This window comes from Pseudomonas sp. B14(2022), from assembly GCF_012030485.1.
Lineage (GTDB): Bacteria > Pseudomonadota > Gammaproteobacteria > Pseudomonadales > Pseudomonadaceae > Aquipseudomonas.
The window spans coordinates 1-115,343 of the sequence record NZ_JAAUVM010000018.1; the positions used below are offsets into that span (position 1 = coordinate 1).

The 115,343-nt window shown below is 57.8% G+C and carries 90 protein-coding genes, 2 tRNA genes, 1 other RNA gene and 2 pseudogenes (1 of these 95 running past the window's edge); 51 read left to right on the plus strand and 44 right to left on the minus strand.

Features of this window, described 5'->3' with window-relative positions:
• The first annotated feature begins 230 nt into the window (after positions 1-230).
• Positions 231-1,190 (plus strand): GTPase, encoded by a 960-nt coding sequence (yjiA, locus tag HCF10_RS22590; RefSeq protein WP_131699342.1) that lies wholly within the window; start codon positions 231-233, stop codon positions 1,188-1,190.
• 184 nt (positions 1,191-1,374) lie between these two features.
• Here the strand turns inward: yjiA and glyA are convergent, their stop codons facing one another.
• Together glyA and HCF10_RS22600 are read right to left on the minus strand one after the other, a co-directional pair.
• On the minus strand, positions 1,375-2,628 hold the full coding sequence (gene glyA / locus HCF10_RS22595) for a serine hydroxymethyltransferase (protein WP_053137906.1): 1,254 nt from the start codon (positions 2,626-2,628) through the stop codon (positions 1,375-1,377).
• 162 nt (positions 2,629-2,790) lie between these two features.
• The gene (locus HCF10_RS22600) at positions 2,791-6,642 is read right to left on the minus strand and encodes a bifunctional diguanylate cyclase/phosphodiesterase (RefSeq protein ID WP_272954120.1); all 3,852 of its coding nucleotides are present in this window, start codon (positions 6,640-6,642) and stop codon (positions 2,791-2,793) included.
• 284 nt (positions 6,643-6,926) lie between these two features.
• On the opposite strand from HCF10_RS22600, the gene ettA reads away from it, so the two are divergent.
• Positions 6,927-8,591, plus strand: coding sequence for an energy-dependent translational throttle protein EttA (gene ettA, locus HCF10_RS22605; protein WP_090399649.1), 1,665 nt, complete (start codon positions 6,927-6,929; stop codon positions 8,589-8,591).
• A gap of 299 nt (positions 8,592-8,890) precedes the next feature.
• A complete protein-coding gene (gdhA, locus tag HCF10_RS22610; protein WP_167656448.1) occupies positions 8,891-10,228 on the plus strand; it encodes an NADP-specific glutamate dehydrogenase in 1,338 nt (445 codons plus the stop codon).
• Here the strand turns inward: gdhA and HCF10_RS22615 are convergent.
• From HCF10_RS22615 to HCF10_RS22635, 5 genes are all read right to left on the minus strand, one after another.
• Positions 10,225-10,722: a GreA/GreB family elongation factor gene (locus HCF10_RS22615; RefSeq protein ID WP_131699346.1), complete on the minus strand. Its 498-nt coding sequence runs from the start codon at positions 10,720-10,722 to the stop codon at positions 10,225-10,227. The genes gdhA and HCF10_RS22615 overlap by 4 nt on opposite strands.
• Positions 10,723-10,792: 70 nt before the next feature.
• The gene (locus tag HCF10_RS22620; RefSeq protein ID WP_131699347.1) at positions 10,793-11,149 is read right to left on the minus strand and encodes a hypothetical protein; all 357 of its coding nucleotides are present in this window, start codon (positions 11,147-11,149) and stop codon (positions 10,793-10,795) included.
• Between the two features lie 147 nt (positions 11,150-11,296).
• Positions 11,297-11,602, minus strand: coding sequence for a chorismate mutase (locus tag HCF10_RS22625; RefSeq protein ID WP_131699348.1), 306 nt, complete (start codon positions 11,600-11,602; stop codon positions 11,297-11,299).
• 48 nt (positions 11,603-11,650) lie between these two features.
• Positions 11,651-13,504: an Lnb N-terminal periplasmic domain-containing protein gene (locus tag HCF10_RS22630; protein WP_131699349.1), complete on the minus strand. Its 1,854-nt coding sequence runs from the start codon at positions 13,502-13,504 to the stop codon at positions 11,651-11,653.
• 91 nt (positions 13,505-13,595) lie between these two features.
• A complete protein-coding gene (locus tag HCF10_RS22635; RefSeq protein ID WP_027605327.1) occupies positions 13,596-14,084 on the minus strand; it encodes a DUF3015 domain-containing protein in 489 nt (162 codons plus the stop codon).
• A gap of 267 nt (positions 14,085-14,351) precedes the next feature.
• Between HCF10_RS22635 and HCF10_RS22640 the strand changes: the two genes are divergently transcribed.
• Together HCF10_RS22640 and HCF10_RS22645 are read left to right on the plus strand one after the other, a co-directional pair.
• Positions 14,352-16,790: a Lon protease family protein gene (locus HCF10_RS22640; RefSeq protein ID WP_167656449.1), complete on the plus strand. Its 2,439-nt coding sequence runs from the start codon at positions 14,352-14,354 to the stop codon at positions 16,788-16,790.
• Between the two features lie 298 nt (positions 16,791-17,088).
• Entirely contained in the window at positions 17,089-17,406 is a 318-nt protein-coding gene (locus tag HCF10_RS22645; RefSeq protein WP_167656450.1) for a PA4575 family protein, read from the plus strand.
• Positions 17,407-17,412: 6 nt separating this feature from the next.
• Here the strand turns inward: HCF10_RS22645 and HCF10_RS22650 are convergent, their stop codons facing one another.
• Entirely contained in the window at positions 17,413-19,236 is a 1,824-nt protein-coding gene (locus tag HCF10_RS22650; RefSeq protein ID WP_205885855.1) for a hypothetical protein, read from the minus strand.
• Positions 19,237-19,400: 164 nt separating this feature from the next.
• On the opposite strand from HCF10_RS22650, the gene HCF10_RS22655 reads away from it, so the two are divergent.
• Positions 19,401-19,889: a TIGR00645 family protein gene (locus HCF10_RS22655; protein ID WP_017253710.1), complete on the plus strand. Its 489-nt coding sequence runs from the start codon at positions 19,401-19,403 to the stop codon at positions 19,887-19,889.
• 14 nt (positions 19,890-19,903) lie between these two features.
• On the opposite strand, the gene HCF10_RS22660 is transcribed toward HCF10_RS22655, so the two are convergent.
• The 6 genes and pseudogenes from HCF10_RS22660 to HCF10_RS22680 all read right to left on the minus strand — a co-directional run bounded on the left by HCF10_RS22660 (position 19,904) and on the right by HCF10_RS22680 (position 26,499).
• Positions 19,904-21,343, minus strand: a complete 1,440-nt coding sequence (locus tag HCF10_RS22660; protein ID WP_131699352.1) for an ArnT family glycosyltransferase — start codon at positions 21,341-21,343, stop codon at positions 19,904-19,906.
• A 146-nt stretch (positions 21,344-21,489) separates the two neighbouring features.
• Positions 21,490-22,395, minus strand: a complete 906-nt coding sequence (locus tag HCF10_RS32130; protein ID WP_443200917.1) for a methyl-accepting chemotaxis protein — start codon at positions 22,393-22,395, stop codon at positions 21,490-21,492.
• Positions 22,390-23,811, minus strand: a pseudogene (locus HCF10_RS32135) (PDC sensor domain-containing protein); the annotation flags it as partial. The gene HCF10_RS32130 and the pseudogene HCF10_RS32135, both read right to left, overlap by 6 nt.
• A complete protein-coding gene (locus tag HCF10_RS22670; protein ID WP_167656452.1) occupies positions 23,786-24,901 on the minus strand; it encodes an HD-GYP domain-containing protein in 1,116 nt (371 codons plus the stop codon). The pseudogene HCF10_RS32135 and the gene HCF10_RS22670, both read right to left, overlap by 26 nt.
• 76 nt (positions 24,902-24,977) lie before the next feature.
• The gene (locus HCF10_RS22675; RefSeq protein WP_131699355.1) at positions 24,978-25,910 is read right to left on the minus strand and encodes a chemotaxis protein CheV; all 933 of its coding nucleotides are present in this window, start codon (positions 25,908-25,910) and stop codon (positions 24,978-24,980) included.
• Positions 25,911-26,247: 337 nt separating this feature from the next.
• Positions 26,248-26,499 carry a DUF6124 family protein gene (locus HCF10_RS22680; RefSeq protein ID WP_167656453.1) on the minus strand — a complete coding sequence of 84 codons (252 nt, stop codon included), beginning with the start codon at positions 26,497-26,499 and terminating at the stop codon, positions 26,248-26,250.
• An 811-nt stretch (positions 26,500-27,310) separates the two neighbouring features.
• On the opposite strand from HCF10_RS22680, the gene HCF10_RS22685 reads away from it, so the two are divergent.
• Positions 27,311-28,444, plus strand: coding sequence for an MFS transporter (locus tag HCF10_RS22685; protein ID WP_237683169.1), 1,134 nt, complete (start codon positions 27,311-27,313; stop codon positions 28,442-28,444).
• A gap of 585 nt (positions 28,445-29,029) precedes the next feature.
• On the opposite strand, the gene HCF10_RS22690 is transcribed toward HCF10_RS22685, so the two are convergent.
• From HCF10_RS22690 to HCF10_RS31520, 4 genes and pseudogenes are all read right to left on the minus strand, one after another.
• Positions 29,030-29,809, minus strand: a complete 780-nt coding sequence (locus tag HCF10_RS22690; protein WP_167656455.1) for an E2 domain-associated cysteine-rich protein — start codon at positions 29,807-29,809, stop codon at positions 29,030-29,032.
• Entirely contained in the window at positions 29,806-31,356 is a 1,551-nt protein-coding gene (gene pycC, locus HCF10_RS22695; RefSeq protein WP_167656456.1) for a Pycsar phage resistance system uridylate cyclase PycC, read from the minus strand. Before pycC ends, HCF10_RS22690 begins: the two co-directional genes overlap by 4 nt.
• Before the next feature lie 77 nt (positions 31,357-31,433).
• Positions 31,434-32,354 (minus strand): TIR domain-containing protein, encoded by a 921-nt coding sequence (locus HCF10_RS22700; RefSeq protein ID WP_167656457.1) that lies wholly within the window; start codon positions 32,352-32,354, stop codon positions 31,434-31,436.
• A gap of 262 nt (positions 32,355-32,616) precedes the next feature.
• Positions 32,617-32,834: pseudogene (locus HCF10_RS31520) on the minus strand (integrase domain-containing protein); the annotation flags it as partial.
• A 448-nt stretch (positions 32,835-33,282) separates the two neighbouring features.
• Here HCF10_RS31520 and HCF10_RS22710 point away from each other — a divergent pair.
• The 7 genes from HCF10_RS22710 (at position 33,283) to HCF10_RS22740 (ending at position 45,815) form a co-directional block, all read left to right on the plus strand.
• On the plus strand, positions 33,283-34,149 hold the full coding sequence (locus HCF10_RS22710) for a hypothetical protein (RefSeq protein ID WP_167656458.1): 867 nt from the start codon (positions 33,283-33,285) through the stop codon (positions 34,147-34,149).
• On the plus strand, positions 34,127-34,549 hold the full coding sequence (locus HCF10_RS22715) for a hypothetical protein (protein ID WP_167656459.1): 423 nt from the start codon (positions 34,127-34,129) through the stop codon (positions 34,547-34,549). The genes HCF10_RS22710 and HCF10_RS22715 overlap by 23 nt, the downstream gene beginning before the upstream one ends.
• An 884-nt stretch (positions 34,550-35,433) precedes the next feature.
• Positions 35,434-38,271, plus strand: coding sequence for a DUF499 domain-containing protein (locus HCF10_RS22720; protein ID WP_167656460.1), 2,838 nt, complete (start codon positions 35,434-35,436; stop codon positions 38,269-38,271).
• Positions 38,271-39,299, plus strand: a complete 1,029-nt coding sequence (locus HCF10_RS22725; RefSeq protein ID WP_167656461.1) for a hypothetical protein — start codon at positions 38,271-38,273, stop codon at positions 39,297-39,299. Before HCF10_RS22720 ends, HCF10_RS22725 begins: the two co-directional genes overlap by 1 nt.
• 12 nt (positions 39,300-39,311) lie before the next feature.
• Complete coding sequence (locus tag HCF10_RS22730; protein WP_167656462.1) at positions 39,312-42,527, plus strand: DUF1156 domain-containing protein; 3,216 nt, start codon at positions 39,312-39,314, stop codon at positions 42,525-42,527.
• Complete coding sequence (locus HCF10_RS22735) at positions 42,524-43,024, plus strand: hypothetical protein (RefSeq protein WP_167656463.1); 501 nt, start codon at positions 42,524-42,526, stop codon at positions 43,022-43,024. The genes HCF10_RS22730 and HCF10_RS22735 overlap by 4 nt, the downstream gene beginning before the upstream one ends.
• 7 nt (positions 43,025-43,031) lie before the next feature.
• Positions 43,032-45,815: a DEAD/DEAH box helicase gene (locus tag HCF10_RS22740; protein ID WP_167656464.1), complete on the plus strand. Its 2,784-nt coding sequence runs from the start codon at positions 43,032-43,034 to the stop codon at positions 45,813-45,815.
• Positions 45,816-45,964: 149 nt separating this feature from the next.
• Here the strand turns inward: HCF10_RS22740 and HCF10_RS22745 are convergent, their stop codons facing one another.
• Together HCF10_RS22745 and HCF10_RS22750 are read right to left on the minus strand one after the other, a co-directional pair.
• On the minus strand, positions 45,965-46,267 hold the full coding sequence (locus HCF10_RS22745) for a hypothetical protein (protein WP_167656465.1): 303 nt from the start codon (positions 46,265-46,267) through the stop codon (positions 45,965-45,967).
• A gap of 172 nt (positions 46,268-46,439) precedes the next feature.
• Entirely contained in the window at positions 46,440-46,772 is a 333-nt protein-coding gene (locus HCF10_RS22750) for a hypothetical protein (RefSeq protein WP_167656466.1), read from the minus strand.
• Between the two features lie 530 nt (positions 46,773-47,302).
• Between HCF10_RS22750 and HCF10_RS22755 the strand changes: the two genes are divergently transcribed.
• The 5 genes from HCF10_RS22755 to HCF10_RS31525 all read left to right on the plus strand — a co-directional run bounded on the left by HCF10_RS22755 (position 47,303) and on the right by HCF10_RS31525 (position 51,873).
• A complete protein-coding gene (locus tag HCF10_RS22755; protein WP_099169403.1) occupies positions 47,303-47,839 on the plus strand; it encodes a LasR-specific antiactivator QslA in 537 nt (178 codons plus the stop codon).
• Positions 47,840-48,896: 1,057 nt separating this feature from the next.
• A complete protein-coding gene (locus tag HCF10_RS22760; RefSeq protein WP_099169404.1) occupies positions 48,897-50,303 on the plus strand; it encodes a YfjI family protein in 1,407 nt (468 codons plus the stop codon).
• A complete protein-coding gene (locus HCF10_RS22765; protein WP_099169405.1) occupies positions 50,290-50,643 on the plus strand; it encodes a hypothetical protein in 354 nt (117 codons plus the stop codon). The genes HCF10_RS22760 and HCF10_RS22765 overlap by 14 nt, the downstream gene beginning before the upstream one ends.
• Entirely contained in the window at positions 50,627-51,637 is a 1,011-nt protein-coding gene (locus HCF10_RS22770; RefSeq protein WP_167656482.1) for an integrase domain-containing protein, read from the plus strand. The genes HCF10_RS22765 and HCF10_RS22770 overlap by 17 nt, the downstream gene beginning before the upstream one ends.
• A complete protein-coding gene (locus tag HCF10_RS31525) occupies positions 51,604-51,873 on the plus strand; it encodes a hypothetical protein (protein ID WP_054896120.1) in 270 nt (89 codons plus the stop codon). Before HCF10_RS22770 ends, HCF10_RS31525 begins: the two co-directional genes overlap by 34 nt.
• Before the next feature lie 174 nt (positions 51,874-52,047).
• On the opposite strand, the gene HCF10_RS22775 is transcribed toward HCF10_RS31525, so the two are convergent.
• The 5 genes from HCF10_RS22775 to HCF10_RS22795 all read right to left on the minus strand — a co-directional run bounded on the left by HCF10_RS22775 (position 52,048) and on the right by HCF10_RS22795 (position 59,009).
• A complete protein-coding gene (locus HCF10_RS22775; protein ID WP_099169407.1) occupies positions 52,048-53,304 on the minus strand; it encodes an integrase domain-containing protein in 1,257 nt (418 codons plus the stop codon).
• A 187-nt stretch (positions 53,305-53,491) separates the two neighbouring features.
• Positions 53,492-53,888, minus strand: a transfer-messenger RNA (tmRNA) gene (ssrA, locus tag HCF10_RS22780).
• 94 nt (positions 53,889-53,982) lie between these two features.
• Positions 53,983-54,261: a hypothetical protein gene (locus HCF10_RS22785; RefSeq protein WP_131699389.1), complete on the minus strand. Its 279-nt coding sequence runs from the start codon at positions 54,259-54,261 to the stop codon at positions 53,983-53,985.
• 136 nt (positions 54,262-54,397) lie between these two features.
• Positions 54,398-57,208, minus strand: coding sequence for an FAD-binding and (Fe-S)-binding domain-containing protein (locus HCF10_RS22790; protein ID WP_167656467.1), 2,811 nt, complete (start codon positions 57,206-57,208; stop codon positions 54,398-54,400).
• 106 nt (positions 57,209-57,314) lie between these two features.
• Positions 57,315-59,009 carry a lactate permease LctP family transporter gene (locus tag HCF10_RS22795; protein WP_131699391.1) on the minus strand — a complete coding sequence of 565 codons (1,695 nt, stop codon included), beginning with the start codon at positions 59,007-59,009 and terminating at the stop codon, positions 57,315-57,317.
• Positions 59,010-59,270: 261 nt separating this feature from the next.
• Between HCF10_RS22795 and HCF10_RS22800 the strand changes: the two genes are divergently transcribed.
• On the plus strand, positions 59,271-60,038 hold the full coding sequence (locus tag HCF10_RS22800; protein ID WP_131699392.1) for an FCD domain-containing protein: 768 nt from the start codon (positions 59,271-59,273) through the stop codon (positions 60,036-60,038).
• Between the two features lie 36 nt (positions 60,039-60,074).
• On the opposite strand, the gene smpB is transcribed toward HCF10_RS22800, so the two are convergent.
• On the minus strand, positions 60,075-60,557 hold the full coding sequence (smpB, locus tag HCF10_RS22805; RefSeq protein WP_003176160.1) for an SsrA-binding protein SmpB: 483 nt from the start codon (positions 60,555-60,557) through the stop codon (positions 60,075-60,077).
• Positions 60,558-60,725: 168 nt separating this feature from the next.
• Between smpB and HCF10_RS22810 the strand changes: the two genes are divergently transcribed.
• Together HCF10_RS22810 and HCF10_RS22815 are read left to right on the plus strand one after the other, a co-directional pair.
• On the plus strand, positions 60,726-61,160 hold the full coding sequence (locus HCF10_RS22810) for a type II toxin-antitoxin system RatA family toxin (RefSeq protein WP_005791512.1): 435 nt from the start codon (positions 60,726-60,728) through the stop codon (positions 61,158-61,160).
• Entirely contained in the window at positions 61,153-61,455 is a 303-nt protein-coding gene (locus HCF10_RS22815; RefSeq protein ID WP_145336567.1) for an RnfH family protein, read from the plus strand. Before HCF10_RS22810 ends, HCF10_RS22815 begins: the two co-directional genes overlap by 8 nt.
• Before the next feature lie 67 nt (positions 61,456-61,522).
• Here the strand turns inward: HCF10_RS22815 and HCF10_RS22820 are convergent, their stop codons facing one another.
• Positions 61,523-62,050 (minus strand): outer membrane protein assembly factor BamE, encoded by a 528-nt coding sequence (locus tag HCF10_RS22820; protein ID WP_131699394.1) that lies wholly within the window; start codon positions 62,048-62,050, stop codon positions 61,523-61,525.
• 98 nt (positions 62,051-62,148) lie between these two features.
• Here HCF10_RS22820 and fur point away from each other — a divergent pair, with 98 nt between their 5' ends.
• Entirely contained in the window at positions 62,149-62,553 is a 405-nt protein-coding gene (fur, locus tag HCF10_RS22825) for a ferric iron uptake transcriptional regulator (RefSeq protein WP_010562662.1), read from the plus strand.
• Between the two features lie 84 nt (positions 62,554-62,637).
• Here the strand turns inward: fur and recN are convergent, their stop codons facing one another.
• Complete coding sequence (gene recN / locus HCF10_RS22830) at positions 62,638-64,311, minus strand: DNA repair protein RecN (protein ID WP_167656468.1); 1,674 nt, start codon at positions 64,309-64,311, stop codon at positions 62,638-62,640.
• A gap of 254 nt (positions 64,312-64,565) precedes the next feature.
• Here recN and grpE point away from each other — a divergent pair, with 254 nt between their 5' ends.
• The 8 genes from grpE to HCF10_RS22870 all read left to right on the plus strand — a co-directional run bounded on the left by grpE (position 64,566) and on the right by HCF10_RS22870 (position 75,030).
• The gene (grpE, locus tag HCF10_RS22835; protein WP_053137824.1) at positions 64,566-65,126 is read left to right on the plus strand and encodes a nucleotide exchange factor GrpE; all 561 of its coding nucleotides are present in this window, start codon (positions 64,566-64,568) and stop codon (positions 65,124-65,126) included.
• A 102-nt stretch (positions 65,127-65,228) separates the two neighbouring features.
• Positions 65,229-67,142 carry a molecular chaperone DnaK gene (dnaK, locus tag HCF10_RS22840; protein ID WP_131699396.1) on the plus strand — a complete coding sequence of 638 codons (1,914 nt, stop codon included), beginning with the start codon at positions 65,229-65,231 and terminating at the stop codon, positions 67,140-67,142.
• Between the two features lie 318 nt (positions 67,143-67,460).
• Complete coding sequence (gene dnaJ, locus HCF10_RS22845) at positions 67,461-68,585, plus strand: molecular chaperone DnaJ (RefSeq protein WP_145336563.1); 1,125 nt, start codon at positions 67,461-67,463, stop codon at positions 68,583-68,585.
• A gap of 10 nt (positions 68,586-68,595) precedes the next feature.
• Complete coding sequence (gene dapB / locus HCF10_RS22850; protein ID WP_167656469.1) at positions 68,596-69,402, plus strand: 4-hydroxy-tetrahydrodipicolinate reductase; 807 nt, start codon at positions 68,596-68,598, stop codon at positions 69,400-69,402.
• 259 nt (positions 69,403-69,661) lie between these two features.
• Positions 69,662-70,798: a glutamine-hydrolyzing carbamoyl-phosphate synthase small subunit gene (carA, locus tag HCF10_RS22855; protein ID WP_131699399.1), complete on the plus strand. Its 1,137-nt coding sequence runs from the start codon at positions 69,662-69,664 to the stop codon at positions 70,796-70,798.
• 104 nt (positions 70,799-70,902) lie between these two features.
• On the plus strand, positions 70,903-74,124 hold the full coding sequence (carB, locus tag HCF10_RS22860) for a carbamoyl-phosphate synthase large subunit (RefSeq protein WP_131699400.1): 3,222 nt from the start codon (positions 70,903-70,905) through the stop codon (positions 74,122-74,124).
• Positions 74,121-74,597 (plus strand): transcription elongation factor GreA, encoded by a 477-nt coding sequence (gene greA, locus HCF10_RS22865; protein ID WP_090399746.1) that lies wholly within the window; start codon positions 74,121-74,123, stop codon positions 74,595-74,597. The genes carB and greA overlap by 4 nt, the downstream gene beginning before the upstream one ends.
• Before the next feature lie 28 nt (positions 74,598-74,625).
• A complete protein-coding gene (locus HCF10_RS22870) occupies positions 74,626-75,030 on the plus strand; it encodes an MFS transporter (protein ID WP_131699401.1) in 405 nt (134 codons plus the stop codon).
• 9 nt (positions 75,031-75,039) lie between these two features.
• Here the strand turns inward: HCF10_RS22870 and HCF10_RS22875 are convergent, their stop codons facing one another.
• Entirely contained in the window at positions 75,040-75,348 is a 309-nt protein-coding gene (locus HCF10_RS22875) for a YhbY family RNA-binding protein (RefSeq protein WP_017139256.1), read from the minus strand.
• A 105-nt stretch (positions 75,349-75,453) separates the two neighbouring features.
• On the opposite strand from HCF10_RS22875, the gene rlmE reads away from it, so the two are divergent.
• The 16 genes from rlmE (at position 75,454) to HCF10_RS22955 (ending at position 91,680) form a co-directional block, all read left to right on the plus strand.
• Positions 75,454-76,104, plus strand: a complete 651-nt coding sequence (rlmE, locus tag HCF10_RS22880) for a 23S rRNA (uridine(2552)-2'-O)-methyltransferase RlmE (protein WP_105523285.1) — start codon at positions 75,454-75,456, stop codon at positions 76,102-76,104.
• Between the two features lie 200 nt (positions 76,105-76,304).
• Complete coding sequence (gene ftsH / locus HCF10_RS22885) at positions 76,305-78,215, plus strand: ATP-dependent zinc metalloprotease FtsH (RefSeq protein WP_010562674.1); 1,911 nt, start codon at positions 76,305-76,307, stop codon at positions 78,213-78,215.
• Positions 78,216-78,223: 8 nt separating this feature from the next.
• Positions 78,224-79,075 carry a dihydropteroate synthase gene (gene folP, locus HCF10_RS22890; protein WP_131699403.1) on the plus strand — a complete coding sequence of 284 codons (852 nt, stop codon included), beginning with the start codon at positions 78,224-78,226 and terminating at the stop codon, positions 79,073-79,075.
• A 16-nt stretch (positions 79,076-79,091) separates the two neighbouring features.
• Complete coding sequence (glmM, locus tag HCF10_RS22895) at positions 79,092-80,429, plus strand: phosphoglucosamine mutase (RefSeq protein WP_053137798.1); 1,338 nt, start codon at positions 79,092-79,094, stop codon at positions 80,427-80,429.
• A 66-nt stretch (positions 80,430-80,495) separates the two neighbouring features.
• Positions 80,496-81,251, plus strand: coding sequence for a triose-phosphate isomerase (gene tpiA, locus HCF10_RS22900; protein WP_145336557.1), 756 nt, complete (start codon positions 80,496-80,498; stop codon positions 81,249-81,251).
• Positions 81,252-81,255: 4 nt separating this feature from the next.
• On the plus strand, positions 81,256-81,639 hold the full coding sequence (gene secG, locus HCF10_RS22905) for a preprotein translocase subunit SecG (RefSeq protein WP_145336813.1): 384 nt from the start codon (positions 81,256-81,258) through the stop codon (positions 81,637-81,639).
• A gap of 22 nt (positions 81,640-81,661) precedes the next feature.
• Positions 81,662-81,747 (plus strand) — tRNA-Leu (locus HCF10_RS22910).
• 96 nt (positions 81,748-81,843) lie between these two features.
• A tRNA-Met gene (locus HCF10_RS22915) sits at positions 81,844-81,920 on the plus strand.
• Positions 81,921-82,060: 140 nt separating this feature from the next.
• Positions 82,061-82,519, plus strand: a complete 459-nt coding sequence (gene rimP / locus HCF10_RS22920) for a ribosome maturation factor RimP (RefSeq protein ID WP_003235029.1) — start codon at positions 82,061-82,063, stop codon at positions 82,517-82,519.
• Positions 82,520-82,566: 47 nt separating this feature from the next.
• Positions 82,567-84,048, plus strand: coding sequence for a transcription termination factor NusA (nusA, locus tag HCF10_RS22925; protein WP_003212187.1), 1,482 nt, complete (start codon positions 82,567-82,569; stop codon positions 84,046-84,048).
• Between the two features lie 27 nt (positions 84,049-84,075).
• Positions 84,076-86,601 (plus strand): translation initiation factor IF-2, encoded by a 2,526-nt coding sequence (gene infB, locus HCF10_RS22930; RefSeq protein WP_145336555.1) that lies wholly within the window; start codon positions 84,076-84,078, stop codon positions 86,599-86,601.
• A 160-nt stretch (positions 86,602-86,761) separates the two neighbouring features.
• Entirely contained in the window at positions 86,762-87,157 is a 396-nt protein-coding gene (gene rbfA / locus HCF10_RS22935) for a 30S ribosome-binding factor RbfA (protein WP_003176137.1), read from the plus strand.
• A gap of 3 nt (positions 87,158-87,160) precedes the next feature.
• Positions 87,161-88,078 carry a tRNA pseudouridine(55) synthase TruB gene (truB, locus tag HCF10_RS22940; RefSeq protein ID WP_131699406.1) on the plus strand — a complete coding sequence of 306 codons (918 nt, stop codon included), beginning with the start codon at positions 87,161-87,163 and terminating at the stop codon, positions 88,076-88,078.
• 115 nt (positions 88,079-88,193) lie between these two features.
• Positions 88,194-88,463 (plus strand): 30S ribosomal protein S15, encoded by a 270-nt coding sequence (rpsO, locus tag HCF10_RS22945; RefSeq protein ID WP_003176135.1) that lies wholly within the window; start codon positions 88,194-88,196, stop codon positions 88,461-88,463.
• 195 nt (positions 88,464-88,658) lie between these two features.
• A complete protein-coding gene (pnp, locus tag HCF10_RS22950; protein ID WP_027605371.1) occupies positions 88,659-90,764 on the plus strand; it encodes a polyribonucleotide nucleotidyltransferase in 2,106 nt (701 codons plus the stop codon).
• Positions 90,765-91,059: 295 nt separating this feature from the next.
• On the plus strand, positions 91,060-91,680 hold the full coding sequence (locus HCF10_RS22955) for a BON domain-containing protein (RefSeq protein ID WP_131699407.1): 621 nt from the start codon (positions 91,060-91,062) through the stop codon (positions 91,678-91,680).
• 181 nt (positions 91,681-91,861) lie between these two features.
• On the opposite strand, the gene HCF10_RS22960 is transcribed toward HCF10_RS22955, so the two are convergent.
• The 14 genes from HCF10_RS22960 to dksA form a co-directional block, all read right to left on the minus strand.
• Complete coding sequence (locus tag HCF10_RS22960; RefSeq protein ID WP_167656470.1) at positions 91,862-94,795, minus strand: DUF748 domain-containing protein; 2,934 nt, start codon at positions 94,793-94,795, stop codon at positions 91,862-91,864.
• Positions 94,796-94,882: 87 nt separating this feature from the next.
• The gene (locus tag HCF10_RS22965) at positions 94,883-95,899 is read right to left on the minus strand and encodes a class I SAM-dependent rRNA methyltransferase (RefSeq protein WP_131699409.1); all 1,017 of its coding nucleotides are present in this window, start codon (positions 95,897-95,899) and stop codon (positions 94,883-94,885) included.
• A gap of 67 nt (positions 95,900-95,966) precedes the next feature.
• Positions 95,967-96,836, minus strand: coding sequence for an oxygenase MpaB family protein (locus HCF10_RS22970; RefSeq protein ID WP_167656471.1), 870 nt, complete (start codon positions 96,834-96,836; stop codon positions 95,967-95,969).
• Positions 96,837-96,852: 16 nt separating this feature from the next.
• Positions 96,853-98,790: an acetate--CoA ligase gene (acs, locus tag HCF10_RS22975; RefSeq protein WP_167656472.1), complete on the minus strand. Its 1,938-nt coding sequence runs from the start codon at positions 98,788-98,790 to the stop codon at positions 96,853-96,855.
• 105 nt (positions 98,791-98,895) lie between these two features.
• Positions 98,896-100,560, minus strand: a complete 1,665-nt coding sequence (gene pgi, locus HCF10_RS22980; protein WP_090399768.1) for a glucose-6-phosphate isomerase — start codon at positions 100,558-100,560, stop codon at positions 98,896-98,898.
• Positions 100,561-100,783: 223 nt separating this feature from the next.
• Positions 100,784-101,635 (minus strand): pantoate--beta-alanine ligase, encoded by an 852-nt coding sequence (gene panC, locus HCF10_RS22985; protein ID WP_131699412.1) that lies wholly within the window; start codon positions 101,633-101,635, stop codon positions 100,784-100,786.
• Positions 101,632-102,432 (minus strand): 3-methyl-2-oxobutanoate hydroxymethyltransferase, encoded by an 801-nt coding sequence (panB, locus tag HCF10_RS22990; RefSeq protein ID WP_145336547.1) that lies wholly within the window; start codon positions 102,430-102,432, stop codon positions 101,632-101,634. The genes panC and panB overlap by 4 nt, the downstream gene beginning before the upstream one ends.
• Before the next feature lie 214 nt (positions 102,433-102,646).
• Positions 102,647-103,144, minus strand: a complete 498-nt coding sequence (gene folK / locus HCF10_RS22995) for a 2-amino-4-hydroxy-6-hydroxymethyldihydropteridine diphosphokinase (RefSeq protein ID WP_131699414.1) — start codon at positions 103,142-103,144, stop codon at positions 102,647-102,649.
• A 2-nt stretch (positions 103,145-103,146) separates the two neighbouring features.
• The gene (locus HCF10_RS23000) at positions 103,147-104,550 is read right to left on the minus strand and encodes a polynucleotide adenylyltransferase PcnB (RefSeq protein WP_131699415.1); all 1,404 of its coding nucleotides are present in this window, start codon (positions 104,548-104,550) and stop codon (positions 103,147-103,149) included.
• Positions 104,551-105,246: 696 nt separating this feature from the next.
• Complete coding sequence (locus tag HCF10_RS23005) at positions 105,247-106,686, minus strand: sigma-54-dependent transcriptional regulator (protein ID WP_131699416.1); 1,440 nt, start codon at positions 106,684-106,686, stop codon at positions 105,247-105,249.
• A gap of 22 nt (positions 106,687-106,708) precedes the next feature.
• Positions 106,709-109,663 carry a sensor histidine kinase gene (locus tag HCF10_RS23010; RefSeq protein WP_167656473.1) on the minus strand — a complete coding sequence of 985 codons (2,955 nt, stop codon included), beginning with the start codon at positions 109,661-109,663 and terminating at the stop codon, positions 106,709-106,711.
• Positions 109,647-109,823 (minus strand): hypothetical protein, encoded by a 177-nt coding sequence (locus tag HCF10_RS23015; RefSeq protein ID WP_003176118.1) that lies wholly within the window; start codon positions 109,821-109,823, stop codon positions 109,647-109,649. The genes HCF10_RS23010 and HCF10_RS23015 overlap by 17 nt, the downstream gene beginning before the upstream one ends.
• 62 nt (positions 109,824-109,885) lie before the next feature.
• Positions 109,886-110,773, minus strand: a complete 888-nt coding sequence (gene gluQRS / locus HCF10_RS23020; RefSeq protein ID WP_167656474.1) for a tRNA glutamyl-Q(34) synthetase GluQRS — start codon at positions 110,771-110,773, stop codon at positions 109,886-109,888.
• Between the two features lie 83 nt (positions 110,774-110,856).
• Positions 110,857-111,291, minus strand: coding sequence for an RNA polymerase-binding protein DksA (gene dksA, locus HCF10_RS23025; RefSeq protein WP_005791430.1), 435 nt, complete (start codon positions 111,289-111,291; stop codon positions 110,857-110,859).
• 320 nt (positions 111,292-111,611) lie between these two features.
• Here dksA and HCF10_RS23030 point away from each other — a divergent pair, with 320 nt between their 5' ends.
• Both HCF10_RS23030 and sfsA read left to right on the plus strand, forming a co-directional pair.
• Positions 111,612-112,784, plus strand: coding sequence for a pyridoxal phosphate-dependent aminotransferase (locus HCF10_RS23030; RefSeq protein WP_167656475.1), 1,173 nt, complete (start codon positions 111,612-111,614; stop codon positions 112,782-112,784).
• Positions 112,784-113,494, plus strand: coding sequence for a DNA/RNA nuclease SfsA (gene sfsA / locus HCF10_RS23035; protein WP_167656476.1), 711 nt, complete (start codon positions 112,784-112,786; stop codon positions 113,492-113,494). Before HCF10_RS23030 ends, sfsA begins: the two co-directional genes overlap by 1 nt.
• On the opposite strand, the gene HCF10_RS23040 is transcribed toward sfsA, so the two are convergent.
• Positions 113,491-113,808 carry a Rieske (2Fe-2S) protein gene (locus HCF10_RS23040; RefSeq protein ID WP_131699421.1) on the minus strand — a complete coding sequence of 106 codons (318 nt, stop codon included), beginning with the start codon at positions 113,806-113,808 and terminating at the stop codon, positions 113,491-113,493. The genes sfsA and HCF10_RS23040 overlap by 4 nt on opposite strands.
• A 156-nt stretch (positions 113,809-113,964) precedes the next feature.
• Here HCF10_RS23040 and HCF10_RS23045 point away from each other — a divergent pair, with 156 nt between their 5' ends.
• Complete coding sequence (locus tag HCF10_RS23045) at positions 113,965-114,843, plus strand: heme/hemin ABC transporter substrate-binding protein (protein WP_167656477.1); 879 nt, start codon at positions 113,965-113,967, stop codon at positions 114,841-114,843.
• 50 nt (positions 114,844-114,893) lie between these two features.
• Positions 114,894-115,343, plus strand: partial view of a FecCD family ABC transporter permease gene (locus HCF10_RS23050; protein ID WP_167656483.1) — the 5' portion only. The gene runs 534 nt beyond the window's last position; only the first 450 of its 984 coding nucleotides appear in the window; the start codon lies at positions 114,894-114,896; its stop codon lies off the right edge, out of view.

Sequence of the window (115,343 nt, forward strand, 5' to 3'; positions counted from 1 at the left end):
GATTTGTACCTGTGTGATTATCCCTTGGGGAGGCTTGGACGAGGTATGACCCGCGTCCAGGCCTCAAATGTGTAAACGATGTCCCCGGTTTCAGATGTAAACGATGTCTACGGTTCTACACCCCGATAGCGGTGTCTCAGTGACACATAAGTGCCTGACACACTGCTATCGGGGGCAAGCCCCCTCCCACATTTGTTTTGTGTTTCTTCAGTTAATAAGGAGAACTGTTTTTGTCCTCTCCCATTCCCGTCACCGTCCTCAGTGGCTTTCTCGGCGCCGGCAAGACCACCTTGCTGCGCCACCTGCTCAAAGCCGAGCACGGCCTTAAAATCGCCGTGATCGAAAACGAATTCAGCGATGCCGGTATCGACACCCAGTTGTTGGGCGAAGAACCGGTGCAAGTCATGACCCTGTCCAACGGCTGCGTGTGCTGCACCATCCACACCGACCTGACCAAGGCCCTCTATCTGCTGCTCGAACGCCTGGACAGCGGCGAGATCGCCTTCGACCGCCTGGTGATCGAGTGCACCGGCCTGGCCGATCCGGCACCGGTGGCCCAAACCTTTTTCATCGATGAGGAACTGCGCGAGCGCTACATCCTCGACGGCATCATCACCCTGGTGGACGCGGCCCACGCCGAGCACCACCTGACCCAGACCATCGCCCAGGCGCAGATCGGTTTTGCCGACCGGCTGCTGGTGAGCAAGCGTGACCTGGTGGACGACGCGACCTTCGAGGCACTCAGTGAACGCCTCACACGCATCAACCGTCGCGCGCCGATTCGCGTGGTCGAGCACGGCAAGATTGATTTGGCCGAACTGCTCGATGTGCGTGGTTTCAACCTTAATGCCGGCATGAGCTTGCGCCCGGTGAGCAAGGCGCCGTCCATCGACCGTATATCCAGCCTGGTGTTGCGCACCGACCAGCCGCTGGATATCGACCGCCTCAGTGAGTTCATGAACGAACTGCTGGAGGATCATGGCAAGCAGCTGCTGCGCTACAAAGGCGTGCTCAACATCGCCGGCGAAGACCGCCGCATGGTGTTTCAGGGCGTGCTCAAGCTCTATGGTTTCGACTGGGATACTGAGTGGGCCGAGGGTGAAGCGCGGGAGAGTGTGATCGTGTTTATTGCCGATGAGTTGCCGGAGGACAAAATCCGCGAAGGCTTTGCCAAAGTCTACCAACCCTGACGTGTGATGCAGTCAACTGTGGGAGGCGGCTTGCTCCCGATGGCGGTGGGTCAGTAAACCTATATGTGACTGACACAGTGCTATCGGGGGCAAGCTCCTCCCACACTTGGGCGCATTTCAAACTGGACAATTGGCATAAAAAAGCCCGGCTCAAGAGCCGGGCTTCTTAGTCAAGCAACTGCAATCAAGCGCCGTATACCGGCAGTTTTTTGCAGATGGCCTTGACCTTCTCACGTACCGCGTCGATCACGGCTTCGTTGTTCAGGTCTGCCAGGATGTCGCAGATCCAGCCGGCCAGTTCCTTGCACTCTGCTTCCTTGAAGCCACGAGTGGTCACAGCCGGGGTGCCGAAGCGCAGGCCCGAGGTGACGAACGGCGAACGTGGGTCGTTCGGCACGGAGTTTTTGTTCACGGTGATGAACGCTTTGCCCAGGGCAGCGTCAGCATCTTTACCGGAAATGTCCTGCTTGATCAGCGACAGCAGGAACAGGTGGTTTTCAGTACCGCCGGACACCACGTCGAAGCCGCGTTCGATGAACACGCTGGCCATGGTCTGGGCGTTTTTCACCACTTGTTGCTGGTAGGTCTTGAACTCAGGTTGCAGGGCTTCCTTGAAGCAGATCGCTTTAGCGGCGATCACGTGCTCCAGTGGGCCACCCTGGGCGCCCGGGAATACGGCGGAGTTCAGCTTTTTCTCGATCTCGGCGTTGGCGCGCGCCAGGATCAGGCCGCCACGTGGACCGCGCAGGGTCTTGTGGGTAGTGGTGGTGACCACGTCGGCGAAAGGTACCGGGTTCGGGTAGACGCCAGCGGCGACCAGACCGGCTACGTGAGCCATGTCGACGAACAGGTAGGCGCCAACCTTGTCGGCGATGGCGCGAAAGCGTGGGAAGTCCAGGATCTGCGAGTAGGCAGAGAAACCGGCCACGATCATTTTTGGCTTGTGCTCGACCGCCAGGCGCTCGACTTCGTCGTAGTCGATCAGGCCGTTGGCATCGATGCCGTATTGAACGGCGTTGTACAGCTTGCCGGAGGAGGAAACGCTGGCGCCGTGGGTCAGGTGACCGCCATGGGCCAGGCTCATGCCCAGGATGGTGTCGCCGCCTTGCAGCAGGGCCAGGTACACGGCGCTGTTGGCTTGGGAGCCGGCGTGTGGCTGGACGTTGGCGTAATCGGCGCCGAACAGTTCTTTTGCACGGTCGATGGCCAGTTGCTCAACCACGTCGACGTACTCGCAGCCACCGTAGTAGCGCTTGCCTGGGTAGCCTTCGGCGTACTTATTGGTCAGAACCGAACCTTGAGCCTCCATCACCGCAGGGCTGGTGTAGTTTTCCGAAGCGATCAGCTCAATGTGCTCTTCCTGGCGCACGGCTTCTTGCTCCATGGCGGCGAAGAGATCGGCGTCGTACTTGGCAATAGTCAAATCACGGCTGAACATGGCGGTCCTCAAGGATCGGGGGCAGAAAAGGAGGGCATTCTAACCCAATGGGTTTTAGATGGCATATGAAAGGACATCATGTCGCGGACAAGTGGGGCTCATCTCGGGATGGGTGGTGACTGTGCCGGCCTCATCGGGGGCAAGTGGCTTCACCACAAAATCTCAGTCGAACATGAAGAGGGCATCATTGCTGAACTGTGCCTCGAACCGATGTGCCGGCATCGGCCGCCCGAACAGATAACCCTGCACTTCATCGCAACCATGCTCGCGCAGGAAGTCCAATTGCTCATGGGTTTCCACACCTTCGGCGATCACCGCCAGGTTGAGGCTGTGGGCCATGGCGATAATGGCGCGGGCGATTTGCGCATCCTGCTCGCCGGATGGCAGGCCATCGACGAAGGTGCGGTCGATTTTCAGCACGTCGATGGGGAATTGCTTGAGGTAGTTGAGTGACGAATAACCCGTGCCGAAGTCGTCCACCGCAATGCTCAGGCCCAGGTTTTTCAGGCTGTCGAGGATATGCATGGCTTCGTTGACTTCGCGCATCAGGATACTTTCGGTCAGCTCCAGCTCCAGGCACGCCGGTGGCAGGCCAGTGTCCTTGAGGATGGTGGCGATGCGCGTGCCCAGCTGGCCGTCGGAGAACTGCCGCGCGGAGATGTTCACCGAGACTTTCGGCACCCGCACCTTGTTCTGGTGCCAGGTCTTGAGCTGGCGACAGGCTTCGCTGATCACCCAGTCGCCCACGTCCACCACCAGGCCCAACTCTTCGAGCACCGGAATGAAGTCCCCCGGCGGCACCAGTCCACGGCGTGGATGGCGCCAGCGCAGCAGCGCTTCGGCGCCGGTCAGGCGTTTGCCGTCGCCGCTGAACTGCGGCTGGTAATAAAGCACGAATTCGTCCTGCTCCAGCGCGTGGCGCAGGTCGCTTTCCAGCTCCAGGCGTTCCAGGGCGCTGGCGTTCATGTCGGCCTGGTAGAACTGGAAGTTGTTCTTGCCACGTTCCTTGGCGTGATACATCGCCGTGTCGGCGTTCTTCATCAGCTGGCTCAGCTCGTTGCCGTCCTGCGGGCTGAGAGCAATGCCGATACTGGCGGTCACAAAGAACTCGCGGCCCTCCAGCACAAACGGCTTCACCAGGCTGGCCAAAATCTGTTCGGCCACATGGATCGCGCGGTTCAGCGCCATTTCGCGGCTGACCCGCGGTTGCAGCAGCAAGGTGAACTCGTCGCCGCCCATGCGCGCCACGGTATCGTCTTCGGCGACGCAACCGAGCAGGCGGGTGGCCATTTCCTTGAGCATGCGGTCGCCGGCGGCGTGGCCCAGGGAGTCGTTGATCGGCTTGAAACGGTCGAGGTCGAGGAACATCAGCACCACCCACGACTTCTGCCGTTCGGCCGACTGCAACGCGGTGTGCAGGCGGTCCTGGAACAAGGTGCGGTTGGGCAGGTGGGTCAGGGCGTCGTAATAGGCCAGGCGGTGGATGCGCTGTTCGCTGGCCTTGCGTTCGCTGATATCGCTGAAGAAGCACACATAACTGGCCAGGTCGCCTTCATCGTCGAACACCGCCGTAATGCCGACCCAGGCCGGGTAATGCTCGCCGTTACGGCGCTTGAGCCACACTTCGCCTTCCCAGGTGCTGTGCTGGTGCAGTTGCTTGAGCACGTAGCGCAGGTGGGCTTCCTGTTGTTCGTCGACGGTGAGCATGTTCGGCAACTGGTCGAGTACATCACTCACCGCATAACCGCTGACCCGGCTGAACGCCTCGTTGGCCTGCACGATATAGCCGGCGGGGTCGGTGATCAGGATCGCCGACGTGGAGTGCTCGAATACGGTGGCGGCCATGCGCAGGTCTTTTTCGGCACGGCGTTGCTGGCTGATGTCGCGGCCCACGCCAAGGATGCCCTCGAAGGCGCCGTGCTCATCCCACACCAGCACCAGGCGCAGCTCGATCGGCACCTTGCGGCCATCGGCGCGCAGGCAGTCGAACAGGAACAATTGGGTCTGCACTTGATCGCGCAGTCTATTCAGCGCCTCGGGATCGCCCAGTGCGCGGCTGACCTGTTCCACCAGGCTATAGATGCCGGTCAGTTGCTGCGGGTTGGCGATGATCGACTGCCAGCCGTTCTTGAATACCCAGTCCACGTCGTAACCCAGCACGGCGTTGACCGACGGGCTGACGTAGTTCAGGGCCAGTTGGCTGTCGGTGGAGCAGATCACGTCGCTGATGCTTTCGGCCAGCATGCGGTAGCGCTGTTCGCTGTCGCGCAGGGACTCGCTGGCTTCGATCTGGTCGGTGATGTCCTTGGCCACACCGATGATTCGCGTGACTTGCGCCGTCTTGTCCCGCGCCAGGGCCTGCTCGCGAATATCAAAGCGCCGCCATTGGTTATTGCGATGGCGAAAGCGCAACTGGCAGTGCAGCTGCGTCGTGTAGCCGACCTGGCGTTGCTGTTGGCGCAGATCGTGGTAATGCTCGGCGTCTTCGGGGTGCAGCAGGATTTCCCAGAAATACTCGCCCATTTGATGCAGTTCGGCCTTGGTATAGCCGAGGGTGTGGCCCAGATGGTGGTTGCTGAAGATCATGCGCTGGCTGATCACATCCTGCACATACAGGTGGTCGGGCACGGTACGGACCACGTCCGACCAGAAGCTTTCACGTTCCACCAGCGACAGTTCGATCAGCTTGCGGCTGGTGATGTCGCTGATGCTGAGGATCACCGCCTTGAAGTCGTCCTGCTGTTCCGGCAGGCGCATCACCATCCAAAGGTACTGTTCGTTGCCGGCCACATCCTTGAGCTGGATTTCCAACTCAAGCTGACTCTGTTGGGTCAGGACCGCTTCGAGTATCTGATGACCGATGGACGTGGTGTTGCGCGGGCAATCATCGATCAGCCGCTCCCACGCTTCCTCGCAGGAGCTCACTCTGAGCAGGCTCACCGCCACCTGGTTGATCTCGGTGATGCGCAGTTCGGTGAGCAACTGCCGGCATTCCTCGGGGGAAGTTTGCAGCCAGGCGTGCAGTTGCTCGCGGGTCTGCAAGTGCACCTTGCCAAAGAATGCGTTCAGGCCCGACAAGTCAAGTACGCACAGCGCGACGCCGGTGCCTTCGAAAATATCCTGATACCGCCGCCGGCCTTCATGCACCTGGCGCTGGCGGCGACGCATATTCAGCAGCACGATCACGGGGATCAACGAGAAGGCCAGGCCCAGCAGGCATTTACCGATAAACGCCGGCAGCAATTGTTCCAGCACGGCTGCACGGTCGAACATCCCGCGCAACTGCCAGTCGCTTTTGCTCAAGGGCGTGACCAGCACGCTTTTATTCAGGTCATCCGGGGTCAGGGCGTCGCCCCATTGCGCCGGCATGCCACTGTCACGGCTGACCACACGGTGGTTCAGGCGGTTCTCGATGGCCCACATGGGGCGCTGGCCCTGGCTGTCCTGGCGGGTCAGGTTGACCAGGTAGTTGGGTGCCAGGCGCAGCGCCCAGTACATCTTTGAGCCACCGCTGGGCTGGTGCAGCAGCAGATAGATGAGGGTGCCGTCGTCGTTATTGCTCAGGTAGTAGGGTTGGCCGTGGCTGCGCTGCACCAGCTCTTCCAGCCAGGCGCTGTCCTGGCTGTCATTGGCGCTGTCGCTGATCATCGCGCCGCTGGGCGCGAGCAGGGCGATACTGCGCAGTTCCGGCAGCGAGCGCTGCAACGTGCGCGTCAGGGCCTGTTGCTGTTCGATGTCGCGCGGCGGTTCGACCATCGGTAGCAGGTTCAGGGCAATTTTTGCGCTCAGGGCCATGTTCAGGCTGATCTGTTCAGCCAGGTCGGCGCTGTAGTCGATGGTGTATTGCTGCTGGTTTTTCTGGTTTTGCTGCAGTTGGTCCAGCAGTTGCCAGAACAATAACGCGAGCAGCAGGAGGACAAGCGTCGCCAATGCGCCTTTGAGGGTGCCGTGCAGGGGCATTCCCGGCGCTACATGAGCGGCGCGCAAGGGAGTTGGCGGCGTGACTTTGGACAAGCTGTGATCCTGCGGTTTGGCTGGACTGGCGCGCGACGTGCACTATAAGCCGGACGCCCGAAGGGCGGCTAGCATGCCTTGACTTGTGGCAAAGTGCCAGCCCTGCTTGGCTGGACTGACCAAGCGCATTGAGGTAGCTTTGCCGGTTACGCGGTGGCGTTCCAGCCCCAGATCTTCAGGCTTTTCCGCTCGCTGGCATTGATGATAGTCAACTGCCCGCGCGGCGCATGGCCTGGCACGGGCTTCGCCCGCTTAATTCATCAGTCACAGACGCTAGGTTCACCATGGCTCAATACGTCTTCACCATGCATCGGCTGGGAAAAGTTGTTCCGCCGAAGCGGGAAATCCTGAAAAATATTTCGCTGTCCTTTTTCCCCGGCGCCAAGATCGGCGTGCTCGGCCTCAACGGCTCGGGTAAGTCCACACTGCTGAAAATCATGGCTGGCGTCGATACCGAGTTCGAAGGCGAAGCCCGCCCGATGCCGGAACTGAACATCGGCTACCTGCCACAGGAGCCGATCCTGGACCCGACCAAGACCGTGCGTGAAGTGGTTGAGGAAGCCGTCAGCGTGATCAAGGACGCCCAGGCCCGCCTGGACGAGGTCTACGCCGCCTACGCCGAGCCGGATGCCGACTTCGACAAGCTGGCCGCCGAACAGGCCAAGCTTGAAGCGATCCTGCAGGCCGGCGACGGTCACAACCTGGAGCGCCAGCTGGAAGTCGCCGCCGATGCGCTGCGCCTGCCGGCCTGGGACGCCAAGGTCGAATTCCTCTCTGGTGGTGAGAAACGTCGCGTGGCCCTGTGCCGCCTGCTGCTGTCGGCTCCCGACATGCTGCTGCTCGACGAACCGACCAACCACTTGGACGCCGACTCCGTCGCCTGGCTGGAGCACTTCCTGCACGATTTCCCGGGCACCGTGGTTGCGATCACGCACGACCGCTACTTCCTGGACAACGTTGCCGGCTGGATCCTCGAGCTCGACCGCGGCGCCGGTATCCCTTACGAGGGCAACTACTCCGGTTGGCTGGAAGCCAAGTCCGACCGTCTGGCCGCCGAATCCAAGCAGCAATCGGCCCACGAAAAAGCCATGAAGGAAGAACTGGAGTGGGTGCGCAAAGGCGCCAAGGCCCGCCAGTCCAAATCCAAGGCACGTCTGCAACGCTTCGAAGAAATGCAGTCGCAGGAATTCCAGAAGCGCAGCGAAACCAACGAGATCTACATCCCGGCCGGTCCGCGCCTGGGTGACAAGGTCATCGAGTTCAAGAACGTTTCCAAGGGCTATGGCGACCGTGTGCTGATCGACAACCTGTCGTTCTCCATGCCAAAAGGCGCGATCGTCGGCGTTATCGGCGGTAACGGTGCGGGTAAATCCACCCTGTTCCGCATGCTGATGGGCAAGGAAACCCCGGACTCGGGCACCATCGAAGTCGGCGAAACCGTGCAGTTGGCCTGTGTGGACCAGAGCCGCGAAGACCTGGATGGCAGCAAGACGGTATTCCAGCAGATCTCCGACGGTTCCGACCAGATCCGTATCGGCAACTATGAAATCCCGTCGCGCACCTACGTCGGTCGTTTCAATTTCAAGGGCGGCGACCAGCAGAAGTTCGTCAAGGACCTGTCCGGTGGTGAGCGCGGTCGCTTGCACCTGGCCCTGACCCTGAAAGAGGGCGGCAACGTCCTGCTGCTCGACGAACCGTCCAACGACCTCGACGTTGAAACCCTGCGTTCCCTGGAAGAAGCCCTGCTGGACTTCCCGGGCGCCGCCATTGTGATCTCTCACGATCGGTGGTTCCTTGACCGCGTCGCGACCCACATCCTGGCGTACGAAGACGACTCCCAAGCCGTGTTCTTCGAAGGCAACTACACCGAGTACGAAGCCGACCGTAAAAAGCGTTTGGGCGAAGCTGCTGCTCAGCCGCACCGTGTACGGCACAAAAAACTGGCCTGATCCGGCCGGTTTGAAAAAAGCGGGGCCCTCGGGCTCCGCTTTTTTTTGCGCATTTTTCCCAACCCACACCGATCAAATGTGGGAGGGGGCTTGCTCCCGATGGCTATTTCATTGCTGGTGCATGGCCTGCCTTGGCAATCCCCTTTTAAGTGCGATAAATCCCTGTTTCCTGGGTTTATTTATATCTAATGCACCATTTAAATTCACAAAAGCGACATTTTGCCCTGTCACGGTGCGACATGAATTGATAAAGTCCGGCTCAATCTCATTTAAAAACAATCAATTTGCCGAGACTTTTCATGATCGAATCCGTCGAATCCTTCCTCGCCCGCCTGAAAAAACGCGACCCCGACCAGCCGGAATTCCATCAGGCCGTAGAAGAAGTCCTGCGCAGCCTGTGGCCGTTTCTTGAAGCCAATCCCCACTACCTGACATCGGGCATCCTGGAGCGCATCTGCGAGCCGGAACGCGCGATTACCTTTCGGGTGTCGTGGGTGGATGATCATGGCAAGGTCCAGGTCAACCGTGGCTTCCGTATCCAGATGAACAGCGCCATCGGCCCTTACAAGGGCGGCCTGCGTTTTCACCCGTCGGTAAACCTGGGGGTGCTGAAGTTTCTTGCCTTCGAGCAGACCTTCAAGAATTCCCTGACCTCGCTGCCCATGGGCGGCGGTAAAGGCGGCTCGGACTTTGATCCAAAAGGTAAGAGTGACGCCGAAGTCATGCGCTTCTGCCAGGCGTTCATGAGCGAACTGTACCGCCATATCGGCGCAGACGTGGACGTACCGGCCGGCGACATCGGCGTGGGCGCCCGTGAGATTGGCTTCCTGTTCGGCCAGTACAAGCGCCTGAGTAACCAATTCACCTCGGTGTTGACCGGCAAGGGCATGACCTACGGCGGCAGCCTGATCCGCCCGGAAGCCACCGGATTCGGGTGTGTGTACTTCGCCGAAGAGATGCTAAAGCGCGACGGTCAACGGGTAGAAGGCAAGCGCGTGGCGGTCTCTGGATCCGGCAACGTGGCCCAATACGCGGCGCGTAAGGTCATGGACCTGGGCGGCAAGGTGATCTCCTTGTCCGATTCCGAAGGCACGCTGTACGCCGAAAGCGGCTTGACCGAGGAGCAATGGTCGGCGCTGCTGGAGTTGAAAAATGTGCAACGTGGGCGCATCAGCGAACTGGCCGCGCGTTACGGCCTGGAGTTCCGCGCCGGTAAAACCCCTTGGGAACTGGCCTGCGATATTGCCCTGCCATGCGCTACCCAGAACGAACTCGACGCCGAAGCCGCCCGCACGCTGCTGCGCAACGGCTGCATCTGTGTGGCCGAAGGCGCCAACATGCCGACGACGCTTGAGGCTGTGGATATTTTTATCGAGGCGGGCATTCTGTTCGCGCCGGGCAAGGCATCGAATGCCGGCGGCGTCGCCGTGAGCGGCCTGGAGATGTCGCAGAACGCCATGCGCCTGCTGTGGACCGCCGGTGAAGTGGACAGCAAGCTGCACAACATCATGCAGTCGATCCACCATGCCTGCGTGCACTACGGCGAAGAGAACGGTCGGATCAACTACGTGAAGGGCGCGAACATTGCGGGCTTCGTGAAAGTTGCCGACGCGATGCTGGCGCAAGGCATCGTCTAAGCCTCGGCTTCGATGCGCAGCACTTCGATCAACTGATCGCCGACGGGGCGCTTCCACAGCACCTCGTCACCCACCTGGGCTCCCAGCAAGGCACGGCCCAGGGGCGAACCCCAGTTGATCAGGCCGGCGCCGGCATCGGCCTGGTCTTCGCCGACCAATTGGATGCGCTGCTGCTCGTCATGCTCATTGGCGAAGGTCACCCAACTGCCGATCTGCACCTTGTCGGTGGACGTAGCGGGCGCCACCACCTGGGCGCTCTGCACGCGCTGGTTGAAGTAGCGCAAATCCCGCTCGAGGTCGGCCTGGCGCTGTTTGTCGGCCTGTTCGCCCTTGGCGGATTCGGCGCTGTGCTCGGCCTGTAGTTGCGTAACCTTGGCCTGCAATTGCGCCAACCCCTGCGCGGTCAGGCGATTGGGCTGCTCACTGACCTGACGCTCCACCGGTTGATCGGCCTGGGCGGCGGCGTTGTCCTCATTTACAAAAGCTCGGCTCATGACGTTCTCCCTCTATGGAGCTTGGGCCATGTTCGCCGCGCTTTAGTTTCGATGGATGTCTGAAAGCGACCTATTGCGAGCGATAGGCCCGCGCAGCATCTCGGTTCTTCTCCTGCTGCCAGGCGCGCTCGCGGTCGTCCCAGTGGTCGTTCTTGTAGTCGCGCAACTCCTCGTTCTCGCGCATGGCCTTGCACTGGCGAAAACCATCCTCCCAGCCTGCGGCGTATTCCCGGTCTTTCAGGTAGCGGGGAACGTTCTTGCGAAACTCCCCAGTGATCACGCCAGCGGCCTGGCGACCGCTGCTGCAGCCATCATCAAAGCCATCGGCAAAGGCCGGTGGATAACCCTTGGCGAGCAACTCCTGATGAGTCGATTGGCAACCCGCCAGCCACACCACCGCACACAGCATTACTGCATACCGCCACATCGCTTGCTCCCTCGCCGCTTCACGGCTGATGGGGGAAGTCTAGATAGGGATTTGTCGGGGAGGCGTGAAAGGCGTGTGAGAAAGGTGTGGAGCGCGAGGAGATCGAGCGGTGGGCGCCGAAACCGTTGGCGCCCTCACCACAAGGGCCTATGTTGCCTGGTTGGTCGTCAGAGCCGCGTGTTCCGCCAATTCCTGCTGGATAAACGCCGCAATCATCGCGCGATAGACCTGCTCGGTCACCTCGGGGTTGGCGCCTACGGCTTCCGATAAACCCCGCACCTTGGCAATCACCTGCTCAACCCGCTGTGGGGCCTTGACGCCATCGGTGTCTTTTTTGAAGCGTGCCGCCTGGGAGACGTAGCGGCCGCGTTCGGCCAGCAGGGTGACGATTTGCTGATCGAGGCGGTCGATGTTGTTTCGAACTTCTTCAAGGGTGGTGCAGGTAACGGCCATGTCGAGTGAACTCCTGATTGTGCGGGCAATGCTGACAAAAGGTGTTAGTCAGTAGTGATACCACTTCACCTCAAGCATCACTTCATTCACCGGCGTCGACAAGTGGCTGTACTCGCGCTGTGCACTCAGGCGCAGGCCCAGGTTGCGGGACAGTTCCCACTGCTGGTTCAGGCTGAGGCTGCGCCGCACTTCACCATTGGTGAAGAAATCCCCTTTTGCTTCCAGGCTCAAATTGCCCAGTGGGTTTTTCCACAACACGCCGGTATTGAACCCGGCAGCGGGGGAGATGGCTTCGTTGAAGTCATTGTTGTGTTCCACGCGCACTGTGCCGAGGGCGAAGCCGAGCATGTCGTCGCTCAGTTGCCAGGTGCCGCCGGCGCCGCCGTTGACATGGGCGACCAGGGTTTCGTCGTCGTGTTTACCGGGTACGCGCTCCAGGCCGCCGGTGACTTGCCAGGACCACGGCTGCAGCAAGGCGTTGCGCGGGGTCAGGGAGCGGATGGTGGCCAGGTCCAGTTGCTGCAGTTGCCAGTGGTTACCTTCGTACTGGCGCAGTTTCATCTGCAGGATTTCGATCTGCGCGCCGAGGGGGAAGCCTTCGGCGTTGTCGTTGAGGTCGTGGTAGGCCATGCGCAGGCCATATTCGCCGAATGCCTTGTCGCCGCGTGTGCCGATGCCGGCTTGCCAGGTACGTGACTCATGGCCGTTTTCGGGCAGGCCGGGGGGCGTGATCTTCAGGTCGGGCGCGGGGTTCTGGTTGATCGCGCGCAGCAGCTCGAAGCTGCGTTGGGAGCGTGCGGTGTCGCGTTCCAGGCCGTTGGCGCGGTAGCGACCCAGGCGGTAGGCGGCGTCGATGATCAGGGCCTGGCGGTCGCGAGGCAACGCCTTGAAGGCAGGCGCCTGCAATTGCTGCTGGTCGTCGCTGACCTTCAGCACCCACTGTTGCTCATCGCTGTCCAGCGGCTTGGCGCGCTCCAGCAGCTCGCGCTCACGGGAAGGCCGGTAGTCGATCTTCTCGACCAGACCGGCCTCTTTCACTGCCTTGACCGTGTCGGTGGGGATGGCGGTAAGCGGGAATTGTTCGGTCAGGCGCAGGCCGGGGCGGGCCACTTGCAACAGTTCCAACAGGCGATAGGAGCAGTTTTCATCGAAGAAGAAGTAGTCGAACTGGATCTGCTTGAGCTCCCACACGTGCTCGACCATGCGCTCGGTCTCGACCTGGGTGAGGTTGAGGCGGTATTCCCACAGGTCACGGTTTTCGAGGCTGCGGTATTCCGAGAGTTTTTCCTGGTAGGGCACCAGGGCGAACAGGCCGGGGTAGCCGCCCATCAGGCCTTTCCAGGCATACAGGATGCTGTTGTCCGAGCCTTCGATATAGGCGCCGAAGTTGATCGCGTAGCTGAGCAGCGCGGTCTTGTTGCTCTGCACGTCGGCCTGGTCGATACGCAGCAGGGTATGGCCGAACATCGAGGACGGGCTGTTGAGGTAGGCCGCCGGGAAGATCATGACCGCGCTATGGGGCGCGACGTCCTTGAACCACTGCTTGAATTCCTTGCAGTCCACAGCGGGCAAGTCAGTGAGGTGCAACTGATCCTTGAGCCAGCGGGTACGTGCGGGATAAACGCATTGGGCGTGTTTTTCACCCAGGCTGGCCGGAGCGTAAAGCGCGTCGACGGTGGCCTTGAGTTCTGCATCCGGGTGGTGGGCGCCATCGGCTGCGAGGAAGAATTTCTTTTCACTGACATAACTGCGCCAGCCACTGATTTTGCCGGCTTCGTAATGGCCTAAAGAGAGCCAGAACGGATCATTGGCCAATTGCTGCAAACGTTGATCATCAAGGTGCGGTGCCGCGTGCAGCGGGGCGCAGGCGAGGAGTGCCATCCAGGCAAAGCGTTTGAGCATAAGGGCAACTTAAGTCGGAAATTAGAGAGACCCAAAGGGAGGCGGGTCCAAAAATAAAACCCGCGCCTGGGGAGGCGCGGGCAGGTCGAGCTTAAGCCTGGGTAGCGTATTTCGCCAGACGGGCATCGCCTTTCAGTACAGCCAGGGTGTTGTTGTGCACGTCTTCAGCGGTCACATCGGCCTTGCTGAAGATTTGCTGGAAGTGCTCGTGAGCCACAGCCGCGAAGTGCTCGCGATCTTCCGGAGCAACGCCCAGTACCACGGCGTAGGTGGTCAGTGCTTCACCATTGCCCTTGGCCATGTCTTCGGACAGCTCGTTCATCATGCCATTCATGGCAATCCAGGACTTGCCGCCGTAGGTCAGCGCGCTGTTGGTGCTGCAGCCGTTGGTGCCCGAGGTCATGCCGAAGGTGGCGTTACCCGAAGTACCGTTGGTGGTGGAAGCCAGGAAGTGCGCCGGAGTACCGCGCTGGCCTTCGAACAACATGTTGCCCCAACCGCAGTTCGGGCCGCCTGGTGCTTCAGCCATTGCATTGAGGGAGACGACGGTGAAGAGAGTACCGAGAAGGATCCGTTTCATAGCTTTGTTCTCTTTGTGTGCAAACCAATGGACAAGGGTTCAGGCACTTCATAGCGCCCCTGGGATCGGTTATTAGTCCAACCCGCGCAGTTTGGAGTTTAGGCACGTTCCAAGGGTTCCGTGTGTTTTTATAAAACAATCAGCAATGTCGCGTTTTTTTTGTAGGGTATGTTCCGTGTCTATGCTTTCCCTACGGCTCGCCTTGCCAGAGCGCGCAACGGAGAGCCAGAATGCCGTCATCTGCCCCGCCTGATGTAAGGAAGCCCGATGCCTGATCCTGTTGCTGCCAGCTTGCGTCTAGCGCCCGAAGCGCTGACTCGCCCTTTCTCCGCTGAACAGTTCAGCTTCTCGACCACCAATGATCTGGAGCCCTTTCGCGGTGTGCTTGGCCAGGAACGCGCGGTTGAAGCGTTGCAGTTCGGTGTGGCCATGCCACGCCCCGGTTACAACGTATTTGTCATGGGCGAGCCGGGCACCGGCCGCTTTTCGTTCGTCAAACGCTACCTGAAGGCCGAAGGCAAGCGCCTGCAGACCCCGGCGGACTGGGTCTATGTGAATAATTTTGACGAGCCTCGCGAACCCCGCGCCCTGGAATTGCCAGGCGGTGCGGCAGCGGCGTTCATTGCCGACATCAATGGGCTGGTCGACAACCTCGTCGCGACCTTCCCTGCGGTGTTTGAGCACCCTACTTATCAACAGCGCAAAAGTGCCATCGACCGCGCCTTCAATCAGCGTTACGACAAGGCCCTGGACGTAATCGAACGCCTGGCGTTGGAAAAGGATGTGGCGCTGTACCGCGACAGTTCAAACATCGCCTTCACCCCGATGCTCGACGGCAAGGCCCTGGATGAGGCCGAGTTCTCGCAGCTGCCGGAAGTGGATCGCGAGCGTTTCCACACGGATATTTCCGAGCTGGAAGAACGCCTCAACGAGGAGTTGGCCAGCCTGCCCCAGTGGAAGCGCGAGTCCAATAACCAACTGCGTCAGTTCAACGAAGAAACCATCACCCTGGCCCTGCAACCTTTGCTCGCACCGCTGTCGGAAAAGTACGCGGAAAACGCCGGTGTCTGCGGTTACCTGCAGGCCATGCAGGTGTATCTGCTGAAAACCGTGGTGGAACAATTGGTGGACGACGCCAAGACCGACGCCCAGGCCCGCAAGCTGCTCGAAGAGCAATACTGCCCGAGCCTGGTGGTGGGCCATGCGGTCAACGGTGGCGCGCCGGTGGTGTTTGAACCGCACCCAACCTACGACAACCTGTTCGGCCGTATCGAATACAGCACCGACCAGGGCGCGCTGTACACCACCTATCGCCAGTTACGCCCGGGGGCGTTGCACCGTGCCAACGGCGGCTTTTTGATTCTTGAAGCCGAGAAGATGCTCAGTGAGCCGTTTGTATGGGACGCCCTCAAGCGTTCCCTGCAGTCGCGCAAGCTGAAGATGGAATCGCCCCTGGGCGAACTGGGCCGCCTGGCTACCGTTACCCTCAACCCGCAGATGATCCCATTGCAGGTCAAGGTAATCATCATCGGTTCGCGCCAGTTGTATTACGCGCTGCAGGACGCCGATCCGGACTTCCAGGAGATGTTCCGGGTGCTGGTGGATTTCGACGAAGACATCCCGATGGTGGACGAGAGCCTGGAGCAGTTCGCCCAGTTGCTCAAAACCCGCACTTCGGAAGAAGGCATGGCGCCGCTGACCTCTGACGCGGTGGCGCGCCTGGCCACCTACAGCGCACGGCTGGCAGAGCACCAGGGCCGTCTGTCGGCGCGTATCGGGGATTTGTTCCAGCTGGTGAGTGAGGCGGATTTTATCCGTCACCTGGCAGGCGATGAAATGACCGATGCTGGCCATATCGAGCGTGCACTGAAGGCCAAGGCCACGCGTACCGGGCGTGTGTCGGCGCGGATTCTCGACGACATGCTCGCCGGGGTAATCCTGATCGACACCGCCGGCGCGGCGGTCGGCAAGTGCAACGGGCTGACGGTGCTGGAGGTCGGTGACTCGGCGTTCGGTGTGCCGGCGCGGATTTCCGCCACGGTGTACCCGGGCGGCAGCGGCATTGTCGACATCGAGCGTGAAGTTAACCTCGGGCAGCCGATTCACTCCAAGGGCGTGATGATCCTCACCGGTTACCTGGGCAGCCGCTATGCCCAGGAGTTCCCGCTGGCGATCTCGGCGAGTATCGCGCTGGAACAGTCCTACGGTTACGTGGACGGTGACAGCGCGTCTCTGGGCGAGGCGTGCACCTTGATCTCGGCCTTATCGAAGACGCCACTCAAGCAGTGTTTTGCCATCACCGGTTCGATCAACCAGTTTGGTGAAGTGCAGGCCGTGGGCGGGGTCAACGAGAAGATCGAAGGTTTCTTCCGCCTGTGCGAAGCCCGCGGTTTGACCGGTGAGCAAGGGGCGATCATTCCCCAGGCCAACGTTGCCACATTGATGCTGGATGAGAAGGTGTTGCAGGCCGTGCGCGCCGGGCAATTCCATATCTATGCGGTGCGTCAGGCGGATGAGGCGTTGAGCCTGCTGGTGGGCGAGGATGCCGGTGAGCCGGACGCCGAGGGCCAGTTCCCGGAGGGCACCGTCAATGCCCGCGTGGTCGAGCGCTTGCGCGCGATTGCCGAGATGATCAGCGAGGAAGACCTGAAGGAAGCGGAGAAGGAGCTGGCGCAGCAGGCGCTGGCCGAAGCCAAGCCCACCTGAGTTCTGAGGCCAGGCCGGATCAAAAATATGGGAGGGGGCTTGCTCCCGATTGCGATAGGTCAGTCATGTAGATGTCGACTGACACACTGCATCGGGAGCAAGCCCCCTCCCACATTTGGATCTGGTTGCGTCACTAAATTGACTTCCTTCTGGGGGACTAATGTCCGTTGGTCCCTACAGCCTTGGTTTGTCGTGTTTTTCTTCTATTCTGAGCGTAGGGATATCCACAGGAGTCGCTGGATAGAAACAGCCTCGCCATAGGTTGAGGTTGAACACCGATCTACCGAGGGTCGCCGCCATGCCGCGCAACCTTTGCCTTACCCGCCAGTGCTTCGGCCTGGTTACCCGCATCGAATGTTCCATTCGCCCTCTCGCGGGGGATAACGGGATGTGGACATTGTTGTTTGCCGCTGGAATGACCGGCGAACAACCTTCCACGATCAAATCCCAGGGTCCGTTTCATGGGCCCTTCGTGGCAGAAACCATGCTGCAATCGATCGTCGAAAGCCTGACCCTGCACGGCTATGAGCTGGCGGGTGACCCGCAGATCTGGTGTCTGCACATGCAGGCCCATCTCCGCCAGCTCAATGGCAGCCATGAGCAACTGGCGCTGTAGGCGCGTTTATTTGCCCTCGGGCTTGTCCAATTTGACCTCAAAGCCGTATTGCACGGTACTGAGGTCGGTGCGCTGGTAGCTTTCCAGTGCCGTCGGCTGGCCGTAGAAATAATGCACGTCAAACAAGGCTGTGCCGTATTCCTCGGCGCGGTGGCTGACGCCGAGGATTTCCTTGAGGTAGTTGCCGCTGGCGTCCTTGGCGTAGAAGCGCCAGCTGTCGGCAGGGAATTCCTTTTGGTCGACGATCAGTGCGTTGTCCTTGAGCGACAACCCCTTAGGCAGCTTGGCCGCATCGATGTCGCCTTTCTCGATAGTCGCCAGGAACAACGGGATCGAACCCACGACAAACGCCGGGTTTTCCGGGAACAGGTTGAGGTCGTAGGTGAGAGTGCCGCGGGCCGGGTTCAATTCATACGCCTCGGTCGGCAGTTCAATAGGCTCGCCGCGTTCACCTTTCTCGTCGGCAGTGAAGAACGTCACCGGTGATTCGCTGCTGTTGCGCTCGCTGCCCACCAGGTCGTCATTGAAGGTGAATGGGTGGTCGAACACGATATGGGCGGCGCTGGCATCTTCGACGGACTGGCTGATGGTGACGCTCTTCTTCAGTTGTTCCTCGGTCAACGATGCGTCCTTGAGCCAGCTGGCGGCGCCGTCGTCATACACGGTGACCGGCATGGGCAGGGCTTGTACGGTCTTTTCCAGGCTGTTCTTGTCGAAGCGCAGGACCGGCAGGTCGAGGTCCTTGCGGGTGACCGTGGCCGTGGAGAAATCCAGCACGTTGATCTGCAGGGTGTCGATCAGGCCATTGAAATAGACCTTGGCGTAATGGCTGCTCTGCTTGTGTTCGAAGGCTTTCTGCTCATCGACCAGTTGCTTTTCAAATGCGTCGGACCAGGCCTTCTGTTTTTGCATCTCGGCCAATTGCTTCTGGTAGAACTCGACTTGCGCGCTGCTTTCGTTGATCGAACCCGAGCGTGTGAGGAATTGCCCGGTGCTGTCCCGCGCCTGTACCAGCAAGGGGTTAGGCGATTCGTCACCCACTTCCGGTGCCAGCGGTTGGCTGTTGGTCAGTTCGATTTCGGCGTAGTTCTTTTCCAGGAGCAGCAGGTTGACGGTGATATTGCCTTCGGTGCGTTTGTGGCCCACGTCCTTTTTCGACAAATCGAAAGTCAGCGCTTTGCCCGGTGCGATCACTTCTACCGTGCCCTTGAGGCGGACGGGTTGCGGCTGGCTTTTGTTTTCCGTCTCGATGCCATCGATGAACGGATAGGTGACCGTCAGGTCATCCGGGTTGGTCAGGTTGGAGCTGCTGGGGCTCAACTGGATGCCGGGATCAGTTTCCGACCATTCCGGCTGGAACGGCACGATCTTGTTGTTGCTCAAGGTGACGGATTGCCATTCCAGGCCGTGGGGGAAGGGGAACTGGTCTGGCACATTGAAGTTGAACGGGAAGACCGGCTGCAGGTCGGTCAGGTAGTCCGAATGTGAGGCTTTGCGCAGTACGAACAAGCCATTGATGTAGGTGTCCACCAGCCCTTGCGGCGTGGGGTAGTGCTTGAGCAGGGCGAGGGTGTCTTCGCCGTATTCGGCTTCTATGGGCTTGGTGGCCAGCTTGACCCGCGCCCGTTCCAGCAGCAGCAGCGAGCCGCCGAGGTCGGCAATGGCGTCGCGCAGTTTCGGATCCTGGATGCTGTCGAGGGAATGTTCGAACTTTGCGGTTTTCTCTTCGAGGGTGGCCTGTTTCTGTTCATCGCTTGGGGAACAGCCGCCGGCCAGTAACAATGCGGCGCATAGGCCAACGCTGGCCAAAGGGGATCGCACATCCATCATCTGAGTTTTTTCCTGTCCGACGTCATCGAGCCGAGTTATTGGGCTCGACACTAGCAGAAAAATTCTCTTACAGATGCCGCCCAGGTCAGTTTTCTCGTGGTTACAGGTGTCTTATAGCGGCTGGTATACTCGCCGCCATTTCTAGCCATGCTGTGTGAGATCCAATGGAACGCTTTATCGAAAATGCTATGTACGCCTCGCGCTGGCTGCTGGCGCCGATCTATTTCGGCCTGTCCCTCGGGTTGCTGGCGCTGGCGCTGAAATTCTTCCAGGAAGTGATTCACCTGCTGCCGAGCGTGTTCTCGATGGCCGAGTCCGAGTTGATCCTGGTGCTGCTGTCGTTGATCGACATGGCCCTGGTCGGCGGCTTGCTGGTGATGGTGATGATTTCCGGCTACGAGAACTTCGTCTCGCAGCTGGATATCGATGAAAACAAGGAAAAGCTCAACTGGCTGGGCACCATGGACTCTTCGTCGCTGAAGATGAAAGTGGCGGCCTCCATCGTGGCGATTTCCTCCATCCACTTGCTGCGCATCTTCATGGACGCCAAGAACGTCGATCCGCAACACCTGATGTGGTACGTGATCATTCACATGACCTTCGTGATCTCTGCGTTCGCCATGGGTTACCTGGACAAGGTCACCAAACACTGATGCCCGCGCCGGCCTTACTGCTCGATGAAGTAGTAGGGCTGGCGGTTGATTGCCATCTCCTTGATCACCGTGACCTTGGCGGTCAAGTCGTTGGTATGGTCCAGCAGCGCAACGTTGCCGGGCTTGGCCGCGAGGTAGCGGTGCAGGTCGGGTTCCGTCTGCAGGATCTTCAGGTACCCCTTCATATAGAACACGCCGGCCCCCGCGATCCGCTCGTTGGGCTGGAACAGCGCGACTTCCTTGCCTTGCGCCTGCAGCGCCTGGACCTGACTGATCACCGGTACGAATGACTGGCGCGCATCAGCTTTTGGCGCGAACCAGAATGCGGTCACCAGATAGCAGGCGATCAGCAGGCTGAAGACACCGCCGATCACGTGCCGGTGGTAGCGGTACAACGCCGGCTTGTGATCCTTGAGCCATTCCAGCAACACCCGGGCATATTCTGCGGCCAGTACAGCGGCGGCGGGTGTCAGGGTCATCAGATAAACCGTGCGCTTGCTTGAGGCCAGCGTCAGCAGGGTGAACTGCGCCACCAGCCATACGCTGAAAAACAGGCGATAGCGGTTGCGCACCAGGCTTCTACGGAAATGCCACAGGCCCAGGTACACCAGGATGTTCCACGGCAGGAAGGCCTCGGGCAGCTTGGCGATGTAGTAGTAGAACGGTTCGTAGTGCCCGGCCTCCACAAACGAGCCGCTGAAGCGCCCGACGCTGTTGGTCCACAGCACTTCGCCCACGGCCTGCATTCCGCCGCGTTGGAACAGGAAGCCCAGCCAGATCATCAGCGGCACCAATGCCAGCAGGGTGAACAGCGCTGGCTTGAGCCAGTCGGCGATGCGCAGGCGCTTGTCCATCAGGCTGGTGCTGGCCAGGTACACAAAGATCACGATGCCCGGCATCGCCAGGCCCAGTACGCCTTTGCTCAAGGTGGCGATCGCCATCCCGGCGGTAAACAGCGCCCAGGCCCAGGTCGTGGAGCCTTGGCGCTCGGACTCAGGCCGCATCGCCTGGTAGAACGCCAGCAGCGCGGTGGTCACGCCGAGGCTGAGCAGTGAGTCTTCCCCCACGCCGCGCACATTGCTCCAGTAGCTGGCCATGGTCGCCAGGATCAGCGCCGCGCTGAAGGCCAATGTTTTCGGGCGCCCGAACCGGCGCAGCATTCCATAGAACAGCATCACGCTGAACAGACCGGCAAATGCCGAGGCCAGGCGTACCGCCCCAGGCGTGCCACCGAACAGGCGAATCGCTCCGGCGTCCAGCCACAGGCTCAGGGGCGGTTTTTCCAGGAAGGGTTCACGAAACAGTTGCGGCACGACCCAATCATTGTCCAGGTGCATGGCCATGGCGATCCCCGCGACGCGGGCTTCGGTGGAGCCTTGCAGTTCGTGGTTTCCCAGGGCAAAGAAGAACAGCAGACCAGCAAGCAGGAGCAGCAGGGGAGCGGGGCGCGTCATGGGTTGTGGCTACCGGGGCAGGGGACCGCTCGGGGGAACGGCCCGCAATCGGCGAGTATAGGGAGGCGATTCTTAATATTTGATGAACGAAGAGTGGATTTAAGGGGCTGGGCCAGGGGTAACGTCCCCTGGCTTCGCGTGAGGCATTACGAGGCTTTGACTTTGAACCGGCTCAGGCCCTGTTGCATGGAGTTGGCCCGTTCCGACAGGTTCTTGGCCGCCTCCGCGCATTGCTGGGAGTTGACCTGATTCTGCTGGGTGACTTCGTCGATCTGCTCCAGGCCGATACTCGCCTGTTGCAGGCCGGAAGCCTGCTCACTGGAGGCTTGGTAGATCAACGACACCAGGCTGGACACCGTGCTGGTGCCGGTGACGATATTTCGCAACGAGTCGGCTGTGCGGCCGGCGATGATCATGCCGCGCTGGGTCTTGGTCGAAGAGTCGGCAATCAGCGCGGCAGTTTGCTGGGCGGCTTCGGCGCTACGGGCGGCGAGGCTCCTGACTTCATCGGCGACCACCGCAAAACCGCGACCCAGTTCGCCGGCGCGTGCCGCCTCGATGGCCGCGTTCAACGCCAGCAGGTTGGTTTGAGCGGCGATGTTGTCGATGGTGGTAATAATGGCAGTGATGTCTTTGCCCGAGTTGTCGATCTCCGCCATGGCCGCGATCAATTCGCTCATCAGCTTGTCGCTTTCTCCCGCGTCGGCGCGCGAAGCCTGGGATTGCTCGTCGGCCTTCTTCGCATTAGCGGCGTTGTCGGTGGTCTGCGCCGCCATCTGGGTCATCACCGCACTGATTTCGGTGATGGACGAAGCGGAATTGGACGCGCCGTCGGACAGCGACTGGCTTAACTCGGTGACCTGTGCGGAACTGCCGGTGATTTGCGTGGCGCTGGCCTGTACCTGGGAAATTAAGTTGTTCAGGTTGCCGACCATTTTTTCCAACGACTTGCCCAGGGTGTCATTGGGCGAGGACAGGCGTACTTCCAGATCCAAGTCCCCCTCGGAAATACGCTCGGCCACGCGCACCTGGCGTTGCAGGCTTTCCGACATATCGTTCAAGGCAAAGGACAATTGGCCCACTTCATCTTCAGATTTTTGCACCAGCCGGCGCGAGAAATCACCCAGGCTGATGTTGGCGGCCAGGGCGGCGGCTTCACGAATCGGACCGACGATTTTCGCGGTGGCGAACCACAGTACAAGCAATGCCAGCAAGGAGATGCCGACGCCAACCGAGACCTGCCAAATGCTGCTCTTGACGCCGCGTGACTGCAGTTCCTGCTCCAGGGCCATGGCCTGGCTCATGACCACCGCTTTGGGCAGATGGATCACGATCGCCCAGGGCTTGCCGGTGCGCCCCAGGTTGATCGGCATCTGCACTTCGATTTCCTGGGAGTCCGGGTTGAACCGGCTGTCTCCCTTACCCTTCTGTACATTGCTCAACACGTTCTCCCAAGAGCCGGGCAACAACGCTTTCAGTGACTGGCCAATGAGTTCCGGGCGTTTACTGTCGGCCACCACCAACCCCTGATGGCTCAGGATCGCCACGGAGCCTTTGCCGCCATACAGGTCGGCGGACATTTGCTCGCTGAGCTTCTGGATAAACGAGATGTCGAAGTCAGCACCGACCACGCCGTAGAACTTGCCATTGGCGGTGATAGGTACCGATAGCGTGGTCAGCCACACATTTTTGCCTTGCACCACATAGGGAAGCGGGTCGAGGACGCTTTCTTTCTGGGTGTCCCGAGGGCCGGAGTACCAGCCGCCCTTCAACACGCCATTGGGGTGGCGGGCATCGGAGTCGTACTCAACCAGCGGTTGCACGGCGATATTGCCATCCGAGCTGCGTGTCCAGTAGGGGGTGAAGCGGCCCGTCAACGGGTTGTTACCGCCCTCATTGATACGAAAGGCTTGATCCTGGCCGTCCAGCGCATCCGGCTCCCAGCATGAATATGTGCCGTTGAAGTCGGGGTTGTCCTTGAGCACGCTGAGCAGCATCGTATTGATCTGCTCACGGCCCAGGGTCAGCGGGCTCTGGGCACTTTTACTCGCTCCCAGCGTGTTGGCCATTGTGCGTGCCGAATCCAAGGCGTTCTGAAGTTTTGCCTGGATGGCATTGGCACGCGACTCGGCCAGGTTTTGCACTTCGCGGATGGTGGCACTTTCAATCAGGGTTGAAACTTCCGTGCCGACATAGGCTTGATTGGCGGTTGAGGAATAAAGGCCATATAAGACCAGGCTCGCACACGAGATAAACAGGCAGAGCCCGGCGGTGAAGCAAATTCGAGTCTGCAATGAGTTGAATTTCATGATGTTTCCTGCCCATGCTAAATAGTCGCCAACATCATCGAATGTCGACATTTCGGTACTTTCTTTGCGCAAGGCATAGTGTTTTATCATTGGCTGCTTAGGCATAGACATGCGGTACAGCGCTGGGGATTGCTTAATGCTCTTTGGGCATCTCTTCATCGAGCCATAAACGTTCGGTGTTTTTAAAGCCGTAACGCTGGGTCGGTACTCGCGCGACAATCCGGTCGGGTTGTGCGGGATCACTCAGGTCTATTATTTTCTGTGTGACATAGAGATTTAGAACGGGCAGGAAGAACACTTTTATTTTTGGCGTCAATAAAGAGTCGGGATGTTGTTCTATCACGACGCCGATACTGCCACTTTTCAATTGAACGATAGAGCCGACCGGGTAAATACCCACGGACTTTAAAAACGCGCTGAATACCTCGTCATCAAAATGCCCCTCCCATGTGGACATTTTCTGGATGGCGACGGCGGGGTCCCAGCCCTGGTTGTAGGAGCGGTCCGAGGTGATTGCGTCGTAGACATCGCACACCGCCGCCATCCGGGCCACCAGGCTGATCTGGTCCCCCGCCAACTGATGGGGGTAGCCGGTGCCGTCGACTTTTTCGTGGTGATGCAGGCACACATCCACGACCATTTCGCACATCTGCGAGGCCGCCAGCAGGGTTTTTTCACCTTCCAATGGATGGGTGCGCACCAGCTGCAATTCGTCACTGCTCAGCCGGCCGGGCTTGTTGAGGATGGCGCCCGGTATGGCCATTTTGCCGATGTCGTGCAGCAGCCCGGCCATCCCGACGCGCCGAATCACTGCGGTGGACAGCCCCAATTGATTACCCAAGGCAATCATCAACGCACACACGGCGACCGAATGCATGTAGGTGTAGTCGTCGATGCTTTTCAGGCGTGCCAGGCTGATAAAGGCATCGGGATGGCGGGCGATCGAGCTCGAAATGTCGTCCGCCAGTGCACTGATGTGTTCAAGCTCCAGGGCCCGGCCCATGCGGACATGGCCGAACATTTCGACAACGGCGGTCTTGGCGCGGCTACAGATTTCCTGTGCGGCGACCAACTCGTCTTGCATGGATGTTTGGATGACTGGGTTAGCTGGCGCAGCCGCCGTGGCAGGCGCGGCCGGCTGAGCACCGCAGCCCAAGGCGCACGGCGCCTCAGACTTTGCGCCGCCCCGCCAAAATGGCTTTTCCTCGCCGTCAGGCGCCTCAAGGTTGAGCTCATTGCACTTCAACATGGTATGCCCTCTGTTGATGTTTTTGTTATGTGTTTCCCATCAGCCTCCTTGGCTTGAGTCTTGTTGTTTTGCGGCTTCAGAGAGGGCTCGCAGCCTTGATACGCGCGACTACGCGGCCTGCCAGGTCATCCGGGCGAAACTTCGCCAAGAAATCATCGGCCCCGACTTTCTTGACCATGGCCTGGTTGAAACCGCCCGACAGGGAGGTGTGCAGCACGATATGCAACTTGGCCATGCGCGGGTCGCTGCGGATTTCGGCGGTCAGGGTATAACCGTCCATTTCCGGCATTTCGATGTCTGAAATCATCATCAGGAACTCCTCGTCCGGGTTGCGCCCCTCGTCGAGCATGGCCCGAAGGTAATCCAGCGCCTGGCGGCCATCGTTCAAGGCGACCACCTCGACGCCTACCGTCTCCAGGCAGCGGGTCACCTGTTTACGCGCCACCATCGAGTCGTCCACGGTCAGCACACGCAGGTGCCTGGCCTGCTGGGTGACCGCGTCATCCACCACGCCAATGGATATTTCTTCGGACGAGGGCGAGATTTCCGTCAGCACCTTTTCCACGTCGATGATTTCGACCAGACGATCATCGGCACGTGTAACGGCCGTCAGGTAATTGTTGTCACCGCTGCCCTTGGGGGGCGGATGAATGTCTTCCCAGTTCAAATTGACGATGTGCTCAACCGCATAGACCAAGAAACCCTGAACGCGGTTGTTGTACTCCGTAAGTATAATAAAGGCGCTTTCTTTATCCGTGATGCCGGGCAGTCCTGTTGCCATCGCGAGGTCTAGAATAGGGATGCAAGCGCCGCGGATATTGGCAACGCCACAAATGTTGTTATTAGACTTTGGTAGTAGAGATAACTTAGGGCAGCGGATAACTTCCCTGACTTTAAAGACGTTGATGCCATACAGCTGGTGGTCATTGAACCGGAATAGCAATAACTCGAGCCTGTTCTGGCCTACCAGTTGTGTACGGCTGTTAACGGATGCCATTACACCTGCCATACACACCCCTTGATTTTGGTTGGAATAGCGTTGATGTCGTAATGACATTAGCATATGTAGGGGAATGTAAAATATATGTGAAATAAAAATAATCGAGAGGTTTATCGTTAAAGCAATAGCGACGCGGATGATTAGCTATTCAGGCGGATGTTTGAAATTAGTTAGTTGGCTAACTTGCTGGTTTGAGTGTTGATAATGATTAAGATTGGAAACCCGTTTGCGGGGGCTTGAAGCACTCGACACGGTCGGCCTCGCTGAACGTCAACGACCTGCTCGACAAGAAATACTTCGATGCCATCAAAAGGCCGAGACGCGGAATGCGCCTCGGCCTTTTTGGTTACTGGAATGTTTGCGCGTCTTGGGTGAGTACCAGCACTCGCTCGACCAACAGTTCACCCAGCACGATCAATTGTTGGGCGCCCAGTAACTTGTGACGGTTGGCGCCTTCGAGTTCGAAGGCCAGGTCGGTGGTCATGGCGTTGAGTGAGGCGAGGGTTTCGCTGGCCTGGATCAGCAGGGTTTCGGGGGAGATGTCCTGAGCAAGGGTGAAGAGGGTAGCAGAAGGGGGGTTGGGGGTGATTTTTGTCATGGCTGAAACTCCTTGATTGATGGAGTCGCCAGACATCGCTGCTAAACGAAAAGGGTGGCGACTGAGCGCGGGTTAGCAGACCAGGAATCAAGGAACCCGGCGCACCCGAAAGTGCCCCACGCACAGCCGCCATAACGCGAACCAGCCGACGCGAGAAGCATCGTTGGAACGGAGGGTGGCTTTGCCGGCCTTGATATTAACCGAGCTGCTAAACCCGGTCGCTGATTTTGCAGCGACTGGGGGAGGCTATCCGCGTCAGTCACTGCGCGCCAGTTCATCAAGCGCGCGACATCTTGCGGGAAAATTCCGAAGGCCCGTCCTGCGGTGCCGCTAGCCCCGAGTTGAAAGTGACGACTTCCGAGTTCGCCTAACTTGAGTGCTGTCTTTCTACTGCAACGCCGGTTGTCATGCAGCGCACGTCGTAACTGATAAGGCGGGCGTGCATTGAAGTTCACATGCCCTGGGGTTTTGTGACCCGGCATAATGATTGGAAGACGAACCTGATTGGAGTGCGTCCCTCACTGGAGATAAACCCGGCTTTGGCTTGAGAAGCACAGGCAAGCAGGCGGTTTGGCGACGCTCGCGAACGCTGTCGCCAGTCGGTTAACCTTCAACGTATCTGGACGATGTTTCGGCCTTCGGCTCGCCGAGTATGATGTGTCCGTGGATATCTAACGTAGAAGGTGTCGAACCCACCCGCGCAGCGCCGGCAACGCGAGTGGCTTCACCATGACTCAGCAGTGAACAGGGATGGACATTATCGATGGTCAGCTCAGCCTTGCGGATAGGGTGTGCAGTCAGTGTGCTGTGTATGGCCTCGTTCACGATGGTGACGTCCGAGTTCGCCCCCATTGGTTTGTTGTCGCAGATATCATCCGACCTGGGTCAACCCCCGTCTACCGTCGGGCTGACGGTGACGTTGTACGCATGGATCGGCGCTGCCAGCGGCTTGCTATCCAACTGGCTGAACCGCTGGATTCCGCGCAAGACGCTGCTGATCGCGTTGATGCTGATACTGGTCGTATCCAACGGCCTGGCGGCGTTATCCCCCGAATTTTCGACGTTGCTCGGCGCCCGCGCCGTCGGCGCATTAGCCCATGGTGTGTTCTGGGCAATCGTGGCTGCCACTGCCGCGCATATTGTGCCGCTGCATCGCATGGGGCTAGCCACCTCGATCGTGTTGGGCGGCATAACGATCGCCACGGTCATGGGCGTTCCGTTGATCAATCTGGTGGGCCAATACGATGGCTGGCGCACGGCCTTTGTGTGCCTGGCCTTGATGTGTGTTGCCAGCGCCGGTGCGATAGCACTGGTGCTTCCCAGCATGCAGATTCATTCGCTTGCCAGGGGTGTCGGGTTCGCAGCGGTGCTGCGGCGTAAGGATCTGTTGATCACTTACGTCATTACCGGCCTGACAGCGGCTGCGCATTTTGGTGCCTACACTTTCGTCGAACCGTTTATTGGCCAAGTACCTGGGATTACGGCGTACTTGATTGCTGTCTTGCTGTTCGCCTTCGGGGCCGCAGGTTTCCTCGGCAATCTGCTTAGTGCGCTCTTTATTGATCGCTACTTGAGCGCTTTCATTCTGATAGCGTTGATTGCGATGGCATTGGCCTTGGTGACCCTGGGCATTTACGGTCCTCTTCTGGGCATCGCGCCGGTGGTTATCTTGCTGGTGATCTGGGGGGTGGCCATTTCCGCTTTGTTTACTGGCCTGCAGACCTGGGTGTTGAGGATTGCCGGTGATCACACGGTACCGGCCACGGCAATCCATACCGCTGTACTGAATAGCGCGATCGGGCTGGGTGTGATTATCGGTGGAGGTGCGTTGAATGTGGCCGGATTCAAGGGGGCGATGCTATCGGCCAGCGTGGTTATTGTGCCCGCCATCGTCCTGATGGTTGCCGCAGGCGTTCGCGCTCGGACAGAACCAGTCTTCTCGTGAAGCAGGAGGGGGGGATTTCGTTGGCTAATATCTGCGTTGATAAGGCTTAGGCGGGCAGATTGCATCATCAAAACGGCCACCAGCCTGCAAGTGGCCACCGGCGTGTGGTTAGGGATCATCCGGGCTATTAAGACCCTGACTGGAATATCACTGGGAGTACCAAATCGCCTGGAACACTAAAAGCCTCGAAAGCCCTCAATGGCCCCGAAACCCTTGTATTTACTGAATTTCAGGCACAAAAAAAGACGTCCGTGGACGTCTTTAGATGTAAAGTTGGTGGAGCCGGGGTAATTTGAATTAGATCTGTAAATTATTGATTTATAGAATTAATGTTGGATTTTATTTTATGTTGGAATACCAATTGGAATACTGCGCTTCACTTGTCCACCAGTTTGCATTCGAGACCACCGATTGCATCGGAGTTGACCAGCACGCTTCGTAACCATGATCGGTAGTGAACTGCCCGAAGCTGCTTCTTGCTATCGTTGAACAATGATCATCATTGGCCGAATCCGAGGAAATGACGGCTGCCTCAAACACTACAAAAGCGGACGACTACCTTAAGGGGCTGCGCACGGTATGTGGTCAAGACTTACGTGGAAGCGGGCAGCTATCGCACGATCCACAACACGTTACGCCATGTATGCTATCCCAATAGCGTTTCTCTTCATCTTCCCAGTCACGCATAGCGAGAGCGAGCTCGGACGCATGTTTTGCATGGTCGATACACCGACGTAGTCTTTTCGGGCGACGCAACCCGGATGTCTTGCAAAAGCATCGCTTCCTTTGGTTGATTACCCGCTTGTGGTTTTCCCAAACGCTATAGACGTGAACGCCATGGATCCAGATTTCTAATATCGAACGATTGTTCGACCTTCTACGAGTTAGCTGAACCTGATTCCCTGCAACGGCAGCAGCGATATTGTTATTCAGAGCAGATGCAGCCTTGAGCGCTCGTAGCTGATGGTGTGCTGCCCCTCCGTGCGCCCAAGCATCTGCATTGGGCCATTTTCGCTGAACCCTGGCACGTTCTTGCAGCTTCAAGTACTTGTAAAGCGTCTCAAACCAAACGACCGCAGAGGTGCTGTCGGTGACGGTCAGCTGACTGGCGGCCGGAAAGTAGAGGCAAAAAGTACCGTCGTAATTGATGTGCCGCTCTGGACAGAAGGCAGGCAACTGAACGGGAGCTTCCTCTCGTGCAGAGAGGCGTTCGCCGTTCTGCTGCAGCAATAATCGGTAGTGAAGAACTCTGCCATCAACCAACTGAATTGGCAGATCCAAGAGGCTTGAGGAATCAGTAATCCTGGCGCAAGAGCCCCCAAAATCGGGGGCTAGTTGTTCAATCAGATCGATCGCAGTGATCAAAATTGATTCGACTTGCCGGCCACTGTGATCGCATAGGGTCGGATTTCTCGATCATTTGCAAGAATCACAGCGGGGGCTCCGGCATAAGCTTCTGAACGCGCTTGCTTTGCCGACTCATCACCCTTATCGGCCAAGGCTTCTGTCGCCTCAACATAATCAAGGTTTGCGGTTTTTCGGGGTGTGCCGAACAGCGTTTTAACGGCATCGGTTGCAGCGTCATAGGCCGCTTGGCCAATCGCAGTTTCCGTACCTTTGCATGCGCACTGGCGGTTCTCGGACTCAATTACCTTGCGTCCAATGGCACAGCGAATACGGTCGCCGTGTTTGCCCAAACGCGTTATAGAAATCGGCCCTAGATCGAAACCGATGGCAAGGCCGAGTTCACCCGTTTCATATCCTTTCGTCCCCAAACGTTCAATCGCCAAATTGAAACTGCTGCGCAACGCACCTGCCAGGCGAGTAGCTTCCGAAACCGATTTCTGCTCGTCAGTGTTATGTGCTGTGCCTTCACATGTTAGGGCCTGGATACAGTCACCGATGAAGCGTACTCGCCGTCCCTTGAAGTCAGACGTGACCACGCGTTCAAGCTCTGCACGTAAGACATGTAGGGTGCGTACCACGTCCTCAGCGTTATCGTCGATATTCTCGGCTACATAAGCTGTGAAACCATCGATATCGGCGTACGTACTCACCATCTCCTGCCGCTTGGAATTCGCCGGCGTTAGTTTAGAGATATCCATGTCGCATAGAGGAGGGGTCTGACGTGTGAACTGATAACCCCCGATAGGGTTGTTTTTCAGGTCTTCGCGCCACTCTTCGACGATCTCGTCGGTCGTCATACCTAGCTTGGCGGCTTCCTGGCAGGTTTTGATTTCTTCGACAGTTAAAGGTGTTTTTTCGGGCGAGTCCTGCTCCGCCAAGCCGATGGCATTACGCGAAGCATTTGTGAGGTAGATGCCTCTTGCACTGTTGTTGCTCGCAAGCTTGGCTGCATGGTTGGCGGGATCGCCCAGAAACAGTGGTTCGCGGTAACCATTTCGGCCGTTGTTCACGGCGAGTGACAAGCCAGTGTCGATACCAATACGAACTTTGGCTGCTGGGATTTTTTCAACATCGTCACCTGTTTCCGCAAGCACATCGATGATGAGTTGTGCAGTGGCAACCGCTCGTTGGACACGCTTCTTCTCAGCGTCGGTTTCGCTATTGTAGGGTTTAGTGAACAGCGAATGCAGTCGTTGGCTATGGAAGTCGACTCGTCGAGCGTCGACCTGATTAAGGATGCGTTTCACCGCGCGATAGTGTTGGTCAAGGAACCGTAGCGTTCGCTTATGACAATCGGTACCTTCGACCTGCGTAGTTTCGAGCATGTCCTGGAGATTCTGAATGTCCACATACATGTGAACACCGTTGACCCTATAGGCCACATTCGTAGGGATCGACTCCAGCGACATGTCGCGGGTGTAGTCCTTGATGGTGACGTCTTCCACATCAGCCATTTTTTTGTCGATGTGTTCGACCGCGCGGTTATGGTTCCAGCTCTTGCTCACTGCAACACTCCTTACCGTAAGGGTACGCAACCATGCATGGAGCAGATTGCATACCGAAGTGACTGATGTTTGTTAGCTCACCTAGGGCCAAGCTCGTTGAAAATTTTCTGCAACTCAGTACATGCGGGGCCGAGTCTTGCAGGGTCTTTGCCAACGGCCGGCCCATAGGTGACGTTAGTGAAGCCTGCGAGGTCGGAAGGTAATCGAACCCCTTCACCTCTAGGAATTAAGATGATGGAACGCCTCCTGCCGAGCCGGCCGATAAATAGCCCGATCTCGAAAATTACGTTATCGCGTGGTGCGTTCTGTGATTCGCCGCGACTAAATATCTCATCGTCCGGCTGGAAAACAGCTATGGCAAAATCGCACTCATCAAGCTGTTCCTCCAGACTCTCAAGCGGATACTTCGAACCACTGAACGTGCCCTCGGTCCAGACTTTTGCAAAAACTTTGTCGTGCTCAAGCTGGCGTTCGACTTCCTTCGCAATTGGCAGGGCTTCCGCCGAGGAAATGATGAAAACTCGAGGCGCTTGACTGGCTGGACGAACCATGTCATTGCGTTGATTCAGCCGCTCGACAAGCTGACGAGTGACGTACTGCCAAATGCGAGGGTAGGTATCCGCAGCTGCCTTGAAATCGTGTGCCGAAACCTTTAGTACAATCGAAGGCTCCCTGGCGATCACTGTAGCTGAGCGTTTAGCTGTGACGACGAGCGCAGCCATCTCTCCTACGTGCTCGCCATGACCACGAGTAGCCACTTCCCGATCATGGACCTTGATTTGAACCTGGCCCGTAATGATGAAGTAGACGTCGGTATCCTCCGCATCCTGTTCAATAAAAGTTTGGCCCTCGTCCAGCTCTATCAACGAGCCAACGTCCGCTAGACGCTTGGCCAGTTCGGTATTGCCCACCACCATCTTCTGGTCCAAAAGCACTTCTTCGAGGGCTGGCCGGCCAGCAGTGCCTTCGAAGCGTTCAATCATTTTTCCGCTAGCCATGACTTGATAGCCCCTCCGAATGGGATTATTTGGGTGATACCAAACATATGGGGTGCTGGCCAATTGACTTCAATGGGATCCAAAAAAGAAATCTCATGACTGGAGTAGGCTCTCGGCGCGATTGAGCCCGCCAACAAATGATGGTCCTCGATCTACAGTCGCCCCTTGGACTGACGGGCAATCGGCTGACTCTGTTGCCGACGTCGGTTTTCACGGCAGAAAAGTACACGTCGGTGATTGAAATCCGTGTTTGGCGCACAGAACGATCAGGGCCAACCGGTGCACGGATGCGGACGGTAGAGCGCTGCTGTCCCAACGTCTAACTCGACTGGCGATCCTCACATCCTGATCACCTCGTAGCGCCGCGAGGGTGCGGTTGACGCTGCTTACGCGGTTCTGCGCGATAGCAATGCAGAGTTCACCTTGCTGGATCTGGTGGCGCAGATACGCGGCGTAGCCGTGCAGCGTCTGTCTATCGATCTAGCGCGCACCGAAACGTTACTTCAAATTATTGAAAAAATTTGGGGAAAATATTTTTTGTAGTTCTGGGATGCCAATTGGAATACCGCTTATCCGAAAAGGTGCATCTCTGTCCAATCCACATTCCTATTCATGAGGGACTCATCTGCCTCGAGCCTGAACATTAATTCCACTAGTAGTTTTCGTATGTCGCATTCGAAGCTCGCTTACTGACACATTGCAGATGAGGTCGACATAATGGATAGTGTTTTTATGTACAGGGTCTCATTTTTTACGACTCTTAGTGCTGACGTTTGGGGTGGTCGGCAATGGTGATGCGAGGTTTGAGCTCCCTGGCGCTGGTGTGGACATTTTGCCACTGTCGGCGGGAGCGGTTATCCTGCCTGGTCAGCATGATCGCACTGCCTATTAGGTAGACGTTTACCCATCTTCATGGAAGTAGTTAGGAATGCACGAGACGCTGAAAATAAAAATTGACTTTTTGAAGGAGCGTCAACGGCCAGCTGAAATTTTCCAGGCTATGAGTAGTTATATTGAGGCCTACGAAGCGATAGGCCAAGTCATGGTCGGGAGTCTCGGCGCACATGGAGAATTCGCTCTCCGGCTTGAAGGTGTCGAGACAGGTTCAGTTGCTAGTGTGCTCAAGGCCGTTCCTGGCCGCCTCAAGGGATGGTTCGAGACTGCTGTTTTCGAGTCAAGTATGAAGTTAGCGGAGGAATTATCGGGACTCGAAAGTACTACTACTGAAGAAGAGGTTGACCAGCTAGCGTCAGGAGTTGAAGCTGAGCTGGCTAAGTTTAATGATGAACAGATGTTTGCCCCAACAATTGATCGGAAAGCTTTTGCACATGCATTGAATAAATTGTCAGAAGCAAATAAGAGACTTCTTCCTGAAGAGAGCGCTTCGGCCAGCATTGTTGAGTCGGAAAATGTCACGGCTATTAATACTCACTGGCGTTTCAACGCGAATCCAAAAGAGATGTTTCAAGGGACGACTGAATCTAAAGGCTGCGTGGATAAACTTTACGTCAGAGCGCCAGTCAACATCGGTAAAGGAGCTTGGGCTATGCTCAGCGTCAGTACGAACAGTCGCTACAATGCCAAGATCACTGACTTGCCGTGGCTTGAGCGTTACCAGGATGGCTCTATAGCACCTATTGGTCCCAGAGACGTTATGGAAGCTGAGGTTTCAATTGAAATTTACTCTCCGCCTCCGGGGAAAGGTAAACCGTTCATTTCGGGTGCGAAAGTCGTAAGAGTTTTGCAAATTCACCGCGATGTCGGATTACAGCATGAAACAAAACCTCTCTTCTAAAAAACGAAGTACGATGTGGGCGGAGCTTTTTTCCGAGTACATCTTCATAGTCACGCCTTTTGTCTTTCTTGTGGCAATCAAACTGTATACATCGTCGTGGGAAGAAATCTTACTAGCACCTGATTGGTCGTTAGTGTCCAGTATCATCTTTGGCCAGATTGCAGTGAGAATGTCTCGGTCTGCAATTAAACATCGCGCCGCAGATGACACGCAGTTTGGGTTATACTCGGCAAAGAGATTTTTCTTGGTTGCAATGTCTTTGCTGTTTTATTTTGGGATGGTGGCGCAGCCCACAATATATCTTGGGTGGGGGCAACTAGTTTTATTTTTAATGGCTAGCTATTTTCATTTTAAAGACGGTCTTGCTGCTCGAATTCTTGAGGGGCGCGTCAAAATTTAGTTTTTATCTTGGGTCGCGTACAGGGGCGGACTGATGATGACTAGGATGAATAGGGCCACAAGCGGATCGTTGGTACTGAATTAACTTCTTTCGGCGTTTATTTCCAATTTGGCGAATCATGTTCGGATCGCTCCCGATCCAAGTCGGCAGCTGGAAACAGCGCCGGATCCTACGGTATGGCGTCTCGCACGTCGATTTCGTGTTCGACATAAACACGTTTGTCGAGCTGTGTCAGCGCCAGACCTTAATTCCAAGGACATGTTCGGATATGAATCGGTATCTGTCATGGGTGAGTAAATCGCGTAGGTCGTGGTTCGAAGCGAAGCATTGGTGAGCAAAGAAACTGATGTCTCAGCGCAGACGGAGGCATGTGTTCTAAGACGCTTTTGCAGCCTTGGAGACGTACTAGACCGGCAGGTACTACATGGTCAATTGCCTGTGGAGTAGAGGCCAGCGTCTTTGGGTTACCTATAAAGCCTGTCAAGGGTTGGTCGAGATTCCCCCCAACCCGTTTTACTTGCTGAATGTTGGTGAGGTGGAAGGGCAGAGTACGTTTTTCTAAGAGAAGAGTTATCTCTGCAAGGCTGTAACCAAGGCCTTCGGGGATGCTAGTCATGCGTTTTTGGGCTAGCAGGCTCTGAAGGTTGGCCAAAGAATTCTGCCCCAAATGATGGCATCCACCTTATCATTCGGCTCTTTGCCAGCTGGATGACGAGAGGCTTCATGATTAACGATGCCAAAACCATAGCGGAGCTGCGAGTGCTAGTCGGTTATCTCGGTGAGCAACTGCGGGGCTGGTGGCAGAATCAGTTTTTCAGCCCCCTAGCCGCTGCATTTTTGAGCTGGTGTTCACCTGTTCAGTCGATCAAAAGGGAGCGAAAGTAATGCTTGGACTGACTCTGAGAGAGGAGTTTCGAGGTAAGCGCCTCAGAGGGACAGCCATTGAGCTCTCCAACGACACAAATACTGGCGCAACTCAGGTTGCAGCCACGCAGTTCCTAGAAATCACCTACCCGACGCACGACCTTCTGAAAGGCATCGAGGCCGTCGGCCCAAACCAGGGTCGACCGGTGGTTGTTATCGGCGAACGAGGCCTCGGTAAGTCGCACTTGATGGCCGCGCTTTACCACGCGGTCAATGACCCAGCTTCCACAGGCGCATGGCTCAATTCCTGGGCAACAACCTTGGATGATCCACAGATCGGCAAGATCGCTCTTCGCAGCGAAATGCTCGTGCTCGGCGAAAGCCTGCATCGCCAGCGCTACAAGTTTTTATGGGATTTGCTTTTCGAGCGTCACCCCCACGGCACCTACATCAAGGGTAAGTGGGAAGGCATGGGCGCCGCGAAGACCGATATCCCATCCGACAAGCTGATCCTTGAGCTGTTGCAGCACACTCCGACGATGTTGCTTCTGGACGAATTCCAGACATGGTTCGACGGCCTGACTAACACTAAGCAGTATCCTTGGAAGAACTGGGCGTTCAACTTCATCCAGATATTGTCGGAGATCGCCAAGGAGCACCCCGAACTGCTAGTGCTGGTCATCTCAGTACGCAATGGCGGCAGCGACGCCTACCAACAGGTACACCGCGTTAATCCGGTCGCCATTGATTTCAAAGCTGGCGGCAACGCCGAGCGGATCCAGCAGGATCGTCGGCGGATGCTGCTGCACCGGCTGTTCGATAACCGCTTGCAGATTCCAACGACCAATATCGAATCCTTGGTGGCCAAGCACATCGCCGAGTACTTCCGCTTGCTGGACGTGCCGCCATCTGAGCAGGATCGCAAACGCAAAGAGTTCAACGAATCCTGGCCCTACGCCCCCCACCTACTGCGATTGCTCGAAGAGCAAGTGTTGATTGCAACGGACGCACAGGAAACGCGCGACATGATTCGCATCCTGGCCAACCTTTACAAGAGTCGTGGCGAGCTTACGCCTATTCTTACTGCTGCTGATTTTCGGCTGGATGACGATTCGTCTGGCATTGGTGCGCTGTTGGACTCAGTATCAAACGAACACCACCGAACGCTGCGCTCCAAGGCGCAGCAGAACATCATCTCGGTCACGGAAGCCGTACCTACGCACGCTAGTATCGTCCCTCATCTGCAGGAAATTGTGGGGGCGCTGTGGTTGCGCTCGATTGCTGTAGGCAATCTAGCCGGTGCCGAGCCTGTGACGCTGCAAGCAGACATTACGCGCGATACGCCCATCGACGACAACGCCTTCCACGTAGAATTGGCCACCGTCGTAGAGAACAGCTTCAATATCCATCAGGATGGCCTTCGCCTGGTCTTCCGTGAAGAAGAGAACCCGCAGGCCAAGTTGATGGCTTGTGCGCGCAACGACAAACTGTTCTCTGATGGATCCGATCTTGTGCAGCTTGCCAAGGAAGTTCGTTACGTCATCGGCGGTACCGAAGAAGTAGCCAAAACTTTCCGTGTGATCGCACTGCCGAAATCCTGGCAGTCGGACCCTTGGTCGTCGCTCGACGAGTCGGAACAGCCGGAGCGCTGGGATAACCGCCTGCCAATCCTCGTTCTCCCTGAAGAGCCGGACAACACTGATCTGCGCCTTGGTCTCTGGATCAAAGATCATCTGCAAAAGCGCCGCAACACCATTCGCTTCCTGCTGCCACGCTCAGGCTCATCGAATGCATTTCAAGATCGCGATCTGCTGATCCTCGCTCGCGCTGAAATGAAGGCATTGGAATGGAGTGGTCAGAGCTCCGAGTACAAGAAGCTGCACACAAAGTATCAGGGCGAGCTTCGCGACATTCTGAAAAAACGCTTTGATCGCTTTGCCGTACTCCATCGCTGGAATTTCACCGACTCGAGTCAGTGCATGTTTTCCGTCGAGAGTTTGAGAAAAGAGGGTGCACAGATTCCCGAGGGCATTGAGGAGGCTCTGGTCAATGATCTATTTGTGCCTGAAGACTTCGACGACCTGGTGCAAGAAGCAGCTAGTGATAACTCAGCGGTTGGCAAGCTACTGCGAGAATTGCAAGAGCCGCGTCCAGCAGGCCAAGACTGCATTCCTTGGCTGGGTGAAACCTTAATGAAGGACCGTCTGCTGCGTCTTTGCGCGCGGGGCAGGATCGCCATCAATGTGCGTGGCATGGAGTTCCTCCAAGCGCAGCCGGGGGAAGATGAGGAAACAGCGTGGCGGCGGCTGCGCTCCAAGCTTTCCTATACCGGTCGACAGCTCGACGAAGTATTTGTGATGGAGCCTTCAGCCGTGCTCACAACGGGTGGCGCAACCCCTTCTCTGGTGTCGTCTGAGGGAGACTCCTCTGGCGGTGGTCTCTTTCACGGCGCTGGCATCACAACATCGACTACGCCTCCCGGCGGTAGCAATGCCCCCTCCGGCGGTTTCACCTCCAATCCGCCCAGCGGAGGGGGAATTTTTGGTGGCGAACCAAACATCAACGCCAGCGGCAAGCCGCGCATCGCATTGAACAACCCGGCCACCTCGGCTCTAAATCTTATTGGTAAGCTTGAAGGCTGGGGTATTGGCCCAGCAGCATCAGTACACGCGGTACATCTCAGCTCCGTGAGCAACGCAAACGGTCGCCTTATCGAGGCATTGAAAATCGTCGGAGATGCTACTAGCGAAGTCTCGATCAAGGTGTCCGCCGCGACCGGTGCCCAGCTTAAGGAATTACTCAAAAAGCTGCCCGACGGCATGACCTTTGATCTCAGTCTTGAGAAGGAAGATAACTGATGGCCCTCGACGCAGAGGTACTGCACAGCTTGACCAAGGGCCCCGCTGACGATGCTTGGCGCGTCATCATCAAAAAGACGATTGAAATCGCATCCAATCCGCTGAGCGCTGGCAATGCGCCAAGTGAGGTCGCCAAACGTGACCGTGAAATCGGTGCGCTGGATCACTTCCTATCTTCTGGCGGATGGGATCTTTGGCGAGCGTTCGGCAGTACGGTGGAGCGCACCTCGGACAGGCTTGCACGCTGGTGGGGCGAACCTGGGTATGGCGGCGGCAGCGCCAAAGCGGTACTGATCCTCGATGGCTTGTCACTGCGCGAGCTTCCTTGGTTGTTGCAGGGCGCGAAGGAGCGCGGTTTTACCTTGCACGAGGTCACGGCCAATGCATCCGAATTGCCCGGCGAAACCAATGAATTTGCTCGCGCCTTGGGCTTTGGCAGCCGCAGTCAGTTGCAGAATAACGGTGGAGGTATGGCTCATCGCCTTCAACCAGCCTATACCGAGAGTGTCGATATGCCTTGGAAAGATTGCTCCGGGTTGGTCGATACTTCGCCGAATTGGGTGTTCTGGCATCACTGGCCAGACAGCAAGCTGCACGATGGTGCAGGCGCAGGTCAGGGGCTCGATACACTGACGCGCGATGCTGCCGAGCAATTGAGCAGCGACGATTTTTGGGCCTTTGTGGAGCGCTTGGCTACCGGGCGGCGGTTGGTTATTACCTCAGATCACGGTTACGCCGCTACGGGTTACTTCCCAGATGCGGATGGCGAAGTTGGTCAGTTTCTCAAAAAAACTTTTTCCAGCGGGCGCAGCAAACCGGGCGCCGGTCTTTCGCAAGAAGACTGCGGCCCCTTCGTACCACCCGTGGCAATGCAAATTAACAGCCCCCATGGCGCTTACCTTCTCGCCCTTGGCCGCTGGAAGTGGAAGAGCCAAGGTGGTTACCCGACGTTGACGCACGGCGGCCTTTCGCTGCTTGAAGTGCTGTCACCGTTTGTTGAACTCTCTCGAAATAATCCAGTTAGTTAAAGGCGGCGCGGCATGGCAAGCAAAAAAGAACTCCTGGCGCTAGAAGTCGCTAAAGCTGTCGGTGCAGGCAAAGCCGTTGCGATGGAGACGGTCGATTTCAACGACCCAAATCGCCCCCTGACTTGTTTGGAAGTCGACTTCCCAATCCTGCCAGTCAATCAGGTCGCAATCATCGAGGGTAACGCGGGCAAGCCGATCTACCAGATGTCGAAGTGGTGGGCGCGGCGACGCTCCAGCGTATTTCGCTCGATGCTGATTGCTGCAGCGACCAAAGCGCCAGAAGACAAGTCTCATGCCGCGAAATTGGTGTGGGACAACTACTACGCTAACCACCAGAAAAAAGGCGCATTCAAACACTTGAAGGTGGCGGACATCTTCATGGGCGGCGGGACTACGTTAGTAGAGGGCTCGCGCCTCGGGATGCAGATGGTCGGTAATGATCTGAACCCGGTGGCATGGTTCGTTGTGAAGCAAGAGCTCGCCAATGTCGATCTGGAGGAGGTGAAGCGCCTGCTCTCCGACGTTGAGGCAGAGGTCAAGCCGCAGATCATGCCGTACTACTACTGCGACGGCCCCAATAATGAAAAAGGGCAATGGACGCACCTGCCAAGTAAGCGGGTTATGGCGGAAGACTTTGATCCGTTAAGCCTGACAATTGAGCAACGGCCTGATTATGCCTACGAAGGCCCGGAGATTATCTACACCTTCTGGGCTAAGCATGGCCCCTGTCAGGTAACAGGCTGCGGCCATCGCACTCCCATCATGAGTAGCCCTGTGATGGCGGTGAAGACAATCAGCGTCAAATATTGGGAGCATTCTTGCAGCAAGTGCAATGTTGATTTCGACGTTGAAGAAAATGCTGCACGCATGGCCCCCGATGTACCGCTATATGTCGCGCCGGGCGAATATCCGTATTCAACGCTCGACCCAAAGCGCGGTGTGCTTTGTCCGCACTGTGACCATGTTGAGATGGTCAAACTCGGCAAGGGAAAGAAAAAGAAGGTTGAACTCAGCTTGATTGTGCATCCGCAATGGCTTGCAGGGAGCGCACAGCAAAATGCCAATGGTCAATCCTTCGGCGGTTCTGCACAGGACGACGTGGCATCTTCTACTCTTTGGAATCAAGAGCGTGCAGCCAAGATTCGCCTATTGGAAGTACGCGGTAAGTTGCCTGAAGAGGTGACATGCCCTGAAACCAAAATCACGTTTAAGACTAATGTCGGGACAGTACCCAAGAAATCAAACTACGCATGCAGTGCCTGCGGCACCGTGCAGAGTGTGCTGACCACGATTAAGGCAAGTGGAAAAGTGGGGCCAATGGCTGCTTATGCCGTCCAAGGCTATGCCCCTAAACGGCATTCTGCTGGCATGCCGTACAACGGCCGTTTCTTTGCACCGTTCGATACGGTGCATGCTCAGCAGCACGACGCAGCAGCTAAAGAGTGGGACGCTCGTAAAAATTCTGACTTGGCTGAATATTGGCCTCGTAGTGAAGTTCCGTTCGGGTTCATGACGCACATGAACAATGGTGGAATACCGAACCACGGCTTTACTCACTGGTGGACTATGTTCAATCCACGCCAGATGCTGGTGCATACGCAGTTACTCAAGTCAATTATGACCACAGGGCCTTATGATTGGCCTGTTCGCGAATATGTCCTCGGTGCATTTCAGCAATATCTGAGAAATCAAAACTCATTTTGTTTTTGGGACATTGGGTACGACAAGCTTGTCCCTCACATGAGTAACAATAACTACCATCCGAAGAACAATGTTGTAGAGAACTGCGTATTTGCTTCGCTAGGCCGTGGGAATTGGGCATCCTGCATTGAGGGGATTTTGGAAGGAGGGGAGTGGGCGAAGCGCCCATGGGAAGTCGTTAGCAATGAGAGCCTTCAAAGGCGCGCTTCTCACTTGTCTGGTCAGGTTACCGGAAAGAGTGAAAAAGTTTTTCTAGGTGACCCAGTAGGTGATGTTGCTGTGCATCAAGGCTCGTCGACGGACCTTAACCAGCTCGCCTCTGCAAGCTTGGATTTGGTCATTACCGATCCTCCATTCGGTGGTCTGCTGCATTATTCCGAATTGGCTGACTTCTTTTACGTTTGGCTGCGGCTCGCGCTTAAAGACAAATATCCAGAGTATTTCAATGCCGAGTACACGCCCAAATCACTTGAGGCAGTCGCCAACCGGGCACGTGAGCCGGAAGACCCGGATGGCTTCTACCAGAGGCTACTAACGCAGTGTTGGCGAGAGGCTCACCGCATTCTGAAACCAAGCGGTCTTCTTGCCTTTACGTTCCACCACAGTGAGGACAAGCCTTGGGTGGCCGTGCTGGAGTCGCTCTTTGATGCTGGTTTTTACCTTGAAGCCACGTACCCTATTCGATCAGACGAGACAAAAGGAGACGGAGCGAAGCCAGGAACGTTTGGTTCCCAGACCATCGAATACGACATCATCCACGTCTGTCGCAAACGCACGGAAGAGCCCAAACCAGTAAGCTGGGGTCGGATGCGTCGCGAAGTGATGGCGGATGTGCGGCAATTGCAGGCGATGCTGGAAAACCACGTCAAGGAAGGGTTGCCTGCGGCCGACATCCAGGTGATTCGGCGCGGCAAGGCGCTGGAGTATTTTTCGCGCCACTACGGCAAGGTCTACGTCGACGAGGGCCGTGCGATTTCCGTCAAGGAAGCGCTCGTCGGTATCAATGAGCTCATCGACGATGATGCGGATAAAGGCAAGGAGCCACCGCCGGTGAATGCGGAGCCCATGTCTAGGCAGTTTCTACGCACCTTCGATGGCAAGACCGAACTCGCCCGTGATCAGTTACAGAAGTTCCTCAAGGGTTCAATCACCACGCCAGATGAATTTGAGCAGCGCGGCTGGTGTAGCGAGAAAAGGAAGGTTTTCACGCTAACCGATCCTCTTGACTTTGCGCGCGATTGGCAGGGAAAGCATAAACGGAAACTCACCTCCGATCTTGATCAGGCTCTGGTGTTGATCGGTGCTTGCTATGACGGTAGCGGCATCAATGCTTCGGATACCCTCAAGAACGAAAACTTCAAACCCCACGTGGCCTTGAAGCCGCTGCTTGAATGGCTGTCTCGTCGCGCGGTCAATCCATCTGCTCGCAATGCAGCATCGCGAGCTGTATCGATCTTCAATAATTGGGCTGCAACACAAGCTCCCAAGCCGCAACAGGGATCGCTGTTTGAGGAGTATGGAGAATGAAGCAAATACGCGACACAGTGTGGCAAAGACGTGGCACGAGCTGGATGTGGGATGCCAAAGCGTTAGCGCAAGTCGGTACCGCCTGCGAGGTGTGGAGCTTGCGCCAATTTGTGCAGGCGACCGGGCATTGGCCGGAAGACTTGCCTAGCAATGATAACAATACCATGGTGGTGGCGGGGCTGGATGGTTGCCTAGATTTGCTCACCCCTACGGATGCCGAAAGCTGGCTGGCTTCTGAAATGAAGGACGCGATTCTGTCCTTTCAGGCGTTTTACGACGGACAAGCAGCATTGATTTTTTGGTTGCCGTCTGGCGCTGGCCGCATTACATCCAACTCTGCCACTGATGCGGTGAGTTGGCGCTGTGCTCATCCCAATGCCAACGAGCGCATCGACTTTGGTCGGGTGTTATGGGGAGAAGCGCACGAATACCCCCAAGAAATTTTGCTGTGTGAAGGCGCAAAGCCTTCTGGGCTCTTTCACCTGCGGATTACTTGAGGCTTCGATGACAGATCAGTCTCAATTCCATCCCGGAGAACGGATCACCCATCACGAATACGGTCAAGGCGTTATTCTTGACGCGGAGCGTGAAGGCTATCTGCGAGCATTTTTTGGCGTCGGTGAGCGCCGAGTCCCGCTTAGCTCAATTCGCCGCGAGCTCTCCCGAACCGAGCGCATCTTGAGCTCGGTGGACGGTAGCACTGACCGTGCACGCAAGGCGTGGCTGTCCTATGAGGCGCACGCACTACCAGTGATGGAGAGTGCGTCGGCGCTGACCTCTGCCAAGATCGATCTCCTCCCACATCAGGTGGTGCTGACCCACCGAATTGCCACTGCATCGCCACGCCGTTACCTGATTGCAGATGAGGTGGGCCTGGGCAAGACCATTGAGACTGCGCTGATCTTGCGGGAGCTGGCAAGCCGCGGAGAGCTGAGTCGTGCAATGATGGTGGTGCCGGCCGGGCTGGTGAATAACTGGCACCGCGAACTCAACGAAGTCTTTAACCTCGACTTCGAAGTATTCGGCTCCGAGGGTGATATCACCGACCGCAAAACCAACGCCTTTGCCAAGCACGACCGTCTGATCGTGAGTATAGACACTTTGAAGCGCCCAGCGCGTATCAAGCGCCTATTGGATGCACCACGCTGGGATCTGGTGGTGTTCGACGAGGCACATCATCTCACTGCCTACCGCACCGGCGGTAAGGTGAGAAAGACCGAGAACTACAAGTTGGCAGAAGCGCTGAAAGACCATTCACGCGACTTGATGCTGTTGTCAGCCACACCGCACCAGGGAAATCATTTCCAGTTCTGGATGCTCGTGCAACTTTTGAACCCAACGTTGTTCAATAGCCCGGAGGAAATGCTGGAACATCGGCACCGTCTCAATACAGTGATGTTCCGCCGCACCAAGGCCGATGCCTGCCAGCCGGATGGTTCGCCGCTGTTTGCACGTCGCTGGGTGCATACCGAGTCTTTCTTGATGGGCGATGAGGAGCGGAGATTCTACGAGAAGCTACGCGAGTATTTGGAGGATGGATTCGACCTTGCGCGCCGTCAGGGTGGTCAGGGGCGAGCCCTCGGTTTCTTGATGGCAATCTTCCAGAAGATTGCCGCGTCGAGCTTCGCCGCCGTGAGGCGAACGCTGAAGCGCCGTCTCTTGATGCTGACGTTGCACGAGGCATTGCTGCGGGACAAAGATCTGGACATAGAGGGGCGTGACCGTCTAACCGATGCAGCGCGCGAACTGATTCATGAAGCGTTCAACCTTGCGTATGACAGTATAGGGCGCAGCGAGGTCGACCGTGTGCTGGCCGATCTTAAGCATCGGTTGGTCAAAAAACTGGATGAAGAAGCACTGGAGCTTGCCTCGGACCCCTACGGCAGCGAGTATTCGGCCGCACACGCTGAGGAAGCTGCATCGGCTGTCGTGGAGCTGCACCTTCCTGAAGAACGACTGCGAATTGGCGATCTGCTCAAGGTATTCCCGCAACAGCGCGAGACGAAGATGCAGAAGCTACTCGACGGCCTCGGCATTTTGTGGCGACAGAACCCGAATGAAAAAATCGTGGTATTCGCCACCTATCTAGGTACGGTGGATTTGATCGCCCGGGAAATCAATCAGACTTTCCCCGGACAGGGTGTGGCGGTGCTGCGAGGTGGCGATCATGGAGCCAAGATTGCGGCAGAGCGCCGCTTTCGTCAGAAAGACGGCTCTCGCGTGCTAGTGTGTACTGCTGCTGGTCGTGAAGGAATCAACTTGCAATTTGCGCGTGTCCTGTTCAATTTCGACCTACCATGGAACCCAATGGACGTCGAACAGCGTATCGGTCGCATCCACCGCTACGGGCAGAACCATACGGCGCAGGTTTACAACCTAGTCCTTTCGGACACTATTGAGGGGCGGATTTTTCTGCTACTGGATGAAAAGTTGACAGAGATCGCCAGGGCCGTTGGCAAGGTCGACGATCAAGGCAATGTAGCCGAAGATCTGCGTGCGCAGATTCTTGGCCAACTTTCAGAGCGGCTCAACTATGACCGTCTGTACCAAGAGGCGCTATCAGACCCTGAATTGAAGCGGACACAGGTGGAGCTTGAAGCTGCCCTGTCCAATTCGCGCGAAGCACGACAGGTAGTGTTCGATCTATTCCAAGACCTAGAAGGCTTCAGCCTTGACGACTACAAACCTTTTTCCGATGTGTCGTCGAGCCTGGATCGGTTGGTACGCTTCATGTCTGCGGCTGTCGCGGATCGACAGCAGCGGTTCGTTAAGGTTGACGACGAGAGCTACGAGCTCGTAACCATTGATGGAGTTCGCCGCGCCCAGTTCACCTTGAATCGTGAAACTGCCACAAGCCGCGACAATGTTGAACTGATGGGACTGGATCATCCGTTGGTACAAGAAGAGCTGAATCGCTGGCGAAGTGTTCTCCCGGAAGAAATTGGTATTGCAGTTACAGGGGATGTTGAAGCGCCGGTGCTGTTGTCACTCTGGATAATCGAAACGTCAGCCGGAAACGGTGAGCGCCGTGTGGTTGTTCAGCCTATTGCCGTCACGCAGGATGGCGCGCGGGTGCCTGCATTAGAGCGACAGTGTGAACGCTATTTGCATGCACCAACCATTAAGCCAAAGTTTTCATCGGAACAACGGCTTAGCCTTTTTTCAAGGATTGTAGAGCCAACGTTGCAACGAGAACTCAAGCACAAAGGTGCTGTGAATAGTAACGGCAGTTATGCTGCCGAGCTCATTGCTTATGTAGAGATCTTAGCTCCAGAGACGCTATGCTGAAAGTAATGTTGATCTGGATCGACAGAAGTGGGTGTATTTAAATAAGAGTTGGTCTGGATTTCATCTTAACGTCACGATGCTGTCTGGAGGCTAAGTGCGAAATCTTTAATACGAAGGCATGAGGCTAAGTGGGCTGTATGAATGGAGCCCTATAGCCAGTGTCCAGGCAACTCAATCCCGTAGTTTTTAGCCACGCTCTTCAAAGTCGTAATGATCTCGGTATGTCGCGCCTGGTCGGTGGAATGCCAGCTGGCCCGGTTATTTAGCAGAATTCGCAGCTCTCCCAGATTGTACATGCCGAGGCGATGGAAGTTGCCCCAGCTGGGGATGCCAAACAGGTTGTATATGATTACGGTAGCGTCACGTTCACTAGCTAGCCGCTTATTGCCAATCAGCTTTTCGGCGGATTCTTCTGCTTCGTCACGGTCTTCGTAGGTGTTCAGTAGTTTCATGGCTCTTGGGTGTGATAGTAGCAGGGGCGAGTATTGTGTCCCAGCAGAAGCTGCTATGAATAGGCAAAGGGGTCAAAGGATATGAAAAAAATCGACTCCGATACGCTGGCTTTAGTGCTTTTCGGTAATGCGTAGGTAGGGCTCGATGAACGGCCGGTGGGCGTAGCGGCCCTTACATAGAGCTGACCGAAATAACTTCCACAAACCTGAATTTTTTCTTAGCTATCTTTGTAGCTTCTTGCTCTGCAACTAGCGAGCTGAGCGTGTCTGCTTCATATACGATCTCGTGCATCTTGCCTTCAAATTCATTTCCCACCTTCAGTGTGACTTTCAATCTGGGAGTAAAGGATTTTGATAGTTTCTTTTTCTTCACTACCATTGTCTGCTCCGCGATCACGATTTCTGGTGCAGCGTCTTGCTCATGGGTGTCGATTACTGATGCAGGGGCCTCTGGTTCACCGAATAGCGCCCGACGCATTTCTTCTTCCGTCAGCTCTGTAGTCATATCATTTCTCTAGAGGGGGTCTTATATAGCATTTCCGATTCTACCACTGCGGTCGGCGTCGGAAATGAAAAACGCTGCGCGGTAGCTGGCTTTCCATAGTTTCTAGATTCCGGCGAACGTTAGTTTCTGTCATGAGTTCTCGTCCGAATGCGGCGCTTATTTACACTCATGCTTGTGTTGTCGCCGCTTCACATTTACGCTTTGTTCCGTCGCGGTCAATCCCGCGACCGGGCGTCAGAACCTGAATCAAAACCAAGGCGCGGTTTCTTCCATTCCGCACAGTCAGTGCTTCGTGCGCTAGCTGCTGCTTTTCTATGGCGGACCGTGCGGGGCAGGCTTCGGCCTGGCCGGTTCCTTGGTTTCCGGTTTCTGACCCCCGTACGGTTTGCCACCCTATGCCGCGTCAGAACGGTGGATGGCAATCCTTAATCAAACCAAGGAGATAAGGAAAATGGCATGCCCACCTTTTAAGCTCGTGCGCCACCCCGGCCCAATGGTTCAAGCTGCAAACTATCTCGGAGGATTCCGTGATGTTTGATCTTTCGCTTCTCATCGGTCTCCCCAAGCCCAACAGCATCGATACTTCAGTGCTTACCCCTGAAGATGCAGCGATTAAACTGCGGCAGGCTGCCACCCTCCGGCTTAACGGAGCCCAGAGTATTCTGCTTCATTTTCCGCAAGACGTTGAGCTGGCAGTAGAGCTGCTGGATGACGCCGCGGTGTTGTACGACAGGGCGTTCCGGAATCTGACTGGCATCCCAGCTCAAAGCGTCCATCAACAGATCCATGAATATGTCTCTGTCCCGTCAGTTGAAGGGGCTCCCGCGATCCAAACTCCTTGGGGCGATGAGTTCGCTCCGGTAATCAAGGAGGGCGTTCGTTGCGCAGAGACTTGGCTTGAGGGCTCATCATTACCGTTATGGTGGGCGCTGTCTCAGAACCGAAAGCGTCATCGTCCAGGTGACTATCAGGAAGCATTTGAGGCTGGCTTTCTTCTGCGGTTGCAGCAGACGCTGATCATACGACGTGAGGCAGTCACTTCCCAATCAACCAGCTTCGATGCCTGAGTTTGTAATTGACGTTTGAGACTTTGCTTTTCCCGCCAAACCCTCCGATCAAGCGATCTTTGATCGCGTCGATCGGAGGGTTCACTCGCTTTTTCTCGGAGCCGCCGCGTTCCACCCGTCATGCTCAAATTTAATTCATACCACGCCTACTTTCACGATCAGTAATTCCCCACGATTTCCATCGAGCGCAACTTTATTCAGTGCGTGTGTCCGAATCTTTTCGTTGGGCATGGATGTAGGTGTGGCGACAGCGGCGACGGCGGCGACAACCCACGTAGAACGTGGTCTGGAGCATGGCGACAGAAGTGGCGACAGTCGCCACTTTCTCAGCACATTGGCTGTGACGCTTGACCTCCTTTTCGAGTGGGTATAAAAATTGGTGCACGGATCGCTGTCGTTGACAGCACCTGCCCAGGTAGCCAGAACCTTTAAGGCTACGCCCCTCGCGTGGTGGTTCTTCCCCAAGTGCGATTAGCGTCCGGCGGCTCGCACGGTCACTCCCCAAGAGTGATGGATGCCTGCTCGACTGATCTGTCCACTACGGCAGACGATGGACCTACCTCGCTGCGCTGCAGCAACCTCACGTCGCTGCGCCAGATTGCGCCCGTCTCTTTCTCCTGGAAAGAGACGGGCGGTCGTACCGCTGCTGCAAGCCACGTCTTACAAGGCATTGCCGCAACTCTCCTCGTGACAATCGGCCTGACAAATCCGATTCGTCGCCATCCGCAACGACACAGGCACCGGTGCCGCAGCCCATGGAAGCGCTGTACCTGACTGACAGTCAGGCATGCCCCAGGTGTCCAGGTCGTTGCCTTCTCCCCCCCAGGATCTCCAGGTGCCGAACTCGTCAGTCGGCACAGCCTCCACCCGCCCGCATCTTCGGATGCGTCTAAGGAGGTCAGATTCATGGGTTCATGCCCTCGCTCCCGGTCGTAAGGAGCCGTGCGTTCCGCGTCAGTGAACACCTCACAGGCCGCAGGGGCCTTGATCCCTGATAACACTCAACAGCCGTGGCGGTACTACGTGAGGACAACCAGCAATGACGAGGAGAGGGCCCATGCAGCAGTTAGATCCGAAGCTTGAACTACCACAACCACCTCGACCGCTGATTGAGTCGAATCCTGTGGCCCAGACTTATCCGGTGCAGGCACTGGGTGGGATTCTTGGGCCCGCGGTGCAGCGCATGGCCGAGGTCATCGGCGTACCCCAGGCGTTGGCCGCGCAATCGGTGTTGGCTGCTTCGGCGCTCGCTACCCAAGGTCATGCGGGCTTACAGCTGGACGGGCGCAGTTATCCGCTGTCGCTGTACCTGATCACGGTGGCAGCGTCCGGTGATCGCAAGACAGCGGCAGACCGATCCGTACTGCTGCCAGCGCGCCAATGGGAGCGTGAACAGTGGCAACACTATCGTGAGCAGCTCTTTCGGTACCGTGCCGCACAGCGACAAGCGCAGCGTATCAATCCTGCCGATCCCGCCCCCACAAACGGCGTACCGCTTGAAGCGGAGCCTTCGGCCCCTCGGCTGATCACCACAGACCCGACGATCGAGGCCTTGATCAAGGGACTCTGCCATGACTTGCCGAGCATGGGCCTGTTCTGTGACGAGGGGGGGCAATTCCTCGGTAGCAGCACCATGAGTCGAGATAACCGTTTGAAAGCGGTTACGACCTTGTCGTCACTCTGGGACGGCAGTCCGATAGATCGCGCGCGGTCTATGGCGGGTGAAAGCTTGCGAGCTTACGATCGACGCTTAAGCCTGCACCTGATGCTGCAACCGTATCTAGCCATGCAGTTACTCAGTGACCCATTGCTGCAGGGGCAAGGCATACTAGGGCGCTGCTTGATGACCTGGCCCACCAGTCTAGCCGGGCAACGTAGCTACCAGGCTATCGACTTGTCCAAAGATCCCGCCCTGAAGCGCTATTACCACCGTCTTTCGGCTCTTTTTCATCAGCCTTGGTCACTTGCCGCTGACGGTGCTTTGCGCCTCTCACCGCTGAACCTCAGTCCTTTGGCGCGCCGCCGTTGGATTGATCTGCATGACGCCATCGAGGCCCAGTTGGGTGAGTTTGGCGAGCTAGCCAATGTACGGCCCAGTGGATCAAAAGCTGCCGACAACCTGTTGCGCATCGCCGGTATTTTAGCCGTGGTGGAGGAGAGCAGTGTCGTTGAGGTCGACCATATTCAACGGGCCTCGACCTTGGTGGGCTACTACCTCACTGAAATTCAGCGCCTGACCGAGCAGGAGCCGGTGTGTCGGGTAAAGGAAGAGGCGGATCGGTTGCTGCGCTGGCTACAGTTCAAGGGTTGGAAGCGTTTCAGTGTTCGAGAGCTAAATCGCAACGGCCCCCGCTTTGCCCGTAAGAGCAGCCGTCATGCCACCAAGCTGTTGGTCGAGTTGATTGATCATCAATGGCTGATCACTGACGGCCAGAACTTCGAGGTGCGCCATGTTCAATCTTGATGAAGCACTGCGCAATCACCTGGCTCAACGCCAAAAAGAGCCCAAAGCGCGGTTTGTCGCCGCCAGTGTCGCCACTTTGTCGCCAGGCTCAAAGCCTGGCAGAACAAAGGTTGTCGCCGCTGTCGCCGAAGTCGCCACCCTCCGTAAAACCATCACCGCGACAACGGCCATTATCCAATGGTTGAAAGAGGAGGGCGCGTATCTCTACGTCACCGACAACACGCTGTGCTTTCGCCCAACTGATTGGGGCCAGCTAGACGTCGTGAGTGCGAACTGGAGAGCCCTTTTGTATGAGCTTGCTGCAGCCGATCAGGAGCAGAAAAATGGCTCGGGTCGGTAAGCGAGCGGGGCGTAATTTCGGCTTCGGTCGCCAGCTCAGCTATGCCGGACCACAAGCCCTGAAAGATCTATTTGGTGACGGCCATTTTGCGACCGTCAAAGCCCATAGCGATCGCTGGCAGGCATTCGTGCGTTGGTGTCGATCGGAGGAAGGTCCGATGCTCAATGATGCGCGACAGATTGATCGCGAGATCCTCATGCGGTACGCCGCCCACGTGCGTGAGCAGGTTGATCAGGGCAACGTCGGCATTGCCACCGCGCAGAACCGCCTGTCCAGCGTCAACCGAACGATTGCCGCGCTGCGCGGTGATCACTACGTCAAAATCCCAAGCCCGAGTAAGGCGCTGGGCCTGCAGCGGTCAAGCGCGCGTAATGAGGCACCGCAAGGCCAAGACCGTGTACAGGTCGAGCAGATCGCACAGAAGCTGTCAGAGCACGGCCAGCAGCGAGTAAGCGCAATTGTGCATCTGGCCCGGGAGACCGGTATGCGCCTGCGTGAAGCGATCCTGGCGGACCTGCCCCGACTGCAACGCGAGGCCCGTAAACTGGGCAAAATCAACATCCAGGACGGCACCAAGGGCGGCCGAGCAGGCGCATCCGCGCCGCGTTGGATTGCGGTCACGGATCAAGTTCGCGATGCTCTCTATAGAGCGAACGAGGCCTCACCCAAGGGCAGCCGCAATCTATTAGCGCTCGACGAAAGCTACAAGGTTTTCTTACAGACAGTAGTGCGTCCTGCGCGGGACATTCTGCATGAGCATGGATTGAAAGGCTTTCATGAACTGCGGGCTGCGTACGCCTGTGAGCGTTATGAGCAACTGACCGGTTTCCCTGCCCCCGTCAATGGCGGTCGTGGCCATCGAGAAGATCGAGAGCTTGATCGACGAGCCCGCCAGCAAATCAGCCATGAGTTGGGACATAGTCGCATCGATGTGGTGAATGCCTACATCGGTGGTCGGCGATTAGGTCCGAGTTCGATATGGCGTTGTTTCTGACTCCGGTGCTCAAAGGCGCGCATTCCACTCGGCAGCGGCACATCAGGCAGGCGGAAAAGATGCAAGAGGCGATTCGTGAGCGCTGGGGTTGCGCGACTCCTTGGTCCTGGAAGGAAAAGCACGTGAGATGGTTTTTGGAACACTCTCTGCGTTGTTCAGCGCCTGCGACCGTCTACTACTACGAGTTAACGGCAGAATTGATCCGTCGCAGAAAGGCGCAAATCGTGGCTGGCTGATAGATCATTTAAGCGTGAGTCCCTGAGTATGGGAATGCAGAGCCTTCCCATACTCAGGGACTTTGACTTAGGAGCGCAGGCTTGCGAGAAATCTGGTGATAGTCGTGAAGTCTGTCGCCATGCTGCACGACTCGGTTACAGGGTTTTTCGCCGGCACCACCAGTCCCTGGATGCTCAGCGTATCGGCACGACGTTGAGGTCTCTGGTGTGATTGATCGCGGCTGCCGACAGGCTGCCGGTGGCCGCCTTCTGGATATGTTCACTCCACCAGGCCATCATCGGACGCCGGCGTTCGATGTAATCTGCCCGGTTGTAGGCGCTTCGAACCTCGTCTTTATCGACATGCGCCAGTGCGACTTCGATCAGTTCCGGATCCCACCCATGCTCGTTTAGGATGGTGCTGGCCATTGAGCGCATGCCGTGGCTGACCAAGCGGTCCTGAAAGCCCATGCGCTTCAACGCCATGTTGGCAGTCTGGCTATTGGCGTGAGTACGTGGGTTTCGGTCTGCCGGGAAGACATACTCTCGATGACCGCTATGGGACTTGAGTATCTCCAGCAATGCCATGGCTTGATCGCTTAACGGGATGCTGTGAGGACGGCGCTTTTTCATCCGCTCCGGAGGGATGGTCCAGACACGTCTTTCAAAATCTATGTCTGCCCAGCGAGTGGTCGCTGCTTCTGCAGGTCGAGTCATGGTATGCAACTGCCATTCGATCAGGCAGCGGGTCGTGCGTTTGATACTGGCGTTTGCGAGTTCCAGCATGAGCTCGGGTAGCTCTTCGGGCGGGAGCGCAGCCATGTTTTCTTTCTTGGGTTTCTTGAATACCGCCCGGATGCCACTGAGTGGGTTGGCGAAGATCAGGCCGGAGTTTACGCCGTAGGTCATGATCTCGTTAAGCCGCTGACTAAGGCGCTTAACCGTCTCTAGGCTGCCTTTCGCTTCGATTGGACGAAGCAGCTCGATCACCATCGGCGCGGTGATTTTCGCGAGTGGCGTCGTCCTCAAATCGGGGAACACATGCAGCGTGAGCGACCGCCAAATATCCTCGGCGTAGGCCGGCGTGACCGAGTCTTTCTTAAGCTCGAACCAGGCAGTGGCTACGTTCTCGAAAGTGTGTTCCGTTTCTGCGCGCTTGGCCTCATTTAGCGTATCACGCTGCACTTTCGGATCGATGCCTTGGGCGAGCAGCTCGCGGGCTTGCACTGCCATCTTTCGGGCGTTCGCCAGCGAAAGCTCTGGGTAGGTACCCAAGCCCATGTTAATTCGGTTTTTAGTCACCGGTTCACGGTAGTTGAAATTCCACAGCAGAGAGCCGTTGCTGCGTACTCGGAGTTGCAAACCGTCCCCGTCGGTGAGGACGTAGTCCTTGGACGCGGGTTTGACTCCCTTAAGCTGTCGATCGGAGAGACGTAGGGTTTGAGCAGGCATGAGATTTCCCTCAGACACTGATTTGGTATTCCAAAGGTTAGCACCGGAGGGGCTGGAATACCGTATGGAATACCAAAACTTCTGGAACTCCAAGAAGCTACAAAGACCTCAATAGCCGCTAAATCCTTGTATTTGCTGGATTTAAGGCACAAAAAAAGACGTCCGTGGACGTCTTTAGATGATGAAATGGTGGAGCCGGGGGGATTTGAACCCCCGTCCGCCAGTACTCCGCTGTCGGTACTACATGCGTAGCCGTTTCTATTAAGTTAACCCTCAGCGACCCGAAGGGCAGGGTGCTTTGGGCGAGTTGTGTAAGTTTTAGCCGCTTCGTCCACAACGTACTGCACGGCGATTCTGTTCTATATGACAATCACTTTGGGTTTACAGACATCCCCTGGTGATTGCTGGACCCGAAGGTACCAGAAGCTCAGGTCTAAGGCTGCTTACGCAGCGATAGCGAATTCCTGGCCGTAGTTTTCGTCATTGGCAACTATAAGTAGTTGCAACAGTGGATTTACGAGTTCTGTTACCAACTCGGCATGCACCTAAAGTTTCGCGACCGGCGTCGAATCCTAAACGGCCCCGTGCTTGTAACTCGTTGTTTCATAGTGAGTGACAAGCCTGTGCAGTGTACGCCAAACGGTCACGGAAGGCCAACCCGAAGGTTGGCCCTATCGTTTATTGGCTGCCTTTGTCGATGTTCTGCAGGTCTTGCAAGGCCTTTGAGGTGATCTCGATGCACTTCTTGTCGTCACCGGCGGCGTGGGCGGCCTTGGCCTGGGAGACGGCTGTGTCTATTTCACCGCTTTTGCCACTGGTGTCGGTGGCGAGCAGCGCTTTACCGTTGTTGATTTTGTCCAGGTTGATCTTGCACAGATCGGGCTCGCCCGCTGCGAAAACAGGGGAGGCCAGCATCGCAGCGGTAATGAACAAGCCAGCAAGAGCGGAACGCTTCATAGGGTATCTCCTTGCGCAAAAGGGCTCGACGCTGCTGGCGTTCAAGGGCTGCCAGCGACATCACTGATGGGCCTCGTTCGTCGAGGCCTATGCAGATGACTACGCCAGCGCGCAGGGGTTCTGTTTTTTTGCGGGGTTAATGGGCGCGGGCCTGGGTCACGCGATCCACGAGGTACACCAATCCGTGATAATCGATGCCGCCATGCTGGCTTAGGCCGATTTCGCAGGTGCGGCTGGTGGAGATGCCCTCGCTGCAATATTGCACCGCATCCTTGAGGGAGCGCAGCGAGTGGGCGTTGAGTTCCGGCGTGGTGAAACCTTTGTCGCCGGCAAATCCGCAGCAGTGAATGCCTTCCGGGATCACCACGGTTTTGGCACAGCGGCGGGCCAGGTCGATCAGGGCCTGGCTTTCTCCCAGGTGTTGGGTGCTGCAGGTGACGTGTACGGCGATCGGCGCTTCTTGCGGTGTGAAATCGAGACGGTCCATCAGGTGCGTGCGGATGAAACGTACTGGGTCGTAGAGGTCCAGGCGCGTTTCGCCAAGGTCTTGCACCAGGCGCAGGGTGCAGGGGCTGGTGTCGCAATAGATCGGGTCCAGGCCGCCGCGGCTGGCATGGAGCAGGGCACCGATCAGTTCCTGGCGTTTGTGTTCTGCCTGTTCGGCGTAGCCTTTGGAAGCGAAGGGCTGGCCGCAGCACAGGTTGTCCTGATTGTCGGGAAACACGACCTGGTAACCGGCTTTTTCCAGCAGTGTCTGGGTTTTTTCGTACAGCGACATCTGCTCTTTATCACCGGCCGCCGGGCCCATGGCGCGTGAGACGCAGGCCGCCAGGTAGACCACCCGTGGCCGCTCATCCGTCACTACCGGGCTGAAGCGAATGGCTTTTTCCGGTTGTGGCATGGCGTTGCTCCACTGCGGGATCTGCCCCTTGGAGAGCTTGGTCACGGTGGCCGACAGCTTCGCCAGGCGAGGTGCCCCCAGCAGCATGCGTGCGCCATTGGCTACATGCAGGGTAAAGCGCGCACCTTGCAGTGCCGTGGCGAAATGGGTGGCCAGCCATTCGGCGGTTTTCGTACGGTCGGCGTCACGGCTTCGCAGTTTTTTCACCAAGTCGCCGGTATTGATTCCTACTGGGCAGCGCTGGGCGCATAGGCCGGTAGCGGCACACGTGTCGATGCCCTGGTAGTGGTAGGCCGCTTCCAATTCGGAGGTGTCGACGCCGGCGCGTTTTTTCGCCTGTATATCTCGCCAGATTACGATGCGCTGGCGAGGGCTCAACGTCAGGCCTTTCGATGGGCATACCGGTTCACAGAAGCCGCACTCAATGCACTTATCCACAAGCTCGTCGGCTGCAGGCAGCGGCTTGAGGTGCTTGAGGTGAATCTGCGGGTCTTCGCTGAGCACCACGTCCGGGTTGAGAATGCCGTTGGGATCGAGCAGGCGTTTGAGTTGCCACATCAGTTGATAGGCGTCGCTGCCCCATTCCAGCTCGACGAAGGGTGCCATATTGCGGCCGGTGCCGTGCTCGGCCTTCAGCGAGCCGCCGAACTCCACGGCCACCAATTGCGCGACGTCATCCATGAACGCTTGATAGCGTGTGACTTCTTCCGCGCTGTTGAAGCCTTGGGTGAACACAAAGTGCAGATTACCTTCCAGGGCATGTCCGAACAGGATGGCTTCGTCGTAGTGATGTTTGTCGAACAGTTCGATCAAGCGGTTCACGCCAATGGCCAGTTGCTCGACCGGGAAGGTGACGTCTTCGATGATCACCGTGGTGCCGGTTTTGCGTACAGCACCAACGGCGGGGAAGGTGTCCTTGCGGATTGCCCACAGGCGGGCGTTTTCCACCGGGTCTTCGGTGAAGTCGACCTGTTTCTCCACCGGGAAACCGGTCAGCGACGCCATGATCAGCGCCAATTGTTCATGCAGCAATGACGAAGATGCGGCGCGGGATTCAATCAGCAGGGCGCAGGCATTTTCTGATAAGTGCTGTACGAATGCGGGCATGCCCGGTTTGTCCTGCACCGAGCGCATGCTGCGTCGGTCCAGCAGCTCTACGGCCGACACCGGTTGGGTTTTCAGTACGGTGACTGCGTTGCAGCAGGTCTCCACATCCGGAAACACAATCAGCGCCGACGCCTTGTTTGGGTGGTCGATCACGGTGTCGTAGGTGACTGCGCTGATAAACCCGAGGGTACCCTCGGAGCCCACCAATAGATGGCTGAGGATATCCAGCGGATCATCAAAATCCACCAAGGCGTTGAGTGACAGGCCGGTGGTATTTTTCAGACGATATTTGTGGCGTATTTTTGCTGCCAATTCGGCGTTTGCCCGCGTCTCACGACCCAGTGTCGCCAGGCGCTCAAGCAGTGCGCCGTGCTGTTCACGAAACGCCGTAACGCTGGTCGCGTCTTCTGTATCGAGGCGACTGCCATCGGCCAGGACCAGACGAATCCCGGCCAGGGTGTGGTAGGTGTTCTGTGCGGTACCGCAACACATTCCGCTGGCGTTGTTGGCGACGATACCGCCAATTTTGCAGGCGTTGATCGACGCCGGGTCTGGGCCGATCTTGCGCCCGAATGGCGCCAGCCAGGCGTTAGCCTGTGCGCCGATTACGCCGGGTTGCAGGCGGATCTGAGTGCCTTGCCCGCGAATCTCGCGGCCGTTCCAATTGTCCCCCAGCACAATCAGCACTGAGTCGCTTATCGCTTGTCCGGACAGGCTGGTGCCGGCCGCGCGGAAGGTCACCGGCACGCGGTCGCGTTGGGCCGTTTTCAGCAGCGCCACCACTTCGTCTTCTGACTCCACGCGGATCACCAGCTGTGGAACCAGTCGGTAAAAGCTGGCATCGGTGCCGAATGCGAGGGTGGACAGTGGATCGTCGAAACGCCGATCTTTTGGGATCAACTGTGCGACGTCAGCAAGGAAAGCGGCAGGCAGACTCATTGGTCCTCCAGGATCAGCACCCCCCTGGGCGCCGTATTGACACGATTGCGCAAAGCCGACGCCGAGGTTACAACCCGGCGTCGGTTATGACCCTATTGCTACGGCTTTAGTGCACCAGCATGCCGGTAAACCAGTAGGCCTGGGCCAGGGTGATCAGCCCGACTATCGTGGCGAAGAACAGGCTGTGCTTGAGGGTGAAGCGGAACAGGTCGGATTCTTTGCCCACCAGTCCGGTAGCGGCGCAGGCCACGGCGATCGATTGCGGCGAGATCATTTTGCCGGTCACGCCACCGCTGGTGTTTGCAGCGACCAGAAGCGTGTCGTTGACGCCGATCTGGTGCGCTGTGGTGGCTTGCAACGAGCTGAACAGGGCGTTGGAGGATGTGTCGGAGCCTGTCAGGAAAACCCCCAGCCAGCCGAGGAAAGGCGAGAAGAATGGGAAGGCTGCGCCGGTGCCGGCCAATACCAGCGCCATGGTCGAAGACATGCCGGAGTAATTGGTGACAAAGGCGAATGCCAGCACCATGCCGATAGACAGGATCGGCCAACGCAACTCGTAGAACGTCTCTTTTAAGGTGGTAAGACCAATCTTTGCGTTGATTTTCAGTACCAGCATCGAGATCAGTGCGGAGAAGAAAATCGCGGTACCAGTCGCTGAGATCGGGTCCAGCTTGAATATCGCCGGAATCGCAGTCGGGTTGGTCACGATGGGTGCAACCTTGATCACCATTTGATCCAGGTGGGGGATCGCGAAGTTGAATACCCAGCTGTACATCGAGCCGCCTGCGGCGAACATCGCCTTGAACGGTTTGAGGGTCCAGATGGTGACCAGTACGGTGAGGATCAGGAACGGTGACCAGGCCTTGAAAATCTGCCCCAGGCTGTAAGGTGAGGCGACGGTGCTGCGCGGCAGACCGAAGCCGCCGGCGCTGGCGGTAATCGCTACGTCGGAAGTGGCGCCGGCAATCTGCGCGCCCGCGGTGCGTTTGGGTTGCCAGATTTTCAGGAACAGAGTCAGAGAGATCAGGCTGGCCAGGGCCGAGGTGATGTCCGGCAGTTCCGGGCCGATGAAGTTGGACGTGAAGTACTGCGTAATGGCAAAGCTCAGGCCCGCGACCAGCGCCGCCGGCCAGGTTTCGCGAACACCACGCAGGCCATCCATCATGAATACCAGCCAGAACGGCACGAACAGCGAGAGCAGCGGCAGCTGGCGACCGGTCATGGCGCCGATCTTGAAAGCATCGATTCCGGTCACTTGCCCTGCCACTATGATTGGAATTCCCAGGGCCCCGAAGGCGACGGGCGCGGTATTGGCAATCAGGCACAGGCCGGCTGCGTACAATGGGTTGAAGCCCAGGCCTACCAGTAGTGCGGCGGTAATTGCCACGGGCGCGCCGAAACCGGCGGCACCTTCCAGGAATGCGCCGAAGCAGAAACCGATCAACAGCACCTGCAGGCGCTGGTCATCGGTGATCGACAGGACAGAGCTGCGGATGATCTCGAACTGGCCGCTCTTGACGGTGAGTTTGTAGAGAAACACCGCCGCGACAATGATCCAGGCAATAGGCCACAGGCCATAGGCAAAACCGTAACCGGCAGCGGCCAGCGCCATGTCCACCGGCATCTGGAAGGCAAAGATCGCCACCAGTATCGATAACGCCAGGGTGATGCTGCCGGCCACGTGGCCTTTGAGGCGAAACACGGCCAGCGCCAGGAAGAAGAATACGATCGGAATAACGGCGGCCAATGCGGACAGGCCGAGACTGCCGAGCGGGCTGTAGAGCTGTTGCCAGGTTTGCATATGGGGTGGCCCCTAATTGTTGTTGGTCAGGCACTTCATAGTCGATTTGGATAATTGGTAATACCAATTTACAATCGCTGATGGCTAGGTTAAAAGCCTTCTGAAGATGTGTCAATTTGCCGCTCGCGAAACTTTGGTCGTAGGTCGGTGGGCGAGGTGATCTGGCCGGGTGAGTCGAAGCTGTTCTGATAGGTGCTGGAAGGGCGGCGATAGGCCAGAATAGAGGGCCCGGCGAGTGGTCGGGATGATGGAGAGCGAGTTATGGGGTTTGATCAGGTGCGTCAGCGCCGTTTGTCTGACGATATTGTCGAGCAGCTTGAAGGGATGATCCTTGAGGGCACGCTGAAGTCGGGTGAACGCTTGCCGGCCGAGCGCGCTTTGGCTGAGCAGTTTGGTGTGTCGCGTCCTTCATTGCGGGAGGCGATTCAGAAACTCGCGGCCAAGGGCTTGTTGGTGAGCCGTCAGGGTGGGGGCAATTATGTTGCCGAGTCACTGGGCTCGACGTTCAGCGACCCGCTGTTGCACCTGTTGGAAAACAATCCCGAGGCCCAGCGTGACCTGCTGGAGTTTCGTCAGACCCTTGAAGCGTCCTGTGCTTATTACGCAGCATTGCGAGCTACTGAGGTCGACCGTGAGCGGCTGACCGCTGCATTCGACGCGCTACAGGATTGCTATACCCGCGTAGATGAAGTGAGCCGAGTCGAGGAGGGTGCTGCGGATGCGAGGTTCCATCTGGCTATTGCGGAGGCCAGTCATAACGCGGTGTTGTTGCACACCATTCGCGGTTTGTTCGACCTGCTCAAGCGTAACGTGGTGACCAACATTGGTGGCATGTATCAGCAGCGTACAGAGACCCGTGACATGCTGATCAGCCAGCACCGGGAACTGTACCTGGCGATTATTGAGGGGCGGGCCGAGCAGGCGAGAGACGTCTCGACACGTCACCTGGAGTACGTGCAGGAAGTGTTGGAGGAAGTGCGTCAGGAGGTTCAGCGCGTGGCGCGTGCGGAACGGCGCAAGGGGATGTAGCCGGGGGGAAGTCCCGAGGCTACATCGTTACAAGGATTATTCTTCCTTGCCCTTGTTGCGCACGGCGCGGTGCAGCTCGCGGTTGGAATCGCGTTCGCGCTCTGTATCACGCTTATCGTATTCCTTCTTGCCCTTGCCCAGTGCGATCTCGCACTTGACCAGATGCTTGCTCCAATACCAGGACAGGCAGATACAGGCGTAGCCTTTCTGTTGTACGGCTGCGGCGAGCTTTTCCAGTTCGCGGGCATTGAGCAATAGTTTGCGCGTGCGCACCGGGTCGGCAATCACGTGGGTGCTCGCGGTTGTCAGCGGGGTGATATGACTGCCGAGCAGCCATGCCTCGCCATCCTTGAGCAATACGTAGCTGTCGACCAGTTGCAACTTGCTGGCACGCAGACTCTTTACTTCCCAGCCGGCCAGGACCAAACCAGCCTCGAACCGATGTTCGATGAAGTAATCGTGTCGCGCTTTTTTATTTTGCGCGATGGTCCCTGTGGGGTGTTTCTTTTGTTTAGCCATAGGGGCGGCATTATAGGGAGTTGCGAGCGTGTCGGCTACGGTCAACCTGCGTGCTTGAGCGTGTTGGTCGAATCCCGGACAATACGGGCAGTTCTTTGGTTTTTTTCTTTCGCGGATCCGACTGTTCTTTCGCGATGTTTGCCGCTCAGCTGTGGAAATCACGCACACATGACGACGCATATTCAACGTTCGGCCCTGCTGCCCTATCCGGCGCAGGCGCTCTATGACCTGGTCAACGACGTGGCGCGTTACCCGGAATTCCTGCCTTGGTGTTCAACTGCCGAGGTGCTGGAAAGCAGTGATGAGCATATGGTTGCCAGTGTCGGGGTGGCGAAAGGCGGACTCAGTCAGCACTTCGTTACGCGTAATGTACTGGTGCCGGGCAAGTCCATTGAGATGAATCTGCAGGAAGGGCCGTTTACCCAGCTGCATGGTGTGTGGGTGTTCAAGGCGCTTACCGACAAGGCGTGCAAGATCAGCCTGGACCTGTCGTTTGATTACGCTGGGCCGATTGTGCGGGCGACATTGGGGCCGTTGTTCAATCAGGCGGCCAATACCCTGGTGGATGCATTCTGCCAGCGAGCCAAGCAGCTGCATGGTTGAGATTGAGGTGGTATATGCCGCCGAGGATCGCCAGGTTTTGCTGGCGTTGACGGTGGCTTCGGGAACCAGTTTGCGCGCGGCAGTGCAGTTGTCAGGGATGGCTGTGCAGTTTCCTGAGCTGGATCTGGCTGATTGCCCTTTAGGGGTATTCGGTAAGGTCGTCACGGATGCTGAGGTGCGTCCCGTACAATCGGGCGATCGCATTGAAATCTATCGGCCCTTGCTTGTGGACCCTAAAGAAGTGCGCAGGCTCCGTGCGGCCAAGGCGGCGTTGGCAAAGCGGCAGAATCCATAAGCTGGCTGAACGACAGGACAGGTAACAAAAAGCCCGGCATGCCGGGCTTTTTATATGCGCCACAATGTTACTGCGGGCTGGTGTCCAGAGGCTGGGGCGTCGGGACAGGGACCGTTTCGACCCCGTCGACGTCTTTCTGGATCTTGTCGAGCAAGGAGCCTGGCTTGGCTGGTACTTCGGACTTCGGCTTCTCGCTTTCCTGCACAGGTGCAGTCACATTCGCGCCGTTATCGTTGCCGAGCAGTGCTTGATCGCGGCTTACGCCTGGCATGAAATCACCCGACAGGCTGACAAGCTGGTCATTGCCATTGAAAATGACGCTGACGCGCTCCTGTTGGCGTTCACCGCCACCAGGTTGCAGGCTATAGAGATAATCCCAGCGATCGGCGTGAAAAGTGTCGGTCAGCAGGGGATTGCCCATAATAAACCGTACTTGCCGTCGGGTCATTCCCGGGCGTAACTGGTCTATCATGTCCTGCGTGACGACATTGCCCTGCTGGATGTCGATTTTGTAAACCCCGGGGAATGAACAACCGGCGAGTGCGAGCAGTCCCACAAGGGTGAAACTGGTTAGCAAGAGCTTGGTGTTTTGCATCGGTGGGCGACTTCCACTATCTTGGCTGGGACAACGTAAACGCCGATCATACCCGTATTAAGAGAAGCTGCGAAGCAGCATCCGCGAGAAAGCTAACCATGGTTGAAAATAGCGAACTACGCAAAGCCGGTCTTAAAGTGACTCTGCCACGAGTCAAGATTCTACAAATGCTCGATTCTGCTGAGCAGCGCCACATGAGTGCCGAGGATGTTTACAAGGCGCTGATGGAGTCTAACGAGGACGTCGGCCTGGCCACGGTTTACCGTGTACTGACCCAGTTTGAAGCCGCAGGGCTGGTGGTTCGTCATAATTTCGACGGCGGTCATGCAGTGTTCGAATTGGCTGACGGTGGTCATCACGATCACATGGTTGACCTGGATACCAATGAGGTTATCGAGTTCACCAGCCCGGCAATCGAAAAGCTCCAGCACGAAATTGCTGAGGAGCATGGATTCGATTTGGTCGACCACAATCTCGTGTTGTACATCCGTAAGAAAAAGTAAAAACGACGCAGAATTGCTCTGCGAAACGATCGAAGGCGACCCTAGGGTCGCCTTCGTGCTTTCTATAATAGGGAAAAGTTCGGCTCAAGCCTTAGCGGCTACGACCATTTTCTTCGCGTGTGCCAAAGACTCTTTGGTCAAGTCGATCCCTCCGAGCATCCGTGCCACTTCTTCTACGCGCTCCGACTTGTTCAGTTTGGATACCGCAGTGTGTGTCGCATCGCTGTTTCTCACCTTGTGCACAAACAAGTGTTGATGCCCTTGAGCCGCCACTTGTGGCAAGTGAGTGACGGTCAGCACCTGGCCGCGATCCCCCAGGCGGCGCAGTAACTGACCAACAATTTCCGCAGTGGGGCCACCGATACCTACGTCTACTTCATCGAACACCAGTGTCGGTACCCGTGAGGTTTGCGCGGTAATCACTTGGATCGCCAGGCTGATTCGCGATAGCTCACCACCAGACGCCACTTTTGCCAGAGCCTTGAGCGGTTGCCCAGGGTTGGCGCTGACCAGTAGCTCTACCTGCTCCAGGCCGTAGGGTTGCAGCTCATTGCTGGCGTTGGTGCGCAACTCGATGCTAAAGCGCCCGCCCGGCATGCCCAGGCGCTGAATTTCCTGCTCGACGGCGCCAGCCAGGCTGGTGGCGGCCTGTTGGCGCAGATCGCTCAGTTCGCGGGCCTTCTCCTGATAGTGGCGGGCAAAAGAGCTGAGCTCTTCGCCCAGTCGCTCAATGGATTCGTCATTTGCGTTCAGGGTCTCGATTTCATCCAGCAGTTTTTGCTGCATGGTTGCCACTTCGGTGGGCTGGATTCGATGTTTGCGCGCCAGCGTATAGATGGTGTCCAGGCGCTCTTCTATCTCCTGAAGGCGCGCCGGGTCGGCGTCGAAATGATCAAGAAAGCGATTGAGTTCGCCTACGGCTTCCTCTACCTGGATTTGCGCACTGGTCAGTAGGGTGGTGGCTTCACTCAGTGGGCCTGAGGCGCTGTTAACACTGGATAGTCGGTTGAGGCTGGCCGTGAGCGCATTGAGCACATTGCCGGAATCGCTCTCGCTGCATTGCTCCACCACCTGGCGGCAGATACCCAGTAGGGTTTCGGCGTTGGTGAGGTTCTTGTGTTCCTGTTCCAGTTGTTCCAGCTCGGTTTCGCCAAGACCCAGGCTTTCCAGCTCTTCAAGCTGATAGCTGAGCAATTGGTGGCGGGCGCGTTGCTCGTCGCCGGAATTGGACAGTCGCTCCAGCTCCTGCCGGGTCTGGCGCCAGCGCTGGGCAGCCAGTTGTACCTGCCGGGCAAGGTCAGTGGCGCCAGCGTATTCGTCGAGCAGGCGGCGATGGGTGTCGGTTTTGAGCAGGGACTGGTGTTCATGCTGGCTATGGATATCAATCAGCAACTCACCCAGGGCTTTCAGGTCGCCAAGGGGGCAGGGCGTTCCATTGATATAGCCGCGTGAGCGCCCTTCGGCGGTGATGACTCGGCGCAGGATGCACGGGCCGTCATTATTAAGGTCGCGCTCGGCTAGCCAGGCCTCGGCTTCGGGGATGTCTGCGAGGTCGAAGGTGGCCAGAATGTCGGCCTTGTCTGCGCCGGGGCGCACCACGCCACTGTCGGCACGGTCGCCCAGGGTCAGGCCCAGGGCGTCGAGCATGATCGACTTGCCGGCGCCGGTTTCGCCTGTGATTACGCTCATCCCGCGATCCAGTTCGAGATCCAGATGTTCAACGATGGCGTAGTTGTGTACAGACAGGTGCACGAGCATGACGGCCGCTCCCAGGCTTTAGGTCTGGTTATTTATACAGTGTTTTGTTCTGGACTGACAATCCTGATGCTTAGCTCAATTTGCTCGGTTACTCAGGTTTTTTAGTGCAAAGGAGAATGATCGGGCCGAAGTTGATCTGGGGCACGCCAAAGACTTTTGATAGCGCCTGCGCCCTTGAACCTGGAAATTGTGGCCCCATATACCCGAACAGAAGCGCGAGTTGAGTTCGCGCATGATTTTGAAAGGAGAAATCTATGGCTGACGAACAGACGCAGGATACGCAAACTCCAGACGCCAATTCGGCTGTCGGTGATGAACTGGCAACTCGTGTGCAAGTGCTCGAAGAGCAGTTGGCCGCTGCGCAGGATCAGTCTTTGCGTGTTGCCGCCGATCTGCAGAACGTCCGCCGCCGTGCCGAGCAGGACGTAGAAAAAGCTCACAAGTTCGGGCTGGAAAAGTTCGCGGGCGACCTGCTGCCAATTATTGACAGTTTGGAACGTGGCCTTGAGTTGTCCAACCCGGATGACGAAAACATCCGCCCGATGCGCGAAGGGATCGAACTGACCCTGAAAATGTTTCAGGACACCCTGAAGCGTTATCAGCTCGAAGCCATTGATCCGCAAGGCGGCGAACCGTTCAGCGCTGAGCATCACCAGGCCATGGCCATGCAAGAAAGCCACGACCTCGAACCCAACAGTGTGTTGAAAGTGTTCCAGAAGGGCTATCAGCTCAACGGTCGCCTGTTGCGCCCGGCAATGGTGGTAGTGAGCAAGGCTCCTGCACCCGTTGCACCTTCTATTGATGAGCAGGCTTGAAATCCGCCGCAAGGCCCCCATTTATAAGTCAAGCGTTTAAGTGCTACCGCAGTTAGCCACCACTGCTGCGGCAACCAAATTCAAGTTTCGGGAGAGTAAATCATGGGCAAAATTATCGGTATTGACCTGGGGACCACCAACTCCTGCGTCTCCGTGCTGGAAAACGGCGTTGCAAAAGTAATCGAAAACGCTGAGGGCGCGCGTACTACGCCGTCGATCATCGCTTACGCCAACGATGGTGAAATCCTCGTTGGTCAGTCGGCCAAGCGCCAGGCTGTGACCAACCCACATAACACCCTGTACGCGGTGAAGCGCCTGATCGGTCGCAAGTTCGACGAAGAAGTCGTACAGAAAGACATCAAGATGGTCCCTTACAAGATCGCCAAGGCTGACAACGGTGACGCCTGGGTTGAAGTAAATGGCCAGAAAATGTCGCCACCGCAAATCTCGGCTGAAATCTTGAAGAAGATGAAGAAGACTGCCGAAGATTACCTGGGTGAGACAGTGACTGAGGCGGTGATCACCGTTCCGGCCTACTTCAACGACAGCCAGCGCCAGGCGACCAAAGACGCCGGCCGCATCGCGGGCCTGGACGTAAAACGTATCATCAACGAACCGACCGCAGCTGCTCTGGCTTACGGTATGGACAAGGCTAAAGGCGATCACACCGTGATCGTTTATGACCTGGGTGGCGGTACGTTCGACGTTTCCGTGATCGAGATCGCCGAAGTGGACGGCGAGCATCAGTTCGAAGTGTTGGCCACCAACGGCGACACCTTCCTGGGTGGCGAGGACTTTGACATTCGTCTGATCGACTACCTCGTTGACGAATTCAAGAAAGAAAGCGGCATGAACCTCAAGGGTGACCCGCTGGCGATGCAGCGCCTGAAAGAAGCTGCTGAAAAAGCCAAGATCGAGCTGTCTTCCGCTCAGTCGACCGACGTTAACCTGCCGTACATCACTGCAGACGCTACCGGTCCTAAGCACTTGAACGTGAAGATCTCTCGCGCCAAGTTGGAAGCGCTGGTCGAAGATCTGGTTCAACGCACTATTGAGCCATGCCGCATTGCGCTGAAAGACTCCGGTATCGACGTTGGTGCGATCAACGACGTGATCCTGGTGGGCGGTCAGACCCGTATGCCGCTGGTTCAGAAGTTGGTTACCGAGTTCTTCGGCAAAGAAGCACGTAAAGACGTGAACCCGGACGAAGCTGTTGCCATGGGTGCTGCCATCCAGGGCGCGGTATTGGCCGGTGACGTGAAAGACGTGTTGCTGCTGGACGTAAGCCCGCTGACCCTGGGTATCGAAACCATGGGTGGCGTGATGACTGCGCTGATCGAGAAAAACACCACGATTCCTACCAAGAAATCCCAGGTGTTCTCGACTGCTGATGACAATCAGGGCGCTGTGACCATTCACGTGCTGCAAGGTGAGCGTAAGCAGGCTGCTCAGAACAAGTCCCTGGGCAAATTCGACCTGGCTGAGATTCCACCAGCACCACGTGGCGTGCCACAAATCGAAGTGACCTTCGACATCGACGCCAACGGCATTCTGCACGTAGGCGCGAAAGACAAGGCTACCGGCAAAGAGCAGAAGATCACCATCAAGGCCAACTCCGGTCTTTCTGATGAAGAAATTCAACAGATGATCCGTGATGCTGAAACCAATGCTGAAGCTGACAAGAAGTTCGAAGAGTTGGCAGGTGCCCGTAACCAGGGTGACGCACTGGTTCACTCGACGCGCAAAATGATCGCTGATGCTGGCGAGAAAGTGACCGCTGAAGAGAAGGCTGCCATCGAAGCTGCTGTGGTTGCCCTGGAAGCCGCTGTTAAAGGCGACGACAAGGCTGATATTGAAGCCAAGGTTGAAGAATTGTCGAAAGTTTCCGCGCCAGTGGCTCAGAAAATGTATGCCGAACAGGCTCAGCCTGCCGATGGCGCTGCGCAGAAAGCAGAGCCTGAAGCTAAAGACGATGTTGTCGATGCTGAGTTCGAAGAAGTTACAGACAAGAAGTAAGTTGGTCGCCCGGTTGACCGCTATCAAGCGGTGACTGGTAGGATGTCGCCGCGCGGGAGCTTGCTCCCGCGTTGGCGTGTCTGGGGTATGCGAATTTTTACAGCATGCGACAGCGTTCGGATGTTGGCGGTGTGATCGGGGATGCTCCTGCTTTCCGAGCAATAAATACCGCGTTTTTGGCCGGATCCCTGGCTAAAAAGTAGTAATGACCAGGATCGTTGAATTGACGTGAGTTGGGTCCGGGCCTGTATTGGGGCTCAACGAGTTTAGCCAGGCTCAGGAGGGTCTGGCTGAACGTCCTTAAGAGTGCAAAGACTTATGGCAAAGCGTGACTATTACGAAGTGTTGGGTGTGGAGCGCGGCTCCAGCGAGGCGGATCTGAAAAAGGCTTACCGTCGCCTGGCAATGAAGCACCACCCGGACCGTAATCCGGATAGCAAAGAATCCGAGGACATGTTCAAAGAGGCCAATGAGGCCTACGAATGCCTGTCTGATCCCAACAAGCGTGCGGCCTACGATCAGTATGGCCACGCCGGTGTCGACCCTAGCATGGGTGGCGGCGGTGCCGGTTTTGGCGGTCAGAACTTCTCCGATATTTTCGGTGATGTATTCAGTGACTTTTTTGGTGGTGGCCGGGGTGGTCAGCGCGGTGGTGCCCAGCGTGGCAGCGACTTGCGTTACACCCTGGAGCTGAACCTGGAAGAAGCTGTACGCGGCACCAGCGTCAATATTCGCGTGCCGACGCTGGTTAACTGTAAGCCGTGTGATGGTTCGGGTGCCAAGAAAGGTTCCTCGCCGATTACCTGCCCGACATGCGGCGGTATCGGCCAGGTCCGTATGCAGCAGGGTTTCTTCTCTGTGCAGCAGACCTGCCCGCGTTGCCATGGGCAGGGCAAGATCATTTCCGATCCGTGCGACTCTTGCCACGGCGAAGGCCGCGTCGAAGAGTACAAGACCCTGGCGGTGAAGGTGCCGGCGGGCGTGGATACCGGAGACCGTATTCGTCTGTCGGGGGAGGGTGAGGCCGGTGCTCAGGGTGGTCCGACGGGCGACCTTTACGTGGTGATCAATGTGCGCGAACACTCGATCTTCCAGCGCGACGGCAAGCACCTGTTCTGTGAAGTGCCGATCAGTTTTGTCGATGCAGCCCTGGGTGGCGAATTGGAGATTCCGACCCTGGACGGTCGGGTCAAGCTCAAGATTCCTGAAGGTACGCAGACCGGTAAGCAGTTCCGTATCCGTGGCAAAGGCGTAGCTCCGGTGCGCGGTGGCGGTGCTGGCGACTTGATGTGTCGTGTGGCCGTGGAGACTCCAGTCAATCTGGGGCGCCGTCAGCGTGAGTTGCTTGAGGAATTCCGCAGTTCGCTGGAGGGCGATGACACGCATTCGCCGAAAACCACTGGCTTTTTCGAAGGCGTGAAGCGCTTCTTCGGCGACCTGTAAGGAAGTGAGTATGCGACGTATAGCCGTAATGGGCGCTGCCGGGCGCATGGGCAAGACGTTGGTCGAGGCGGTGCAGCAGCGCTCCCCGGCCTCTGGGCTGACCGCGGCGATTGTTCGTCCCGGTAGCACGTTGATCGGTGCGGATGCGGGTGAGTTGGCTTCGCTGGGGCGTATCGGTGTCTCATTGTCAGGTAACCTGGAGCAGGTGGCTGACGAATTCGATGTGCTGATCGACTTCACCCTGCCGGAGGTGATGCTGAAAAACCTCGCGTTCTGCCGCAAGGCGGGTAAGGCGATGGTGATCGGTACCACGGGTTTGACTGCCCAGCAGAAGCAGTTGTTGGATGAGGCGGGTAAGGATATCCCCGTCGTCTTCGCCGCCAACTTCAGTGTCGGCGTGAACCTGTCGCTCAAGTTGCTGGACATGGCGGCGCGGGTGTTGGGGGATGAGGCGGATATCGAGATTATCGAGACGCATCACCGTCACAAAATCGATGCGCCGTCGGGTACTGCGCTGCGCATGGGGGAGGCTATTGCCGATGCGCTGGGGCGGGACCTGTCCAAGGTGGCGGTTTACGGTCGCGAAGGGCATACCGGAGCGCGTGCGCGTGAAACCATTGGTTTTGCGACCGTCCGCGGCGGTGATGTTGTGGGCGACCACACGGTATTGTTTGCTACCGAGGGTGAGCGCCTGGAAATCACTCACAAGGCTTCCAGTCGGATGACATTCGCCAAGGGCGCGGTGCGCGCTGCGCTCTGGTTGGAAGGTCGCGAGCCCGGTCTGTACGACATGCGCGATGTGTTGGATCTGCACTAATCAGTAGCTAAAACGGGGCCCCAGGATTATCCTAAGGCCCCGTTTTTACCCGCTAAGCGACGTCCTGTCGCATTCTCCTGCCTTTAAGGCTCATTAGCGGTGGACCAAAAAAGCCTTTTTCTGTAAGCTACAGCTTTAGTGTGTCCACTAAAAGCGCGCAGAATAATTCAGTGAAGAAGCGGGGTGACGTGTCCATACGTCACTCCGCTTTTTTACAACCTGCGATCGCCCTTTCAGGCTTTATTTACGGGAGGTCTTCTTGACTAAGCCAGCCATACTCGCCCTTGCTGATGGCAGCATTTTTCGCGGCGAAGCCATTGGAGCCGACGGTCAAACCGTTGGAGAGGTGGTGTTTAACACCGCCATGACAGGCTATCAGGAAATCCTTACCGATCCTTCCTACGCCCAACAGATCGTTACCCTGACCTATCCGCATATCGGCAACACCGGTACTACGCCGGAAGACGTTGAGTCTGATCGTGTCTGGTCGGCGGGTCTGGTCATTCGTGATCTACCACTGGTTGCGAGCAACTGGCGTAACACGATGTCGCTGTCCGATTACCTGAAAGCCAACAACGTTGTGGCGATCGCCGGTATCGATACGCGCCGCCTGACTCGCATCCTGCGTGAAAAGGGCTCGCAGAACGGCTGCATCATGGTCGGTGACAATATTTCCGAAGCAGCAGCGATTGCAGCAGCGCAAGGCTTCCCTGGCCTGAAAGGCATGGACCTGGCGAAAGTCGTCAGCACCAAGGAACAGTACGAGTGGCGCTCCACCGTCTGGGACTTGAAGACCGACAGCCACGAAACTATCGAAGTGGCTGACCTGCCGTATCACGTGGTCGCATACGACTACGGCGTCAAGTACAACATCCTGCGTATGCTGGTCGAGCGTGGGTGCCGCGTGACCGTGGTGCCGGCGCAAACCCCAGCCAGCGACGTGCTTGCCCTGCAACCGGACGGTGTATTCCTTTCCAACGGCCCGGGTGACCCGGAGCCTTGCGACTACGCCATCCAGGCCATCAAGGAAGTGCTGGAGACCGAGATTCCGGTGTTCGGTATTTGCCTTGGTCACCAGTTGCTGGCGCTGGCCTCCGGCGCCAAGACCCTGAAAATGGGTCATGGCCATCACGGCGCCAACCACCCTGTGCAAGACCTGGACACTGGCGTTGTGATGATCACCAGCCAGAACCACGGTTTTGCGGTGGATGAAGCGACCTTGCCGAGCAATGTCCGCGCGATTCACAAGTCGTTGTTCGACGGTTCCCTGCAGGGCATCGAGCGCACTGACAAGAGCGCGTTCAGCTTCCAGGGCCATCCTGAAGCAAGCCCGGGCCCGAACGACGTAGCGCCGCTGTTCGACCGTTTCATCAATGAGATGGCCAAGCGACGCTGACTGAGCTGCCTGCGGGCGGCCCCTACCTTGGCGGCCCCCGCAGGCTCTTCGAAGATTGTTCAAGACGGCTTGCCGACTGACCTGCGGATTTGAGTGACAAACCCATGCCAAAACGTACAGACATAAAAAGCATCCTGATTCTCGGCGCTGGCCCGATCGTGATCGGCCAGGCCTGCGAATTCGACTACTCCGGCGCCCAGGCCTGTAAAGCCCTGCGCGAAGAGGGTTACCGCGTCATCCTGGTGAACTCCAACCCGGCTACCATCATGACCGATCCGGACATGGCCGACGCCACCTACATCGAGCCGATCAAGTGGCAGACTGTTGCCAAGATCATCGAGAAAGAGCGTCCAGACGCACTGCTGCCGACCATGGGCGGCCAGACTGCGCTGAACTGCGCCTTGGACCTGGAGCGCGAAGGCGTCCTGGAAAAGTTCGGTGTAGAGATGATCGGCGCCAACGCTGACACCATCGACAAGGCTGAAGACCGTTCGCGCTTCGACAAGGCGATGAAGTCCATCGGCCTTGACTGCCCGCGCTCGGGTATCGCCCACAGTATGGAGGAGGCCAACGCAGTTCTCGAAAAGCTGGGCTTCCCGTGCATTATCCGTCCGTCCTTCACCATGGGCGGCACCGGTGGTGGCATTGCTTACAACCGTGAAGAGTTCGAAGAAATCTGCGCGCGTGGCCTGGATCTGTCGCCGACCAAAGAGCTGCTGATCGACGAATCCCTGATCGGCTGGAAAGAGTATGAGATGGAGGTTGTCCGCGACAAAAAGGACAACTGCATCATCGTCTGCTCCATCGAAAACTTCGACCCGATGGGCGTGCACACCGGCGACTCGATCACCGTTGCTCCGGCGCAGACCCTGACGGACAAGGAATACCAGATCATGCGTAACGCCTCGTTGGCGGTATTGCGTGAGATCGGCGTTGAAACCGGTGGTTCCAACGTTCAGTTCGGCATCTGCCCGGACACAGGCCGCATGGTCGTGATCGAGATGAACCCGCGTGTATCGCGTTCTTCGGCGCTGGCATCGAAAGCTACCGGCTTCCCGATTGCGCGTATCGCTGCCAAGCTGGCTATCGGCTACACCTTGGACGAACTGCAAAACGAAATCACGGGCGGCGCGACGCCTGCGTCTTTCGAGCCGTCTATCGACTACGTTGTCACCAAGCTGCCGCGTTTTGCTTTCGAGAAATTCCCGAAAGCCGACGCGCGTCTGACCACTCAGATGAAGTCCGTGGGTGAGGTCATGGCCATTGGCCGGACTTTCCAGGAGTCCCTGCAGAAAGCCCTGCGTGGCCTGGAAGTGGGGGTTTGCGGCCTGGACGAGAAGCTTGACCTGGGCAATCCGGAAAGCATGAGCATCCTCAAGCGAGAGCTGACCGTGCCGGGCGCCGAGCGCATCTGGTACGTGGCCGATGCTTTCCGTGCCGGCATGACCGTCGAAGACATCTTCGGCATGAACATGATCGATCCGTGGTTCCTGGTGCAGATCGAAGATCTGATCAAGGAAGAAGAGAAGGTCAAGACCCTCGGTCTGTCGTCTATCGACCGCGACCTGATGTTCCGCCTCAAGCGTAAAGGCTTCTCCGACCAGCGTCTGGCCAAGCTGCTGGGTGTGACCGAGAAGAACCTGCGCACGCATCGCCACAAGCTGGATATTTTCCCGGTCTACAAGCGCGTTGACACCTGTGCTGCCGAGTTCGCCACCGACACTGCGTACCTGTACTCCACCTACGAGGAAGAGTGCGAAGCTGCGCCGTCGGGCCGCGACAAGATTATCATCCTGGGCGGTGGTCCGAACCGTATCGGCCAGGGCATCGAATTCGACTATTGCTGCGTACACGCCGCCCTTGCGCTTCGCGAAGACGGGTACGAGACCATCATGGTCAACTGCAACCCGGAAACTGTTTCCACTGACTACGACACTTCCGACCGTCTGTACTTCGAGCCGGTAACGCTGGAAGACGTGCTGGAAATCTGCCGCGTCGAGAAGCCAAAAGGCGTGATCGTCCAGTATGGCGGCCAAACCCCGCTGAAACTGGCGCGTGCCCTGGAAGCCGCTGGCGTACCAATTATCGGCACCAGCCCTGACGCCATCGACCGTGCCGAAGACCGTGAGCGTTTCCAGCAAATGGTTGAACGCCTGAACCTGCGTCAGCCGCCAAACGCTACCGTGCGCAGCGAAGACGAAGCCATCCGCGCCGCCAGCAAGATCGGCTACCCGCTGGTGGTGCGTCCGTCCTACGTGCTGGGCGGCCGTGCGATGGAAATCGTCTACGAAGAAGAAGAGCTCAAGCGTTACCTGCGTGATGCAGTAAAAGTGTCCAACGACAGCCCGGTGCTGCTGGACCACTTCCTCAACTGCGCCATCGAAATGGACGTGGATGCGGTTTGCGACGGTACCGACGTGGTCATCGGCGCGATCATGCAGCACATCGAACAGGCGGGCGTTCACTCCGGTGACTCCGCATGCTCGCTGCCGCCTTACTCGTTGCCTGCACATATCCAGGACGAGATGCGCGAACAGGTCAAGAAAATGGCCTTGGAGTTGGGTGTTGTCGGCCTGATGAACGTGCAGTTGGCGCTGCAAGGCGAAGACATCTACGTCATTGAAGTCAATCCGCGTGCTTCGCGTACCGTGCCGTTCGTTTCCAAGTGCATTGGCGTGTCCCTGGCCATGATCGCTGCGCGTGTGATGGCGGGTAAGACCCTGAAGGAAATTGGCTTCACCAAGGAAATTATTCCGAACTTCTACAGTGTGAAAGAGGCAGTGTTCCCATTTGCCAAATTCCCTGGTGTGGACCCGATCCTGGGCCCAGAGATGAAGTCCACCGGTGAAGTGATGGGCGTGGGCGATACCTTCGGTGAAGCATTCGCCAAGGCTCAGATGGGCGCCAGCGAAGTGCTGCCGACCGGCGGTACTGCGTTTATCAGCGTGCGTGATGATGATAAGCCGCTGGTTGCAGGCGTGGCCCGTGATCTGATCAACTTGGGCTTTGAAATCGTGGCAACTGCCGGGACGGCCAAGCTGATCGAAGCGGCTGGCCTGAAAGTGCGCCGCGTGAACAAGGTGACGGAAGGCCGTCCGCATGTGGTCGACATGATCAAGAATGACGAAGTCACGCTGATTATCAACACCACCGAAGGTCGCCAGTCGATCGCGGATTCCTACTCCATTCGCCGTAATGCCTTGCAGCACAAGATCTACTGCACCACCACTATTGCTGCTGGCGAAGCTATCTGCGAAGCGCTCAAGTTCGGTCCGGAAAAGACCGTGCGCCGCTTGCAGGATCTACACGCAGGATTGAAGGCATGATCAAATACCCAATGACTGTCCAAGGCGCCAAGGCCCTGGAAGAGGAGCACGCCCATCTGACCAAGGTCGTACGTCCAAAGCTGAGCCAGGACATCGGTACGGCCCGCGAGCTGGGTGACTTGAAGGAAAACGCCGAATACCACGCTGCTCGTGAGCAGCAGGGTATGGTCGAGGCGCGGATCCGTGATATCGAAGGCCGTATGCAGAATGCGGTGATCATCGACGTCACGACTATTCCGCACACTGGCAAGGTGATTTTCGGTACCACCGTGGAGATCGCCAACGTTGAGACTGACGAGAGCGTGGTCTACCACATCGTGGGAGAGGACGAGGCTGACTTCAAACTCGGCAAAATCTCCGTCGGCTCACCACTGGCCCGTGCCTTGATCGCCAAGGAGGAGGGTGATGTGGTGTCTGTCAAAACGCCCGGCGGTGTGATCGAGTACGAGATTGTTGAAGTTCGTCACGTCTGAAAGGCGGCGCCCGCTTCGTGCGGGCGCCATGCTTTGGCAGCTTGCCCAGATGCTTTGGGTGGGTGGTGTGTGGCTATTGCATATTGGTGTATTGCCGGCGCTGGGCCTGATTGGCCTGGCCCCGCTGCTGATCGATGAGATCGATGGATTATTGAGTGCGCTGCTGGTGGGATTCGCGGCGGCGTGCGTAGCGCTTCAGGCGTTGGTGCTGGTCAAGGCTGAAGGCTTGGAGAGTTTGTGGCGGGATATTCGCGGCCAACTGCTGTTGATGGCGCTGTATGCATGTGCAATGTATTGCATTGTGCATGTCTGGCTGCCGGAAGCGTTGCGCTGGCAGCTATTCAGCTATCTTGTGCTAGGGTTCTCCGGCCTGGTGCTGGTTATACAGCCTGCTCCAGGATGGAGTGGCGGGGCGCGCGAAGCACGCCCGTGACCCTTTGTGTTACTTGAAGCGGTGTACGTTCGACAGTTGCTTGTTGACGCTGAAGTTCTTGCGATACAGCAGCGCCATCTTGCCGATGACCTGAACCAGGTCTGCTTTGCCAACCTTGCACAGTTCTGCAATGGCGGCCAGGCGCGCTTCGCGGTCAAGGATGTTGACCTTGATCTTGATCAGTTCGTGATCGCCCAGTGCGCGTTCAAGTTCGGCTAACACACCTTCAGTCAAACCGTTGTCTGCCACAATCAGAACTGGTTTCAGATGGTGGCCAATGGATTTGTACTGTTTCTTCTGCTCTTGAGTGAGCGGCATAATCTGACCCCTGCGTCTGATCTTGTAAAAAGCGGCGGCCAGTTTACCCGAGCGAGTCCGGGACCGCCCAGTTAATCACGACCCGTTTTATTTTCGAGGTGGCCCGTGGCCCGTTCCAAAACTAGCCTTAAGTGGCTGCAAGAGCATTTCAACGATCCTTACGTCAAAAAGGCGCAAAAGGATGGCTATCGTTCCCGGGCCAGCTACAAGCTGTTGGAGATCCAGGACAAGGACAAGCTGATTCGCCCAGGCATGAGCGTTATCGATCTTGGCGCGGCCCCTGGTGGTTGGTCCCAGGTGACCAGTCGTCTGATTGGTGGCCAAGGTCGCCTGATCGCTTCCGACATCCTGGAGATGGACAGCATCCCGGACGTGACCTTTGTTCATGGCGATTTTACCCAGGACACGGTGCTCGCCCAGATCCTTGAGGCTGTGGGAAATTCGCAGGTAGACCTTGTGATTTCCGACATGGCCCCCAATATGAGTGGATTACCGGCCGTTGATATGCCCCGGGCCATGTTCCTTTGCGAGTTGGCGCTGGATTTGGCGGGTCGGGTGTTGCGTCCCGGTGGCGATTTCCTGGTGAAGGTGTTCCAGGGAGAGGGTTTCGACGAGTACCACAAGAACATCCGCAAGTTGTTCGACAAGGTGCAGACGCGTAAACCTGACTCTTCCCGGGACAGGTCCAGAGAGCAATATCTGCTGTGCCGCGGCTTCCGCGGTGTCGAAGGCGCGGAGAGTGAAGAGCGTTTTTGAGGAATTCGAGGAGGGCGATAGGTTTTTTTATATCGCTTTCGTCACGAAGCTTTACGAATATTGTGTAGTCAAAGTTTCACAAAGGGTTACAGACGGCGCCTGCCAGAGTTGTAGGTAATGTAGTAAGTTAGGCCGGTGAATATCATGCGAAGCGCGCGCCAGTAGCGGAGCTTGCTTCAGAGGGTAGTTAATTGAACGATATGGCAAAGAATCTGATCCTGTGGTTGATCATCGCGGCTGTCCTCGTGACGGTGATGAACAACTTCTCCAGCCCTAACGAGCCGCAGACCCTCAACTATTCCGACTTCATCCAGCAAGTTAAGGATGGCAAGGTCGAGCGCGTAGCGGTTGATGGCTACGTGATCACCGGCAAACGCAACGATGGCGACAGCTTCAAGACCATTCGTCCGGCAATCCAGGACAACGGCCTGATCGGTGACCTGGTGGATAACCACGTGGTTGTCGAAGGCAAGCAGCCTGAGCAGCAGAGCATCTGGACTCAACTCCTGGTGGCAAGCTTCCCGATCCTAGTGATCATTGCCGTGTTCATGTTCTTCATGCGCCAGATGCAGGGCGGTGCGGGAGGCAAGGGCGGACCGATGAGCTTCGGCAAGAGCAAGGCGCGCCTGCTCTCTGAAGACCAGGTGAAGACCACCCTGGCTGACGTAGCGGGTTGCGATGAAGCCAAGGAAGAAGTCGGCGAGTTGGTTGAGTTCTTGCGCGATCCAGGCAAATTCCAGCGCCTGGGTGGCCGTATTCCTCGCGGCGTGCTGATGGTCGGCCCTCCAGGTACCGGTAAAACCTTGCTGGCCAAGGCGATTGCCGGCGAAGCCAAGGTACCGTTCTTCACCATTTCCGGTTCTGACTTCGTCGAAATGTTCGTCGGTGTCGGTGCGAGCCGAGTTCGCGATATGTTCGAACAGGCCAAGAAGCATGCGCCATGCATCATCTTCATCGATGAAATCGACGCCGTTGGTCGCCATCGTGGTGCTGGCATGGGCGGTGGTCATGATGAGCGTGAGCAGACCCTTAACCAGTTGCTGGTCGAGATGGATGGTTTCGAAATGAATGACGGCATCATCGTCATCGCGGCGACCAACCGTCCGGACGTGCTCGATCCTGCGTTGTTGCGTCCAGGCCGTTTTGACCGTCAGGTCGTGGTTGGCTTGCCGGACATCCGTGGGCGCGAACAAATCCTGAAAGTGCACATGCGCAAAGTGCCGATGGGCGACGACGTTGCACCGGCTGTGATTGCCCGTGGTACCCCGGGGTTCTCGGGTGCTGATTTGGCCAACCTGGTGAACGAGGCTTCGCTGTTTGCAGCCCGTACCGGCAAGCGCATCGTTGAAATGAAAGAGTTCGAGCTGGCGAAAGACAAGATCATGATGGGCGCTGAGCGCAAATCCATGGTCATGTCCGAAAAAGAGAAGCAGAACACTGCGTATCACGAAGCGGGTCACGCCATCGTGGGGCGCGTCGTGCCTGAGCATGACCCGGTCTACAAAGTGTCGATCATTCCTCGTGGTCGTGCGTTGGGTGTCACCATGTTCCTGCCGGAAGAGGATCGTTACAGCCTCTCCAAGCGTGCGCTGATCAGCCAGATCTGCTCGCTGTACGGTGGTCGAATCGCTGAAGAGATGACCTTGGGCTTCGACGGTGTGACCACTGGGGCTTCCAACGACATCATGCGCGCCAGCCAAATTGCGCGAAACATGGTGACCAAGTGGGGCTTGTCGGAAAAACTCGGTCCTTTGATGTACGCCGAGGAAGAAGGTGAAGTATTCCTGGGGCGTGGCGGCGGTGGTCAAAACGCCAGTTTCTCCGGTGAGACAGCCAAGCTGATCGACTCTGAAGTGCGCAGTATCATTGACCAGTGCTACGGTACGGCCAAGCAGATTCTGACCGATAATCGCGACAAGCTGGATGCAATGGCTGATGCGCTGATGAAGTACGAGACCATCGATGCGGACCAGATCGACGATATTATGGCCGGTCGAACGCCTCGTGAGCCACGCGATTGGGAAGGCGGCTCGGGCACCTCTGGCACTCCGCCAGTGGTTCAGAACGAACGTCCTGAAACCCCAATCGGTGGCCCGGCAGCTGACCATTAAGGTTTGAAATGACTTTTGCTTCGTCCTCCCCCCGGTTGCCTTGCGGCAACCGGGTTCTTGATTTGGCCCATACACATGTTATGGGCATTCTTAATGTAACCCCTGACTCCTTTTCCGATGGTGGCCGCTTCAGCCAGCTTGATGCTGCATTGCGTCACGCAGAAGCCATGGTGGCGGCCGGTGCGACCTTGATTGATGTGGGCGGTGAATCGACGCGGCCTGGTGCTCGTGTTGTTTCCCCTCTGGAGGAGTTGGAGCGCGTGGCGCCGATTGTCGAGCGCATCGCTCGAGAGTTGGATGTGATCATTTCGGTGGATACCTCTACCCCGGCCGTAATGCGTGAGACTGCGCGATTGGGGGCCGGCTTGATCAATGATGTGCGCTCCCTGCGGCGCGACGGCGCTCTGGATGCAGCTGCAGCTACCGGTTTGCCGGTGTGTTTGATGCATATGCTGGGTGAGCCCGGCAATATGCAGGACAGCCCGCACTATGATGACTTGGTTGGTGAGGTGAGTGGTTTTCTCTCCGAACGGGTTGCCCAATGCGCTGCGGTAGGTATTGCGCCGGAAAGGATCATCCTTGATCCGGGGTTTGGTTTCGCCAAGACCCTGCAACACAATTTGAGTTTGTTCAAACACATGGAGTCCTTGCATGCCCTTGGTCGGCCCCTGTTGGTCGGTGTTTCGCGCAAGAGCATGATAGGGCTGGCATTGAATCGCCCGGTGGGTGAGCGGTTGTACGGCGGTCTTGCACTGGCGGCGCTTGCGGTGACCAAGGGTGCGCGCATCTTGCGTGTGCATGACGTTGCTGAGACCCTGGATGTGGTGCGCATGATTGCAGCTGTGGAATCAGCCGAATAAGAATGATGGAGCACTTATGACTAAAAAATACTTTGGCACCGACGGTATCCGTGGTCGGGTCGGCGAGTTTCCGATTACTCCTGATTTCATGCTCAAGCTTGGATGGGCGGCGGGTATGGCGTTCCGCAGCATGGGGGCGTGCCGCATCCTGGTGGGCAAGGACACCCGAATTTCGGGGTACATGTTTGAATCAGCGCTTGAGGCCGGCTTATCCGCCGCAGGCGCCGATGTGATGTTGCTGGGGCCAATGCCGACGCCCGCGATTGCATACCTGACGCGTACCTTTCACGCTGAGGCCGGTATTGTGATCAGTGCTTCGCACAATCCACATGACGACAACGGCATCAAGTTTTTCTCCGGTCAGGGCACCAAGTTGCCGGATGAGATTGAGCTGATGATCGAAGAGCTGTTGGATGCGCCGATGACCGTGGTCGAGTCCAGTAAGCTGGGCAAGGTGTCGCGCATCAATGACGCATCCGGTCGTTATATCGAGTTCTGCAAGAGCAGTGTGCCAACCAGTACCAATTTTGCCGGCCTGAAGATTGTCGTCGACTGCGCCCATGGTGCGACCTACAAAGTCGCGCCAAGCGTATTCAAGGAGCTGGGCGCAGACGTGACAGTGCTTTCGGCTCAGCCCAACGGATTGAACATCAACGAAAACTGCGGCTCCACCCATATGGAGCAGTTGCAAGCAGCTGTCCTGGCAGAGCATGCCGACCTCGGGATTGCCTTCGACGGTGACGGCGACCGCGTGCTGATGGTTGACCACACGGGTGCCGTGGTCGATGGCGATGATCTGTTGTTCATCATTGCCCGCGACCTGCATGAACGTAACAAGCTGCAAGGCGGTGTCGTCGGTACGCTGATGAGCAACCTTGGGCTTGAGCTGGCGTTGGCAGACCTGGGTATTCCTTTTGTTCGCGCCAATGTCGGTGACCGGTATGTGATCGCCGAACTGCTGGAGCGTAACTGGCAGGTAGGTGGTGAGAACTCCGGGCACGTGGTGTGCTTCCAACACACTACCACCGGTGACGCGATTATTGCGGCGTTGCAGGTGCTATTGGCTTTACGTCGCCGCGAAGAGAGCCTGGCTCAGGCGCGTCAGGCTTTGCGCAAATGCCCGCAAGTATTGCTTAACGTGCGTTTCGCAGGCGGGGAAAACCCGATCGAGCACCCTGCTGTCAAAGAGGCTTGCGAACGCGCGACCCTGGCAATGGCTGGTCGTGGACGGGTATTGCTGCGCAAGTCTGGCACAGAGCCTTTGGTGCGCGTTATGGTCGAAGGTGACGACGAAATACAGGTTCGCGGCCATGCCGAGGACCTGGCAAAACTGGTAACTGAAGTTTGCGCCTGAATTCGGCTTGCCAGTGATGATGTGGTTGGGTAACATCTGCGCCCACTTTGACCGACGAGGTACAGCATGCGTCGCACTATGGTAGCTGGTAACTGGAAGATGCACGGTACCCGCGCCAGTGTCGCTGAGCTGATCAATGGCCTTCGTCACTTGGCCTTGCCTAGCGGTGCTGATATCGCGGTGTTCCCGCCTTGCTTGCATATCACCCAAGTGGTTGATGGCTTGAAAGGTAAGTCGATTCAGGTCGGCGCGCAGAATTCTGCGGTGGAAGCCATGCAAGGTGCGTTGACCGGTGAGATTGCACCGAGTCAGTTGGTTGATGCGGGTTGTTCCTATGTGCTTGTCGGGCACTCCGAGCGCCGTCAGATGATGGGCGAGCGTGATGGGACGCTCAATCGCAAGTTCGCAGCGGCACAGGCTTGTGGCTTGATTCCGGTGTTGTGTATTGGGGAGACCCTTGAGCAGCGTGAATCGGGCAAGACTCTTGAGGTTGTCTCGCGTCAGCTTGGCAGCATCATCGAGGAGCTGGGTGTTGGTGCGTTCGCAAAGGCGGTAATTGCTTACGAGCCGGTCTGGGCCATTGGTACCGGGCTGACTGCTACACCGCAACAGGCGCAGGATGTGCACGCAGCCATCCGCGCTCAGTTAGCGGCAGAGAATTCTGACGTCGCACAAGGTGTGCGGCTTCTATACGGCGGCAGCGTGAAGGCGGCCAATGCGGTCGAACTGTTCGGCATGCCGGATATCGATGGGGGGCTCATTGGTGGAGCTTCCCTGAATGCAGATGAGTTCGGTGCGATTTGTCGCGCCGCGGGAAACTGAAAAAATGCTGGAAACAGTCGTAGTCGTTTTTCATCTGTTGGCTGCCTTGGGCGTAGTTGCCCTGGTTTTGTTGCAACAGGGTAAAGGTGCGGATGCTGGTGCGTCTTTCGGTGCAGGTGCTTCAAATACTGTGTTCGGAAGCCAAGGTACCTCTACCTTTCTTAGTAAGTTTACTGCTATACTTGCCGCCGGTTTCTTCATAACCAGCTTAGGGTTAGGTTACTTTGCTAAAGAGAAAGCTCATGCGCTGACTCAAGTAGGTTTGCCAAACCCAGCGGTGTTGGAAGTGCCAAAAGCAAAACCGGCTTCTGATGATGTCCCGGTGCTTCAAGAGCAAAAGTCGGCTACTCCAGCGACTGACGTACCTCCAGCTCAAGAGCAGAAGTAAGAAGTGTTGTAAGCGCTGTATTGCCGAGGTGGTGGAATTGGTAGACACGCAACCTTGAGGTGGTTGTGCCCATAGGGTGTAGGGGTTCGAGTCCCCTTCTCGGTACCAATTATCAGGAGAGCCCGCTGTTGCGGGCTTTCTTGTAGGTGGAAGGTTACATTGACCCTGTAAGGGATCGGTCGTATACTTCCGCCCCAGCTTTGTCGCGGGGTGGAGCAGTCTGGTAGCTCGTCGGGCTCATAACCCGAAGGTCGTCGGTTCAAATCCGGCCCCCGCAACCAGTTTTAGCGGAGCCCCTTTTAAGGGGCTTTTTGTTAGCTGGACACTTTCAACGCCGCTGTTCGACGGCGTTTCAAGGATGGGCGTTTCGCCCATTTTTTTATTTTGCACAGCATGCACATACATGCACGAGGGGGTTCAGGTGTCGAGCAAGCTAGAAGAGTTGCAGGCCTTGTTGGCCCCGGTGGTCGTGGCCCTAGGCTATGAATGCTGGGGTATTGAGTTTTCGGCTCAAGGTCGCCACTCAATGTTGCGCGTTTATATCGATAAAGAGGGCGGTGTGCTGGTGGACGATTGTGCCATTGTCAGCCGTCAGATCAGCGGTGTTCTGGATGTTGAAGATCCTATCTCCGTTGAATACACCCTCGAAGTTTCCTCGCCAGGCATGGAACGCCCACTGTTCACTATTGATCAGTTTGCAAAATTTGCCGGTGAACAAGTGAAGATCAAGCTGCGATCCCCGTTCGAAGGGCGTCGCAACTTTCAGGGCCTTCTGCGCGGTGTAGAAGAACAGGATGTAGTGGTGCAGGTAGAAGACCATGAGTTCCTGTTGCCGATCGATATGATCGACAAGGCCAACATTATTCCCAGTTTTGACTGAGACGCGGATCCCGCGGATCCAATGGCTTGCGAAAGGCGAGGCGTACGATGAGCAAAGAAGTACTGCTGGTTGTTGAGTCGGTATCCAATGAAAAGGGTGTACCGGCAAACGTGATTTTTGAAGCGCTGGAGCTGGCCCTGGCCACTGCTACCAAAAAGCGTTTTGAAGACGAAGTTGATCTGCGTGTGGAAATCAACCGCCACACTGGTGCCTATGAAACTTTCCGTCGCTGGACGGTCGTTGAAGAAGCCGATCTTGATGATCCGGCCATCGAAACCTGGCCGAGCAAGGTTGCTGAAACGCACCCAGGCGCCCAGGTCGGTGATGTCGTCGAAGAAAAGATCGAATCCATCGAGTTCGGCCGTATCGCTGCACAGACCGCCAAGCAGGTCATCGTGCAGAAGGTTCGTGAAGCCGAGCGCGCTCAAGTCGTTGACGCCTATCGCGAGCGCCTGGGTGAAATCATCTCCGGCACCGTGAAAAAAGTTACCCGCGACAATGTGATCGTCGACCTGGGCAATAACGCCGAAGCGTTGCTGGCCCGCGAAGACATCATCTCTCGCGAAACCTTCCGTGTCGGCGTGCGTTTGCGTGCGCTGCTCAAGGAAATCCGCACCGAGAACCGTGGCCCTCAGTTGATCCTGTCGCGTACTGCGCCGGAAATGCTGATTGAGCTGTTCCGTATCGAGGTGCCGGAAATTGCCGAAGGCCTGATCGAAGTCATGGCTGCGTCCCGCGACCCGGGTTCACGTGCCAAGATCGCGGTCCGCTCCAAGGACAAACGCATCGACCCGCAAGGCGCTTGCATCGGTATGCGCGGTTCGCGCGTCCAGGCAGTGTCGGGCGAATTGGGCGGTGAGCGCGTGGACATCGTCCTATGGGACGATAACCCGGCGCAGTTCGTGATCAATGCCATGTCGCCGGCTGAAGTGGCGGCAATTATCGTTGACGAAGATGCCCATGCAATGGACATCGCCGTTGGCGCAGACAATCTGGCTCAGGCCATTGGTCGTGGTGGTCAGAACGTGCGTCTGGCCAGCCAGTTGACCGGCTGGACCCTGAACGTGATGACCGAATCGGACATCCAGGCTAAGCAGCAAGCTGAAACCGGTGACATCCTGCGCAACTTCATCGACGAGTTGGAAGTCGACGAAGACCTGGCGCAGGTGCTGGTAGATGAAGGCTTTACCAGCCTGGAAGAGATTGCCTACGTACCGTTGGAAGAAATGCTCAACATCGACGGCTTTGACGAAGACACCGTCAACGAGCTTCGCGCTCGGGCCAAGGATCGTTTGTTGACTAAAGCCATCGCTACTGAGGAAAAGCTGGCAGACGCCCATCCGGCCGAAGACCTGCTCTCGCTTGAGGGTATGGACAAGGATTTGGCGATGGAACTGGCGGTGCGCGGCGTAATTACCCGCGAAGACCTGGCCGAGCAGTCTATTGACGATCTGCTCGACATCGACGGCATTGACGATGATCGTGCCGGCAAGTTGATCATGGCCGCCCGAGCCCATTGGTTCGAGTAATTAGGCGCGGCCTGAGGAGAGAAGTGCATGACGCAAGTCACGGTGAAACAACTGGCCGATGAGGTCAAAACACCGGTAGAGCGCCTGTTGCAGCAGATGCGTGAGGCAGGTCTGCCGCACACCGCCGCCGATGAAGGTGTGAGCGATAGTGAGAAGCAGTCTTTGCTGACTCACTTGAAGAGCAGCCACAAGGCGAAAGTGGAAGAACCGCGCAAGATTACATTGCAGCGCAAAACCACCAGCACCCTGCGTGTTGCGGGTAGCAAGAGCATCAGCGTTGAAGTACGTAAGAAGAAAGTCTTCGTACAGCGCAGCCCGGAAGAAATTGAAGCCGAGCGCAAACGCGAACTGGAAGAACGTCGCGCAGTAGAAAATGCTGCACGTCAGAAGGCTGAAGAAGAAGCCAAGCGTCGCGCTGAAGAAGAAGCGCGTCGCCAGCCTGCTGCTGCGCAAACTGCTTCCACTGAAGCAGTCGCCGCGCCTAGCGCTCCTGTAGAGGCTGTGCGTGAGGCTGCTCCGGCTGCCGCAGCACCAGCGCCTGCAGCTGATGCCCGCAAGCGTGACGAACCTCGTCGTCCGGATAAACCACGTGCCGACGATAACAATCGTCGCGGTGGTGGTGGCGATGGCGAGCGTAAAAACGCTCCGCATCGTGCTTCGGTCAAAGAGAAAGCGCCTGCTCCACGCGTTGCCCCACGTACTACCGACGAAGAAAGCGATAGCTTCCGTCGTGGTGGTCGTGGCAAGGCCAAGCTGAAGAAACGCAACGCCCACGGTTTCCAGAGCCCAACCGGCCCTGTCGTGCGTGATGTGCAGATCGGCGAGACCATCACTGTTGGCGACCTTGCCAACCAGATGTCGGTCAAGGCAGCTGAAATCATCAAGTTCATGTTCAAACTGGGTACTCCAGCGACCATCAACCAGGTGCTTGATCAGGAAACTGCTCAACTGGTAGCCGAAGAACTGGGCCACAAAGTGACCCTGGTCAGCGACACCGCCCTGGAAGATTCCCTGGCAGAGTCCCTGAAGTTTGAAGGTGAGACGTTCTCCCGTGCGCCAGTCGTGACCGTAATGGGCCACGTTGACCATGGTAAGACTTCGCTGCTCGACTACATCCGTCGTGCCAAGGTAGCTGCTGGCGAAGCCGGTGGTATCACCCAGCACATCGGTGCGTACCACGTTGAAACCGAGCGCGGCATGGTCACCTTCCTCGACACCCCTGGTCACGCCGCGTTTACCGCAATGCGTGCCCGTGGTGCCAAGGCGACTGACATTGTGATCCTGGTTGTTGCAGCGGACGACGGCGTGATGCCGCAGACCATTGAAGCTGTCCAGCACGCTAAAGCCGCTGGTGTTCCTCTGGTTGTTGCCGTGAACAAGATCGACAAGCCGGGCGCCGATCTCGATCGCATCCGTAGCGAACTGTCGGTTCATGGCGTGACGTCTGAAGAGTGGGGCGGTGATACGCCGTTCGTTTCGGTTTCGGCGAAAGTCGGTACTGGCGTGGACGAACTGCTCGAAGCTGTCCTGCTGCAAGCTGAAGTACTTGAGCTGAAAGCAACCCCGTCGGCCCCAGGTCGTGGTGTTGTGGTTGAGTCGCGTCTCGACAAAGGTCGTGGCCCGGTTGCAACCGTACTGGTTCAAGACGGTACTCTGCGTCAAGGCGATATGGTACTGGTCGGTTCGAACTATGGCCGTGTACGTGCCATGCTCGACGAGAACGGCAAGCCAATCAAGGAAGCCGGTCCTTCCATCCCTGTCGAGATCCTCGGCCTGGACGGTACTCCGGACGCCGGCGACGAGATGAGCGTGCTGTCTGACGAGAAGAAAGCCCGTGAAGTGGCTTTGTTCCGCCAAGGCAAGTTCCGCGAAGTCAAACTGGCTCGCGCTCACGCCGGCAAGCTGGAAAACATCTTCGAGAACATGGGCCAGGCAGAGAAGAAGACGCTTAATATCGTCCTCAAATCTGACGTTCGTGGTTCCCTCGAAGCGTTGAACGGCGCCTTGAATGGCCTGGGTAACGACGAAGTGCAAGTGCGTGTTGTGGGTGGCGGTGTCGGTGGTATCACCGAATCCGACGCCAACCTGGCGCTGGCTTCCAACGCTGTACTGTTTGGCTTCAACGTGCGTGCCGATGCTGGCGCTCGCAAGATTGTCGAGCAGGAAGGCCTGGACATGCGTTACTACAACGTCATCTACGACATCATCGAAGACGTCAAGAAAGCCCTCACCGGCATGCTTGGCAGCGACGTCCGCGAGAACATCCTGGGTATCGCCGAAGTACGTGACGTGTTCCGCTCGCCGAAATTTGGTGCGATCGCCGGTTGCATGGTTATCGAAGGTACCGTGTACCGTAACCGTCCAATCCGTGTACTGCGTGAAGACATCGTTATCTTCGAAGGCGAGCTGGAATCCCTGCGCCGCTTCAAGGATGACGCTTCCGAAGTGCGTGCCGGCATGGAATGCGGTATCGGCGTCAAGAGCTACAACGACGTCAAGGCTGGCGACAAGATCGAAGTCTACGAGAAGGTTCAGGTTGCTCGCAGCCTCTAACTCGCGCACTTCCGGAGCCACGCCGTGTGTGGGCATGCAAATGCCCCGCAAAGCGTACGGACTCTAAACGCAACGCCCGGTCTGGCTTTTGTCAGGCCGGGCGTTTGCCGCTTTCAGACCCCATGGGTTTCCACCGTGTGGCAGTAACAGGTAACAAGACATGGCAAAAGAATACAGCCGTACCCAGCGTATCGGCGATCAGATGCAGCGCGAGCTGGCCCAACTGATCCGTCGCGAAGTTAAAGACCCGCGCGTTGGCCTGGTCACCATCACTGCCGTTGAAGTGAGTCGTGACGTGGGTCATGCGAAGATCTTCATCACCGTGATGGGGCAGGACAACAGCGAAGAAATCGCGCAAAGCATCAAGGTGCTCAACTCGGCCGCAGGTTTCCTGCGCATGCAGTTGGCCCGTGAAATGAAGTTGCGCAGCGTGCCCCAGTTGCACTTCCACTACGACGAAAGCGTCGTGCGTGGCGCGCACCTGTCGGCACTGATCGAGCGCGCCGTGGCTGAAGACAGCCAGCACCCATCCACACCTGAAGACGCCAAGGAGTAAGCGGTGGCTCAGGTCAAACGTATCCGTCGCAACGTCAGCGGCATCATTCTGCTCGACAAGCCCATTGGCTTTACCTCCAATGCCGCATTGCAGAAGGTTCGCTGGTTGCTCAATGCCGAGAAGGCCGGACATACCGGCAGCCTCGATCCCCTGGCCACCGGCGTACTGCCGTTGTGCTTTGGCGAGGCCACCAAGTTCTCGCAATACCTGCTCGACTCCGACAAGGGTTACGAAACCCTGATGCAACTGGGCAAGACCACCACCACGGCAGACGCCGAAGGTGATGTTTTGCAGGTTCGCGACGTGACCGTTGGTCGTGCTGATATCGAAGCTGCTTTACCTGCTTTTCGTGGGCAAATCAGTCAGATACCGCCGATGTACTCAGCTCTCAAGCGTGATGGGCAACCCCTTTACAAGCTGGCACGTGCGGGCGAAGTAGTGGAGCGCGAACCGCGTTCTGTTACTATTGCGCGCTTGGAATTGCTCGCCTGTGAAGGTGACACCGCACGCCTGGCCGTGGACTGCAGCAAAGGCACCTATATCCGTACCCTGGTGGAAGATATTGGTGAACAGCTCGGTTGCGGCGCGTATGTTGCAGAGCTGCGACGCACCCAGGCAGGACCTTTCAGCCTGGCCCAGACGGTCACGCTGGAAGAGTTGGAAGCGGTACACGCTGAAGGCGGCAACGAAGCGATTGATCGCTTCCTGATGCCATCGGACAGCGGTTTGCTGGATTGGCCATTGCTGCACTTTTCGGAGCACAGCGCGTTCTACTGGCTTAACGGTCAGCCGGTACGCGCCCCGGATGCCCCGAAGTTCGGCATGGTGCGGGTACAGGATCATAACGGTCGCTTTATCGGTATCGGTGAAGTGAGCGAAGACGGGCGCATCGCGCCACGTCGACTGATTCGGTCAGAATGACCGAACGAGTGTGGCTGTTAACAGGCACGGTCAACACTCATTTTTAGATACAGGGATTTGTCCCTGGCCTGTTGAGACTGCCCTTTGGGTGGTTTCCTGAAAAAAGGATTGCCTCATGGCTCTCGACGTTCAAGAAAAAGCACAAATCGTAGCTGACTATCAGCAAGCTGTTGGTGACACTGGTTCGCCAGAAGTGCAAGTTGCACTGCTGACCCACAACATCAACAAGCTGCAAGGTCACTTCAAGGCCAACGGTAAAGATCACCACTCCCGTCGTGGTCTGATCCGCATGGTAAACCAGCGCCGTAAGCTGCTGGACTACCTGAAAGGCAAGGATCTGGGTCGTTATCAGGCTCTGATCGGTCGCCTGGGTCTGCGTCGCTAATCAGCGATTGCGCTAGAGGTTGGTTGTCTGCCGTGTGTCAGTGGGATTCCCACTGGCCCATGGTAGGCTCCCAGCCTCAAGTTTTATCTGGATACACGTTTTACCCCTGGACAAGGGTTGGGCCGATTCCCGACATTGCCCAAGAATTTCGCAAGAAGACAAGTTCCCCAAGAGCCACAAAGAAGGTAGGACACCGTGAACCCGGTTATCAAAAAATTCCAGTTCGGTCAGTCGACCGTTACCCTCGAGACAGGCCGTATCGCCCGTCAAGCCTCCGGCGCAGTGCTGGTTACCGTTGACGACGACGTTACCGTATTGGTGACCGTTGTTGGCGCCAAGCACGCCGACCCAAGCAAAGGCTTCTTCCCTCTTTCTGTCCACTACCAGGAAAAGACTTACGCTGCCGGTAAGATCCCTGGCGGTTTCTTCAAGCGTGAAGGTCGTCCTTCCGAGAAAGAAACCCTGACTTCCCGACTGATCGACCGTCCGATCCGTCCGCTGTTCCCAGAAGGCTTCATGAACGAAGTGCAGGTTGTCTGCACCGTCGTTTCCACCAGCAAGAAGACCGATCCGGACGTCGCTGCGATGATCGGTACCTCGGCTGCCCTGGCCATCTCCGGTATTCCTTTCGATGGCCCGATCGGCGCAGCCCGCGTTGCTTTCCACGAAAGCACCGGTTACCTGCTGAACCCGACTTACGAGCAACTGAAAGCGTCGAGCCTGGACATGGTCGTTGCCGGTACTTCGGAAGCCGTGTTGATGGTTGAATCGGAAGCCAAAGAGCTGACCGAAGACCAGATGCTGGGCGCCGTACTGTTTGCTCACGACGAGTTCCAGGTTGTGATCAACGCTGTTAAAGAACTGGCTGCCGAAGCTGCCAAGCCTACCTGGGCCTGGGCTCCGCAAGCCGAAGCCACCGAACTGCTGGGCGCTATCCGCTCCGAGTTCGGCACTGCGATCTCCGACGCCTACACCATCACCGTCAAGGCCGACCGTTACGCTCGCCTGGGTGAGCTGAAGGATCAGGTTGTTGCCAAGCTGTCCGGCGAAGAAGGCCAGCCTTCTTCCAGCGAAGTCAAAGCAGCCTTCGGTGAGATCGAATACCGCACCGTTCGCGAAAACATCGTTAACGGCAAGCCACGTATCGACGGCCGCGACACTCGCACCGTACGCCCGCTGAACATCGAAGTCGGCGTTCTGCCGAAGACTCACGGTTCGGCACTGTTCACCCGTGGCGAAACCCAAGCCCTGGTCGTCGCCACCCTGGGTACTGCCCGTGACGCACAGTTGCTGGATACCCTGGAAGGCGAGAAAAAAGACCCGTTCATGCTGCACTACAACTTCCCTCCGTTCTCGGTGGGCGAGTGTGGTCGCATGGGTGGTGCTGGTCGTCGCGAAATCGGTCACGGCCGTCTGGCCCGTCGCTCGGTCCAGGCCATGCTGCCTGCTGCTGACGTGTTCCCGTACACCATCCGTGTTGTGTCGGAAATCACCGAGTCCAACGGTTCCAGCTCCATGGCTTCGGTCTGCGGTGCTTCCCTGGCTCTGATGGACGCTGGTGTGCCGATGAAGGCACCGGTGGCCGGTATCGCCATGGGCCTGGTTAAAGAAGGCGAGAAGTTCGCCATCCTGACCGACATCCTGGGTGACGAAGACCACCTGGGCGACATGGACTTCAAAGTAGCCGGTACCGCCAAAGGTGTTACCGCGCTGCAGATGGACATCAAGATCAAGGGCATCACCGAAGAGATCATGGAAATCGCCCTGGGCCAAGCCCTGGAAGCGCGCCTGAACATCCTCGGTCAGATGAACCAGATCATTGGTCAGTCCCGTACCGAACTGTCGGAAAATGCTCCGACCATGATCGCGATGAAAATCGACACCGACAAAATCCGTGATGTTATCGGTAAAGGCGGCGCGACCATTCGTGCGATCTGTGAAGAGACCAAGGCTTCGATCGACATCGAAGACGACGGCTCGATCAAGATCTTCGGCGAAACCAAGGAAGCTGCAGAAGCTGCACGTCAGCGCGTCCTGGGCATCACCGCTGAAGCCGAGATCGGCAAGATCTACGTCGGTAAGGTTGAGCGCATCGTCGACTTCGGCGCATTCGTCAACATCCTGCCAGGCAAAGACGGTTTGGTTCACATCTCCATGCTGAGCGACGCTCGCGTTGAGAAAGTGACCGACATTCTGAAAGAAGGCCAGGAAGTGGAAGTGCTGGTATTGGACGTGGACAACCGCGGCCGTATCAAGCTGTCCATCAAGGACGTAGCAGCAGCCAAGGCTTCGGGCGTTTAATTACCCCAGACTTCACGCTGAAAAAGAGGACTCTTCGGAGTCCTTTTTTTATGCCTGAAGGAAAATGTCGAAAAATCAGACGCTTAGTAAATCCAAGAAACCGCAACTTGCACGCAGGCACGATCGCCTTCATGCAAATTGCACGATTCCGAAATTAGGAGATTTTTATAAGTGCATGATTTTTAAGAATTTAATATGCGTTCGAGACTTGGCACACTGCCTGCAATAACCCTGTTAACGCTGCAGCATCAAGGTTCACACACTGCAGACTTTCAATAAAACAGGAGTTACTCGTATGAAGAAGTTCGCTCTCGCTACTGCCACCGCTCTGACCCTGGCCATGGGTGCTAACGTGGCCTTTGCTCAGACTTCCCAAGCTCCAATGACCCTGGCGGCTGGTGAGGCCACCAAGGCAAAAGAAAGCGTTTCGGATACTTGGATCACCACCAAAGTTAAATCCGATCTGCTGACTGAAAAAGGCATTCCTGGGTCGGACATCAAGGTTGAGACCAACAAAGGTGTGGTTTCCCTGTCTTCGACCGCAGCCATTTCGGACTCGCAGAAAGAAACTGCCGTAGCGATCACCAAGAAAATCAAAGGTGTAACCGCAGTTTCTGCTGACGGCCTGCTGGCTGGCGGCGCTACCAAGGCAGACAACATCGACAAAACCAAAGGCGCAGCGGCTGACGCCAAAGGCGCAACCTCCGATACCTGGATCACCACCAAAGTCAAAGCTGACCTGGTAACCGAGAAAGGCATTCCTGGTACCGACATCAAAGTCGAAACCAACAAGGGTGTAGTTTCCCTGTCCTCTTCGGTCGCTGTGACCGAGGCACAGAAAACGACCGCGGTGAACATCACCAAGAAAATCAAAGGCGTTAAAGCTGTATCGGCCGATGGCCTGAAAGCAGAGTAACGCTCAAGAACTCGTCTGAACTAGCGGCGGCGGCGAGTGAGTTAGATATCCACTCAATGCACCTCTAATTTTCATGCGACCGACCACACGGATGTGGTCATTACAGGCCCCGGCACTTCTGTGTCGGGGCCTGTTCTATTTGGGGCGGGAAATCAGTGCGGTAGCGGCTTGGCGTTGACGCCTACTCGGCGTCCAGATGCATCTGCGTTATCACCCGACCATCTTTCTCTGCTTGGCCCAGTTGCGCGTCAATGAAGTAAACCCGGTCGTCCTCCAGCTGCGCTTTATCTACCAAGTAGTCCTTGATGGTGCTTGCACGGTCCTGGCCCAACTGGCGCAGCAGCACGTCACTGCCACTCCAGAACCTGATGACGCCCTCTTTCAACTTGGCGGAGCGCTCACTGCTGCTCAGGTCCTTCCATTCTGCGGGAGGCTGCTGTTTCAAGCGGGTACGGTAAATACCTTCGAGCAAGGGTGCTTTTTCGCTCTCAGGGACTTCCAGCAAGGACGCCTGGGCCGGGACTTTCTCGCCCCGGCGCTGCAGCATTTTGTAGTAGTTGTATTGGTATTCCCGCTCCAGCCGCTGGGCCGCCAGGAATGGGCCGTCGCTGCTAGCTGCGGCCGTGCCTTCGATTTCCAGGCGTAGAGTAGGGCGTTCTTTCAGCGCCTTGGCCAAGGTGTTCAGGGCGCCTTCGGCGTCTTTGTTCAACTCGCTGGAGCCCGCCGCGAACGACACGCTGCCCAGGTCCTCCGCTCCGCCTCCGGTGACCAACCCGCCAATAAACTTGAACGGCGCAGTGGCCGCTCGTACCACCAGATTGCGCAGGGTTTGCCACACAATTGGCATCACGCTGAATTGCGGGTTATTCAGGTCGCCGGATACGGGCAGTTCGATGGAGATCTTGCCATCGCTGTCCTTGAGCAAGGCGATTGCCAGACGAATCGGCAAGTCCACGGCATCGGCGCTGTCGACTTTTTCGCCCAGTTGCAATTGCTCGACCACCACTTTGTTCTCAGCCTTCAACTGGCCCTTGGTGATCACGTAGTGCAGGTCAAGGTTGAGGCGGCCCTTGCGGATGCGGAAGCCGGCGAACTTGCCCGAGTAAGGCGTCAGCGTGGTCAACTCGACACGTTTGAAGCTGGTGGCGATGTCCAACGCCGCCATCGGGTCAAACGGGTTCACGCTGCCTTTGATGGTGACCGGTGCATAACGGTCCACCTTGCCCTTGATGTCAACGCTCGCCGGCTTGGCCTGGCGACTGTCGATGGTGCCGATCTGCCCATTGAGCTGTTGGATCGCAGTGGCGAAGTTGGGGGTGAGGCTGAAGTCGGCGAAGTTGGCCGAACCGTCGTTGATCGCAATCTGCCCGATATGGATACCCAGCGGCTTGTCTTTGCTCGGGGCAGGTTTGGCTGACGATTTGGCGCCACTGTCGGCTGGCTGCGGGATCAGCAAGTCGTCGACGTTGGTGGTGCGATCATCGTTGATCATGAACCGCGCATACGGTTGCAGAAGGTTGACCTTGTTGATCGTCAGGCTGTCGCCGTGTTGGTAGTTCACACCCTCCAGCACCAGTCGCTGCCATTTGAGGAAATCGCGGGTCTTGAGGGTGTCCAGGGTGTGCAACTGGTCGACCTGCGCGCGGCCGGTGACCTGCAGCGCCAGGGGATCGGTGCTTTTCAGGTTCACGTCGAGGTCGCTGCCAAGCATGCCACTACGCAGTTCCAGACGGATAAACGGGCTGATATAGGACTGTGCGACTCGCAGGTCGATGTCCCTGGTATTGACCTTCAACCTGGCGCTGACCGGGTTGAGGTTGACCGTGCCGGTCGCCTGGATCTTGCCCTGCTTGCCCAGGCCGGTGTCGACCTTCAGGGTAAAGGGGCTCTGGTTGAGGCTATCGAAGTTCTGCACGTCGATGTTCAACGGGCCCAGCTCCAGCGCTACCGCTGGTTTGGCCTGACGGTCGGCCAAGTGCACTTGGTAGTTGCGCAGTTGTACATCCTTGAGCAGCACTTGCCAGGGCTTGCTTGGGGCGACGGGCGCAGGCTTTGGCGAGTCGGCAGTGGCTGGTGCAGTGGCAGGCTCCGGCGCCTTGGCCGGTTTGCTCGGCTGGCTGGCGAACAGTTTTTGCCAGTCCAGTTGCCCATCCGCTTCGCGAGCCGCCCAGGTCTCGAGTTTATTGCTGCGGATCTTGCCGACCACCACCTGCTGTTTGGCCAGGTCCACCGTGGTCTCGCTGACGTCCAAGCGCTCCAAGCGCACCAACGGCCGGCCATCCGGGGCCTTGATAGCGAACGGTGCGATGCTGGCGGCGGTGTTGGTCAGGTTCAGCTCGGTCTCTTTGGCCAGGCTGAACCTGTACTCGGTACTGAAGTTGAGCACGCCGTCTTCCAGCACCAGGGGTAAGGCGTCACGCACGTAAGGCCACCAGGCTTTCATCTTGCCACCGGTGACCTTCAGCGTACCTTCGGAGGTGATCGGCACCAGGCTGAAGTTGCCTTTCCAGTCGATCTGCCCACCTTCAGGGCCGGCGGCCACCAAGGTCATGTCCGCATTGTCTTCCGGCAGGGTGCTGAGGTTCTTCAGCTCGAAGTCGAGCGTGTCGTAGAGGAATTCGATAGGTTCGCTGGGGCGCAAGTCTTGAAAATGCACGTAACCGCCGGCCAGCTTGATGCTGTCGACGCGCAGCGGGAACGGTTTGGCGTCGGGGTTAGCAGGGGTAGGCTCGCTCGGTGGCAGCTTGAACAACTGCGCCAGATTCAGCTGGCCTGATTTGTCGAACAACAACTCGGTCTTGGGCTTGTCCAGTTGCACATCAGCCAGGTGCAGGGCGCGGGTCCACAGGCTATCGACCTGCAGGTTGGCGTAAAGCCGTTCGAAACCTACCTGTTCCTTACCGGGCTCGCCGATCTTCAAGCCCCACACCGTTACTTCCAGGCTGAACGGGTTAAGTTCGATCCGTTCGATGCGTGCTGGCACTGTGGCGTAATTGGCCAACTGTTGGTTGGCAATGCGAAGGGCGATGCCAGGCAAAATCAGAAAGCCCAGCAAGCTGTACAACGCGAGGGCAGTCAACAAGGCGCCAGCGGCGCGAATCAATCCTTTGGGCATGGGGCGGCGCCATCTATGTCAAACAGGAGTGCCTTGGAGTATGGCACGGGTTTTCGGTTCCGAAGAACTGGGCCTTTAGGATGCTTCTTACAGTTGAAGTATCAGAGTCTTCAGCGGTGGCTGGTGGTCCTGTGAGGGAAAGTCCGCGCCTGGCGTCATGATTTTCCAGTCCCGCACCGGACGCCCAGCCTTTTGCGCACAACGCAAAACCTGTTCACGCCAATCCTCCAGGCTGACTTTTGCCAGGTTGTTGCAGCAGATCAGCACACCATTGTCGGCTGTAGCGAGCAGTGCAGGCTTGAGCAGGCTCTGGTAGTCACGCAGCAGGTCGACCGTACCGAAGGCACTCTTGGCCCAGGCAGGCGGGTCGAGCAACACCAGGTCATATTGACGCTGCTCCAGGCGCGGGTAGCTCGGCAGTTTCTGCCCGCGACGTTGGGTGATCGGCAGCCCGGCCAGTTGGCGAATCGCCGGGAAGTAATCCGATTGCACGAACTCCATGGTGGGAAGCTGTGGATTGAGTCGACCGTTTTCACGTCCCACCGCCAGGTTGCCCTCGGCGAAGTCCAGGTTGCATACCTCGCGCGCACCACCGGCAGCGGCGCTCAGGCCCACCCCACAGGTGTAGGCAAACAGGTTCAATACGCTTTTGCCGGCGCTGTGGTCTTTGACCCATCCGCGCGTATTGCGCAGGTCAAGGAACAGCAGCGGGTCCTGGCCAGCGTGGCGACCACGTACACGGTAATTGAGGCCCCATTCGTGGCCCACCAGGTCTTCCAGCGCGGCAGGTTCTGCGCGGTATACCGAATCTTCGCGATCGACACGCGAGTTGCCGCGGGAGCGGTCGTTGTATACCAGCAGCAACTCGAGGCCCATGTACTGGTTGATCACTTGGTGCAGGTCCAGCAGGTCGGCGGTCTCCAGCGACTGATGGAAGCTTTGCACCAGTAACTGTGGGCCATAGCGGTCGATGGTCAGGCCGCCGGCGCCTTCCTGGCTGCCATGGAACAGCCGATAGCAGTCGGTGCCCTGGGCGTGCAGCTCGTTGATCAGGTCTTGGCGATGATCGAGGGCGGCGCGCAGCGCCTGATTCAAGGGAAACATGGAGCGCGCCTTGCTTAGGTAAATGGGGGAAATAAAGGCGCGGAGTTTAACAGCTATGGCGCGTTGCCTACATCAACCCCATCCGCCGGTGTGCACGCTGCACCGAACCATTGCGCATCGCCCAGCGCAACAACGGCGCGCTGCGCTTGACCCCGGCGCGGATCATCTGGCGTTGCAGCGGGCTCTGGTGCTGATCGAGCAGGGTGCTGGCCCAGTCCGGCAGCAGGTCGATCCCGGCTTGCATCATCAAGGCGCCAAATGGCTTGGCCAGCGTGCTGGGGGAGGGAGCGTTCAGCAACAGGCGCAGCACTTCGCGGCTGCGCTCGTCGCACAGCAATTGCGGGCGGATATTCTCAAGGTAATCGGAAATTTCCTGCCGTGAATGCGGCACATGCTGCGCGCCCAGCCGTTCTGCGACGACGGCGATCTCGCTGTAGTAACGGTCCTGATCACGGCCAGAGAGGTGCGGGTTGCGATAGCGCAAGTGGGCAGCAAGAAAGTTGCTCACCTCCGCCACATGCACCCAGGTCAGCAGCTCTGGATCGCTGGCCGCGTAAGGCCTCCCGTCCGGGGCATGGCCAACCACCTGCAGGTGAATGGTGCGCACTTTTTCGATCAGCCAGTCGGCGTCTTTGCGCGAGCCGAACGTGGTGCCGGAAATGAACTGTGAGGTCCGCCGCAAACGCCCAAGCATGTCCTGGCGAAAATTCGAATGGTCCCACACGCCAGCCAGGGCCAATGGGTGCAAGGCTTGCAGCATCAAAGCGCTGATGCCGCCGATGAGCATGCTGCTGAAGTCGCCATGGACTTGCCAGCTGACCGAGTCCGGCCCGAACAGGCCTGGATCGCCCTTGGGGTTTTCCAGGTCCAGTTGGCCCAGTGACAAGCCGGTGAGGCTCATCAACTGGGTTTCGATACGGCTGCGGATAAATTCCATGGCGACTCGGGTTTTCCTATCGGTTCAGGCGTTTGTCGATCAGGCCGTCGACGACGCTGGGGTCGGCCAGGGTAGAGGTATCACCCAGGCTATCCAGTTCATTGCAGGCGATCTTGCGCAAAATCCGGCGCATGATCTTACCGGATCGGGTTTTCGGCAAGGCCGGTGCCCATTGGATCAATTCGGGCTTGGCAAAGCTGCCTATTTCCTTGCTGACCAGTTCCAGCAGGTGTTTTTTCAGCGCATCGCTGGGTTCGACGCCATTCATGGGGGTGACGAAGGCATAGATGCCCTGGCCCTTGACGTCGTGGGGGTAGCCCACCACGGCGGCCTCGGCCACCTGGTCATGCAGTACCAGCGCACTTTCTACCTCGGCGGTGCCGATACGGTGGCCGGACACGTTGATCACATCGTCGATACGCCCGGTAATCCAGTAGTCGCCGTCCTCATCGCGACGCGCGCCGTCACCGGTGAAATAGTAGCCGGGGTAGGGTTTGAAATAGGTGTCGACCATACGCTGCGGATCGCCGTAGACGCTGCGAATCTGCCCCGGCCAACTGGCCTTGATCGCCAGTACGCCGCTGCCGGCACCACTGATGACCTTGCCTTGTTCATCCAACAGCACGGGCTGTACGCCAAACATCGGCTGGGTGGCGCAACCTGGTTTGATGCGCTGGGCGCTGACCAGCGGGCTGAGCATGATGCCGCCGGTCTCGGTCTGCCACCAGGTATCGACAATAGGGCAACGCTGTTCGCCCACCGCGTTGAAGTACCAGTCCCAGGCTTCCGGGTTGATCGGCTCACCGACGCTGCCCAGCAGGCGCAGGCTGGCGCGGGAAGTCGTCTCCAGCGGGCCGTGGCCCTCGCGCATCAATGCACGCAAGGCGGTGGGGGCGGTATAGAAGATATTCACCTGATGTTTATCGATGACCTGCCAGAAGCGTGAACTGTCCGGGTAGCTCGGCACACCTTCGAACATCAGCGAGGTGGCGCCATTGGCCAGCGGCCCGTACACGATGTAACTATGACCGGTGACCCAACCCACATCGGCGGTGCACCAGAACACCTCACCGTCGCGGTAATCGAGTACGTACTTGAAGGTCATTGCCGCCTGGAGCAGGTAGCCGCCCGTGGTGTGCAGCACGCCCTTGGGTTTACCGGTGCTGCCGGAGGTGTAGAGGATAAACAGCGGGTCTTCGGCGTCCATCGGTGCGGGAGGGCAATCCTCGCTCGCCGCATCCAGGGCTTGTTGATACTTGAGGTCGCGGCCTTCGCTCCAGTTCACTTGGGCGCCGGTGCGTTGTACGACCAGTACCGAGCTGACGTTGGGGCAACTCGCCAGGGCCTTGTCGACATTCTGTTTCAACGCCACCGGCTTACCACCGCGCACGCCTTCATCGGCAGTGATCACGGTGCGGCAGTCGGCGTCCAGAATGCGGTCGCGCAGGGCGTCCGGTGAGAACCCGCCAAATACCACCGAGTGCACAGCGCCAATCCGTGTGCAAGCCAGCATGGCGTAGGCCGCTTCCGGGATCATCGGCATGTAGATACACACCCGGTCGCCTTTTTTCACACCGCGGCTTTTCAGCACATTGGCCAGGCGGCAGACGTTTTGGTGCAGTTGGCGGTAGGTGATTTTGGAAGATTTTGCAGGATCATCACCTTCCCAGATGAAGGCCGGCTGATCGGCGCGTTGCGCCAGGTGACGGTCGATGCAGTTGTAGCTGACGTTTAACTGGCCACCGGCAAACCATTGGGCGGTACCGGTCTTGATGTCTGACTGCTGGACGGTGTGCCACGGTGTTATCCAGTCGAGAAAGCCCTTGGCCTGTTCGGCCCAGAACGTGTCCGGCTGCTCGACGGATTGGCGATAGAGGCGCTGGTAGTCCTCTTGACTGAGTTGCGCAGCCCGGCGGACGGCATCGGCGGTGGGAAACGTGCTGATATCGAACATGAGCGATCCTTATTCTTGTTTTTGCGACAAGTCATAAAGATGCACCCTGTATGGAGAGGGTTCAAGGCCAACGTCCAAACGGACGTTGGCCTTGCGGTACCTGCATCAGCCGCGGTGACGACCGCGGAAGTAGTTGATCAGGCCCTGGGTCGAAGCGTCTTCGGCCAAGGTTTCTTCGGCGCCGGTGAGGCGATTGTATACGCCCTTGCCCAGCTCCTTGCCCAGCTCCACGCCCCATTGGTCGAAGGCATTTATGCCCCAGATCACGCTTTGCACGAACACTTTATGTTCATACATGGCAACCAGGGCGCCCAAGCGACGCGGGCTGATGCGTTCAACCACGAGCGTGTTGCTCGGACGGTTGCCCGGGATCACCTTGTGCGGTGCCAGCTTCTGCACTTCGTCTTCCGGGATGCCCTTGTCGCGCAGCTCGGCTTCGGCTTCGCTGCGGGTCTTGCCGAGCATCAGTGCCTGGCTTTGGGACAGGCAGTTGGCGTACAGCCATTGATGGTGGTCGGACACCGGGTTGAAGCTGACGATCGGCACGATGAAGTCGGCCGGGATCAGTTGGGTACCTTGGTGCAGCAACTGGTGATAAGCATGTTGGCCGTTGCAGCCGACGCCACCCCAGATTACTGGGCCGGTGTCGGTGGACACCGGTTTGCCGTCCTGGCGCACGCTTTTGCCGTTGGATTCCATGTCCAGCTGCTGCAAGTGCTTGGTGATGTTACGCAGGTAGTGGTCGTACGGCAGGATCGCATGGCTCTGCGCACCCCAGAAGTTGCCGTACCACACGCCCAGCAGGCCCAGCAGCACCGGCATGTTCTGTTCGAACGGCGCGTTCTGGAAATGCTGGTCCATGGTGTAGGCACCGGACAGCAGTTCCTTGAAGTTGGACATGCCGATGGCCAGGGCGATTGGCAGGCCGATGGCCGACCACAACGAATAACGGCCACCTACCCAGTCCCACATCGGGAAGATGTTTTCTTCGCGGATACCGAAGGCCACGGCGGCCGCGTTGTTGCTCGACACGGCGATAAAGTGGCGGTACAGCTCGGCTTCCGAGCCACCCTGAGCCAGGTACCAGGCGCGGGCGGCCTGGGCGTTTTTCAGGGTTTCCAGGGTGTTGAAGGATTTCGACGAGACGATAAACAGCGTGGTCTCGGCGCGCAGCTTCATGGTCAGTTCGTGGAACTCACTGCCATCGATATTCGCCAGGTAGTGGCAGCGCACGCCTTTATGGGCGTAGGACAGCAGCGCTTCAGAGACCAGCTCCGGGCCGAGGAACGAGCCACCGATGCCGATGTTCACCACGTCGGTGATCGGCTTCTCGGTGTAGCCACGCCACAGGCCGTCGTGGATGCGGCCGACCAGATCGGTGATCTGGTTCAGCACTTTATGCACGTCCGGCATGATGTTCACGCCGTTGACCGACAGCTTGTCGCCCACAGGGCGGCGCAGAGCGGTGTGCAGGGCAGGGCGGCCTTCGGAAGAGTTGACCGGTTCGCCGGCGTACAGTGCGTCGATCGCGCCTTTAAGGTTCACTTCCTTGGCAAGGCCCACCAGCAGGTCGCGGGTTTCGCTGGTGATCAGGTTTTTCGAGTAATCGAGGAAAAGTCCGCAGCTGCTCAAGGTGAATTGGGAAAAGCGCTGGGGATCGGCATTGAACGCTTCGCGCATGCTGAAATCCTGCATGGCTTGGCGATGTTGATTGAGCGCTTGCCAGGCGGGCAGAGCGGTAACGTCATGAGGGGTGCGGTAGTACGCCATCGCTGCGGGTTTCCTTTTATTACGGGGACTGCCTTTAGGACACTTCAAAGCCCGGAACATCCAGTCTTATCTCAAGGGTTGGGTTCCAGACAGCGCTAACCATAGCGCAGGGCGATTACATTAAACCTAGCGTGTCGATATGTCTTGGCTTTGTCTGCGCTGTGGCCGGTACTTTTTTATACCGGCACAGCGATCAGGGCAGTCGACGGGGTGTTCGGAGGGGTCAGTCGAGGTTCAGATGCAGGTTGTCGATCAGGCGGGTCGTGCCTAGAAAGGCTGCCACCAGTATCACAATATCCCGATCCTCCGCCGTAGCGGTCCGCAGGTGCACGCCCTGGCGCACTTCGAGGTAGTCCAGGCGCAACCCGGCCGCCTCTATCTGCTGCACCTGTTCGGCACGCAGTCTGGCGAAGTCGTGATCACCGCTTTTGATGGCTGCGGCAATCTGGCTGAGGCTGCGGTACAGCACCGGTGCGATCGCACGTTCTTCTCTGCTGAGAAAACCGTTGCGCGAGGACAGCGCCAGGCCATCATCGGCGCGTACGGTGGGCTCGCCAATGATCTGGATCGGCATGTTCAGGTCATGGACCATGGCGCGAATCACGGCCAGTTGCTGGTAGTCCTTCTGGCCAAATACAGCCATGTCTGGCTGGACCATGTTGAACAATTTGCTGACCACCGTCGCCACACCTTCGAAATGCCCGGGACGGCTGGCGCCGCACAAACCTTCGGACAACTGCGGGACGCTGACACGGGTCTGGCCGGTCATGCCGCCGGGGTACATCTCCTCGACGGTCGGCGCGAACAGCAGGTTGCAGCCGGCCTGCAAGAGCTTTTCCTGGTCGGCGGCCAAGGTGCGAGGGTACTTGTCCAGGTCTTCGCCGGCGCCAAATTGCAGCGGGTTGACGAAAATACTCGCAACGACAAAGTCCGCCTGTTGCACAGCCTTGCTGACCAGGCTGGCATGGCCGCTGTGCAGATTGCCCATGGTGGGCACGAAGCCGATGCGTTTGCCTGCCTTGCGGGCGTGGGCGACGGCGGCTCTGAGTTCGCGTACGGTTTTTACGGTGTTCATGCAGAGAATCCGTGTTCGGCGCCTGGGAAGGTCACGCCTTTGACTTCGGCGACGTAGGCACTCAAGGCGGCGTGGATGCTGTCCTGCCCAGTCATGAAGTTCTTCACGAACTTTGGCACGCGGCCGGTAATCGACAGGCCGAGCATGTCGTGCAGTACCAGCACCTGGCCGTCGGTGGCCGAGCCTGCGCCAATGCCGATCACCGGCACCTTAACAGCCTGGGTGATTTCTGCTGCGAGTTCGCTGGGCACGCATTCGAGCAGGATCATCGCAACGCCCGCCTGTTCCAGGGCGATGGCATCGGCACGCATCTGGCGCGCCTGGGCTTCGTTGCGGCCTTGTACCTTGTAGCCGCCGAGGATGTTCACGGACTGTGGCGTAAGGCCCATATGCGCACAGACTGGCACGCCGCGTTCAGCCAGCAGGCGAATCGACTCGGCGAGCCATACGGCGCCCTCGACTTTGACCATGTGCGCACCGGCACGCATCAGTTTGCCGGCGTTCAGGAAGGTCTGCTCGACGGTGGCGTAATCCATGAAAGGCAGGTCGGCGATGATAAATGCGCCGTCGTTGCCGCGCTTGACGCTGGCGGTGTGGTAGGCCAGTTCATCGGTGGTGACGGGCAGGGTGCTGTCATTCCCTTGAAGGACCATGCCCAGTGAATCGCCCACCAGCAACACTTCAACCCCGGCCTGGCAACTGGCGTGGGCGAAGGTGGCGTCATAGCAGGTCAGCATGGTGATTTTTTCACCTTTGAGCTTGAGGCTCTGCAAGGTGGTCAGGGTAATGTCTGGCATGAAAAGGGTCCTCGTTCAGGCGCTTGGAAACAGCGAGTTACGCGCGTGAGTCTTCGTTTATTCAGGCGCACTGTCTTGAGAGCAGTGCTTATAAGGCCTGGATTGCGCCCTTCAGCGCCGGGTTGGCGGCAGCGGGACGCCTATAGTCGTGAGGAGGACACGGGAAGTCAATTGGATGTGTTACCGCATTGTTACGATGGCGGTGTTACCGCTGTTACTGACGCGATTCAGCAACAGGGAGCCGTTCCAGGCCGACAAACGGGCAGGCTTCAAGCAGGGCGCTGAGGCGTTTGCCATCCGGCAACTGCAATGCGGCAGGCGCCAGCTCGGCCAGTGGATACAGCACAAACGCACGCAGGTGCATCTGGTAGTGAGGCACCTTCAGGCGCGGCTCGTCGATCAGGCGATCGCCAAACAGCAGAATGTCCAGGTCAAGGGTGCGAGGGCCCCAACGTTCCAGGCGCTCGCGGCCTTGGTCGTTTTCGATGGCTTGCAGCGCATCCAGCAACTCAAGTGGCGCAAGGCTGCTGTCCAGGGCGGCAACCGCATTGGTGTAGCGCGGTTGGCCCGGGAGCAGGGAATCACTTTGGTAAAAGGCGGACACACCCGCGACGCAGGTGTCTGGCAATTGCGCCAGCGCTTCGATAGCGCTGCGCAATTGCTGGTCCGGGGCCGCCAGGTTGCTCCCCATGCCGATGTAGATGCGTTCCACGTTTATTCGCCCGCAGCGCCAGAGGCATCCGCCGCACTGCGTTTGCGCTTGGTGCCGCTGCGACGACGCTTTTTCGGACCAGCCCCTTCGCCGTCACCCTTGCTGCCGAGGTCGCGAATCATGTCGCGGCGTTGGCTGTCATTGGCATCCTGATAGTCGGTCCACCATTCGCCCAGGCCGTCGGTCTGCTCACCGGCGCTTTCGCGCAGCAGCAGGAAGTCGTAACCGGCGCGGAAGCGTGGGTTGTCCAGCAGCAGGTCGGCGCGCTTGCCGCTGCGGCGGGGCAGGCGTTCCTGCATGTCCCAGATCTCGCGGATCGGCAGGGTGAAACGTTTCGGGATAGCGATGCGCTGGCACTGTTCGGCGATCAGCTCGTGAGCGGCTTCCTGCATGGCCGGGATAGGCGGCATGCCACGGTCCTGCAGGCGCAGTACGCGTTTGGGCAGGGCCGGCCACAACAGGGCGGCAAACAGGAATGCCGGTGTTACCGGTTTGTTCTGCTTGATGCGCAGGTCGGTGTTGATCAGCGCTTCGCTGATCAACGTGTGGGTATAGGTTGGGTTGTGTTCCAGTGCTTCGGCACTGGCCGGGAACAGTGGGTCGAACAACTGCAGGTCGACCAGCATTTCGAACGTGTCGGCGGCGTAGCCCGAGAGGAACAGCTTGAGCACTTCTTCGAACAGACGCGCGGATGGGATTTCCCGCAGCATCGGTGCCAGCTCGCGTATCGGTGCGGCGGTGTGTTTCTCGATACCGAAGTTGAGCTTGGCGGCGAAGCGCACGGCTCGCAGCATGCGCACCGGATCTTCCTGATAGCGCTGCGTCGGGTCGCCGATCAGGCGGATCAGGTTATTGCGGATGTCGTGTACGCCATTGGCGTAATCGAGGATGCGTTCGCTGACCGGATCGTAATAGAGGGCATTGATGGTGAAGTCGCGGCGCTGCGCGTCCTCTTCCAGGGTGCCGTAGACGTTGTCGCGCAGGATGCGCCCGCTCTCGTTGCGGGAAGACTGATTGGTGTCTTCCTCTTCATCGTTTTGCGGATGGCCGGCACGGAAGGTCGCGACCTCGATGATTTCGCGACCAAAGTGGATGTGCACCAGCTTGAAGCGGCGGCCGATGATTCGCGCATTGCGAAACTCGGCACGCACTTGCTCAGGCGTGGCGCTGGTGGCGACGTCGAAATCCTTGGGCGTGATATTGAGCAGCATGTCGCGTACACAACCACCTACCAGGTAGGCCTGGTAACCGGCGTTCTGCAACCGTTCGACGATATTCACCGCATAACGGCTGAATTGAGCGCGCTGCAACGAATGCTGGCTGCTGTTGAGCACTTCAGGCGTGCTGCGTTTGTGTTGCGTACGACGCAAGGGAGAACGGAATGACTGGAACAACTTCTTCAGCATGGGATGCACTGTTTGAAGGAATGTTCGGCCATAACGAAGAATGACCGCATGATGGGCGGGGATTCTAGCATTTAGTCAGGGGATGGTGTAGGAACAAGCTTCGGCGTTGCACCATAAGCCTTAAATCGTCAAATCCTGGAAACTACAAGGGGAGCCGAAGCTCCCCCAGAAGTAGTTGCATGCTCTATTTTTATTATTGGTTTCGGGCTTCTTGTTTTTGTTGATCGCCCTCGCCATGAAGCTTCACCTTCATGACACTCCCAATCGGGAGTTAAGAGCAAACGGATTGCTTTGGTCGCTGTGTTGCTGATCTACGATCCAACCAGTTCAGGCTCTGCCTTAGGGCAGTTTTTGTTGTTCTCGGCCTGGTTGCGGGGCAAGCCCCAAATGCAACGCCTCTCCAAAAGAATCAGTTAGCTGCGCCTCCGCCGTGTTGTTTTTGTTATGCGTGAGTCGATTCGTTTTATTTTTATTGTCTTGTACAAAGCTTGTTATTGTTTTTGTACTAAGCATATAGCAGGGTGCGTGCCAACTTTTGCTCCGCCCAGTAAAACCGGGGGTTTGAGGTGGTTTTGGGTTTTTGACGGGCGAAAAAAAGCCGGGGCTTCGTTACCGTAAGCCCCGGCTTTTGTTACGCGAAATATCCGCGGTAACAGTTTTTTCACATCTGAGGGTGTTACCTCTGGGGGCCCGCCCTCAGCTTTCGCTGGCAACCCCGGTCTTGCGCCGTGGAATGCCCAGGCGCTGGCGGCGTTCCCACAGGCACTTACGGCTCACGCCCAGCTTGCGGGCCAGCTCGGTCTCGGTCATGTGGTCCTGATGCTCAAGGACGAAATGCTGGAAGTAGTCTTCCAGTGACAAATCTTCCGTCGGCTCATGGCTGGTATTGCTACCGCCGCCCGGTGTCGGGGCCAGGCCGATGAAGTCGTCATCCTCCAAGTCGCTGAGTTCGATATCGATACCCAGCAGTTCGGCAGAAATTTCCGGGCTCTCCGACAGGATCACCGCACGTTCGACCGCATTCTCCAGTTCTCGCACGTTACCCGGCCACGAGTAATGCCGAATCGCCTGCTCGGCGTCGGGCGCGAACGTCAGGTCGGTACGGTTGATACGTGCACTCTGGCGCAGCAGGAATGCGTTGGCGATCTCATTCACGTCGGCGCCGCGCTCACGCAGGGCCGGCAGCTTGAGGGCAATTACGTGCAGGCGGTAATACAAGTCTTCACGGAACTGGCCGATCTTGGCCAGGCTCTTGAGGTCGCGGTGGGTTGCCGCGATCAAGCGCACGTCAACCTTCTGCGATTGGACTGAACCCACACGGCGAATTTCGCCTTCCTGGAGCACGCGCAGCAATCGTGCCTGTGCTTCCAGTGGGAGTTCGCCGATCTCATCAAGAAACAGCGTACCGCCGTCCGCCGCTTCCACCAGGCCCGCACGCCCGGCACTGGCGCCGGTAAACGCGCCTTTCTCGTGGCCGAACAATTCGGACTCAATCAGGGATTCGGGGATCGCTGCGCAGTTCACCGAAATCATCGGTGCCTTGGCGCGCTTGGACAAATTGTGCAGGGCGCGGGCCACCAGTTCTTTACCGGTGCCTGACTCGCCCTGGATCAATACATTGGAGTCGGTCGGCGCGACTTTACGGATCTTGCTGTACAAATCCTGCATTGGCGGGCAGGAGCCGATGATGCCGATCTCGCCGTTACTGTTGTCGACACCCGGTTTGTCGGCGCCGTTGGTCGCTTTGCCGGCGGGACGTTGTTCGGCCTGCACGCTGATGGCTGACTGGCGATCACGCAGGATGCGGGCCACGGCCTGGAGCATTTCATCGTGGTCGAAAGGCTTGGCGATGTAGTCCACCGCGCCCATCTTCATGGAGTCCACCGCCGAGCGCAGGCTGGCGTAGCTGGTCATGATCAGCACCGGAGTGCCCTGGCCAAGCTTGATCAACTCGGTGCCCGGCGCGCCAGGCAGGCGCAGGTCGCTGACAATCAGGTCGAACGTGGGGATGCTGAAACGCTCTTGTGCTTCCTGCACCGAGCCGGCTTCGCTGACCTGGTACTGATTACGTTCAAGCAGGCGACGCAAGGCAGAGCGGATAATGGTTTCGTCTTCGACGATCAAAATGTGCGGCATTGATTCAATTCTCTCGACGGTCTCAGTTCACAGCGGACGTCGCTTCGACATGACGCGGCAGGGTCACCCGAATACGGGTGCCGCGTTGGCTTTCGGTGTCAGCCGGGCTGTCGATGGTGATTTGTCCATAATGCTCTTCAACGATGGAATAGACCAGTGCAAGGCCCAGACCGGTGCCTTCACCTGGGTCCTTGGTGGTGAAAAAGGGTTCGAACAATCGGTCCATGATGTTCTGTGGGATGCCGCTGCCTTCATCTTCGACGATCAGATCGACGGTATGCTCGAAAGCCTCGGTCTTGACGCGTACTGCGCCACCGGCCGGGGTTGCATCGCGGGCGTTGGACAGCAGGTTGATCAGCACTTGGGCCAGGCGTTGTGAGTCGCCGTCGACCCAATGGTCGGGGTCGCACAAGTTGAAGAACTGTACTTCGAAATTGCGCCGGTTCAAGGCGAGCAGCCCAATGGCATCCTGGGCCACTTCGGCCAGGCACACGGCCTCATCCAGATTCTGATGGCCGCCGGCATGGGCAAAGCTCATCAGCGACTGCACGATGCGCGAGACGCGCTTGGTCTGTTCGAGGATCTGCCCGCTGATTTCGATGATTTCGCCGTCCTCCTCCCGCTCTTCCCGCAGGTTCTGCGCAAGGCACGCGATACCGGTGATCGGGTTGCCGATTTCGTGGGCCACGCCCGCTGCAAGGCGACCAATGCTGGCCAGGCGCTCGGAGTGCACCAGCTTGTCTTCGAGCATCTGGGTTTCAGTCAGGTCTTCGACCAGCAGCACCAGGCCGCTGTTACCGGGTGCCAGCGGTTCATCGATCGCGGCTTTGTGCAGGTTGAGCCAGCGCGTCTGGCCGTCGAGGGCCAGGTGTTGCTTGTGCAAATGCTCGTCGGGCAAATTGATAAAACCTTGTAGCAGTTCTTTCCACGGATCGCCCAGGGTATTCAGGCGCGAGCCCACCACCCGTTGCGCGGCGATGCCGGTGAGTTCTTCCATGGCCTTGTTCCACATCAGGATTTCCTGATCCTTGGCCAGGGAACACACGCCCATCGGCAGTTCCTGCAGGGTCTGGCGATGGTAACGGCGCAGGGCGTCGAGTTCGGCCGCCAGGCCGGTGAGGCGTGAGTGGTAATCCTCCAGCCGGCTTTCGATGAAATGGATGTCCTCGGTGACGTAGTTTTCGCCGCCGGCCTTGTACGGCAGGAAGGTTTCCACCATGTCCTGGGACACGCTGGGGCCCATCAGGCCGGACAGGTTGGCTTCGATGCGGTCGCGCAGGCGGCGCAGAGCGTAGGGGCGGCGCTCGTCGAAGGGCAGGTACAGATCGCGCAGCGCCTGCTCGACTTCCTTCTGAGCCGCCTTGGCGCCGAGGGGCTTGGCCAGTTGTGTGGCGAATTCCTGGGGTGAGGCCGCGTGCAGTTCGCGGCGTTGCGGTCGACGCACGTTATCCACCGCGCACGCCTCGGCGGCGCTGGTCTCTTCCGCGCTGGCATTGGTGAACAGTGAGATCAGGGTGAACATCAGAACGTTGGCGGCCAGCGAGGCAATCGCGGCCATGTGCCAACTGGTGTCGTCCAGCACATAGATCATGTTCAGCAGCGGAATATAGAAACCCTGCAGGTTGCCGACCAACGGCAGCAGCATCGTGACGATCCATACCAGGATCCCGGCCAGCAGCCCGGCGATAAACCCGCGGCGATTGGCGGTCGGCCAGTACAGCACCGACAACACTCCCGGCAGGAATTGCAAGGTGGCGACAAAGGCGACGATGCCCAGGTTGGCCAGGTCTTGCCCGGCGCCGAGCAGCAGGTAGAACCCGTAGCCGGCGGTGATGATCGCGACGATCAATGCGCGTCGCGTCCATTTCAGCCAGCGGTAGATATTGCCTTCGGCGGGCGGCTGGTACAGCGGTAGCACCAGGTGATTGAGGGCCATGCCCGAAAGGGCCAGCGTCGTGACGATAATCAGCCCGCTGGCAGCAGATAAGCCGCCGACGTAAGCCAGCAGCGCCAACGCTGGGCTATTGGCGGCGATACCGATACCCAGGGTGAAATACTCGGGATTGGTGGTAGCCCCCAGTTTCAGGCCGGCCCACAGGATCAGCGGCACCGCGAGGCTCATCAGCAGCAGGAACAACGGCAAGCCCCAACTGGCGCTGACCAGCGAGCGCGGGTTGAGGTTCTCGGTGAAGGTCATGTGGTACATGTGCGGCATTACGATCGCCGAGGCGAAGAACACCAGCAACAGCGTGCGCCATGGGCCTTCCTGCAACGGGGTGTGCAGGGCGGCGAGTGCGGTCTGGTTTTGCAGCAGCCACAGTTCCAGCTGTTGCGGGCCGTCGAACACGCCATAGAGCGCGTAGAGGCCAACGCCGCCGATGGCGATCAGCTTGATCACCGACTCGAACGCAATCGCAAATACCAGCCCTTCGTGTTTCTCGCGGGTGGCGATATGGCGTGACCCGAAGAAGATCGTGAACAGTGAGATCAGCGCGCAGAAGGCCAGGGCGACGCGGTGTTGCACGGGCTCGCGGGTCAGGATGCTGATGGAGTCGGCCACTGCCTGGATTTGCAGGGCCAGCAGGGGCAGCACGCCGATCAGCATGAAAATGGTGGTCAGTGCGCCGGCCCAGGTGCTGCGAAAGCGAAAGGCAAACAGGTCGGCCAGGGACGACAGTTGGTAGGTGCGGGTGATTTTCAGGATCGGATACAGCAATACCGGCGCCAGCAGAAAGGCGCCGGACACGCCAAGGTAGCTGGAGAGGAAGCCATAACCATACTGGTAGGCCAGGCCCACCGTGCCATAAAACGCCCAGGCACTGGCGTAGACGCCCAAGGACAAGGTGTAGGTCAACGGATGGCGAATGATCGCCCGCGGAATCATTCCGCGCTCACTGATCCAGGCAACGCCGAACAGTGCAGCCAGGTAGGCAGCGCTGATCAGCAGCATCTGGGTGAGGCTAAAGCTCATCGGCATCTTTTTGGCTCTGCAGGATGAAGGTCACGACGATCAGGATCAGCCACAGCAGATAGGGGCGATACCAGGCGCCCGTGGCGTCGATCCACCAATCCATGATGGCGGGGGAAAACAGGTAGATCCCGACGACCAGCAGCAGGACCAATCGATAGATGTACATGTTGGCCTCTGATTAAAAAACTGCGGCGATGGTAACGGATGGCTGGCAGGCTGCAAGCGCCTTCAGCTTAATTGCGCTTCGGCCAGCGTCAGTGCGCGCGGGATCTTGCTGGCCTCCCAGTGCACAATGCCCCAATCCAGCAACTCCCGCGGGCTGGCATGAAGCAGTTCGTCGCCAGGCTGCTGGCCAAGGGCGCGCAGGGCTCTCAATAGCAACGGCGTGGCCTGGTCGGGATTCAGCGGCGGGGAGCGATAGGATTTGCCCAGCTTGTTACCGTCCGGCTGGACGATCAACGGTACGTGCAGGTAGCGCGGTTGGCGCAGGCCCAGCAATTCCTGCAGGTACAGCTGGCGTGGCGTGGAGTCGAGCAGGTCGGCGCCGCGCACGATATCGGTAACCCCTTGCCAGGCATCGTCGAGCACCACGGCCAGTTGGTAGGCGTAGAGGCCATCGCGGCGACGGATGACGAAGTCGCCGACATCACGGCCCAGGTGTTGCCGGAATTCTCCTTGTACACGGTCAGTAAAGTGGTACTCCAACTCGGGGACACGCAGGCGGATGGCGGCATCCTGCTGGTCGTGGCCGGCATTTCGGCACAGGCCTGGGTAAATCCCGTCGTAGGGCTCCAGTTGTTTACGTGAACAGGTGCAGGCGTAGGCCAGGCCGTGGTTGAACATATCGTTCAGTACTTTGGCGTAGGCGTCATGCCGCTCGCTTTGTCGGACCAGTTCGCCATCCCACTCAAAACCGTAGCTCTCCAGGGCATGCAGGATTGCCGCCTGGGCGCCGGGCTCTTCGCGGGGAGGGTCAAGGTCTTCCATGCGCATCAGCCAGCGGCCATGGTTGGCGCGGGCGTCGAGGTAGGAGGCGAGGGCGGCGACCAGGGAACCGAAGTGCAGGTGGCCGCTGGGCGTGGGGGCGAAACGCCCGATATAGGTAGAGGCAGTCATGGGCCGGATACTACTGGAAAATCGGCAAATCCCAGAAACAAAAATGGGGCGTTTGCACGCCCCATTCGTTCAGCTCGGCAGGATTACTTGCCGACCTGTTTTTCCTTGATTTCAGCCAAGGTCTTGCAGTCTACGCAGAGGTCCGCGGTTGGGCGGGCTTCCAGGCGACGGATACCAATCTCGACACCACAGGATTCGCACCAGCCGTATTCTTCGTCTTCGATCAGTTGCAGCGTCTTGTCGATTTTCTTGATCAGTTTGCGCTCGCGATCACGGGCGCGCAGTTCGAGGGCGAATTCCTCTTCCTGGCTGGCACGGTCTGCCGGGTCAGGGAAGTTGGCGGCTTCATCCTTCATATGGTCAACCGTGCGGTCGACTTCCTGCATCAAGTCCTGCTTCCACTGCTTCAGGATTTTGGAGAAGTGCTCGCGCATGGGCTTGCCCATGTATTCCTCACCCTTCGATTCAACGTAGGGTTGGAAGCCGCTGATGCTCTGTTGCTTTGCTTGGGTGGACATGAATAGACCGCCTCTCACTCTTCTAATCCATTGCGCAGGATTGCAACGTCACCGACACCTGCCGGCCCTGCGGCTGCAAGCGGGCGAACTTACCAGATAGATTCAGGGCGCGCCACTCCCGGTTGTCGAGGCCCGTCACGCAGGGGTTGCAAACTGCAGCAGCCCGCTGTGGCTGGGTATGCATCGTCTCGAATGTTGATTTTAGTCGTTTTGCAAGCGCTCGCCGGGTTCATCTTGGACGGCCAGGCAGGCAATAGAGCATGTTTTACCGCGAGGGTTCGGTAGAATCCTGATTTTGTCCTCACCGTTAAGGAAGGCTAATGGCTCAGCCCTACAGTGCGCGCAGTCGCGCCATCGAACCTTTTCATGTCATGGCGTTGCTGGCGCGAGCCAATGAGCTGCAAGCATCAGGCCATGATGTGATCCACCTGGAGATCGGCGAGCCTGATTTCACCACCGCCGAGCCGATCATCCAGGCCGGCCAGGCGGCGTTGGCCAATGGCAAGACCCGTTATACCGCGGCCCGTGGCCTGCCGGAATTGCGTGAAGCCATCAGTGGTTTCTACCAGCAGCGCTACGGTTTGAACGTGGACCCCGAGCGTATTCTGATAACGCCTGGTGGCTCTGGCGCCTTGTTGTTGGCCAGCAGCCTGCTGGTGGATCCAGGCAAGCATTGGCTGCTGGCAGACCCAGGTTACCCGTGTAACCGGCACTTCCTGCGACTGGTGGAAGGCGCCGCGCAACTGGTGCCGGTAGGCCCTGAGGTGCGTTATCAACTGACCGCTGACCTGGTGGCCAAACACTGGGATCAGGACAGCGTGGGCGCATTGGTTGCCTCCCCGGCGAATCCCACCGGCACGATCCTTGCGCGCGATGAATTAGCCGGGCTTTCCGATGCAATCAAGGTGCGTAACGGCCATCTGGTGGTGGACGAGATCTATCACGGCCTGACCTACGGCACTGACGCCGCCAGCGTGCTGGAGGTCGACGATGAGGCCTTCGTCCTAAATAGTTTTTCGAAGTATTTCGGCATGACCGGCTGGCGCTTGGGTTGGCTGGTCGCGCCGCCCGCTGCAGTCGGCGAACTCGAGAAGCTGGCGCAAAACCTCTATATCAGCGCGCCCAGCATGGCCCAGTATGCAGCGCTCGCCTGCTTTACCCCGCAAACCCTGAGCATTCTGGAGGAGCGCCGTGCCGAATTTGGCCGTCGTCGCGACTTCCTGCTGCCCGCCTTGCGCGAGTTGGGTTTCGGGATTGCCGTAGAGCCGGAAGGGGCGTTCTATTTGTATGCCGATATCAGTGCGTTCGGCGGAGATGCCTTCGCGTTTTGTCGTCATTTCCTTGAAACCGAGCATGTCGCATTTACACCCGGTCTGGATTTTGGTCGCTATCAAGCAGGCCATCATGTGCGCTTTGCCTACACGCAAAACCTTGAGCGACTCCAGGAGGCGGTGGAACGAATCCAGCGTGGCCTAAGGAGCTGGCAAGGCTGATGCGCTTTCATCCTCCCCTCGAAGAAGGCCGACTGATTCGCCGCTATAAGCGCTTTCTCACCGATATCGAAACAGTTACCGGCGAGTTGTTGACTATTCACTGCCCAAACACCGGTACGATGCTCAACTGCATGGTGGAAGGCGGGCAGGTCTGGTTCAGTCGTTCCAATGATCCCAAGCGCAAGTTGCCCGGCACCTGGGAAATTGCCGAAACGCCCCAGGGCCGCTTGGCGTGCGTTAACACGGCACGCGCCAATCAGTTGGTCGAGGAGGCTTTACGCGCTGGCGTGATCACGGAACTCAACGGTTTCACCGCGTTGAAGCGTGAAGTGCCCTACGGCCAGGAAAAAAGCCGTATCGACTTTCGCCTGGAATATCCGGACGGCGCGGCTTATGTGGAAGTCAAAAGCGTCACGCTGGGGTTTGATGGCACGAGGGTTGCCGCCTTCCCCGATGCCGTGACCCAGCGTGGCGCCAAGCACCTGCGAGAGCTGGCGCATCTGGCGCGTGAAGGGGTGCGGGCAGTGCAGTTGTATTGCGTCAACCTCTCCGGGATTGACGCAGTGCGCCCGGCGCTGGAAATCGATGCCGCCTATGGTGCGGCCTTGCGCGAGGCTAAAGCTGCCGGGGTGGAAGTGTTGGCATATGGGGTGTGCGTGACGTCCCAGGAGATTTGCGTGGATCGTCGGTTAGACGTGCTGCTCGGCTAGAGATCCACCCACAGGCCCTGCTCGTCCTCGCGACCGTGCAGGGCCTTGAGGCTTTTACCTGCGCATGGTCCGGCAATGCACTCGCCGCTTTCGATCAGGAACAGCGCGCCGTGGGTGGCGCATTGGATCAGGCTGGCGCTGTCGTCAAGGAACTGGTCGGGCTGCCATTCCAGTGGGATGCCGCGATGTGGGCAGCGGTTGATATAGAAGTAGGCGATGCCGTCCCGGCGTACCGCCAGCAGCGGCGTGCCATCAATCGTAAAACCGAGGCTGCTGTTGGGCGCGAGCGTGTCCGAGGGGCAGAGAAACTTCATTTCAATCCTTAAGTGCCTTGACGTTCAAATGCAAACAATTATCAAATGCCGGCTTCGCCCGTTAGCTGACTGGGTGCTCAGTTCGATGCCCGGCAGGGGTTATCTGTCACATCGACGGGTGCTCGAAAGGCCCTGCCCTTGGAAGGAAACCCTGTTATGCGCCTGAGTACCAGCGCTATTGCGCTTGTTGTCGGACTGCTGGTCAACCCTGGGGCGCAAGCCTCTGAACTGCCACAACGCTGGGTGAGTGCCGGTGGGGCGCTGTCGGAATGGGTCACGGCGTTGGGCGGTGAGCCGAAGTTGGTTGGCGTGGACACCACCAGCCAGCATCCTGAATCGCTCAAGGCGTTGCCCAGTATCGGCTATCAGCGGCAATTGTCGGCCGAAGGCATTCTCAGCCTTCGTCCACAGGTGCTGGTGGGTACTGAAGAGATGGGGCCGCCGCCGGTGCTGGCGCAGATTCGCAGTGCAGGTGTCCAGGTCGAAATGTTCTCGGCGCAGCCGGATTTGCCGACCTTGAAGGGTAATCTTCAGCACTTGGGTAAGTTGCTGGGAGATGAGGCTAAGGCCAGTGAATTGTTTACCGGATATGAACAGGCGCTTGATCAGCAGAAAAGCTGGGTGGCCAAGGCACGGGCCTCGCAGAAGGCACCTGGCGTGTTGCTGCTGATCGGTCATGCTGGCGGCAAGCCGCTGATTGCCGGTAAGGACACGGCGGGCGATTGGATGTTGCAGCAGGCCGGCGGGCGTAACCTGGCCACACACAGCGGTTACAAGCCGTTTTCGGTGGAGTCGTTGGCGGGGTTGAGCCCGGATGTGCTGGTATTTGCCGACCGCGCCCTGACGGGGGACGCGGCGCGCGCGGCGTTGTTCAAGGAGAATCCGATCCTGGCTTCGACGCCGGCGGCCAAGCGTGGCCGCGTTTTCGAGCTTGACCCGACCCTGTTGGTTGGTGGGCTCGGGCCGCGTCTGCCGCAAAGTCTTGTGAAGCTCTCGGCCGGCTTTTATCCGTCACAGACTAAACCCGGCCCATGACCACTTTGGTTAAACCGAAAACGCTGTTCATCGGCCTGGCGCTGTTATGTCTGTTGGCTACCTGGCTCTCGTTGGCACTGGGGCCGGTGAGCTTGCCGCTGCTGGATACGCTCAAGGCGGCATTGCGCTTGATGGGCGTGCCGATAGAAGCGCAAGGCCTGGAACAGGCTGAGTTGATCCTGGGGCAGATTCGTTTGCCGCGTACGTTGCTCGGTTTGGCGGTTGGCGGCGTATTGGCATTGTCGGGCGTGGCCATGCAAGGGTTGTTTCGTAACCCGTTGGCCGATCCGGGGTTGGTCGGGGTTTCCAGCGGGGCGGCACTGGGGGCGGCAATCGCCATTGTCGGGGGGGCGTTTTTCGGTGGGTTACCGGATGCCTTCGGGCCTTATCTGCTATCGCTATGCGCGTTTCTGGGCGGGCTGGGCGTGACCGCGCTGGTCTATCGACTGGGGCGGCGTAACGGTCAGACCAATGTGGCTACGATGCTGCTCGCCGGTATC

What these genes read in the sequence shown, in the direction of transcription:
- HCF10_RS22740 (WP_167656464.1), top strand. Translation starts at nt 43,032, where the DNA reads ATGACAGATCAGTCTCAATTCCATCCCGGAGAACGGATCACCCATCAC.
- HCF10_RS22790 (WP_167656467.1), bottom strand. Translation starts at nt 57,208, where the DNA reads ATGAGTCTGCCTGCCGCTTTCCTTGCTGACGTCGCACAGTTGATCCCA.
- HCF10_RS22800 (WP_131699392.1), top strand. Translation starts at nt 59,271, where the DNA reads ATGGGGTTTGATCAGGTGCGTCAGCGCCGTTTGTCTGACGATATTGTC.
- HCF10_RS22670 (WP_167656452.1), bottom strand. Translation starts at nt 24,901, where the DNA reads ATGTTGAAGTGCAATGAGCTCAACCTTGAGGCGCCTGACGGCGAGGAA.
- HCF10_RS22765 (WP_099169405.1), top strand. Translation starts at nt 50,290, where the DNA reads ATGTTCAATCTTGATGAAGCACTGCGCAATCACCTGGCTCAACGCCAA.
- fur (WP_010562662.1), top strand. Translation starts at nt 62,149, where the DNA reads ATGGTTGAAAATAGCGAACTACGCAAAGCCGGTCTTAAAGTGACTCTG.
- HCF10_RS22965 (WP_131699409.1), bottom strand. Translation starts at nt 95,899, where the DNA reads ATGTTTCCCTTGAATCAGGCGCTGCGCGCCGCCCTCGATCATCGCCAA.
- HCF10_RS23045 (WP_167656477.1), top strand. Translation starts at nt 113,965, where the DNA reads ATGCGCCTGAGTACCAGCGCTATTGCGCTTGTTGTCGGACTGCTGGTC.
- HCF10_RS22735 (WP_167656463.1), top strand. Translation starts at nt 42,524, where the DNA reads ATGAAGCAAATACGCGACACAGTGTGGCAAAGACGTGGCACGAGCTGG.
- HCF10_RS22715 (WP_167656459.1), top strand. Translation starts at nt 34,127, where the DNA reads ATGAAACAAAACCTCTCTTCTAAAAAACGAAGTACGATGTGGGCGGAG.
- HCF10_RS22810 (WP_005791512.1), top strand. Translation starts at nt 60,726, where the DNA reads ATGACGACGCATATTCAACGTTCGGCCCTGCTGCCCTATCCGGCGCAG.
- ftsH (WP_010562674.1), top strand. Translation starts at nt 76,305, where the DNA reads ATGGCAAAGAATCTGATCCTGTGGTTGATCATCGCGGCTGTCCTCGTG.
- HCF10_RS22645 (WP_167656450.1), top strand. Translation starts at nt 17,089, where the DNA reads ATGCCGCGCAACCTTTGCCTTACCCGCCAGTGCTTCGGCCTGGTTACC.
- greA (WP_090399746.1), top strand. Translation starts at nt 74,121, where the DNA reads ATGATCAAATACCCAATGACTGTCCAAGGCGCCAAGGCCCTGGAAGAG.
- HCF10_RS23030 (WP_167656475.1), top strand. Translation starts at nt 111,612, where the DNA reads ATGGCTCAGCCCTACAGTGCGCGCAGTCGCGCCATCGAACCTTTTCAT.
- HCF10_RS23000 (WP_131699415.1), bottom strand. Translation starts at nt 104,550, where the DNA reads ATGCTGAAGAAGTTGTTCCAGTCATTCCGTTCTCCCTTGCGTCGTACG.
- HCF10_RS22745 (WP_167656465.1), bottom strand. Translation starts at nt 46,267, where the DNA reads ATGAAACTACTGAACACCTACGAAGACCGTGACGAAGCAGAAGAATCC.
- HCF10_RS22870 (WP_131699401.1), top strand. Translation starts at nt 74,626, where the DNA reads ATGCTTTGGCAGCTTGCCCAGATGCTTTGGGTGGGTGGTGTGTGGCTA.
- dapB (WP_167656469.1), top strand. Translation starts at nt 68,596, where the DNA reads ATGCGACGTATAGCCGTAATGGGCGCTGCCGGGCGCATGGGCAAGACG.
- HCF10_RS22700 (WP_167656457.1), bottom strand. Translation starts at nt 32,354, where the DNA reads ATGGCTAGCGGAAAAATGATTGAACGCTTCGAAGGCACTGCTGGCCGG.
- acs (WP_167656472.1), bottom strand. Translation starts at nt 98,790, where the DNA reads ATGTTCGATATCAGCACGTTTCCCACCGCCGATGCCGTCCGCCGGGCT.
- HCF10_RS22625 (WP_131699348.1), bottom strand. Translation starts at nt 11,602, where the DNA reads ATGGCCGTTACCTGCACCACCCTTGAAGAAGTTCGAAACAACATCGAC.
- smpB (WP_003176160.1), bottom strand. Translation starts at nt 60,557, where the DNA reads ATGGCTAAACAAAAGAAACACCCCACAGGGACCATCGCGCAAAATAAA.
- pgi (WP_090399768.1), bottom strand. Translation starts at nt 100,560, where the DNA reads ATGGCGTACTACCGCACCCCTCATGACGTTACCGCTCTGCCCGCCTGG.
- HCF10_RS22635 (WP_027605327.1), bottom strand. Translation starts at nt 14,084, where the DNA reads ATGAAACGGATCCTTCTCGGTACTCTCTTCACCGTCGTCTCCCTCAAT.
- folP (WP_131699403.1), top strand. Translation starts at nt 78,224, where the DNA reads ATGACTTTTGCTTCGTCCTCCCCCCGGTTGCCTTGCGGCAACCGGGTT.
- HCF10_RS22620 (WP_131699347.1), bottom strand. Translation starts at nt 11,149, where the DNA reads ATGTGGCGGTATGCAGTAATGCTGTGTGCGGTGGTGTGGCTGGCGGGT.
- HCF10_RS23010 (WP_167656473.1), bottom strand. Translation starts at nt 109,663, where the DNA reads ATGCCGATGAGCTTTAGCCTCACCCAGATGCTGCTGATCAGCGCTGCC.
- dnaK (WP_131699396.1), top strand. Translation starts at nt 65,229, where the DNA reads ATGGGCAAAATTATCGGTATTGACCTGGGGACCACCAACTCCTGCGTC.
- dksA (WP_005791430.1), bottom strand. Translation starts at nt 111,291, where the DNA reads ATGTCCACCCAAGCAAAGCAACAGAGCATCAGCGGCTTCCAACCCTAC.
- glmM (WP_053137798.1), top strand. Translation starts at nt 79,092, where the DNA reads ATGACTAAAAAATACTTTGGCACCGACGGTATCCGTGGTCGGGTCGGC.
- gdhA (WP_167656448.1), top strand. Translation starts at nt 8,891, where the DNA reads ATGATCGAATCCGTCGAATCCTTCCTCGCCCGCCTGAAAAAACGCGAC.
- HCF10_RS22760 (WP_099169404.1), top strand. Translation starts at nt 48,897, where the DNA reads ATGCAGCAGTTAGATCCGAAGCTTGAACTACCACAACCACCTCGACCG.
- nusA (WP_003212187.1), top strand. Translation starts at nt 82,567, where the DNA reads ATGAGCAAAGAAGTACTGCTGGTTGTTGAGTCGGTATCCAATGAAAAG.
- HCF10_RS22640 (WP_167656449.1), top strand. Translation starts at nt 14,352, where the DNA reads ATGCCTGATCCTGTTGCTGCCAGCTTGCGTCTAGCGCCCGAAGCGCTG.
- HCF10_RS22660 (WP_131699352.1), bottom strand. Translation starts at nt 21,343, where the DNA reads ATGACGCGCCCCGCTCCCCTGCTGCTCCTGCTTGCTGGTCTGCTGTTC.
- HCF10_RS22725 (WP_167656461.1), top strand. Translation starts at nt 38,271, where the DNA reads ATGGCCCTCGACGCAGAGGTACTGCACAGCTTGACCAAGGGCCCCGCT.
- HCF10_RS32130 (WP_443200917.1), bottom strand. Translation starts at nt 22,395, where the DNA reads ATGTCGGAAAGCCTGCAACGCCAGGTGCGCGTGGCCGAGCGTATTTCC.
- recN (WP_167656468.1), bottom strand. Translation starts at nt 64,311, where the DNA reads ATGCTCGTGCACCTGTCTGTACACAACTACGCCATCGTTGAACATCTG.
- HCF10_RS22815 (WP_145336567.1), top strand. Translation starts at nt 61,153, where the DNA reads ATGGTTGAGATTGAGGTGGTATATGCCGCCGAGGATCGCCAGGTTTTG.
- HCF10_RS22750 (WP_167656466.1), bottom strand. Translation starts at nt 46,772, where the DNA reads ATGACTACAGAGCTGACGGAAGAAGAAATGCGTCGGGCGCTATTCGGT.
- HCF10_RS22710 (WP_167656458.1), top strand. Translation starts at nt 33,283, where the DNA reads ATGCACGAGACGCTGAAAATAAAAATTGACTTTTTGAAGGAGCGTCAA.
- panB (WP_145336547.1), bottom strand. Translation starts at nt 102,432, where the DNA reads ATGCCAGACATTACCCTGACCACCTTGCAGAGCCTCAAGCTCAAAGGT.
- sfsA (WP_167656476.1), top strand. Translation starts at nt 112,784, where the DNA reads ATGCGCTTTCATCCTCCCCTCGAAGAAGGCCGACTGATTCGCCGCTAT.
- HCF10_RS22820 (WP_131699394.1), bottom strand. Translation starts at nt 62,050, where the DNA reads ATGCAAAACACCAAGCTCTTGCTAACCAGTTTCACCCTTGTGGGACTG.
- HCF10_RS22960 (WP_167656470.1), bottom strand. Translation starts at nt 94,795, where the DNA reads ATGCCCAAAGGATTGATTCGCGCCGCTGGCGCCTTGTTGACTGCCCTC.
- rbfA (WP_003176137.1), top strand. Translation starts at nt 86,762, where the DNA reads ATGGCAAAAGAATACAGCCGTACCCAGCGTATCGGCGATCAGATGCAG.
- ettA (WP_090399649.1), top strand. Translation starts at nt 6,927, where the DNA reads ATGGCTCAATACGTCTTCACCATGCATCGGCTGGGAAAAGTTGTTCCG.
- gluQRS (WP_167656474.1), bottom strand. Translation starts at nt 110,773, where the DNA reads ATGACTGCCTCTACCTATATCGGGCGTTTCGCCCCCACGCCCAGCGGC.
- HCF10_RS22685 (WP_237683169.1), top strand. Translation starts at nt 27,311, where the DNA reads ATGGCCTCGTTCACGATGGTGACGTCCGAGTTCGCCCCCATTGGTTTG.
- HCF10_RS22970 (WP_167656471.1), bottom strand. Translation starts at nt 96,836, where the DNA reads ATGGAATTTATCCGCAGCCGTATCGAAACCCAGTTGATGAGCCTCACC.
- secG (WP_145336813.1), top strand. Translation starts at nt 81,256, where the DNA reads ATGCTGGAAACAGTCGTAGTCGTTTTTCATCTGTTGGCTGCCTTGGGC.
- HCF10_RS22730 (WP_167656462.1), top strand. Translation starts at nt 39,312, where the DNA reads ATGGCAAGCAAAAAAGAACTCCTGGCGCTAGAAGTCGCTAAAGCTGTC.
- HCF10_RS23040 (WP_131699421.1), bottom strand. Translation starts at nt 113,808, where the DNA reads ATGAAGTTTCTCTGCCCCTCGGACACGCTCGCGCCCAACAGCAGCCTC.
- HCF10_RS22650 (WP_205885855.1), bottom strand. Translation starts at nt 19,236, where the DNA reads ATGATGGATGTGCGATCCCCTTTGGCCAGCGTTGGCCTATGCGCCGCA.
- glyA (WP_053137906.1), bottom strand. Translation starts at nt 2,628, where the DNA reads ATGTTCAGCCGTGATTTGACTATTGCCAAGTACGACGCCGATCTCTTC.
- HCF10_RS22770 (WP_167656482.1), top strand. Translation starts at nt 50,627, where the DNA reads ATGGCTCGGGTCGGTAAGCGAGCGGGGCGTAATTTCGGCTTCGGTCGC.
- HCF10_RS22680 (WP_167656453.1), bottom strand. Translation starts at nt 26,499, where the DNA reads ATGACAAAAATCACCCCCAACCCCCCTTCTGCTACCCTCTTCACCCTT.
- dnaJ (WP_145336563.1), top strand. Translation starts at nt 67,461, where the DNA reads ATGGCAAAGCGTGACTATTACGAAGTGTTGGGTGTGGAGCGCGGCTCC.
- carB (WP_131699400.1), top strand. Translation starts at nt 70,903, where the DNA reads ATGCCAAAACGTACAGACATAAAAAGCATCCTGATTCTCGGCGCTGGC.
- HCF10_RS22785 (WP_131699389.1), bottom strand. Translation starts at nt 54,261, where the DNA reads ATGAAGCGTTCCGCTCTTGCTGGCTTGTTCATTACCGCTGCGATGCTG.
- HCF10_RS22795 (WP_131699391.1), bottom strand. Translation starts at nt 59,009, where the DNA reads ATGCAAACCTGGCAACAGCTCTACAGCCCGCTCGGCAGTCTCGGCCTG.
- HCF10_RS22720 (WP_167656460.1), top strand. Translation starts at nt 35,434, where the DNA reads ATGCTTGGACTGACTCTGAGAGAGGAGTTTCGAGGTAAGCGCCTCAGA.
- HCF10_RS23005 (WP_131699416.1), bottom strand. Translation starts at nt 106,686, where the DNA reads ATGCCGCACATTTTGATCGTCGAAGACGAAACCATTATCCGCTCTGCC.
- rpsO (WP_003176135.1), top strand. Translation starts at nt 88,194, where the DNA reads ATGGCTCTCGACGTTCAAGAAAAAGCACAAATCGTAGCTGACTATCAG.
- grpE (WP_053137824.1), top strand. Translation starts at nt 64,566, where the DNA reads ATGGCTGACGAACAGACGCAGGATACGCAAACTCCAGACGCCAATTCG.
- HCF10_RS22655 (WP_017253710.1), top strand. Translation starts at nt 19,401, where the DNA reads ATGGAACGCTTTATCGAAAATGCTATGTACGCCTCGCGCTGGCTGCTG.
- tpiA (WP_145336557.1), top strand. Translation starts at nt 80,496, where the DNA reads ATGCGTCGCACTATGGTAGCTGGTAACTGGAAGATGCACGGTACCCGC.
- infB (WP_145336555.1), top strand. Translation starts at nt 84,076, where the DNA reads ATGACGCAAGTCACGGTGAAACAACTGGCCGATGAGGTCAAAACACCG.
- HCF10_RS22615 (WP_131699346.1), bottom strand. Translation starts at nt 10,722, where the DNA reads ATGAGCCGAGCTTTTGTAAATGAGGACAACGCCGCCGCCCAGGCCGAT.
- HCF10_RS22755 (WP_099169403.1), top strand. Translation starts at nt 47,303, where the DNA reads ATGTTTGATCTTTCGCTTCTCATCGGTCTCCCCAAGCCCAACAGCATC.
- HCF10_RS22675 (WP_131699355.1), bottom strand. Translation starts at nt 25,910, where the DNA reads ATGGCAGGTGTAATGGCATCCGTTAACAGCCGTACACAACTGGTAGGC.
- HCF10_RS23015 (WP_003176118.1), bottom strand. Translation starts at nt 109,823, where the DNA reads ATGTACATCTATCGATTGGTCCTGCTGCTGGTCGTCGGGATCTACCTG.
- panC (WP_131699412.1), bottom strand. Translation starts at nt 101,635, where the DNA reads ATGAACACCGTAAAAACCGTACGCGAACTCAGAGCCGCCGTCGCCCAC.
- HCF10_RS22775 (WP_099169407.1), bottom strand. Translation starts at nt 53,304, where the DNA reads ATGCCTGCTCAAACCCTACGTCTCTCCGATCGACAGCTTAAGGGAGTC.
- HCF10_RS22630 (WP_131699349.1), bottom strand. Translation starts at nt 13,504, where the DNA reads ATGCTCAAACGCTTTGCCTGGATGGCACTCCTCGCCTGCGCCCCGCTG.
- HCF10_RS22875 (WP_017139256.1), bottom strand. Translation starts at nt 75,348, where the DNA reads ATGCCGCTCACTCAAGAGCAGAAGAAACAGTACAAATCCATTGGCCAC.
- HCF10_RS22955 (WP_131699407.1), top strand. Translation starts at nt 91,060, where the DNA reads ATGAAGAAGTTCGCTCTCGCTACTGCCACCGCTCTGACCCTGGCCATG.